General features: G+C 64.1%; 78 protein-coding genes and 1 pseudogene. 46 read left to right on the top strand and 33 right to left on the bottom strand.

The genetic code is table 11. The annotated features are described in order from the left end of the window. On the top strand, positions 1-883 hold an 883-nt coding region (locus VMR39_RS11190; RefSeq protein WP_325416054.1), incomplete at its 5' end, for an NAD-dependent epimerase/dehydratase family protein. On the opposite strand, the gene VMR39_RS11185 is transcribed toward VMR39_RS11190, so the two are convergent. Then, entirely contained in the window at positions 863-1,888 is a 1,026-nt protein-coding gene (locus tag VMR39_RS11185; RefSeq protein ID WP_325416053.1) for a lysylphosphatidylglycerol synthase transmembrane domain-containing protein, read from the bottom strand. The genes VMR39_RS11190 and VMR39_RS11185 overlap by 21 nt on opposite strands. Before the next feature lie 83 nt (positions 1,889-1,971). Next, positions 1,972-4,044: a prolyl oligopeptidase family serine peptidase gene (locus tag VMR39_RS11180; protein ID WP_414712495.1), complete on the bottom strand. Its 2,073-nt coding sequence runs from the start codon at positions 4,042-4,044 to the stop codon at positions 1,972-1,974. A 403-nt stretch (positions 4,045-4,447) separates the two neighbouring features. Between VMR39_RS11180 and VMR39_RS11175 the strand changes: the two genes are divergently transcribed. The 10 genes and pseudogenes from VMR39_RS11175 (at position 4,448) to VMR39_RS11125 (ending at position 24,775) form a co-directional block, all read left to right on the top strand. Next, positions 4,448-5,542, top strand: a complete 1,095-nt coding sequence (locus VMR39_RS11175) for a glycosyltransferase family 4 protein (protein WP_325416052.1) — start codon at positions 4,448-4,450, stop codon at positions 5,540-5,542. An 8-nt stretch (positions 5,543-5,550) separates the two neighbouring features. After that, entirely contained in the window at positions 5,551-7,782 is a 2,232-nt protein-coding gene (locus VMR39_RS11170) for an amylo-alpha-1,6-glucosidase (protein ID WP_325416050.1), read from the top strand. Positions 7,783-8,377: 595 nt separating this feature from the next. Further along, positions 8,378-9,625 (top strand): glycoside hydrolase family 16 protein, encoded by a 1,248-nt coding sequence (locus VMR39_RS11165; protein WP_414712496.1) that lies wholly within the window; start codon positions 8,378-8,380, stop codon positions 9,623-9,625. 346 nt (positions 9,626-9,971) lie between these two features. Next, on the top strand, positions 9,972-12,335 hold the full coding sequence (locus VMR39_RS11160) for a GH92 family glycosyl hydrolase (RefSeq protein WP_325416048.1): 2,364 nt from the start codon (positions 9,972-9,974) through the stop codon (positions 12,333-12,335). 2 nt (positions 12,336-12,337) lie between these two features. Further along, positions 12,338-14,266, top strand: a complete 1,929-nt coding sequence (locus tag VMR39_RS11155) for a glycoside hydrolase family 2 protein (protein ID WP_325416047.1) — start codon at positions 12,338-12,340, stop codon at positions 14,264-14,266. Between the two features lie 190 nt (positions 14,267-14,456). Then, on the top strand, positions 14,457-17,435 hold the full coding sequence (locus tag VMR39_RS11150) for a TonB-dependent receptor (protein ID WP_325416046.1): 2,979 nt from the start codon (positions 14,457-14,459) through the stop codon (positions 17,433-17,435). Between the two features lie 67 nt (positions 17,436-17,502). After that, positions 17,503-18,572 (top strand): annotated as a pseudogene (locus VMR39_RS11145) (glycoside hydrolase family 43 protein). A 12-nt stretch (positions 18,573-18,584) separates the two neighbouring features. Next, entirely contained in the window at positions 18,585-20,963 is a 2,379-nt protein-coding gene (locus VMR39_RS11135; protein WP_325416044.1) for a GH92 family glycosyl hydrolase, read from the top strand. A 28-nt stretch (positions 20,964-20,991) separates the two neighbouring features. Beyond that, complete coding sequence (locus VMR39_RS11130) at positions 20,992-22,437, top strand: glycoside hydrolase family 125 protein (protein WP_325416043.1); 1,446 nt, start codon at positions 20,992-20,994, stop codon at positions 22,435-22,437. 16 nt (positions 22,438-22,453) lie between these two features. Beyond that, entirely contained in the window at positions 22,454-24,775 is a 2,322-nt protein-coding gene (locus tag VMR39_RS11125; RefSeq protein ID WP_325416042.1) for a GH92 family glycosyl hydrolase, read from the top strand. Positions 24,776-24,779: 4 nt separating this feature from the next. Here the strand turns inward: VMR39_RS11125 and VMR39_RS11120 are convergent, their stop codons facing one another. Continuing rightward, the gene (locus VMR39_RS11120) at positions 24,780-25,994 is read right to left on the bottom strand and encodes an ROK family transcriptional regulator (protein WP_325416041.1); all 1,215 of its coding nucleotides are present in this window, start codon (positions 25,992-25,994) and stop codon (positions 24,780-24,782) included. A gap of 45 nt (positions 25,995-26,039) precedes the next feature. After that, entirely contained in the window at positions 26,040-27,401 is a 1,362-nt protein-coding gene (locus VMR39_RS11115; RefSeq protein ID WP_325416040.1) for a sugar porter family MFS transporter, read from the bottom strand. Positions 27,402-27,609: 208 nt separating this feature from the next. On the opposite strand from VMR39_RS11115, the gene VMR39_RS11110 reads away from it, so the two are divergent. Both VMR39_RS11110 and VMR39_RS11105 read left to right on the top strand, forming a co-directional pair. Beyond that, entirely contained in the window at positions 27,610-28,533 is a 924-nt protein-coding gene (locus VMR39_RS11110) for an ROK family protein (RefSeq protein WP_325416039.1), read from the top strand. After that, positions 28,530-29,366 (top strand): class I mannose-6-phosphate isomerase, encoded by an 837-nt coding sequence (locus VMR39_RS11105; RefSeq protein ID WP_325416038.1) that lies wholly within the window; start codon positions 28,530-28,532, stop codon positions 29,364-29,366. The genes VMR39_RS11110 and VMR39_RS11105 overlap by 4 nt, the downstream gene beginning before the upstream one ends. Before the next feature lie 163 nt (positions 29,367-29,529). On the opposite strand, the gene VMR39_RS11100 is transcribed toward VMR39_RS11105, so the two are convergent. The 3 genes from VMR39_RS11100 to VMR39_RS11090 all read right to left on the bottom strand — a co-directional run bounded on the left by VMR39_RS11100 (position 29,530) and on the right by VMR39_RS11090 (position 33,889). Further along, complete coding sequence (locus tag VMR39_RS11100; RefSeq protein WP_325416037.1) at positions 29,530-31,056, bottom strand: catalase; 1,527 nt, start codon at positions 31,054-31,056, stop codon at positions 29,530-29,532. 93 nt (positions 31,057-31,149) lie between these two features. Next, positions 31,150-32,490, bottom strand: a complete 1,341-nt coding sequence (locus tag VMR39_RS11095) for a HAMP domain-containing sensor histidine kinase (RefSeq protein ID WP_325416036.1) — start codon at positions 32,488-32,490, stop codon at positions 31,150-31,152. After that, positions 32,480-33,889 carry a sigma-54 dependent transcriptional regulator gene (locus tag VMR39_RS11090; protein ID WP_325416035.1) on the bottom strand — a complete coding sequence of 470 codons (1,410 nt, stop codon included), beginning with the start codon at positions 33,887-33,889 and terminating at the stop codon, positions 32,480-32,482. Before VMR39_RS11090 ends, VMR39_RS11095 begins: the two co-directional genes overlap by 11 nt. A gap of 189 nt (positions 33,890-34,078) precedes the next feature. Between VMR39_RS11090 and VMR39_RS11085 the strand changes: the two genes are divergently transcribed. The 9 genes from VMR39_RS11085 to VMR39_RS11045 all read left to right on the top strand — a co-directional run bounded on the left by VMR39_RS11085 (position 34,079) and on the right by VMR39_RS11045 (position 44,616). Next, on the top strand, positions 34,079-34,282 hold the full coding sequence (locus VMR39_RS11085; protein ID WP_325416034.1) for a hypothetical protein: 204 nt from the start codon (positions 34,079-34,081) through the stop codon (positions 34,280-34,282). Positions 34,283-34,346: 64 nt separating this feature from the next. Further along, positions 34,347-35,663: an efflux RND transporter periplasmic adaptor subunit gene (locus VMR39_RS11080; protein WP_325416033.1), complete on the top strand. Its 1,317-nt coding sequence runs from the start codon at positions 34,347-34,349 to the stop codon at positions 35,661-35,663. Positions 35,664-35,674: 11 nt separating this feature from the next. Beyond that, the gene (locus VMR39_RS11075; protein ID WP_325416032.1) at positions 35,675-36,367 is read left to right on the top strand and encodes an ABC transporter ATP-binding protein; all 693 of its coding nucleotides are present in this window, start codon (positions 35,675-35,677) and stop codon (positions 36,365-36,367) included. Between the two features lie 24 nt (positions 36,368-36,391). Beyond that, positions 36,392-38,896, top strand: coding sequence for an ABC transporter permease (locus tag VMR39_RS11070; protein ID WP_325416031.1), 2,505 nt, complete (start codon positions 36,392-36,394; stop codon positions 38,894-38,896). A 266-nt stretch (positions 38,897-39,162) separates the two neighbouring features. Next, a complete protein-coding gene (locus VMR39_RS11065) occupies positions 39,163-39,570 on the top strand; it encodes a hypothetical protein (protein WP_325416030.1) in 408 nt (135 codons plus the stop codon). 167 nt (positions 39,571-39,737) lie between these two features. Continuing rightward, positions 39,738-40,433 (top strand): hypothetical protein, encoded by a 696-nt coding sequence (locus VMR39_RS11060; protein ID WP_325416029.1) that lies wholly within the window; start codon positions 39,738-39,740, stop codon positions 40,431-40,433. A gap of 166 nt (positions 40,434-40,599) precedes the next feature. After that, positions 40,600-41,184, top strand: coding sequence for a hypothetical protein (locus VMR39_RS11055; RefSeq protein WP_325416028.1), 585 nt, complete (start codon positions 40,600-40,602; stop codon positions 41,182-41,184). A 95-nt stretch (positions 41,185-41,279) separates the two neighbouring features. Beyond that, positions 41,280-41,777 (top strand): hypothetical protein, encoded by a 498-nt coding sequence (locus tag VMR39_RS11050; RefSeq protein ID WP_325416027.1) that lies wholly within the window; start codon positions 41,280-41,282, stop codon positions 41,775-41,777. 52 nt (positions 41,778-41,829) lie between these two features. Next, positions 41,830-44,616: a TcfC E-set like domain-containing protein gene (locus VMR39_RS11045; protein WP_325416025.1), complete on the top strand. Its 2,787-nt coding sequence runs from the start codon at positions 41,830-41,832 to the stop codon at positions 44,614-44,616. 24 nt (positions 44,617-44,640) lie between these two features. Here the strand turns inward: VMR39_RS11045 and VMR39_RS30470 are convergent, their stop codons facing one another. Then, positions 44,641-45,162, bottom strand: coding sequence for a winged helix-turn-helix domain-containing protein (locus tag VMR39_RS30470; protein WP_414712494.1), 522 nt, complete (start codon positions 45,160-45,162; stop codon positions 44,641-44,643). A 161-nt stretch (positions 45,163-45,323) separates the two neighbouring features. Here VMR39_RS30470 and VMR39_RS11035 point away from each other — a divergent pair, with 161 nt between their 5' ends. Continuing rightward, on the top strand, positions 45,324-46,319 hold the full coding sequence (locus tag VMR39_RS11035) for an aspartate carbamoyltransferase catalytic subunit (protein ID WP_325416024.1): 996 nt from the start codon (positions 45,324-45,326) through the stop codon (positions 46,317-46,319). A gap of 138 nt (positions 46,320-46,457) precedes the next feature. Then, a complete protein-coding gene (locus VMR39_RS11030; RefSeq protein ID WP_325416023.1) occupies positions 46,458-47,681 on the top strand; it encodes a dihydroorotase in 1,224 nt (407 codons plus the stop codon). Between the two features lie 201 nt (positions 47,682-47,882). Here the strand turns inward: VMR39_RS11030 and VMR39_RS11025 are convergent, their stop codons facing one another. The 5 genes from VMR39_RS11025 to VMR39_RS11005 all read right to left on the bottom strand — a co-directional run bounded on the left by VMR39_RS11025 (position 47,883) and on the right by VMR39_RS11005 (position 51,873). Next, a complete protein-coding gene (locus tag VMR39_RS11025) occupies positions 47,883-48,572 on the bottom strand; it encodes an aspartate/glutamate racemase family protein (RefSeq protein ID WP_325416022.1) in 690 nt (229 codons plus the stop codon). 185 nt (positions 48,573-48,757) lie between these two features. Further along, positions 48,758-50,179 carry an NAD(P)(+) transhydrogenase (Re/Si-specific) subunit beta gene (locus tag VMR39_RS11020; RefSeq protein ID WP_325416020.1) on the bottom strand — a complete coding sequence of 474 codons (1,422 nt, stop codon included), beginning with the start codon at positions 50,177-50,179 and terminating at the stop codon, positions 48,758-48,760. Then, positions 50,179-50,463: an NAD(P) transhydrogenase subunit alpha gene (locus VMR39_RS11015; protein WP_325416019.1), complete on the bottom strand. Its 285-nt coding sequence runs from the start codon at positions 50,461-50,463 to the stop codon at positions 50,179-50,181. The genes VMR39_RS11020 and VMR39_RS11015 overlap by 1 nt, the downstream gene beginning before the upstream one ends. Before the next feature lie 109 nt (positions 50,464-50,572). Beyond that, the gene (locus VMR39_RS11010) at positions 50,573-51,712 is read right to left on the bottom strand and encodes an NAD(P) transhydrogenase subunit alpha (protein ID WP_325416018.1); all 1,140 of its coding nucleotides are present in this window, start codon (positions 51,710-51,712) and stop codon (positions 50,573-50,575) included. 35 nt (positions 51,713-51,747) lie between these two features. Further along, positions 51,748-51,873, bottom strand: coding sequence for an aa3-type cytochrome c oxidase subunit IV (locus VMR39_RS11005; RefSeq protein WP_325416017.1), 126 nt, complete (start codon positions 51,871-51,873; stop codon positions 51,748-51,750). A 154-nt stretch (positions 51,874-52,027) separates the two neighbouring features. Here VMR39_RS11005 and VMR39_RS11000 point away from each other — a divergent pair, with 154 nt between their 5' ends. Further along, a complete protein-coding gene (locus VMR39_RS11000) occupies positions 52,028-53,476 on the top strand; it encodes a sigma-54 dependent transcriptional regulator (protein WP_325416016.1) in 1,449 nt (482 codons plus the stop codon). Positions 53,477-53,523: 47 nt separating this feature from the next. After that, positions 53,524-54,150 (top strand): hypothetical protein, encoded by a 627-nt coding sequence (locus VMR39_RS10995; protein WP_325416015.1) that lies wholly within the window; start codon positions 53,524-53,526, stop codon positions 54,148-54,150. On the opposite strand, the gene VMR39_RS10990 is transcribed toward VMR39_RS10995, so the two are convergent. From VMR39_RS10990 to VMR39_RS10980, 3 genes are read right to left on the bottom strand one after another with little or no spacing between them, the layout of a single operon-like run. Continuing rightward, a complete protein-coding gene (locus VMR39_RS10990; RefSeq protein WP_325416014.1) occupies positions 54,147-54,935 on the bottom strand; it encodes a hypothetical protein in 789 nt (262 codons plus the stop codon). The genes VMR39_RS10995 and VMR39_RS10990 overlap by 4 nt on opposite strands. Further along, positions 54,932-55,249, bottom strand: coding sequence for a divalent-cation tolerance protein CutA (gene cutA / locus VMR39_RS10985; RefSeq protein WP_325416013.1), 318 nt, complete (start codon positions 55,247-55,249; stop codon positions 54,932-54,934). The genes VMR39_RS10990 and cutA overlap by 4 nt, the downstream gene beginning before the upstream one ends. Continuing rightward, entirely contained in the window at positions 55,246-56,289 is a 1,044-nt protein-coding gene (locus tag VMR39_RS10980) for a COX15/CtaA family protein (RefSeq protein ID WP_325416012.1), read from the bottom strand. Before VMR39_RS10980 ends, cutA begins: the two co-directional genes overlap by 4 nt. A 137-nt stretch (positions 56,290-56,426) precedes the next feature. Between VMR39_RS10980 and VMR39_RS10975 the strand changes: the two genes are divergently transcribed. The 5 genes from VMR39_RS10975 (at position 56,427) to VMR39_RS10955 (ending at position 63,845) form a co-directional block, all read left to right on the top strand. Beyond that, entirely contained in the window at positions 56,427-58,466 is a 2,040-nt protein-coding gene (locus VMR39_RS10975; protein WP_325416011.1) for a hybrid sensor histidine kinase/response regulator, read from the top strand. Positions 58,467-58,601: 135 nt separating this feature from the next. Further along, on the top strand, positions 58,602-60,404 hold the full coding sequence (locus tag VMR39_RS10970) for an IlvD/Edd family dehydratase (RefSeq protein WP_325416010.1): 1,803 nt from the start codon (positions 58,602-58,604) through the stop codon (positions 60,402-60,404). 192 nt (positions 60,405-60,596) lie between these two features. Beyond that, the gene (locus VMR39_RS10965; RefSeq protein WP_325416009.1) at positions 60,597-62,174 is read left to right on the top strand and encodes an aldehyde dehydrogenase (NADP(+)); all 1,578 of its coding nucleotides are present in this window, start codon (positions 60,597-60,599) and stop codon (positions 62,172-62,174) included. Next, the gene (locus VMR39_RS10960) at positions 62,171-63,094 is read left to right on the top strand and encodes a Gfo/Idh/MocA family oxidoreductase (protein ID WP_325416008.1); all 924 of its coding nucleotides are present in this window, start codon (positions 62,171-62,173) and stop codon (positions 63,092-63,094) included. The genes VMR39_RS10965 and VMR39_RS10960 overlap by 4 nt, the downstream gene beginning before the upstream one ends. Before the next feature lie 16 nt (positions 63,095-63,110). Further along, on the top strand, positions 63,111-63,845 hold the full coding sequence (locus tag VMR39_RS10955) for a FadR/GntR family transcriptional regulator (RefSeq protein WP_325416007.1): 735 nt from the start codon (positions 63,111-63,113) through the stop codon (positions 63,843-63,845). A 203-nt stretch (positions 63,846-64,048) separates the two neighbouring features. Here the strand turns inward: VMR39_RS10955 and urtE are convergent, their stop codons facing one another. The 5 genes from urtE to urtA form a co-directional block, all read right to left on the bottom strand. Then, complete coding sequence (urtE, locus tag VMR39_RS10950; protein ID WP_325416006.1) at positions 64,049-64,765, bottom strand: urea ABC transporter ATP-binding subunit UrtE; 717 nt, start codon at positions 64,763-64,765, stop codon at positions 64,049-64,051. Continuing rightward, the gene (locus VMR39_RS10945; protein WP_325416005.1) at positions 64,762-65,520 is read right to left on the bottom strand and encodes an ABC transporter ATP-binding protein; all 759 of its coding nucleotides are present in this window, start codon (positions 65,518-65,520) and stop codon (positions 64,762-64,764) included. Before VMR39_RS10945 ends, urtE begins: the two co-directional genes overlap by 4 nt. Next, positions 65,517-66,545 carry an urea ABC transporter permease subunit UrtC gene (urtC, locus tag VMR39_RS10940; protein WP_325416004.1) on the bottom strand — a complete coding sequence of 343 codons (1,029 nt, stop codon included), beginning with the start codon at positions 66,543-66,545 and terminating at the stop codon, positions 65,517-65,519. Before urtC ends, VMR39_RS10945 begins: the two co-directional genes overlap by 4 nt. Beyond that, positions 66,538-67,425 carry an urea ABC transporter permease subunit UrtB gene (gene urtB, locus VMR39_RS10935; RefSeq protein ID WP_325416003.1) on the bottom strand — a complete coding sequence of 296 codons (888 nt, stop codon included), beginning with the start codon at positions 67,423-67,425 and terminating at the stop codon, positions 66,538-66,540. Before urtB ends, urtC begins: the two co-directional genes overlap by 8 nt. Positions 67,426-67,547: 122 nt before the next feature. Next, on the bottom strand, positions 67,548-68,759 hold the full coding sequence (urtA, locus tag VMR39_RS10930) for an urea ABC transporter substrate-binding protein (protein ID WP_325416002.1): 1,212 nt from the start codon (positions 68,757-68,759) through the stop codon (positions 67,548-67,550). Between the two features lie 160 nt (positions 68,760-68,919). Here urtA and VMR39_RS10925 point away from each other — a divergent pair, with 160 nt between their 5' ends. Both VMR39_RS10925 and VMR39_RS10920 read left to right on the top strand, forming a co-directional pair. Next, positions 68,920-69,747: a peptidylprolyl isomerase gene (locus VMR39_RS10925; protein WP_325416001.1), complete on the top strand. Its 828-nt coding sequence runs from the start codon at positions 68,920-68,922 to the stop codon at positions 69,745-69,747. Further along, positions 69,734-70,732: a HupE/UreJ family protein gene (locus tag VMR39_RS10920; RefSeq protein ID WP_325416000.1), complete on the top strand. Its 999-nt coding sequence runs from the start codon at positions 69,734-69,736 to the stop codon at positions 70,730-70,732. Before VMR39_RS10925 ends, VMR39_RS10920 begins: the two co-directional genes overlap by 14 nt. Here VMR39_RS10920 and qhpE read toward each other — a convergent pair. The 10 genes from qhpE to VMR39_RS10870 form a co-directional block, all read right to left on the bottom strand. Then, positions 70,666-71,382 (bottom strand): subtilisin-like serine protease QhpE, encoded by a 717-nt coding sequence (qhpE, locus tag VMR39_RS10915; protein ID WP_325415999.1) that lies wholly within the window; start codon positions 71,380-71,382, stop codon positions 70,666-70,668. The genes VMR39_RS10920 and qhpE overlap by 67 nt on opposite strands. Continuing rightward, positions 71,375-73,078 carry an ABC transporter ATP-binding protein gene (locus tag VMR39_RS10910; RefSeq protein WP_325415998.1) on the bottom strand — a complete coding sequence of 568 codons (1,704 nt, stop codon included), beginning with the start codon at positions 73,076-73,078 and terminating at the stop codon, positions 71,375-71,377. The genes qhpE and VMR39_RS10910 overlap by 8 nt, the downstream gene beginning before the upstream one ends. Then, a complete protein-coding gene (locus VMR39_RS10905) occupies positions 73,075-74,067 on the bottom strand; it encodes a hypothetical protein (RefSeq protein WP_325415997.1) in 993 nt (330 codons plus the stop codon). The genes VMR39_RS10910 and VMR39_RS10905 overlap by 4 nt, the downstream gene beginning before the upstream one ends. Positions 74,068-74,095: 28 nt before the next feature. Continuing rightward, a complete protein-coding gene (locus tag VMR39_RS10900) occupies positions 74,096-75,187 on the bottom strand; it encodes a hypothetical protein (RefSeq protein ID WP_325415996.1) in 1,092 nt (363 codons plus the stop codon). A gap of 8 nt (positions 75,188-75,195) precedes the next feature. Then, the gene (gene qhpC, locus VMR39_RS10895; protein ID WP_325415995.1) at positions 75,196-75,558 is read right to left on the bottom strand and encodes a quinohemoprotein amine dehydrogenase subunit gamma; all 363 of its coding nucleotides are present in this window, start codon (positions 75,556-75,558) and stop codon (positions 75,196-75,198) included. After that, complete coding sequence (gene peaB, locus VMR39_RS10890) at positions 75,555-77,006, bottom strand: quinohemoprotein amine dehydrogenase maturation protein (RefSeq protein WP_325415994.1); 1,452 nt, start codon at positions 77,004-77,006, stop codon at positions 75,555-75,557. Before peaB ends, qhpC begins: the two co-directional genes overlap by 4 nt. Next, positions 77,003-78,730: a quinohemoprotein amine dehydrogenase subunit alpha gene (peaA, locus tag VMR39_RS10885; RefSeq protein WP_325415993.1), complete on the bottom strand. Its 1,728-nt coding sequence runs from the start codon at positions 78,728-78,730 to the stop codon at positions 77,003-77,005. The genes peaB and peaA overlap by 4 nt, the downstream gene beginning before the upstream one ends. A 131-nt stretch (positions 78,731-78,861) precedes the next feature. After that, positions 78,862-80,334 (bottom strand): agmatinase family protein, encoded by a 1,473-nt coding sequence (locus tag VMR39_RS10880; protein WP_325415992.1) that lies wholly within the window; start codon positions 80,332-80,334, stop codon positions 78,862-78,864. Positions 80,335-80,350: 16 nt separating this feature from the next. Further along, entirely contained in the window at positions 80,351-81,697 is a 1,347-nt protein-coding gene (locus tag VMR39_RS10875) for an agmatinase family protein (protein WP_325415991.1), read from the bottom strand. Beyond that, complete coding sequence (locus VMR39_RS10870) at positions 81,697-83,181, bottom strand: agmatinase family protein (RefSeq protein WP_325415990.1); 1,485 nt, start codon at positions 83,179-83,181, stop codon at positions 81,697-81,699. Before VMR39_RS10870 ends, VMR39_RS10875 begins: the two co-directional genes overlap by 1 nt. 337 nt (positions 83,182-83,518) lie before the next feature. Here VMR39_RS10870 and VMR39_RS10865 point away from each other — a divergent pair, with 337 nt between their 5' ends. Next, positions 83,519-85,960: a TonB-dependent receptor gene (locus VMR39_RS10865; protein ID WP_325415989.1), complete on the top strand. Its 2,442-nt coding sequence runs from the start codon at positions 83,519-83,521 to the stop codon at positions 85,958-85,960. A gap of 102 nt (positions 85,961-86,062) precedes the next feature. On the opposite strand, the gene VMR39_RS10860 is transcribed toward VMR39_RS10865, so the two are convergent. Then, positions 86,063-86,539, bottom strand: a complete 477-nt coding sequence (locus VMR39_RS10860) for an SspB family protein (protein WP_325415988.1) — start codon at positions 86,537-86,539, stop codon at positions 86,063-86,065. A gap of 98 nt (positions 86,540-86,637) precedes the next feature. On the opposite strand from VMR39_RS10860, the gene hisB reads away from it, so the two are divergent. The 8 genes from hisB to VMR39_RS10820 all read left to right on the top strand — a co-directional run bounded on the left by hisB (position 86,638) and on the right by VMR39_RS10820 (position 91,237). Continuing rightward, complete coding sequence (gene hisB / locus VMR39_RS10855; RefSeq protein ID WP_325415987.1) at positions 86,638-87,225, top strand: imidazoleglycerol-phosphate dehydratase HisB; 588 nt, start codon at positions 86,638-86,640, stop codon at positions 87,223-87,225. A 21-nt stretch (positions 87,226-87,246) separates the two neighbouring features. After that, positions 87,247-87,534, top strand: a complete 288-nt coding sequence (locus VMR39_RS10850) for a YciI family protein (RefSeq protein ID WP_325415986.1) — start codon at positions 87,247-87,249, stop codon at positions 87,532-87,534. After that, positions 87,531-88,142, top strand: coding sequence for an imidazole glycerol phosphate synthase subunit HisH (hisH, locus tag VMR39_RS10845; RefSeq protein ID WP_325415985.1), 612 nt, complete (start codon positions 87,531-87,533; stop codon positions 88,140-88,142). The genes VMR39_RS10850 and hisH overlap by 4 nt, the downstream gene beginning before the upstream one ends. Positions 88,143-88,170: 28 nt before the next feature. Further along, entirely contained in the window at positions 88,171-88,908 is a 738-nt protein-coding gene (gene hisA / locus VMR39_RS10840) for a 1-(5-phosphoribosyl)-5-[(5-phosphoribosylamino)methylideneamino]imidazole-4-carboxamide isomerase (RefSeq protein ID WP_325415984.1), read from the top strand. A 110-nt stretch (positions 88,909-89,018) separates the two neighbouring features. Next, positions 89,019-89,783, top strand: a complete 765-nt coding sequence (hisF, locus tag VMR39_RS10835; protein ID WP_325415983.1) for an imidazole glycerol phosphate synthase subunit HisF — start codon at positions 89,019-89,021, stop codon at positions 89,781-89,783. A 160-nt stretch (positions 89,784-89,943) separates the two neighbouring features. Then, on the top strand, positions 89,944-90,234 hold the full coding sequence (locus VMR39_RS10830; protein WP_325415982.1) for a PEP-CTERM sorting domain-containing protein: 291 nt from the start codon (positions 89,944-89,946) through the stop codon (positions 90,232-90,234). Positions 90,235-90,270: 36 nt separating this feature from the next. Then, positions 90,271-90,591, top strand: coding sequence for a phosphoribosyl-ATP diphosphatase (locus VMR39_RS10825; protein ID WP_325415981.1), 321 nt, complete (start codon positions 90,271-90,273; stop codon positions 90,589-90,591). 70 nt (positions 90,592-90,661) lie between these two features. Then, positions 90,662-91,237 carry a hypothetical protein gene (locus tag VMR39_RS10820; protein WP_325415980.1) on the top strand — a complete coding sequence of 192 codons (576 nt, stop codon included), beginning with the start codon at positions 90,662-90,664 and terminating at the stop codon, positions 91,235-91,237. Here the strand turns inward: VMR39_RS10820 and VMR39_RS10815 are convergent. Further along, positions 91,234-92,127 carry a histone deacetylase gene (locus VMR39_RS10815; protein WP_325415979.1) on the bottom strand — a complete coding sequence of 298 codons (894 nt, stop codon included), beginning with the start codon at positions 92,125-92,127 and terminating at the stop codon, positions 91,234-91,236. The two genes, VMR39_RS10820 and VMR39_RS10815, sit on opposite strands and share 4 nt — an antisense overlap. Before the next feature lie 57 nt (positions 92,128-92,184). On the opposite strand from VMR39_RS10815, the gene VMR39_RS10810 reads away from it, so the two are divergent. The 4 genes from VMR39_RS10810 (at position 92,185) to VMR39_RS10795 (ending at position 95,761) form a co-directional block, all read left to right on the top strand. Next, positions 92,185-93,648: a L,D-transpeptidase family protein gene (locus VMR39_RS10810; RefSeq protein ID WP_325415978.1), complete on the top strand. Its 1,464-nt coding sequence runs from the start codon at positions 92,185-92,187 to the stop codon at positions 93,646-93,648. Positions 93,649-93,657: 9 nt separating this feature from the next. Continuing rightward, positions 93,658-93,972, top strand: coding sequence for a hypothetical protein (locus VMR39_RS10805; RefSeq protein ID WP_325415977.1), 315 nt, complete (start codon positions 93,658-93,660; stop codon positions 93,970-93,972). Between the two features lie 52 nt (positions 93,973-94,024). Then, positions 94,025-94,702, top strand: coding sequence for a murein L,D-transpeptidase catalytic domain family protein (locus VMR39_RS10800; RefSeq protein ID WP_325415976.1), 678 nt, complete (start codon positions 94,025-94,027; stop codon positions 94,700-94,702). A gap of 141 nt (positions 94,703-94,843) precedes the next feature. Next, entirely contained in the window at positions 94,844-95,761 is a 918-nt protein-coding gene (locus VMR39_RS10795) for a YihY/virulence factor BrkB family protein (protein ID WP_325415975.1), read from the top strand. Positions 95,762-95,820: the final 59 nt, after the last annotated feature.

Raw genomic sequence — 95,820 nt, 5'->3', positions numbered from 1 at the left:
GGGCAGCATCTGCGACCGGGCGATGGTCGCGGACGCCATGCGCGGCGTCGATATCGTTCATCACCACGCCGCGCTGGTCGCGCAATCGGGCGCGGGGCGACGCTATCGCCAGGTCAATGTCGAAGGAAGCCGCATCGTCGCGCTCGAAGCCGCCCGCGCCGGTGTCGACGCGATGATCCATGTCAGCAGCACGTCCATCTACGGGATGCCGCCGCAAGGCGCGATCACCGCCCAAACCGTGCCGCGTCCCTTCGAGGCCTATGGACGGTCGAAACTGGAAGCGGAACGCGTCATGGCGCATATCTGCGAAGCGGCCGGCATTCCGCTGATCACCATCCGTCCTCGCGTCACGCTGGGCGGCGGGCGCCTCGGCATCTACCAGATATTGTTCCAGTGGATCGCCGAGGGACGCCGCCTCTACATCATCGGCGACGGGGCGAACCGGCAGCAATTCATCCATGTCGATGACCTGATCGACTTCTACATGCTGGCGCTCGCGCAGCAGCGGCCGGGCACCTACAATGTCGGTACCGACCGTTTCGGCACCCTGCGTGAGGATCTGGAGGGGCTTATCGCCCATGCAGGCAGTTCGTCGCCTATTATCGGCCTGCCCGTCGCACCGGCGATCGCGGCGCTGGCGGCGCTGCGGGCGCTGCGATTATCCCCTCTCGTGGCGTGGCAATATCGGACCTATCATCGCGACTGCCATTTCGACGTGACGCCGTTGCAAGCACTCGGCTGGCGCGCGCACTATTCCAACGCCGCAATGCTGGCGGAAAGCTATGACTGGTTCATGGTGCATCGCCAGACGACGGCCGCGGCATCGGCGCATCGTTCAGTGCTATCGCAGCGTGTCCTTGGGCTACTCCGTTTCCTGTCTTGACCGACCGCCACGTCGCGTCAGGGCCAGCCAGACCATCGCATAGAGGGCCGTCGGTGCCCAGAGCATCATGTGCGCCAGCATCAGCACCGCTGCGCCGAAGTTTCGATCCACCCCGCCCAGCCGGAACATCGCCAGCCCGAACAGCTCGAATGTGCCGAAATGCCCCGGCAGGCCCGGCACCAGCGTGCCCAGCGTACTCGCCGTGAAAGCCGCCATCGCCGCCGCCCATTGTTCCATCCTTCCCCCAAGGCTGATCCAGGCGCCCAGAAACAGGCCGGCCTCCAATAGCCAGCACAGCAGCGACAGGCCAAGAAACAGTCCTTGCCGACGCGATGATCGCAATATGGTAAAGCTGCGCAACGTCGCCCAAACCCCATCGACCAGCCTGCCTCTCAGCCCCCGATCGGGCGATGTGGCGGAAGGGACCGGCGCATGGCCCGCCATCATCCCCGCCAGCCGCGTCAAGATCATGAAGCCCAGCGGCAGGCCAAGCGCGACGATCAGCCCCGCCTCTGCCCCGACATGGGCGGCGACCAGGAAACCGCCCAGCAACAGCAGCGCCGACAGATCGTAAAATCGCTCGATCAGCATCGCTCCCAACACGCTGCTGATCGGAAGCCCCATGTTGCGCTGGAACCAGGCGAGCCGGAAAATGTCGCCGGCGCGCAGCGGCAGCAGGTCGCTGATCCCGAAACTGGTGATGAAGGGACCAGGCACGGCACGCAGCGGCACCGAGCGATCGGACACGGCCTCCAACAGCATCCAGAATCGCACCGCGCGCAGGTAGAAATCCAGGGCATAGAGAAGCAGTGCCACGACCAGTGGCGCGATCGTCGCCTGCCGCGTCAGCGCGGCGATTTCCGCCAGATCCAGTTGGCTGATGAAAATGCCCAGAAGGGCCACGCCGACAAGGCTCTGGAGCAGCGCGCGCCGATAGCGGGACGAAAGGCCGATAGGCGGCAGAAGTCGGCGAAAGCTGAGCCTCGATGAACCCGGTGCGGACATTGGCCCACCATAGCCGCCCCCCGCCCGCCCGCCAGCCTATCGGAAGAATTACCCCCTTCTGGAGACGATGCAGCCAGACGCGATCAGTTGCGCCTATCGGAACGCTCCGTCTGACGATATTTGTCGAACCATGCCAATATGGCCGCAGCCTTGGCGGCCGACTGCGAAGGGCGCGCGGTAAAGCCACCGTGGCTCGCACCCGGCACTTTCACCAGCGCCGTAGGCACGCCCCGGATCTGCAACGCGGCATAATATTGCTCGGCCTCGCTGACCGGCGTGCGATAGTCCTCCGATCCCACCACCACCAGCGTCGGCGTCTTGACGTTGCCGACCAGGCTCAGCGGCGAGCGGTTCCAATAGGACATCGGATCCTCCCACGGCTTCTTGTCGAACCAGTAGCGCGAGGTGAAGGTGGTCATGTCCATGGTCAGCGCCTCGCTGATCCAGTTGATCACGGGCTTTTGCGTCGCCGCCCCTTTGAAACGGTCTGTCTTGCCGACGATCCATGCGGTCAGCACGCCACCGCCCGATCCGCCGGTAACGAACAGATTGTTCGGGTCCGCCACTCCGTCTGCGATGGCGGCGTCCACCGAGGCCATCAGATCGTCATAGTCGGTGCCCGGATAAGCGCGATCGATCAGGTTGGCGAATTCTTCACCATAGGAAGTGCTGCCGCGCGGGTTGGTGTAAAGCACCGCATAGCCATGCGCGGCGTAAAGTTGCGCGTCGGTTGAAAAGACGGGGCCATAGGCCGTGTTGGGGCCACCATGAATCTCCAGGATCAGCGGTGCTCGCTCACCTGGCCGCAGTCCGGGCGGCGTGACCAGCCAGGCATCGATCGCGCGGCCGTCGGGTGCCGTCACCGGCAGCTTGCGCACCGGCGCCATCGCCTTGGCTGAAAGCCAGTTGCCATTAAGATCGGTCAGCCGCTTTCCATCAACCCACAGGTCGGCCGGCGCGTCGGTGTCGCCTGCTGTATAGGCAATTTTGCCGTTCCTGGAGACCGAGAAAGTTCCACCGGTGTAGGGCCGGTCATAATGCGTGCCTGCCGTCAGCCCGTCTGCGACGGTACGAACCGATCCATCCAGACCGACGCGCGCCACACGCTTTTTGCCGTGATCGTCATAGGCCACATAGAGTTGCGAATTGCCGGCCCAGTGAACCGCATCGATCGACTGGTCGAGTCCGGCGGTCAGCGAGCGCGCACCGCTGCCATCGGCGTTCATCACATAGAGTTCGGTATTTTCGTAGCTGCGGTTGACATCGTCATAGCCAAGATAGGCGATGTGTCTTCCATCAGGCGAGACTGCCGCGCCGCCGTCCGGTCCGTTTCGATTGGTCAGCGACGTGACCGCTCCATCGGCGACGTCCACTGCATAGACCTCGGTGTTCATCATCTCGCGTTCCCAGTCGGGCCGCCGATTGGCGGAGAAGAGAATCCGGCGTCCGTCGGGGGTCCAGGACAGTGGGCCGGCATCATCCCAATTCCCGAACGTCATTTGCCGGGGTGCCCCGCCATCAGCCGACACGACGAACACATGATCATATCCGGACTGGGCATAGCCGCCGCCGTCGGCCCTATATGTTACCCGGTCGATGACTTCCAACCCTGCCGCCCACTTCGCCCCCTCGGGCTTCTCCGGCGGCTTTCCGAGCTTGAGCGGCTCGCCAGGCACTCGCATGGTATAGGCGATTACCTTGCCGTCGGGCGACCAGGCAAGGCTGGTCGGGCTGTCGGGCAGGCCGGTAACCTTCACGCTGCGCCCGCTGTCGAGCCAGAGCATGTAAAGCTGTGCTGCCCCCTCTCCGTCTGAAGAAACATAGGCCAGGCGCTTGCCATCGGGCGACCATGTCGGCGAACGATGTGCGCCTTTGCCCGCAACCAACGGCGTCTGTTGGCCCGACGCGACGTCGACCAGCCAGATCGAGGGAACCTCCTTGTCCGACATGACGTCTGCGGTCATCCGCACATAGGCGATCCGCGAGCCATCCGGGCTTATCATGGGATCCGTTGCACCGACCAGGCGGAACAGGTCGTCTCCAGTAAAAGCGCGGACGGCGCCAGCGGGCGCTTCTGCGTCGGCGGCCTGGCCCATGCCGGTTTGTAAGGCGAGGCTCGCCGCGAGAAGGATCGCCGAGGTCAGTCGCAAAGCCATTTCCTTTCCATCGTTATTTCTCAACCCCTGCATTGGTGCGCAGACAAAATCCAGCGCTCTGATCGCACCGTTCGGGCACCAGACGGACCGAAAATTGCCGAAAACAAAAAGAAAATTCGCGCATTTTGATACTGGAGATGGCTCCAGCCAGAGTAGAAACTTACAATATTGACCCAAATCAGTCAGCCATTTTGACCATTATGTCCTGACAAAGCCATGAGAACCATTAAGCTTGATCCATATTATGATTTGAAGAAATAAGACGCTTTGGCGCTACATATAGGCGGCAATTTGAGACGAACGGATTTTCTGTGCGAAACCGCACGACCCATCCAGACCTTTTATTGTCATGGCTGCCGTAGTCGGGGACGGCTGGCGTCACTCTTTCATGAGGAATGCCCGTATGAAGATTGCGCAAATCGCTCCCTTGGCGGAAAGCGTCCCGCCCCGTCTCTATGGCGGCACGGAACGCATCGTATCCTATCTGACCGAAGAACTCGTCCGCCAGGGCCATGAAGTTACACTCTTCGCCAGCGGGGATTCCTCCACCAGCGCCCAGCTCGTTCCGGTCACCGAGGTAGCCTTGCGCCTCAATCCCATGGTGGTCGATCCAATTCCCTATCATATGATGATGCTGGAGCAGGTCCGCCGGCGGGCCGACGAATTCGACGCGCTGCACTTTCATATCGACCTGCTGCACCTGCCGATGATCCAGGATTTCATCGGCCGTACCGTGACTACGTTACACGGTCGGCTCGACCTCCCCGATCTGTCACCCTTCTATCGCACATTTGCGGATCACAGCCTGGTGTCGATCTCGGATCATCAGCGCCTGCCCATGCCGCCGGTCAACTGGGCGGGAACGATCCATCATGGCCTGCCCGCCGACCTGCTTCTCCCGCGCCTTCAGCACAGCGAAGGCTATCTGGCCTTTCTCGGCCGCATCTCCCCGGAAAAGCGTCCCGATCGCGCGATCCGCATCGCGGCGCGCTCAGGCATGCCGCTCAAGATCGCGGCCAAGATCGACATGGTCGACCGCGGTTATTGGGAGACGGAGATCGCTCCCCTCGTCGCCCATTATTCCAATGTCGAATATGTCGGTGAGATCAACGAACAACAGAAGGCTGATTTTCTGGGACGGGCGAGTGCATTGCTGTTCCCGATCGACTGGCCCGAACCTTTCGGCCTGGTGATGATCGAGGCCATGGCCTGCGCCACGCCGGTCATCGCCTTTCGCTGCGGGTCCGTGCCAGAGGTCATCGAACATGGCGTGTCGGGTTTCATCGTCGACAGCGAGGATGATGCCGTGGCGGCAGTCGCTGCCCTGTCCGATCTCGATCGGTCTATCGTGCGTGGCGCGTTCGACGCACGCTTCACGGCAGAGAGGATGGCGGCCGACTATGTCGCACTATATCATGGCCTGCCGGGCGCTCGCACCGATGCCGCCCGACTGCGCCGGGATCGCGGCGCGGAAACCGATCTGCAAATCGTTGCATAGGAGACGCTATGTCGTTGATCCAACCGCAGTCCGACGCGCCCCGACCCAATCCGCCCGGAATCGACGGCGGCCAGGCGCTGTCCCAGGCCCAGACCCAATTCTTCATTCCCGCCACCGCCTCTCTCCATGAACGACGGCCGCGAACGCTGAAATACGGCGACAGTTTCGCCGTATTCGACCATAGCGGCGATGCGATATCCGGGCCGGGAAGTCCGGAGGGGCTATATCATCGCGATACCCGGCACCTGTCGCACCTTTACCTGACCGTCAACGGCACGCGCCCGATCCTGCTGAGTTCGGCTCTGCGCGACGACAATGCGATGCTGACCTGCGACCTGACCAACCCGGACTTTCCGGGCGAAGACGGGCGGGTCGCCGTCGAACATGACCTGATCCACATCCGCCGGACCCGCTTCCTGTGGAAAGACGGCGTGTATGAGCGGATCACCATCCGCAATTTCGACACAGAGACGCACCGGATCAGTATCGGCCTGCAATTTGCGGCGGACTTCGCCGATCTGTTCGAGATTCGCGGCATGACCCGGCTTCGCAAGGGCGGCATGCGCGCCCCCCGGATCGGGCGATCGGACGTGTTGCTCGGCTATCTGGGGCGCGACGATCGCGAGCGGCATACGCATCTGCATTTCGATCCGGTGCCCGCCGAACTGACGGAAAGCCAGGCCCGGTTCGACGTCACCGTCGCGCCCGGCACACGCTGCGCCTTGTTCGTCAGGATATGCTGCGACAGGGCCGAAGCGGGTGATCCGCTGCCCAAGCAATTTCTGAAATCGTTGCGCGAAGCGATGCACGCCCTGCGCGCCGCGCGCCAACGCGGCGCGACGATCCGATCCTCCAACGATCTGTTCAACGAAGTGGCGCGGCGATCCGTCGCCGACATTTCCATGTTGTCGACCGATACCGAATTCGGCCCCTACCCCTATGCCGGGATACCGTGGTTCAGCACCGTGTTCGGCCGCGACGCCATCATAACCGCGCTTGAGACATTATGGATGGACCCGGCGATCAGCCGGGGCGTACTCGGCTATCTGGCGGCCCATCAGGCCACGACTTTCGATCCGGCAGCCGATGCCGAGCCGGGTAAGATCCTGCATGAAGTTCGCCATGGCGAGATGGCCGAACTGGGCGAGGTACCGTTCCGCCATTATTATGGCAGCATCGATGCCACCCCGCTCTTCGTGATGCTTGCCGGCGCCTATCTGGAGCGCACCGGCGACGCGGCCTTCCTGTCAGGCATCATGCCCCATATCGAGGCCGCGCTCGGCTGGATCGACACCAATGGCGATCGCGACGGTGACGGCTTTGTCGAATATGGTCGCCTGACAGATCAGGGCCTCCAGAATCAGGGCTGGAAGGACAGCCATGATTCCATCTTCCATGCCGACGGCAGCATCGCGCGCGGGCCGATCGCGCTCGCAGAGGTGCAGGCCTATGTCTATCGCGCGTGGCGGGCGGCAAGCGCACTATATGGCGCACTTGGCGACGAGACGCGCGCGCTGGATTATCAGGCGCGAGCCGATCAGTTGCGCGACCGGTTCGACCAGGTCTTTTTCGACGCGGCGCTGGGGACCTATGTGCTGGCGCTGGACGGGGAAAAGCGCCCTTGTCGCGTGCGATCCTCCAATGCAGGCCATGTCCTCTACACCGGCCTGGCGAAGGAAGAGCGCGCCGAAGCCGTGGTGCGCACCCTGATGGCGCCGGCCTCCTTCTCAGGCTGGGGCGTGCGCACCATCGCCTCGACCGAAAAACGCTACAACCCCATGAGCTATCATAACGGATCGATCTGGCCGCATGACAATGCGCTGATCGCCGCAGGCTTCTCCCGCTACGGCTATCAGCGAGAGGCCGCCCAGATATTCGAGGGGCTGTTCGGCGCGGCAACCTATGTCGACATGATGCGCCTGCCAGAACTCTTCTGCGGCTTTCCCCGCCGCCGATCGCAGGGACCGACTTTCTACCCCGTCGCATGCAGCCCGCAGGCCTGGTCGGCTGCGGCGCCTCTCGCGCTCATCCAGTCCAGTCTCGGCATGCGCTTCGACAGCGACGCCGGGCAGCTCTATCTGCACGAACCCGCCCTGCCCGAGTTTCTTCAGAAATTGACGATCAACGGAATTCGCATCGGCACGGCCCGCATCGACATCGCGTTCGAGCGGATGCACGAGCATGTCGTGGTGAAACCGCTTTGCCGCGACAATAATGTGCGGATCGTGACGGTGGCATGAGGCTCCTCCTTTAGGGCAAGGTCGGACAAGCCTCAGTCGGGAAGTTTTTACCCCATCTCTGGACAGCGCCTGACGACGACGAAGCGGGAACAAGCGCCTCCGAGCGATTCCGCAAACATTTCCTTAAAGTTATGTTAATCAACAAGTTATGGAACAAATTACTGATCGGTGCGTGAGGCTGTCAGGGCTGCCATTGCCGCCCCGACATGCCGGGATCGCCACGCGTTCGCCGGAAAAAGGAGGTCACCCAACGCGGTAAATGCCGCTCAGAAACAACAGGGGTCGAAATATGCACATTTTGTCTCTGCGCCCGATGGCGGGCGCCCTGTTAGCCTGCGCATCAATGGTCTGCCTGAGTGAGTGGGGGTTGTCCTTCACAGCCGAAACGGCGCGAAGGGGCGCTCCTCCAGCGATCAACCTGCAAAATTCCTCGGCAACAGCGACGGTCACAACCGACAACGTCCTCAAGGAAGCCATAATCGAGGCGCGCCGGATGAAGAGCGCAGGGGCATCATCCAGTCCATGGGACTTGGCTCTGGCGACATTGCTTTCCAGGAACACGGAGATCGACAATTCGGCAGACAGCGTATCGACGATGGCCAACGCATCTGGAACGGCCAGCCAGGCTTTATCGGCTGCCTCAAGCGCCGTGGCACCGACTGCGTTCGCGAACTTCGACTTTGCCGGCGGTACGCGATATCCCGAACAGGCCACCGCATCGATCGGTCCGGCCTTCTACCGCCCCGGTTCGACTGTCGCCTATGTGCCCATATCGCTCGACCGGCCGACGCCCAACACCGTGATCGCGCGGGTGATGACGGAAGACGGAACCGGCCTCGTGCGGGGCGTTGCGGGCATCAACTATCGAAGCATCTACAAATCGGTCATCTTCCGACCGGGCGACCCACTGACGAAGACGGTGTCGGTCCCGATCATCCTGGGCATCCCGCGGGCTGACTTCGTCGTCCGCTTCGTCGAAGCGCCCTGGGGCGGGAAGATGGGCACCGATCGTGCCATGGTCCAGTGCGACATTCTGCAACAGGCTACGGCGGAACAAGTCGATGGGCGAAAGCCGCGCGCATTCGAGCCGAGCGGCGCGCTGCAATGGTCCATGAGCCGCGACACGATGAAATGGTCCGATGCCGGCCATGACAAGGCCTGGTCCACCAAACTGCCCAACGGCCGCTCGCAGCCTGGGAACCAGGAAACGGGCGTCTATCTTGATGGCTGGGTGTATCGCGACAAGGGGATCGAAGCGCCGCTACGTTACACCGATCAGGGTCTGGTCATGCATACGCAGAAGCTCAAGGAGCCGATCTTCTGGGACAATGTGGGCTATGATTACGGCTCAGTGGTGCTGAGCGGCCATAACACCCGTCCATTGCAGATCGGCTATGGGCAATATGAATTCACCGCCAGGATGCCCGATCGCCGTGGCTCCTGGCCTGCCTTCTGGCTTATCTCGACGTCCGGCTGGCCTCCAGAAATCGATATCTACGAAGGGTTCGGCTTCGAGACCTGGTGGGATTTCGATCGTTACACGGCCAATACGCTGCACGGGGGCGCTAACATCACCCGGACATTCCAGCAGGGCGTATTCACGAACACCGACGAGATTTACGGCATTGGCGGCTTTACCAAGGACTTTCATCGCTTCGCCGTCGATATCCAGCCCGACTATATCACATGGTTCATCGATGCGAAGGAGACGTATCAGGCGGTCAATCCGTTCGCAGGATTCCGCTGGTATCCGATCATGAATGTCGCCGTGAAAACCAACGGCGATTATATGGACGGGACCGGCGACATGATCGTGAAGGACGTTCGGGTCTACGCGAACTGACATGGTGGACGCGTCCGACCGATCCGGGATCGGTCGGACGCATTGGATACCGCTTGCGCCCCTGCCTATATCCGTTCCGAACCATACACATGTATGCGCTCATTGGCGCTGACCTCGTCCCGCTTTCCGCGACGCGATGCCGCCTGAGCCGCCTGCACAATCTGATCTGCCGCAATCCCCGACCGGCCAACGTAACGAGTGGGCGGCGCGCGCGATCGGACGACTGCGTTGCGAAGATATCGATTTCCTCACGCTCCGAATTGACAAAGCAAATTGATTTAATAAATTGGCGCCACCCGGACGGGCGGCGCAAGATCGCCCGGGGAGAGGAAAGAGCGGATCGCGCATGGCTTCGACGCATATGGTTTCACGCTTCCGCCGGTGCCGGCGCGTACTCGCGGCGGGTCTGCTGGCGACAGTGGCGCAGATTGCTGTCGCGCAATCGCCGGCGCAGCGCGGCGTCGATCTCGCCAACCCGCTCGTCGGCACCGCACCGCTGGATCGGCAGGAACTGATCGGCAATGCGCCCCCGCCCGGCGAGCCGGTCTATTCCGGGCAGACATCGCCCGGCGCGCGGTTGCCGCACGCTTCGGTGGAAACGGCACCGGTCAACAACAATATCGCGCTGACCTACCCCAATGGCGTGCCGACGCCCTATCATTATCCCAATCCGACGATGATCGGCTTCACCGGCGGCGGCGGCCAGACCTATGGCGGCAATGCGGAGCCGATCATCATGCCGGTCGTGGGCGACTGGTCCGCGCCGCCCGCCTACAGCCAGAGCTGGTATGACAAGAAGCGCGAGGTCGCCTCGCCCGGCTATTATTCTGTCCATCTCGACACGTTCCGCACCCAGGTGGAACTGACCGGCACGCGCTGGGCCAGCCTGATGCAGTTCACATTCCCGCAAAGCGAACGGTCGAACGTCCTGCTCAATCTGCTGGGCCATGGCGGCACGGTGGAGGTGTTGGATGACAGCACGATCCGGGGCGTGTCGAAGGGGCGGGAGTCCATCGACGGCCGATATTTCGTAGCGGAATTTTCCCGCCCCTTCTCCGACCTTGGCGTGTTTCGCAAGGCGCCGGGCGACGCAAAGGGATGGGGTATAGGCGACAAGCATGTCGCGCCCGGCGAACGCAGCGTCGAAGGCGATTTCGCCGGCGCCTATGTCACCTATCGGACGAAGGCGGGCGAGAAGATCCTGGTACGCATGGCGCATGGCACCAGCTACGAACAGGCGACGCAGCGGCTGCGCAAGGAATTGCCGGATTGGAATTTCGCTGCCGTCCATGCCGCGGCGCGCGGGGTGTGGGACAAGTTGCTCGGCCGGGTACAAGTGAGCGGCGGCACGGAAAAGCAGCGATCGCTCTTCTACTCCACTCTGTTCCAGTCCTTCGCCAGCCCCCGGCTGATCGCGCAGAAAGGCGAACCCTTCACCGACAGCAATGGCAAGGTGCAGGTTGCCGGCCATGATCGCTACGGTCCAGTGCCCTTCTGGGACACCGGCCGCAACCAGATCGTCCTGCTCGAACTCATGGAGCCAGAGGTGGTGCGGGACATCATGCAGTCCGAATATGAGATGGCGCGGGAAAAGGGGTATATGAACACCTCCTTCCACGGCGACAATGCGGTGTTCCTGTATCTGGGCGCGTGGAAGCGGGGCATCCCCTTCGATTATGCGGGCGTATGGAACTATCTGCGCAAGAATGCGACCGATCCCAAGGGACCGCGCGATTATCTGGCCGAATATGACCGCAATGGCTGGATTGCGGATATCGTGCCGGATGGCAATCCCAGCCCGCCCTATGCCGGCGGCAAGGCGGGTGCGGCCACCACGATGGAATATGCGTGGGACGACCATGCGATGGCCGACTATGCCGGACGACTGGGCAAGGCGGACGACCAGCAGCGTTTCCTGAAAAGGGCTGGTAACTATGCCAACATGTTCGATCGGTCGACCGGCTTCATCCGGGGGCGCACGGCAGATGGCAAATGGATCACCCCCTTCGACCCGCAGGAACCCTATTATAATTTCATGATGAAGGAAGCATCGGGATGGTCGACGCTATGGCTGGCCCCGCATGATGTGAAGGGGCTGATGACGCTGCTGGGTGGACGCGATGCCTTCAATGCGAAACTCGACCAGTTCTTCACCACCCCCTACAAACCAAAAGGCATCTGCCGCGACTGCACCGGCCTTGTCGGCCAATATGTCCATGGCAATCAGCCCGACCAGCAGGCGCCCTATTATTATGACTGGTCCGGCCAGCCATGGAAGACGCAGGCGCTGGTCCGCCGCATCCTCCAGGACATGTATGGCAGCGACGCAGCCGGCTATGGCTATGCCGGGATGGACGATCAGGGCGCGACGTCGTCCTGGTATGCGATGAGCGCCATGGGCTTCTACCCGGTCGATCCGTCCAGCGACGTCTATATGATCGGCAGTCCGATCTTCGACCATGTGTCGCTGGAGATGGGCGGTGGCAAGACGCTGGAAATCAGCGCGAAGAATAACAGCGACACCAATATCTACATCCAGTCGATGACGCTGAATGGCAATCCATGGACGAAGCCGTGGTTCCGCCATGCCGACATCAGGAATGGCGCCAAGATCGCCTTCGTCATGGGACCGAAACCCAATCGGGCATGGGGCAGCGCGGCGGATGCCACCGCCCCGTCCATGTCCGATGCACGCCAACAGGGGAAATGAGGATGCGCCTTTTCGGTCCGGTCTTGCTCGCCATGTCCATGGGGATCTCTCCAGCCGCGCTGGCGCAGAGTGATGCCGTCTATACCAGTGATCTCATCACCAGCTGGGGCCGTGCCGTGACGCCGGACAATGCCTGGCAAAGCTATCCGCGCCCCCAATTGCAGCGCAAACAGTGGCGCAACCTGAATGGGCTGTGGGACTATGCTATTACCGCGCCCGCCCTCACCCGGCCGGAAAAGATGGATGGGCAGATATTGGTGCCTTTCCCGGTCGAATCCCGCCTGTCGCGGGTAGCGCGCAAGCTGACGCCCGACCAGCGCCTCTGGTACAGGCGCAGCTTCGCCGTACCCGCCGACTGGGCGGGGCAGCGAATCATGCTGAATTTCGGTGCAGTCGACCATGCCGCGCAAGTGATGGTCAATGGCGCGATGGTTGGCGGACATAAGGGCGGTTTCGACGCCTTCAGTCTCGACATTACCGACTATCTGAAGCCGGGCCAGAACGAACTGATGGTGCAGGTAGCCGATCCCAATTCGGCGGGCACCCAGCCGCGCGGCAAACAGTCGCTGGAGCCCAGCGGCATCTGGTACACGGCGGTCAGCGGCATATGGCAGACGGTATGGATCGAGCCGGTGCCCAAGCTCCATATCGCCGATGTTCGCGCCACTGCGGATATCGATCGCGGCGTGGTGGAGGTGGACGTCGCGCTCAGCAATTGGGCGGGCGACACCGATGCCGTGCGCCTGACGGCCAGCAGCGGAGGAAAGCTGGTCGCTTCCACCATATTGCGCGGCAATCGCCATGCGACATTGATGATGCCCAATGCGCATCTCTGGTCGCCCGATGACCCGTTTCTCTACGACCTGAAGGCGGAACTCATCAGCGTGCGCGACCCCTATGCCGGAGAACAGGATCGGGACCGCAAGGCCTATGATGCGCGCTTCACCCTCGCGGAAACGCGCCGCTATGCCGCCGCCCGGCCGGACGGCGCAACGCGCGACAGCGTCGACACCTATTTCGCCATGCGCAAGATTTCGGTGGGTGAAGGGCCGGTACGCGGCCAACCGGTGCTTCTGCTCAACAACAGGCCGCTTTTCCACAATGGCACGCTTGATCAGGGCTGGTGGCCCGACGGCTTGCTGACCCCACCGTCGGAAGAGGCGATGAAGAGCGATCTCCTCTTCCTGAAAAAGGCGGGCTTCAACATGGTCCGCAAGCATATCAAGGTGGAACCGGCGCGCTATTATCATGACGCCGATCGGCTGGGCATGATGATCTGGCAGGATATGCCTTCGGGCGGGGGTGAGGATCAGTTCGTCGCCGGGACCAGCCAGGGACAGGCAGTCTTCCCGTCCGCGACCATGGCCGACCATGTCGATGAACTCAGTCGCATGATCGGTTCGCTCCGGGCCTTCCCGTCGATCGTTCTCTGGGTGGTCAACAATGAAGGCTGGGGCCAGTTCGACAGTGCGACGCTGGCCCGTTACGTCAAAGGACTGGATCCCAGCCGTCTGGTCGACGCGAACAGTGGCTGGATGGACGTCGCGCCAGGCGTATCCGACGTATTCGACATCCACACTTACGAAGACAGGCCCCACGTCCCGGCGCGCCATGCCGACCGCGCGATCGTGCTGGGCGAATATGGCGGCGTCGGCCTGCCGGTGCAGGGGCATTTGTGGAAGCCGGGCAAGTCGCTGTGGAGCTATCAGGTCGCGGGCGGCGACGGCGACTATCTGACGCGTTACCGCCGCAAGATGGAGGAGGTGGTGCGGCAGGCCAGGGAGCATGGCCTTTCCGCCGCCGTCTATACCCAGACCAGCGATGTGGAGGACGAAATCAACGGCCTCCTGACCTATGACCGCGCACAGGCCAAGGCGAAAGCGGAGGAGTTGGCCAAGATCGCCGCGCCCTTGTGGCAATCGACACCCTGAAACCGGCAGGGAAAGCGGCCCGACAGGCGAAACATCGCGCAACTTTTAATTCAATTGACAAATTGCTTTTTTTATTCTGATATCGGCGATGGGTAGGGTTGATAGTCGGGACCGTTCCGGGTCGTCGCCTCTGTCCATCATAAAATCGACAAGGGCGGATACCGCCGCAATGCCCTGGGAGGGTGCTGAAATGACTATTGGATGTGAGGAAACCCGCATTGGTTCGGGCCGTACCCGATTGGCGCGCGCTTTGCTGATATCGGTCAGCGTAATGGGCGTGGCCACCGCCGCGCAGGCGCAGGAGGCGGCGCCACAGCAACAGGCTGCGGGCGCGCCACAGGGTAGCGCACCAGACGGCACGATCGTCGTCACCGGCTATCGTCAGTCGATCGAACAGAGCCTTCGCCAGAAGCGTGAAGCCAATGCCTTTGTCGACGTCATCACGGCGGAGGATATCGGCAAGTTCCCCGACAAGAATGTCGCTGACTCGCTTCAGCGCGTGCCGGGCGTCATCATCGAGCGTGATGGCGGCGAAGGATCGAAGGTCAGCATCCGTGGACTCAGCTCCGACCTGACCCTGACGCAGCTCAACGGCAATTTCATCGCCTCTGCCGACAGCGGCGATCCGTCGCGGTCGTTCAACTACACGCTGCTGCCCGCGAACATGATCTCCAGCGTCGAAACCTTCAAATCCCCCGAAGCGCGGCTGGATGAAGGCGGCGTCGGCGGCACAGTGATTCTCAAGACGCGTCGTCCGCTCGATCTGGAGCCATGGACCGGTTTCGTCTCGGCCGAGGGCGTCTATGCCGACGTGTCCAAGAAGTTCGAACCGCAGGTGTCCGGCCAGCTCAGCTGGCGCAATCCCGACGAGACCTTCGGCATATTGGTCGGCGCAACCTATCAGGAACGACGCAACCGTACCCTGTCGGCCGGCACGGAAACATGGTCCTGGTGGACTTATGATCGCGCCAACGAGCCGGCGACCGACATCAACGGCAATCCCTATGCCAATGATGATGCGATCACCTATTGGGCGGAAAATACCGGCGCCACCGCGCAGGACGGCACGCGCTATTCGGGCTATTGGGCGCCGCAAGCGGTCAGTGAATCGATCCAGGATCAGCAGCGCAAGCGCCTCGGCATTCAGGCGACGGCTCAGTGGAAGCCGACCGACGAGCTGACCCTGACCGCCAATTATTTCCGCTTCCAGATCAAGAACAACTTCACGTCCAACGTGCTGAAGATCCCCGAATGGGGCTATCGAAATTTCTTCACCGGGGGCACGTTTGATGACAGCGGCACCATATTGCAGGGCGCGAACTTCGCCGTCCCGCCCGCCGGCACGGGATGCCTTGCACAGGCGTCCCCCTGCACGATGGAAACGCCACAGATTTCGGGGCAATATAGCCGTGAGAAGATCACCTCGAACACCTTCGACATCAACGGCGAATATGAACATGACCGGTTCAAGGCTTCCTTCGTGGTCGGCAAGACTCGCGCGACCGGCGGTCCCTCGCTGCGCTTCAGCGTCGCGGCCAAACCGCGCCTGACTACGGCGACCCAAAATACCAACGGCAATCTGGTCAGCGACTGGGCGTTCAAGAATGGCTCGGTCGACATGCAATTCTCGCCCGAATTGCAGCAGAATATCATGAACGGCATTGCCCAGATCGACGTCGGATCAACTGGCGGCAGCTATACCAACAGCATGATCGAGCAGAAATATGCGCAGATCGACCTGACCCGCTCCTTCGATGGCTTCATCGATTCCGTTCAGGTCGGGGCGAAATGGCGCGACGGCAAGGTGTCTCGCAAGATTGGCCGGGCGGAATGGTACGCCGATCCGGCCAGCGAGCTCCGTTATCAGGATACGCCGGGCGGAGCAGTGGCGCGACCGGAATTCTTCTACGACAAGCCGATGGGCAATATTCCGGGCGGCTTCACCGCCAGTTCCTTCCCCGGCATCAACTTCAACAATTATCTGGATTATCTCAACAACACATATGGTGATTATGTGCGGGTGGAAGAGGACCAGAATCTTTACCATATCGGGGAAAAGATCTGGGCCGGCTATGCGCAGGTCAATTTCAAGACCGACACGCTGCGCGGCAATCTTGGTCTGCGCATCGTCAATACGAAGCAGACCGGCCGATCGACCGACACACTTTATTATCAGGATGATTATTGCGTCAACGGACCCGGCGGCCCCTTCTCGCCGCCGCCGCAGGGCGCGGATGGCAACTGCCTGGTGATCCCGCTAGACGACCGCGAACGGCGCGTCTTCAGCGCGGTCGACGAATCGAAGAGCTACACGGATTTCCTGCCCAGCTTCAACGTGTCCTGGGAAGTCCGCCCCGACCTCATGCTGCGCGGCGCAGTGTCGAAGGTGATTGCGCGGCCGGGCTATAATGATCTGGCCGGCGCGCGATCGTTGACCTTCAATTCCGACGCCTTCGTCTATGATCGCCAGCAGTTCGGCGCGCGTCCCGGCTGGTTCGGCAACGGCGGCAATTTCGACCTGAAGCCTTTCTCCGCCTGGCAATATGATCTTGGCATCGAATGGTATTTCCATCAGGGTTCGGTGCTCGGCGCGACGCTGTTCCGCAAGGATGTGTCGGACTTCATCGTGCCGCTGGTCCTTGACCTCACGCAGACCGTTGCGGGTGAACAAGTGGTTGTGCAGCAATATTCGACCCAGGCAAACGGATCCAAGGCGAAGTCGCAGGGCATCGAAGTCTATGCCCAGCATACGCTGTCCTTCGGGCTCGGCGCGCAGGTGAATTTCACCTATAACGATACGTCGGTGGCGGAGATCGCGCTGGACGGGCAGGCGGTGGGCACTTCGCCGCTGGTCGGCAGCGCGAAGACCCAGCTCAATGCGTCGGTCTTCTGGGAAACTGACAAGTTCCTGCTTCGCGCGTCCTATAATCGCCGTGGCAAGGTGGTGCGCGGCATCGCGTCCGGTCTCAACATCTATGACGATCCCTATGAGCAGGTCGACCTGAACGCCTCATACAATATCAACGAGAAACTGTCGTTGACAGCGTCGGTCATCAACCTGACCAAATCGGAACAGCGGCAGCATCTTGGCAATGACACGAAGGATCGTTTCTATTCTAATGTCTATGCCGGGCGGCGTGCCTATGTCGGCGTGACCTATAATTTCTGATCGGGTCGCACCGAAGGAGGTGGGCGACTGCACGCGCCCACCTCCGCTTTTCGATAAGGGAGCAACAATGATCCTCGGTCGCATATCCGCCCTGGTCCTGATCGGCGCGGCGCTGTTGCCAGTGGCGGCAATCGCGGGGAATCCGGCCTTGCCGGGCTATTATGCCGATCCGGAAATCCGTGCCTTTGACGGGCAATATTGGATCTACCCCACCTATTCCGATCATGACGGCGCGCCGGACCTGACCAAGGCCTTCACGCCGGCACAGGACCAGGCGCGAAAGGCCAGTTCGATCCGCCCTTCCTATCTCTACCAGACCTTCTTCAACGCTTTCTCGTCACCCGATCTGGTGCATTGGAAAAAGCACAGCCATGTGCTCGACGTCGCCACCATCCCCTGGGCCTACAAGGCGATCTGGGCGCCATCGGTCATCGAACAGGGCGGGCGCTATTATATGTTCTTCAGCGCCAACGACATTCAGAATGACGACGAAACAGGCGGCATCGGCCTCGCCGTCAGCGACAGTCCGGGTGGTCCGTTCCGCGATGCGATCGGTAAACCGCTGATCGACAAGTTTCACAATGGCGCCCAACCGATCGATCCCTTCGTCTATCGCGACGAAGATGGGCAGATCTATCTGTTCTACGGCGGCTGGAAGCATTGCAATGTCGTGCGGCTCAGCGCGGATATGCGTACCGTAATTCCGTTCGAGGATGGCACGACTTACAAGGAAATCACGCCGCCGGGCTATGTCGAAGGCAGCTTCCTCATCAAGCGCAAGGGCGTCTATTATTTCATGTGGTCCGAAGGCGGCTGGACCGGCCCGACTATAGCGTCGCCTATGCGACCGGCCCGACCGCCACCGGGCCATTCACATCGCGCGGACGGATATTGGCGCAGGATTTCAGGATCGCGCGCGGCGCGGGGCATCATTCCGTGCTCAACATTCCTGGAACGGACGACTGGTTCATCGCCTATCATCGCCGCCCACTGGGCGACGATGTCGGTGAGCATCGGCAGGTCGCGATCGAGCGCCTGACATTCGATGCCGATGGCAGCATCCGCCCGGTGGTGATGACGAACGAAGGCGTTGCGCCGCAGCAACCGCCCAGAAAAATGAGAAAGCAGCGCAAATGAAACAGCCGGGAGATGGGTGTGAAGACCATGCGTAGGGCGATTGGCCGTGGTGCGATGAAGCTGATCCTCGGAGCGTCGCTTCTGGCGCTGACGACGGCAGGGATCGGGGCCGAAAGCGGGGCGACGAACGGACAGGATGCGGCGCCCTCCCCTACGGCGCTGGTCGATCTGGCCAACCCGCTGATGGGCACGGACAGCAGCTATGAACTCTCCTATGGCAACACCTATCCGGCGGTCGCCGTGCCATGGGGGATGAATTTCTGGACCCCCGTCACCGGAAAGATGGGCAATGGCTGGGGCTACACCTATGACGAACACAAGATAAACGGCATCAAGCAGACCCATCAGCCCAGCCCCTGGATGGGCGATTATGCCGCCTTCGCGCTGTTCGCGGAAACCGGAACGGTCAAGGTCAAGGAAGAAGAACGCGCCTCCTGGTACAGCCACAAGGCAGAAGAAAGCCGCGCTTATGGCTACAAGGTTTATCTGGCCGATTATGATGTGACGGCAGAGGTCGCGCCGACCAACCGCGCAGCCCAGTTCCGCTTCACTTTCCCGCAGAGCGACCAGGCCCATATCCTGCTCGACGCCTATGCCGGCGGCTCGATGGTGAAGGTCGACGCCGCCAACCGCCGCATCACAGGCTATGTCCGCAATAACAAGGGCGGTGTGCCGGATAATTTCCGCAACTATTTCGTGGCGGAATTTGACCATGATTTCACGGTCGGTCAGACTTGGGATGAGAAGGGTACGCTGGCCGCGATCGCACAGCGCGAGGGCGACCATGTCGGCGCGGTGGTCAGCTTCAAGACGCAGAAAGGCGAGCAGATCGGCGTCAAGGTCGCCTCATCCTTCATCAGTCCGGAACAGGCGCTGCGCAATCTGGCGAGCGAAGTCGGCAACGACGATTTCGACACGACGAAGGAAAAGGCCAAGCAGGTCTGGGAACAGGAATTCCAGCGCATCGCGGTCGACGATCCTGACGTCGACAATCGCCGCACCTTCTATTCCGCGCTCTACCGAATGCTGCAATTTCCCCGAAATTTCCATGAGATAGATGGTCAGGGACGCCAGGTTCACTATAGCCCCTATGACGGGAAGGTGCATCCCGGCCCGCTCTATACCGACAATGGCTTCTGGGACACCTGGCGCGCGGTCTTCCCCTTCTTCGCGCTCATGTATCCGGAGCGCGATGGCGAGATCATGCAGGGGCTGGCCAATACATACAAGGAATCCGGCTGGCTGCCCGAATGGGCCAGCCCCGGCCATCGCAATGTCATGATCGGCTCCAACAGCGCGATCCTGATCGCCGACGCCTATGCCAATGGCGTGCGCGGCTTCGACGTCAACACGCTCTATGAAGCGATGGTCAAGAACGCCACTACTTCCAGGGGTCGACCGACCGACGCCAAGGGCAAGACGCTGACCGCCGTGGGACGCGAGGGCGTCGAATATTATAACCAGCTGGGCTATGTGCCCTATGATGTCGGCATCAATGAAAATGCTGCCCGCACGCTGGAATATGCGACCGCCGATTTCGCCCTGTCGCGCCTCGCTACCCAGCTGGGCAAGACGGCGGATGCGAAGCTTTACGCGGCCCGCGCACAGAATTATCGCAAGCTGTACGACGCACAGAGTGGCTGGATGCGCGGCCGCAACAAGGACGGTTCGTGGTCGGCCAATTTCAGCCCCTATAAATGGGGAGACGCCTTCACCGAAGGCAATGCGCTCCATTATAGCTGGTCGGTGATGCAGGATGTGCAGGGCCTGATCGACCTGATGGGCGGCGACCGGAAGTTCGTCGATCGCCTCGACAGCATCTTCACCACGCCGCCGATTTTCGACGACAGCTATTATGGGCAGGTGATCCACGAAATCCGCGAGATGCAGATTGTCGACATGGGCCAATATGCCCATGGCAACCAGCCGATCCAGCATATGACCTATCTCTACGACTGGGCCGGTACCCCGTGGAAAACGCAATTCCATGTCCGCGACGTCATGCGCAAACTCTATGCTCCGACGCCAGACGGCTATCCGGGGGACGAGGATAACGGCCAGACGTCTGCCTGGTACGTCTTCTCCGCCCTGGGCTTCTATCCGGTCACGCCCACCGTGGGTCAATATGCGATCGGTAGCCCGCTCTTCCGCCGCGTCACGCTAACCATGCCGGGCGGGAGGAAGCTAATGGTCGAGGCGGAGAATAACAGTGCCGACAATGTCTATATCCAGTCGGTGACGCTGAACGGCCAGGTCTGGAACAAGCCATGGCTGCCGCGCGAAGAGCTTCAGAAGGGCGGCACCCTGCGCTTCGTCATGGGACCGAAACCCAATGAGCAATGGGGCGCGGCCAAGGCCGATGCCCCCTTTTCCATGAGCAAGCCCAAGTAACGACAAGAAACGAGAGAGGAATGACCCGATGAGCTTCCGTCGCCGAGACATCATCGCCGGCGCCGGAGCGCTGGCACTGGCCGCCACTATCCCCTCCCCCTCCCCCGGGGCCGCCAGTGCCAGCGTCTTCCCGTCGAAACGCCCGCCCAAGGGGCAGCGCCGCTTCGTCAGCAAGGCGGTGGAGGCGGAGATCGCGCGGGTAAAGGCCAGGATCGCCGACCCGGAGATCGCATGGCTGTTCGAAAATTGCTATCCCAACACGCTCGACACCACGGCTGAGATGGGTGTGGTGGACGGCCGGCCCGATGCCTTCGTCATCACCGGCGACATTGACGCACTCTGGCTGCGGGACAGTTCAGCGCAGTTGCAGACCTATGTCCATCTGACGCCCAGGGATGCGGATTTGCGCCGCCTGTTCCATGGCCTGATCCAGCGGCAGGCGCGCTGCATCCTGATCGATCCCTATGCCAACGCCTTCATGAAAGACCCGGCATCCCGGTCCAGTCTGCCGGCCATTTCCGACAGGACCGATATGAAGCCGGGCGTCGCGGAACGGAAATGGGAGATAGACAGCCTTTGCTATCCGATGCGCCTTGCCCATGCCTATTGGACCGCGACCCGCGACAAGGCGCCGTTCGACGCGCTTTGGGCGAAGGCGATGGCGCTCGCCGTTGCCACCTTGCGCGAACAGCAGCGCAAGGACGGCCCCGGCCCCTATCATTTCCAGCGCATCGACAAGTCGCCGACCGAAACCCTGATGTTCGATGGCTTTGGCGCTCCCACGCGCAAGGTGGGCCTCATCCATTCCGGCTTCCGTCCATCCGACGATGCCTGCCTCTATCCCTTTCTGATCCCGTCCAACCTGTTCGCCGTCTCGGCGCTGCGAATGCTGGCGCAGGTGCTGAACGAAGCGCGCGGCGATGCGGATGCGGCGCAGGAATGCGCTGCGCTGGCGGCGGAGGTGGAGGCAGCGCTCAGGGCGCATGGCCAGATGGATGACGGCCGTGGTGGCAAGGTCTGGGCGTTCGAGGTCGACGGCTTTGGCAATGCGATCTTCATGGATGACGCCAATGTGCCCAGCCTGTCGGGCCTGCCTTTGCTGGGCGCGGCCGATCGCGCAGACCCGCTCTGGCAACGCACGGCAGCACGCGCCTGGAGCGACCGCAACCCCTATTTCTTTTCCGGATCGGCGGCGCAGGGCATAGGCGGTCCGCATATCGGCATGGACATGATCTGGCCGATGTCGATCGTCACCCGCGCGCTCAACAGCGGGGATGATGCAACCATTCGACAGTGCCTGACCTGGCTCAGAAGCACCCATGGCGGCACCGGCTTCATGCACGAAAGCTTCCACAAGGATGATCCGGCGAAGTTCACCCGGTCCTGGTTCGCCTGGGCCAACGGCCTGTTCGGCGACCTGATCCTGGATCTGGAACGGCGCAAGCCTGCGCTGCTGGCCGAACGCTTCGCATAAGCGGGGAGGAAAGAGAATGATGACCACCAATCGCCGCCAGCTTCTGGCCGGCGCGGGGATCGCCGCGCTTGGCACCACCCTGCCAAAGATCGCCATGGCGCAGAGCCCGACGGCCGCCCGTCCGGACCTGTTCATCGGTACCGGCGGTCATGGTCATACCTTCCCCGGCCCCTCCATGCCCTTCGGCATGGTGCAGCTGGGGCCGGACACCAACGATGCCGGCTGGGACGCCTGTTCGGGCTATCATGTCGATGACGGCTCGATCATGGGCTTTTCCCATACCCATCTTTCGGGCACCGGCATCGGCGACATGCTGGACGTGCTGGTAGTGCCGACGCGCGGACCGCTGCACCTGCGACCCGGCCCGGTCGGCAAGCCCGATGAAGGCTATCGCCAGCGCTTCTCGGATGAGCAGGCGGAACCGGGCTATTATCGGGTGAAGCTGGAATCGGGCGTGCTGGCCGAACTCACCGTGACGGAACGCACGGGCCTGCACCGCTATCATTTCCCGGCTGGCGATGGGCATATTCTGATCGATTTCGCCCATTGCAAGCAGGAGAAACCCGACGAGCCGATCCGCATCGAGAACGCATCGCTCACCTTCTCCGAAGACGGCATGCTGACCGGTAGCCGTCAGGTCTTCCGCTGGGCAGAGGGACGGCATATCCACTTCGCGCTTCAACTATCGCGCAAGCCCGACCGCGTCGAATTTTTCGGCGACGGCGACAAGTCCCTGCCAAAGGATGCGCGATCGGCGAAGGGTCAGCGGCTGAAAGTCGCCTTTTTCTTCGATGAGGCCGGCGGCCAGCCGATCCAGATTCGAACCGGGATTTCCGCTGTGGACGTCGCGGGCGCGAAGGCGGCGCTGACAGGTGAAGCGCCGGACTGGGATTTCGACGCCGCCCGCGCGAAAGCGGGCGCCGCATGGAACCAGGAACTGTCCAGTGTCACGGTCAACGGCGGCACCGCCGACCAGCGCACCATCATGGCCAGCGCCCTCTATCATTGCCTGCTTGCGCCGCAATTGTTCGTTGACCGCGACGGCCGCACCATGGGCCTCGACGGCAAGGTCCGCACATTGCCGCAGGGCGAACGCGCCTTTACCGCCTATTCCCTCTGGGACACCTATCGCGCGCTGCATCCGCTGCTGACCATCATCCAGCCCGAACGCGCTGCGCTGATGACCCGCGATCTCGTCCGCCAGACGCGGGAAAGCCCGTATGGCCCGCCGGTCTGGCCGCTTCAGGGCAAGGAAACCGGCTGCATGATCGGCTGGCACGCCGTGTCGGTTCTGGCCGAAGCGCAGGCCAAGGGGATCAGGGCGGATTATGCCGCAGCCTGGCCCAACATTCGCCGTCGCGCCTTCGATCGCACCATGCCGGATATCGACAGCACGCTGGGCCGGGGCTTCTATTACGATCTTGGCTACATCCCCGCCGACAGGATATGGGAGTCGGTCAGCCGCACGCAGGAATATGCCTATGACGACTGGGCGATGGCGCGACTGGCGCAGACGGCGGGTGCGAGCGCGGATGCCGCGACGCTGAAAGCACGCAGCCGCAACTGGCGCAACGTCATCGATCCGAAAATCGGCTTCGCCCGCCCGCGTTTTGCGGACGGCAGCTGGTGGCAGGCCTATGACCCGATCCAGATCGGCCACGATCCGAAACGTCAGCGCGACTATACGGAGGCCAATGGCTGGCAGGCGACCTTCCTGACACAGCATGACATTTACGGCCTGATCGACCATTTCGGCGGCGACGCCGCGTTTGAGCGGAAACTGGATGCCTTCTTCACCGCGCCATCGACCCTTCCGGACAATGCGCCGCCCGACATCAGCGGGCTGGTCGGCCAATATGCCCATGGCAATGAACCGGACCAACATGCCGCCTATCTCTACGCTTATTGCGGCGCGCCGTGGAAGACGCAGGCCATGGTCCGTCGCCTGCTGACGGAGATGTACAAGGCTGCCCCGGACGGCGTGATCGGCAATGACGATTGCGGCCAGATGAGCGCCTGGTTCGTGTTGAGCGCCCTGGGCTTCTACCCGGTCGACCCGGTAAGTGCGATCTACGTGTTCGGCTCGCCCCTGTTCGATGAGGCGAATGTGGATCTGGGCAATGGCCGTCGCCTGAAGATCAAAGCCAGCGGCAATGGTCCGGATCGCCCCTATGTCCAGTCGGTCCGGTGGAACGGCCGTCCCTATGACCGCAACTGGATCAGCCATGCCGATCTGATCAGCGGCGGCGAACTGCTGTTCGGCATGGGACCGAAGCCCTCCCGCTTCGGGGCGGCCCCGCAACACCGCCCGCCATCCTTCGATCGCCAGCGCAGTTGAGCGATCAAACCTCGCTATCGGTGCCCATATTATGTGGCACCTTCCACAGGGCGCCGGGCTTTGGCAACAGGAAATGGCTGAATGGCAGAATGGCTGCCCCCACGGCGGGCGCGTCCTCTGACAATGTCGCGCGCGCCACGGGCGCCAAGGATGGCAGGTTAGCCGCCATCACCTGCAAATGCGCGTTGACCCGCTCCGCCAGCAATTCGACCAGCGTCGCCGGCAGGCGTCCACCCACCAGCACCGCCGCCGGATTGACCAGACAATTGACCGCCGCCAACGGCTCGACCAGTTGCCGCGCCGCCATATCGATCCAGCCATCCGCGCAGGCCGCTGCTTCCGGTATCGCACCGCCAAAGGCATCCTCCAGACGATAGCCTTCCTCGGTCAGGGCCCTGGCCAGGGCCGAAAGCGACACGATATTCTGCAACTGCGCGTCGGCCCCGCCTTCGATCCGGTGCGCCTGCATGAAGCCGATCTCCCCGCTGCGCCCATTGGCGCCGCGCACATAATTGCCGTCGATCACCAGCCCGCCGCCCAGGCCCGACGACAGCAGGATATAAAAGAAGCTGTTGATCTTCTGCCCCATGCCCAGCTGCATTTCGCCCATGGCGGCGGCGGCGGCGTCATTTTCCACGAAGACAGGCGGACCGTGCGGACCGGAAAACAGCGCGCTCATCTCGACGCTGTTCCATTCGCCATAGGCCGCCGGACGACCAGGCAGGTCGACCGATCCCAGATCGTCAGGCACCGCTACGCCAATGCCCACCAGCTTGGCCGGATCGACGCCCGCGCGCTGCAACATGCCGTCGATCGACGCATGATAGAGCGCCTGCACATGGGGCGGCAACGCATAGTCGATATCTTCGCTGACACGCGCCAGAGTCTTGCCGGCGAAATCGACCAGGACGATGGTGATATGATCGCGGTCGATATTGATGCCGACGGAATAGCAGGCGTCGCTGCGTATCACCAGCTTGGTCGGCGGCTGGCCGCGCCCGCCACGCCGCTGGCCGGCCTCCTCGATCAGGCCGTCCTGCAACAGCCGCTTGGTGATGTTGGCGATGGCAGGCGCGGTCAGGCCGGTGATGCGGGCCAGTTCGACACGGGTCAACATGCCGCACACACGGATGGCGTGCAGCGTGATGCGCTGATTATGGTCGGCCGCCCGCTCCAGATTGGTGCCCGACAGGCGGGGCCTATATGATGCCTCCGTCATGCCCGGTCTCCTTCTGGGTCGCCTGCGAGCCGGGCGGTGACTGCATCAATGCGCGTGATCGTCATAAGGCGGCTTCCCATGCCGGGCATCACCGGTCAATGGCCCATCTTCCAATCTGGAACCGCGAGTTTCGGGAAAATATCGCCACACCACCAGCAGTTGCGCGATCATCGCGATCGAAAATAGCCAGAAGGGCGCCGCCCGCGATCCCTGCGCCACGATAGGGAAACCGAAAGCGATGGCAGCATTCAGCCCCCAATGTACCGCGCTGCCCAACGCCTGCCCGCGCGCGCGAACGGCGGTCGGAAAGATTTCGGACAGATAGACCCAGATGACGGCGCCCTGCGACAGCGCGAAGAAGAGGATGAAGGAGATCAGCATAGGCAGCAGCAACGCCTGCCCCCGATCCAGCGTATAGATGGTGGCCACCCCCGCCAACGCCACGGCCGTCCCCGCCGCGCCGATCAGCAGCAGCGGTCGGCGTCCCACCCGATCGATCATCGTCATGCCGATCAGTGTCGCGGCCAGATTGGCAATGCCGATGGCGACCGATTGCAGGTCGGCGGACAGGCTGCTGAACCCCGCCATGGCGAATATGTCACCCAGATAATAAAGGATCGCGTTGATCCCCGACAATTGGTTGAACGCGGCGATGGCGATGGCTAGCAGGATGGGCGTGCGATGCGCGCGCCAGGACAGGCGATCGGGTTGCGATGCCCTGGCGGCGGCCGGCGCGCTGTTCATCAGCATGTCCGCATCGGCCATGGCAAGCTGGTCGATGGCGCGTCGCGCATCGTCGGGACGCCCGCGCTGCAACAGCCAGCGGGGGCTGTCCGGGATGCGCAACAGCAGGATCAGGAACAGACCGGCCGGCAGGGCCGCCACGCCCAGTTTGATCCGCCAGAGATCGGGTGCGTCGCTCGCCAGCCCGATCAGCGCGTTGCTGAGATAGGCAGCCAATATGCCGATCACGATGCTGAGCTGGAAGGACGCAACCAGTCGCCCGCGTTTGTCGGATGGGCTGATCTCCGCAATATAGACCGGCGCCAGCACGGATGATCCGCCGATCGCCAGGCCGCCCAGCAGGCGGAACGCGATGAACAGCGGCAAATTGCCGCTCAGCGCGCAGCCGATAGCGGAGATGATGTAGGCGATGCCGATCCAGATGAGCACCGCCCGGCTGCCGTAACGGTCGCCCGGCGATCCTGCCCCGAGCGCGCCGATCAGCGTGCCTATCAGCGCTGCGGATACGGCCGCGCCAAGGCCCGATGGCGTCAGGGCGAAGCTGTCGGTCAGCGCATGGGTAACGCCAGCGATGACCGCCGTGTCGAAACCGAACAACAGGCCGCCGAGCGCCGCCGCGATTACGGCACCTTTATGCGCAGATCCCCTCATTTGACGTGCCATATATCCTCTCTCCACCAGCAGCCAGTCGAATGTTTTATTGAATAATGCAATTTAATGTATTAATTGAGAGGCGCCAGTATGAATGGCTTAATGCCTTCCTTTCGCGGGGCAAGAAGGAGAATGAATGTGGGAAGAGGCAAGGGCGCCATGGTCGGGCGCCGGACGGATTCGACTGTCCAACTCGCTGTTCATTTCATGATCTCCATCCATGTATAATCTACCGGATCATCCTCCACTGGCCCGTCCGCTGGCTGGAATCGAACTGGGCGGCACCAAATGCATCTGCACCCTCGCGACTGCGCCCGATGCCGTGCTCGACCAGCGGATCATTCCCACCACACAGCCGGACGAAACATTGTCCGCTCTTCTCGCTATCCTGCGGGAATGGAACGGGCAGCAGGGCTTTTCCGCACTTGGCCTCGCGTCCTTCGGGCCGGTCGACATCAATCCCGCCTCTCCGGGCTACGGCCATGTCCTCGCTACGCCCAAGCCGGGCTGGCCCGATGCCGACATCGTGGGCACGCTGGCTGGCGCCTTCGACGTACCCGCTGCCTTCGATACAGATGTCAATGGTGCGGCGATGGCGGAAATGCTGTGGGGCAGTGGCCGCGGCTTGCGGGACTTTGCCTATGTCACGGTCGGCACCGGGGTCGGGGTCGGACTCATCGTCCATGGCGCGCCGACCCGCGGCATCGGCCATAGCGAGGTCGGCCATATCCGCATCCCTCGCCTGTCCGGCGACGATTTCATCAGCACTTGCCCCTATCATGCCGATTGCGTCGAGGGACTGGCCGCCGGCCCGGCCCTGGCCGCGCGACTGGGCGGCCGATCGCTCGCCGACGTGCGACCGGACGATCCGGTCTGGATGCCGATTGTCGATGCGCTGGCAGGCATGGCGCACGCGCTGGTGTGCAGCACCGGACCATTGCGCATCGCCATGGGCGGCGGTGTGATTGTCGGCCAGCCCCATCTTCTGCCCCGTATCAACGCGGCGCTGCTCGACAGTCTCAACGGCTACATGGCGTTGCCCACCGTCGCGCCCTATATCGTGCTACCGGAATTGGGCGGGCAGGCAGGCCCGCTGGGCGCCATCGCCCTAGCCGCAACAGCTTTGAAGGATGCGCTCGTGTGACCTGTTATCGCCTGACGCCTCATATTGTTGAAAAGCCTTGGGGACGGGACGACATCCCGGCCAATTATGGTGCGACGCACGGGCAACGCATCGGCGAAGTCTGGTTCACCGGGCCTGAAAGCCTGGCCCAGCCGCTGCTGGTCAAATATCTCTTCACCAGTGCGCGACTGTCGATCCAGGTCCATCCCGACGATGATCAGGCGCAGGCGCGAGGCCTGGCAGGCGGAAAGTCCGAATGCTGGTATGTGCTCGATACGCAGGGCGACGCGCGGCTGGGCATCGGTTTGCGCCGACCGATCGATACCGACAGATTGCGTGCCGCCGTGATCGACGGATCGATAGAGGAGTTGATGGACTGGAAGCCCGTTCGATCGGGCAGCTTCTACTATATCCCCGCCGGCACCATTCATGCGATCGGCGGCGGCCTCACTCTGGTGGAGGTGCAGCAGAATAACGACGTCACATACCGCCTCTACGATTATGGCCGTCCGCGCGAACTGCATCTGGACGACGGATTGGCGGTCAGCCGGCCCGAACCCTATGCGCTGCCGCAACAGCGTGTCTCAAGCGAGGCGTCTGCCCTGTTGGTCGACGAACAGCGCGCGCCCTTTTCGCTCGAAAACCTGGTCAGCCCGGCCGGAGAGACGCTCCGCTTGGGCGATGGCCTCTGCTGGTTCGTCCCGCTGCTTGGTCGAGGCCTGATCGACGGACAGCCCTGGCAGGCGGGCGAATGCTGGCTGATCGACTCGGGGGCCGACCTGTCCGTCGAGCAGGCGCTCCATGCCCTCCTCGCGCGACCGGCACCATTGGACCGCCGTCCTCAAGTCGGATGAAAACGGCTCGGAAATGCGGAAACAGAGGAGAATGAGAACATGATCCGATCAGGGTGATCGGATCATGTCTTGGACCATATGATTGGCAGCTATGGCGCTTGCCGGGACGAAACGACGACGCTGATGTCCTGCGCGAACAGATCGCCGCCGCTTCCGGGCTGTTCTATCTGACAGGCTCGCCTTCCCTGATCGCTTCGGCCGATGCCATGCCGGCCTCATCCGATGCACCGCCCAGCTTGGCGCGGACTCCGTCTGCAACGCGCTGGCCGATGTCCTTGTCGATGTTCCGCCAATATTGGAACGCGCGTTGCAGCACCTTTTCGCTGACGCCATCGGTCAGATGCCCCACGACATTTTCCACCAGACGCCCGCGCGCCGCATCGTCCATGACGTCGCGGACCAGCGTACCGGGCTGGCTCCAGTCATCATCATCGGCCCGCAGCGTATAGGCCTCGCGAACCATATCGCCGTCGGCCTGCCACAGGCCCGCTTCATGACTGTCGGGCTGCGCCGCCGGGCCGCCATAACTGTTGGGCGCATAGACGGGGTCGGTCGCCTTCTCGACCCGCATCGCCCCTGCGGTGGCGTAGTTATGAACCGGCGCCACCGGCCGGTTGACCGGGATCTGCTTGTAATTGACGCCCAGCCGCGCCCGATGCGCGTCGGCATAGGAAAAGCCCCGCGCCAGCAGCATCTTGTCGGGAGACAGGCCAATGCCCGGCACCATATTGTTCGGCTCGAACGCGATCTGTTCGATCTCGGTGTGGAAGTCGGTCGGATTGCGCGTCAGGGTCAGCCGGCCGACCTCGATCAGCGGATAATCGGCATGCGGCCATATCTTGGTCAGGTCGAAGGGATTGATCCGGTAGGTACGGGCATCCTCATAGGGCATGACCTGCCAGTAGAGCGTCCAGCTGGGATGATCGCCGCCGGCGATGGCGTTGAACAGGTCGCGGCGATGATAGTCGCCATCCTTGCCCGCCATCGCATCGGCGTCGTCCTGGGTGAAATGGGCATTGCCGTCACCCTGATCGGTCTTGAAGTGGAACTTCACCCAGAAGCGTTCGCCTTGCGCATTCACCAGCGAATAGGTGTGGCTGGAATAGCCGTTCATCTCCCGCCAGGTCTTTGGAATGCCCCGATCGCCCATCAGATAGGTGACTTGATGCGCGCTTTCCGGCGACAGCGTCCAGAAATCCCACTGCATGTCATGGTCGCGCAGGCCATTGTCGGCACGGCGCTTTTGCGACCGGATGAAATGCTGAAATTTCATCGGATCGCGGATGAAAAAGATCGGCGTATTGTTGCCGACCATGTCGAAATTGCCTTCTTCCGAATAGAATTTGACCGAAAAGCCGCGCGGGTCGCGCCAGGTATCCGGACTGCCCTGCTCCCCGGCGACCGTCGAAAAGCGCACCCCGACATCTGTCCGCACACCCGGCTGGAACAACCGCGCCTTGGTATAGGCCGAAACGTCGGCCGTAACCTCGAAATGACCAAAGGCGCCGCTGCCTTTGGCATGCGGCTGGCGTTCGGGAATCCGCTCGCGATTGAAGTTGGCCATCTGCTCCAGCAGATAATGATCGTTGAGGACGATCGGGCCATCCCGACCGATGGTCAGCGAATGCTCGTCGCTCTGGATCGGTATGCCGGCATCATTGGTGGTGCGGGGGGTGGACTGATCGGCCATGGCGGTCTTCCTCAACATTTCGATGGATAGCGTTGCTACCCATGACGCCCACATAGGTTCCTCACTGGCTGCCAATGATGGCAGGGCGCCCGGCTACAGCGTCAGCCGGAACAACGCACCACCCGACGGAGCGCTGTCGATCTCGATACTGCCGTCATGCGCCAGCAGCACCTGACGGCCCAGGCTGAGGCCGATCCCGCTGCCGGTCTTCTTGGTGGTGAAGAAGGGCAGGAAAATGTCGTGGCGCAGCCCTTCCGGTACGCCCGGACCATTGTCCGCGACCTCGATCCGCGTCCTTCCGGCACTGATCGCTGCGATGCTGAGCGACACTACGGGCCTGTCGCGATGGCATTCTGCGGCATCGGCGGCATTGCGCAGCAGGTTGATGATGACCTGCGCCAGCAGATCGGGATCGGCATCGATCCGGTGGTCGTCGGGGGTCACGCTGACATCCAGCTCGATCCGCGATCGATCCGCGTCCGCGGTGAACAGCTTTGCCAGTTCGTCGGCAAAGGGGCGCGCGGCGAAGATGCGGCGGTCGACCTGCGGCGGGCGCGTAATGGTGCGATAGGTTTCGACGAAATGCATGACCCCGTCCGCGCGCCGGGCCAGCGTATCGACGGCCGCGCGCGCATCGGCGATCGCGGGATCGCTGCCGTCATCGGCCTGGCGCATCAGCTCCGATGCGGTGTGCGCCAGCGACGTCACGGGGGTCATCGAATTCATGATCTCGTGCGTCAGCACGCGGATCAGGTCGCTCTGCGCCGCCACCTCGACCGCGTTCAGCGCCTGCTGGATGACCTGAACGGCGATCACCCGGGTTGCACCGCCCAGCCGGGTCAGGCTGGCGCAGCGGATGAGAACGCGCTGAGGACCGATATCGGTCTCGATCAGCATGGTCTGGCTGCGGCCCGGCTCCAGCCCGGTCAGCGTCGCCGCGAAATGGCCACCATAAGGGGCGTAATCGTCGGGCCGCACGCCGACATGGCGATTGAACAGCTTGCGGGCGGCCTTGTTGACAGGCTCGATCCGGCCGTCGGGCGCGACCGTGAGCAAGGCGGCGGGCGCATCGTCGGCCAGAGCCTCGTAAAAGCGCGAGGCCTCCTGCAACCGCACCCGATCGTCGCGCAGCTTCCGGATACCGCGATCCAGCGCCTCGCCCAGCACGTCGAATCCGCTGTCGGTTCCGGGCCGGACGAAGCGCGCCTGCAGATCGCCGAACTCGATCGCCTCGATGAAGCGGGCAACCTCGAAATTGGCGCGACGAACATGGTGCCACAGCGCCAGGGCGCTGATGGCGACGCCGATCCCGCAGATGATGCGCACCGCACCCAGATCGGGGGTCAGCAACGACCAGGCGAACGCGGCCAGACAGGCCATCGCCACGGCAAGACGCAGGGCGAGGCCCAGCGAATAGCGACGATCAAAGCCCATGTTTTTCCATGCGGCGATAAAGGGATGCGCGCGTCAGGCCCAGTTCGGCGGCGGCGCCGGAAATATTATAGCCATGCTTCATCAGTGCCGTTTCGACCAGGCGACGCTCGACCCGTTCCAGATTCATATCCTCGGGCGGTGGCGTGGCCTCGATCACTGCGGCACGATCCACGCGCATCGGCGCAGCCCCTTCCTGCCGCCGCAGTGGAATGTCGTCGATGGCGAAGGGCGCGTCGCCGGCGAGTATCACCGCCCGCTCGATCGCGTGGCGCAATGCGCGTACATTGCCCGGCCAGTCATAGGCGACCAGATCCGCCATCAGGTCCGGTGCGATCGGATGAACCGGCCGCGCATATTTGCGGGCGTAGAGCGCATGATAATGGGCCACCAGCGCCGGAATATCCTCCCGCCGTTCGCGCAACGGCGGCAGCATGATCTCGACCGTGTTGAGCCGGAACAGCAGATCCTGACGGAAGCGCCGTTCATCGGCGATCTGGCCGGCGCTCAGGTTGGTCGCGGCGATCACCCGAATGTCGACCGACACCGCCTTGTTGGCACCCACCGGCGTCACCTTGCGCTGCTCCAGCGCGGTCAGCAGCTTTGGCTGAAGATGCAGCGGCAGGTTGCCGATCTCGTCAAGAAACAAGGTTCCGCCGTCGGCCGCCTGCAACCGGCCGATCCGGTCGGCGCGCGCATCGGTGAAGGCGCCCCTGACATGGCCGAACAGTTCGGAATCTATGACGCTTTCGGCAACCGCGCCAAGGTCGACGGGCAACATGATCCGATCCGCCCTGCGCGATCGGCGATGCAGTTCGCGGGCGACCAGTTCCTTGCCGGTGCCATTCTCTCCCAGGATCAGCACATTGGCGTCGGTCGGCGCGGCCCTGTCGATCAGTTGCTGGACCCGTGCCATGACCGGCGACGTCCCCAGCAGCGGCGTCTCACCCGTCGGCGCAGCCGCGATCAGTGCGACCTCGTCCCTTTCCGCCGCGATCCTGCGCGAGGCGCGCAAAGCGGCTGCGGTGCGGACGGTAGCCAGCAGCCGCTCATTCGACCAGGGCTTGGTCACGAAATCGGTGGCGCCGCGCTTCATCGCCTCGATCGCGACCTGCACCCCGGCATGGGCGGTGATCATGACGATGACCGCCTGCGGATCGCGCTCAAGGAACCGCCCTAGCCACTCGAATCCCTCCGCCGCGTTGGTCGCCCCGCGCGAGAAATTGGCGTCGAGCAGGATCGCTTCCGGCATCATCCCGGCGGTCGCGGCAAAGGCGGTCGCGGGGTCGGGATAGGTCTGGACCTCATCGAAAATCCCGCGCAGCAGCAGGCGAGCCGCGAGCAAGATGTCGTCATCATCGTCGATGACGACGCATAGTTCGAATGGCTTCCCCTGAGTCATCTGTCCATTTCCGTACAGCCCCTGTCCGGAACCGCGCAATCAATATCCGTGCCAAGCCATCGGCGACCCTCCCAATTCAGGCAAATCGTCTCGAAAAGGCAAATGGCACGCGCCTTGCGGCAAATGGCACGCGCCTTGCGAATGAGTTTGGCGAAGGGCGCTCGCCCGCTGATCGATCGGAGACTGACCATGTATCCCTGCAAACCCGGCTCCTCGCTATCCAAACCCCTTTCCATCACGCTCGGTTTTGCGGCAACGCTGCTCATAATGGTCGCTCCGCAGGCGGCTTCGCGGCCCCTGGGCTGTGACATGCCACGGCGCATGGCGACCGAATGCCTCGGTCCCGAACGGCAGGTTCAGGCGAGCAACTACTGCAAGCCCTATCTGGCCTGATGTCCGGAATCGAACATCAGATGATCGAAATCGGACAGTCGAGCAGCCGGGGGAGCAGCCAGGCATGAGCGTCGTCAGCATGCCGAGCGAGACCAAGCCTTCGGACCGGCCCCGCAGCGGTGGCGCCATGGACCGGGTGGTCGCGCGCCGGACGTTGCCGCCGCGGATGAAAATCGCGCTTGGCGCGGCCGGCGCGATCGCGCTGCTCAGCGTCGTCTGGTTCTACATGCCGGGCGGCAGCAGCCAGACCCTCCCCGCCGACCGTGTCGCCATCTCGACCGTGACGCAGGGCCGCTTCGACGATTTCCTGCCATTGCGCGCGCGCGTGACGCCGCTCATCACCGTCTATCTCGACGCGATCGAAGGCGGACGGGTCGAGGAAGTCCTGGTCGAGGATGGCGCCACCGTCCAGAAGGGCCAGCTGCTCGCCCGCCTCTCCAACGCCGAACTGCAACTGTCCGTGCTGGCCCGCCAGACCGAGGTGACGCAGCAGCTCAATTCGATGCGCAGCCAGGAATTGGCGCTGTCGCAGAACCGCCTGACCAACAGCCGCGCCCTTCTGGAGGCCGATCTCGACCTCAAGAAGGCGCAGCGCCAATATGAGCGGGAAGCGCCGCTCGCCGCGCGCGGCTTCGTCGCCGGCCGCACCTTTGCCGACACGCGCGACGATGTCGCCTATCAGCGCGAGCGCCACGCCGTGCTGGCCCGGACGCAGCGCACCGACGAACGGCTCCAGACCAGCCAGCTCTCCCAGTTGCGCGCGTCGGCCGACACACTGCAATCCAGCCTTGCGGTCGCGCGCGCCAGCCTGGAGGCGCTGAGCCTGCGCGCGCCGGTCGCCGGCACCGTTTCTGCCTTCTCCATCCAGGTCGGCCAGTCGATGGCGCGCGGCGAACGGCTGGGCCAGATCGACAGCCCCGGCCGCAACAAGCTGGTCGCCGGGATCGACGAATTTTACCTCCCCCGCGTCCAGCTCGGCCAGACCGCGACGGTCGACTGGAACGGTAAAAGCTATCGGATGAAGGTCGCCAAGATCTACCCGACCGTGCGCAACGGCCAGTTCGAGATCGACCTGCAATTTCTGAACGGCGAACCGCCGCAGATCCAGCGCGGCCAGACGCTTCAGGTGAAGCTGACGCTGGGCGATCCGGTGCGCGCCCGGCTGATCCCCAACGGCAGTTTCTACAACGACACCGGCGGCGCGTGGCTGTTCGTGGTGACGCCCGACGGCAGCGAAGCGGTCAAGCGGGCCGTGCGCCTGGGCCGCCGTAACGCCGACTATATCGAAATACTCGACGGGCTGGAGCCCGGCGAGAAGGTTCTCACCTCCCCCTATACCGGTCTTGCCGACAAGGATCGGCTGGTTCTCGAACAGAAGTGAAAGGCACAGACATGACCCAAGCGATGCTCAGCCTGCGTGAACTCAGCCGCACCTATCGCACCGACATGGTCGAAACGACCGCGCTCGACGCGATCGACCTCGACATCTTCCAGGGCGAATTCGTCGCGGTGATGGGGCCGTCGGGCTGCGGCAAGTCGACGCTGCTCAATGTCATCGGCATGTTGGACAGCCCATCGAGCGGCTCCTACCGCTTCGGCGACATCGAGATTGCCGGCCTGCCCGAACCCAAGCTGGCCGGCATCCGCAAGACCCATCTGGGCTTCATCTTCCAGAGCTTCAACCTGATCGACGAACTGACCGTGGCCGAGAATATCGAGCTGGCGCTGCTCTATCACGCCATGCCCGCGTCGGAGCGAAAGGCGAAGGTGGAGGCGGTGATGGACCGGGTCGGCATCGCCCACCGCGCCCGCCATCGGCCAAGCCAGCTTTCGGGCGGCCAGCAGCAGCGCGTCGCCGTCGCCCGCGCGCTGGTGTCGCAGCCGCGCCTGATCCTGGCGGACGAGCCGACCGGCAATCTCGACACCAGCCATGGCGATGAGGTGATGAAGATGCTCCAGACGCTCAACGCCGAAGGATCGACCATCGTCATAGTCACGCACTCGCCCGCCCATGCCGATTATGCCAGCCGCGTCGTCCATATGCTGGACGGCCGCATCCTCCAGGAACGGCGCCGCGCCGCCTGACATCCCTTCGCACGGAGAAGAGCCATGTGGCGCAACTATCTGACGGTCGGCCTGCGATCGCTGCTCAAGAGCCGGACCTATGCGGCGATCAACATATTGGGCCTCGCGACCGGCATGGCCGCCTGCCTCATCATCCTGCTGTTCGTCCGCAATGAACTGACCTTCGACAGCTGGATTCCGGAGGTTGATCGGACCTTCCAGTTCCAGACCTATTATACCGATCCGCATAGCGGCCAGCAGAATAATCTTCAGATGGCGCCCTATGTCGCGCAGGCGGCGCTGAAGAAGGACTTCCCACAGATCGCCGGGACCGTCCACCTGCTTTCGGCCGGGCCGGTGGCGCTGCGCAATGGCGAAGCGAGCGAGGTCGAGGACATGAAATATGTCGACGGCCCGGTGTTCGACATACTCGACCTGCCATTGGCCAGGGGCGATCCGCGCACCGCGCTGGCAAAACCCGGCGATCTGGTCCTGACGCAAAGCGAGGCCCGCCGCCGCTTCGGCGATCAGGATCCGATGGGCCAGACGCTGACCTTGATCTCGCGCGGCATGTCGATCGATTATCGTATCACCGGCATCATCAGGGACATTCCCAAGGCGTCCCATCTCAAACTGACCATGCTCGCCCGCTACGATCCCGCCACCTACTGGGCGCAGATCCCGGATTTCCTGCGTCAATATGGCTGGCAGTCGGGCTGGATCTACGCCCGGCTGAAGCCCGGCGCGGATGTCGCCGCGATCAACGCGCAGCTGCCGCAATGGGAAAAGCGCAACATCCCCGATCAGTTCTTCGGCGGCCGTCGCCTCAACCAGGGCGACGATATGGACTTTGCCCTCGTGAATGTCCGCGACATCCATCTGGGACGGGCGCAGAACGGGTCGATGACGCCGGGCAATGATCGCGGGTCGATAGTCACCTTCGCCATCGTCGCGCTGCTGATCCTGGGCATGGCCTGCGTCAATTTCGTCAATCTGGCGACCGCGCGCGCCAGCCAGCGCGCCCGCGAGGTCGCCCTGCGCAAGGTGCTGGGCGCCAATCGCCGCCAGCTGGTGCTGCAATTCATCGGCGAATCCATCCTGGTCTCGGCGGTCGCCATGCTGGTCGCACTGGCGCTGACCGAACTCTTGCTGCCACTGGTCAGCCGCTTCCTCGATGCTGAACTGGCGCTGCATTATTTCGGCAGCGGCGGCCTGATCCTGCCGATCCTGGGGCTCGTCCTGTTCGTCGGCATCGCCGGCGGCGCCTATCCCGCCTTCTACCTGTCGCGCTTCCAGCCCGCCCGCGTACTGAAGGCGAACAAGTCGGCGGCCGATGCGGAAGGATCGGGCCGGCTGCGCCGCGCGCTGGTCGTCGCCCAGTTCGCGGTGTCGATCGGCCTCATCATCTGTACCGCGGTCGTCTATGCCCAGACGCTCTACGCCCGCAATTCCGACCCCGGTTACAGGCGGGAGGGGCTGATCCAGATTTCCGGCATCAGCCGTCGCCAGCTCGATCCGGTGCTGGACACGATAGTCGGCGAAATCGGGAAGGTCGATGGCGTCACTGCGGTCGGCCGCACGACGATCGGCATCAGCACCACCAACAACACCAATAGCGGCATACTCGTCCCCGGTCGTGACGATCCCATCAACATGGGCATCTATCAGATCGACACGAAATTCTTCGACACGATGGGCATCAAGCTGCTCGCCGGCCGCAAGTTCGACATCAATCGCCCGATTGACGACGCCACGCGCCCCTTCCCGGAAGATCCGGCGGCGGAGCGTGCTTTCGCCGCGCGCGGCGCCAATGCAGTGATCAACGAACTGGCGGTCAAGCGGCTCGGCTTTGCATCGCCGCAGCAGGCTATCGGCAAGCAGGTGCGCGCCGGCCTGGTGCAGGATGAATTTGGCGGCAGCGTGCCGGTGACGATCATCGGCGTCGTCCAGGATTCCCGCTTCCGCTCGATCCGCGATCCGATGGACCCGATCTTCTTCTTCTACGATCGCGAGAACCATAATGAGATGCTGATCCGCTATCATGGCAATCCGGCAACCGTCCTTGCCCGGATCGACGCGGTGTGGAAGCGGCTGGCGCCCGACGTGCCCTTCACCGCGCGCTTCGGCGACGATATCGTGCGTGAACTCTACCATGCCGAACAAGCCCGCGCGCAGGCCTTCGCCGCATTCGCCCTGCTGGCGGTGATCGTCGGCTGCCTCGGCCTGTTCGGCCTGTCCGCCTTCACCGCGCAGCGCCGGACCAAGGAAATCGGCATTCGCAAGGTGCTCGGCGCCAGCACCGGCCGGATCGTGCAATTGCTCGTCTGGCAGTTCAGCCGTCCGGTGCTGCTCGCCAACCTCATCGCCTGGCCGATCGCCTGGTGGGTGATGCGCGACTGGCTGAACGGCTTCGATGCCCGCATCGCGCTGACGCCGCTGCCCTTCCTGCTGGCGGGCGGTCTGGCGCTGCTGATCGCGGTAGCGACGATCGGGGCGCACAGCTTCCGCGTCGCGCGCACCAATCCGATCCACGCCTTGCGTTATGAGTGACGTGAACTGATCGTCCGGCGGCAAATTGCAGTCGAGCGGGGGCGGGAAACCGGCCAGGGCATCACCGCCCCCATCGATGGCGCCAGGCGCGCTCCCATCCACAAGACATCGCACAGATCAAGACGGCCTGCAAAGCACGATCATTGGTTAAGGCAAGCTTAACCAGATAATGAAGTGAGGCCTTATACCTTCGCGAAATATGACCCCTGATAGTAATCATAGGGCGAAATTTCATGCGAAGCGCAATTGCAGCAGCATTTTTTTTCATGGCCATGTCGCCATCCATCGCCAATGCTTTCGTGACGGACGGCTCCATGTCCAGCGGCTCGATCACGATCCGGGTGGAAATTCCCCCGATTGCCGCAGCCTTGCAGGCACAGGCGGAAGGTGCCGTAGGCATTGCCTCCGTATCCGATGCGAAATCGGCCGTCATGATCAGCCTGCCTTCGGAAATTTCCTCCAGCGAAGGCGGCCGCGCGGCGATCTATACGGGCAGCGACATGCCCGTGACTTTCATGCCAGCCACAGGATCGGCGCTCGACCTGTCACCGTCGCAGTCGACGCGATTGAATGGCATGGTCAAGAAGGCCTTCACTTTCGCGCCGCTCTCGGCCGAAGCTATCGCCAATCCCACTCGAGCTAATGGTGTCGCACTCGTCATCATGGCCGTCTGATGACATGTCCCGAATAAATACAGGATCTCCCACAAGGGATTGACTCCGCGCCCGCGCCATATCAGATCGCGTCAACCTGTTTTTCCGAGTGGAATGATCAGGTTGGGGTGGGGGAATTTTACTTGCAGCATAAAAGGCTCCTGACGGCGGCACTGGCGCTTGCGCCCGTGACAATGCCTGCCCACGCGCAACTTTCGGTCGATCGCCTGTGGGTGGATTTCGAACCCGGTGCGGCGCACCGGTCGGATATCGTCATCCGCAACGAAAGCCCTGATCGCTATTATATCACCGTCACCCCGTCGGAGATCACCAGTCCCGGCACCGATCAGGAAGCCCGCGTCGAACAGGCCGATCCCGAAGCGCTGGGACTATTGGTCACGCCCAATCGACTGGTGGTCGATCCGGGCGGCATGCGCTCGATCCGCGTGGTCGCGCTCGACGAGACGGTGACGACCGACCGTATCTACCGCGTCAAGATCACGCCGCAGGTCGGGGAGTTGAAATCGACGGTCGGCGAAAGCGGCAAGGGCATCGCGATCAAGGTGCTGGCCGCCTACGACATTCTCGTGACCGCCCGCCCCGCGCGGGCGAAGCCCGAGCTGACCGTGACGCGGGAAAACGGCGAACTCGTCATCCGCAACGTCGGCAATTCCAACACGCTTCTCTACGAGGGCCGCGCCTGCACCGGCGACACCGTGCCAAAGGCCGAGGGGACAGCGATTCCCGACGGCTGCACCGACCTGGGCGCACGCAGAATATATCCCGGTAATGAGTGGAAATTGCCGCTTCCGACCGCGCAGGCCAAAGTCCGCTTCAAGCAAAGATCGCTTGCGTCGTCCGATCCCAAAGAGGTCGATTTTTAAGTTTTAATAAAAATCCGTGATCTGGATCACATTTTGTTTTTCACAGGGCGCGTTCTTAACCTATTTTGTTAAACATTTAATAAATTGACCTTTTCTTACTTAATATTTAGTGAGCGATTCGCTGAGGCCGTCATGGTGACACCTCTTGGTGAATTGGGGAAATTTCATGAAGAACGTTGCTCTTGCCATTGCTCTTGCGGCCGCAGCCGTTTCGGCACCGGCAATCGCCGCCGCCGATGGCACGCTGTCGAGCACCAACAGCATCGGCACGATGACCGTGACGACCAACATTCCCAAGCTGGTCAAGATTTCCGGCCTGTCGGACATCACTTTCAACCCGACCGCCGCTGACCTGGCGACCGGCACCGGCCTCCAGAACGCCTCGTCGCGCTTCTGCGTCTATTCGAACGACACCGCCGATGGCCTCTACAAGATCAAGGTCGACGGCGTGGCCGGTTCGGAACTGAACACCGGCGAACTGAAGTTCGGCCTGACCGGCCCCGGCGGCGTGCTGGATCTGGGCGTCTGGGTTTCGGACCAGGCCAACGCCCCCTATACCCGCAACGCGATCCCCGGCCGTGAATATGGCGACTTCAAGACCACTGCCGGTGGCCAGACCCGTCCGACCACGCTGAACTGCGGCGGCGGCAACAACGCCTCGATGGCGTTCCGTCTGAAGAATTCGGGCATCCTGGCGATGACTGCCGGTTCCTACACCGGCACGCTGACGCTGACCGTCTCGGCTCTCTAAGTGCAAATATGGGCGGGAGGCTGACCTCCCGCCCATTTCCGTTTTTCCAGGGGGCGCGTAACGGGATGCAGGCTTTGTCTTCACGCATGATGGGCTTGATCCTCGCGGCGCTGGCAAGCATGGCCGGCGTTCAGACGCACGCCCAGCAGATGCCCGCAGACAGCCGTGGCGCTGCCGAACCAGCTCGCCAAGAAGAGCCGAAGGCCGAACTGCGCCTCTATGGCTCGCGCGAAGTCAAATCCAGCTGGGCGGGCAGCGGCCCCAATATCCTTCTGTCGGACCTCTGCGTATCCAGCTCCACCGGCCGGTTCCGGCTTCGTATCCTCAGCAGCGGCGGCGGCCGGATGGCATCGCCCGCATCGCTCGACCGGATCGGCTACACGTTGCGCTTTCGCGACGGTTCGGGCCAGGTGCAGTCCCGCGAAGTCAGCGGACAGGCGCTCATCACCCTCGAAGGCCGCTCGCCCGAGGATGTCGACTGCTCGCACGGCGCCAATTCGCAGATAGAGATCGACCTGGCCGAACCGGATATGCTGGCTCGCGCCGCCGGCCGCTATTTCGATCAACTCGTCCTCTCCGTCGATCCGCTCTGAACGGAATACAAGCGTGGGGGCGCGGACGAAATCGACCTTATTGTCATGGTCATTGCACGCAAGCGCGATCGCCCTTGCCCATATGCAGGTCATGCCGGCGCTGGCCCAGACCAATCTGGCGGCGCTCCGTCCCGATGACGCCGGCCAGTCGCGCAGCGCCAGCGCCACGAAGGTAGAGGCACAGCCGCCCAGCGGCTTCGACGGCCTGGACGAATCGGTCTCGACCGAATTCGACGTCACTTTTCAGGAACGCGCGATCGGATCGTTCCGCGCGACCTTCGACAATGGCCAGCTTCTCTTCGCCGATCCGGCGGCGGTGGCGCGGGCGCTCGGTCCCGGCGTGGACACGGCGGCCGCCACTGCCTTCCTGTCCCGGCCGCTGTCCGCCAACGAACAGTTTCGCTGCCGTCCCGGCGTCATGCTGGGCGTGGGCTGCGGGCTGCTGCCGGGCGACGCATCAGGCATCATCGCCAATCCCGAAGCGTTCAGCGTCACCCTCTTCCTGTCGCGCCAATATCTGGTCAGCGCGATCAGCGGGCCAAGGATGCTCGGCCCCGCCATGTCGGGTCCGTCGCTGATCCAGACGGCGCGCTTCGCGGTGGCGCGGGACGGCAATTCCGGCACCAGCTATGGCGGCACGTTCGACACGCTGGCCAGCCTCGGCCAGAATGCGCTGATCGCGCAGACCACGCTCAGTGACACGGAAGGGCTGCGCGCGCAGCAGCTCTATGCCCAGCGCATCTGGTCGGACCGGCGCGCCGCCGCCGGTCTGCTCCAGGATTTTCAGTCGCTTATCTTCACCAATTATCGCGTGCTGGGCGCGGAGCTGAGTTCCTTCTACGGCACGCTGCTTGATGCCACCAACGACACGGCGACCCCGCTCGAAATCCTGATGCCGCAGCGCGGCCAGGTCGAAATCTATCGCAACGACGTGCTGATCACCGCTGCCCGCTATGAAGCGGGCCTGCAACTGCTCAACACCGCCGCCCTGCCCGAAGGCGCCTACACCGTCCGCATCGTCGCCCGCGACGGCGCTCGCGTGATGCTGGACCAGACCCGCGCCTTTTCCAAGATTTCCAATCTGGTGCCGCCGGGCAAGACGGCCTTCCGCTTCCGCGCGGGCGCCCGGACCGAGGATAATTTCCTCAGCGTCGACGGGCGCGGCGGCCCCGGCTTCCTGCCCCGGACCACCGGGGAGGTCGTGCTGTCCGCCTCCGGCCAGCGTCGCGTCGGCCGTTCCATCGCGGCATCGGCCACAGTGACGTCCTTCGATTCGCGCGTCTTTGGCGAAACCTCGATGCAATTCTTCCGCGGCCGGTTCAGCGGGCTGGCGGGGGTCGGGGTCGGATCGGACGGCACCTATTCGGCGCTGGTCAGCACCAATATCCAGCTGCCGCGCATCAGCTTCTACGTCTCCGCGCGCACGACGCAGGCACCCGACAATGTCCTGCCGATCGCGATCGACGACCGCTATCGCGCCTTCTTCCGCAGCCAGGACACGGTGTTCGGATCGGTCCAGACCCGCGTGCTGGGCGGATCGCTGGGGCTGAGCGGCAGCTATACCCGCTCGTCCGACTTCCCCAAACGCTATGCCGTCGGCCTCCAATATAATCGCTCGGTCGACCTGCCCTGGGCGGCGTCGGCATTGCTGTCGGCCGGCGTCACCAAGTCCGATTTCGACACCCGCGTCGGCTTCACCATTTCCTTCTTCAAGCGCGTCGACCGCAAGACGACCGCCTCCTTCACCGGCGGCGGCTATTATGTCGGCAATTCCCAGCCCGGCACCGGCGGTCGCAAGGGCTTCTCGCCCGTGGGCGAGGCGGTGCTGTCGCGTCGCGAGCAGGTCGGCCCGGTCGATCTGGTGGCGGAGGCCGGTGTGGGCACGGATGTCGACGGCGATCGCGCCTTCGGCCGGCTGCGCACCCAGTCGACCTATGGCAGCGCCGATGCGGCGGTGCAGTGGCAGAAGCGGCCGTTCGGCGACGCCGCCACCTCCTATCTCTTCAATGGTGAAACGGGCTTTGCCATTGGCGGCGGCGGGGCCAAGATCGGCATGCGCGACCCGGCCGAGGCCATGGTCATGCTCGACCTCAGCGACATCCGCGCGCCCGCACGCGAGGACGCCGCGTCAACAGCGGGCACAGGCTCCGGTGGGACGCAGAACGGCAATGACGGCAACCAGCTTGCTGCCGGCGGCTATCGCATCACGGTCGACGGCCGGCCCTATGACTATATCGAGCCGGGCCGCCGCGTCGCGCTGGGGCTGACCGCATTCAGGGAATATCAGATCGGCCTTAAGCCGGAAGGCGCGCCGCAGTTCGATATCGACAGCACCCGGCGCAAGGTGACGCTCTATCCCGGCAATGTCGTGCGGATGCGGTTCGAGGCGCAACGCGTCATCAGCCTGTTCGGCCAGATCCTGCTGGAGGACGGTTCGCCCGCCGCACAGGCGCGGATCGAGGCCGGGACCGACTATGCCGTGGCCGACGATCGCGGCTATTTCACCGTCACCGCGCCCTTGTCCTCCACCATCGCTATCCGCCGCGCCGATGGCGGGGCCTGCGTCGAGCGCTCGATCCGGAGCCTGATCGACGCAAAGACGCCATCGGTCCTCTATCGCTTCGGCAAAATTCGTTGCAGCACGACCGGCGCCATGCTGTCGCCTACGCCGCAACCCGAAGGCAAGCAGCTCGCACAGGCACCGCACGAGGCCGAGTTGCGCCGTGTCCGCACTGCCGCACGCAGCCTGGCCGACGCACCCGACGCCCAACCCGATCGGGAAGCCCCCTCTTCCCTCAGCCGACTGGTCGCGCGGGAATTTCTACGCCAGCTGGATTGATCCGACCCGGCGATGCCGCCCGTCTCAGGCGGCGTCGATCCGGCAAAGCTCCGGCCGCAGCGCCCATCCCTTGCCCCGGATCGATTCGATATATTCCCGCCCCTCGCTGGCGAGGCTCAGCTTCTGGCGGAGCTTGGACACGAACACGTCGATCGCCCCGGCGCCCGGCCGCGTCTGCGCATCATAAAGCCTGGACAGGATCATCTCGCGCGACACCGGTCCCGGCATCACCTGCCGGAAGATGTGCAGGATATTCGCTTCCGTTTCGGTCAACGCGATACGCCGCCGTCCGATGCTGTAGCTTTCATCCTGCGGGCGGAAGATCAGCATCCGGAAGTCGCCGCGCGCCGCTGGCTCCGCATGAGCCGCCTCGATCGTCGTCAGAAGCTGGTGGACGATCGCATCGCCCTGCGGACCGGCCTCCGTGGCCGACAGCGCTTCGCGGGCCGCCCGCAGCGATTGCAGCACCTCGTTCGTCGAACGCAGATTGTCCACGATTCTCGCCTCGCAGGCGCACAGCAGGTCGAGCAGTCGTTCCCGGTCCATTCCCATTCCCGTTATTGTCCGTTGAAAGCGCATGCCCGTCATTGGTTAGGAGGCCGTAAATTTTTCTCCGGACAAAGACAAACAGCTCCATGGCACAGCCTCCGGCCGCACTACCCCGATGATCTTGCCCTCTCCCGCCACCTCGCCTAAAGCGTCGGCTCATGCCCGACATCTTCATTCCCGACGCCTCCCCTGAACTGACCGGGCGAGCGCTGTTCCCGCATCGGCACCTTTTGTCGATCGCCGACCTCAAGCCCTGGGAAATCCGCTTCCTGCTCGATGAGGCGGAACATTGGGCGCAGGCGAACAAGGGCAAGGCGCGCAAGCATGACGGCCGGCTGGCGGGCATGACCCAGATCAACGCCTTTTTCGAAAACAGCACGCGCACCCTGCTGTCGTTCGAAATCGCCGGCAAGCGGCTGGGCGCCGATGTCGTCAACATGCATGCCGGCCAGTCCAGCGTGAAGAAGGGCGAAACGCTGATCGACACCGCCATGACGCTGAACGCCATGGCCGCCGACGTCATCGTCATTCGGCATGCCAGTTCCGGCGCGGTCGCGCTGATCGCGGACAAGGTCGACTGCCCGGTCCTCAACGCGGGCGACGGCTGGCACCAGCATCCGACACAGGCGCTGCTCGACGCACTCACCATCCGCCGCCGCAAGGGCGGGTTCGAGGGGCTGGTCGTGGCGATCTGCGGCGACGTGCTGCACAGCCGCGTCGCCCGCTCCAACATGCTCTGCCTCGCGGCGCTGGGCGCGCAGGTGCGCGCGGTCGCGCCGCCGACCCTGCTGCCGCCGGAGGTCGAGATGCTGGGCGCCATCCCTTATACCCGCATGGACGAAGGGTTGGACGGCGCCGACGTGGTGATGATGCTGCGGCTCCAGAATGAACGGATGGACGGCGCGTTCATCCCGTCCCCGCGCGAATATCATGCGCTCTATGGCCTAACGCCGGAACGGCTGGCGATCGCCAAACCCGACGCGCTGGTCATGCATCCCGGCCCGATGAACCGGGGCGTCGAAATCACCAGCACCGTCGCCGATCATCCCGATCGATCGGCTATCACCGAACAGGTGGCGATGGGCGTTGCGGTACGCATGGCCTGTCTGGACGTCTTGACGCGCAGCGCGCGTGGTGTGGAGGGATGGACTTGAACATCCCGACCAACAAAACGGAGGGATGGACTTGAACATCCCGACCAACAAAACGGAGGGATGGGCTTGAACATCCCGATAAGCAAAGAAACCGGGATGGGCTTGAACATCGCGGCAAGCAAAGAAACGGGAATGGGCATGAGCCGGATCGCAATCATCAACGGCAAGCTGGCCGATCCGGCCGCGGACGCCCTTACCCCCGGCACCGTGCTGATAGAGGGCGACCGGATCGTCGCCGCCGGACAAGTGCAGATCCCCGCCGACGCCCAGCAGGTCGATGCGCAGGGGCTGGTGGTCGCGCCCGGCCTGATCGATCTGGGCGTCTTCGCCACCGACAAGCCAGCCTTTCATTTCGGCGGCATCACGCGCGCGGCGCTCATGCCGGACCAGCGCGCCCCACTCGATGAAGTCGGCCTGATCCGGGAGGCCACCCGTGCGGGCAAGCCCGATTTCTGGGTCCATCCGATCGCCGCCGCCACGCGCGGCCTCAAGGGCGCGGAAATGGCCGAAATGGGCCTGATGCAGGCGGCAGGCGCGAAGGCGGTCGGCACCGGCCGCCAGTGGATCGCCGACTCGGGCGTGATGCTGCGCGTCCTCTCCTATGCCAGCGGCCTTGGCCTGACCCTCATCGCCCATGCCGAGGACGGCGGGCTGACGGCGAAAGCCGTGGCGACCAGCGGCGAGACGGCGACGCGGCTCGGCCTGCCCCACGCCCCGGCCTGCGCGGAGGCGATGGCGATCGCGCGCGACATCGTGCTGGTGCGCGAAACCGGCGCGTCGATCCATTTTCGGCTGGTGACGACGAAGGCAGGTTTCGACCTGATCCGCGCCGCCAAGGCCGAAGGCCTGAAAGTGACCTGCGGCATCAGCCCTGCCTATCTGTTCCTGAACGATCAGGCGGCGACCGACTTCCGCACCTTCGCCCGGCTGTCGCCGCCGCTGCGGTCGGAAAATGACCGGCAGGCGAGCCTCGCCGCCGTTGCCGACGGGACGGTCGATGTCATCACCTCCGGCCACGACCCGCGCGGGCCGGAGGACAAGCGCCTGCCCTTCGCCGATGCCGCACCGGGCATGGCGGGCGCGGAAACGCTGCTGGCGCTGTCGCTCAACCTGGTGCGCGAAGGCCAGGTGACGATCAATCGGTTGATGACCTTGCTGTCCACCAATCCGGCGCGGATATTGGGCATCAACGCGGGCAGCTTCACCGCCGGAAGCGCCGCCGACCTGATCTTCGTCGATCCCGACGCCCCGTGGATCGTGGATTCGGCCAGAATGGCGGCTTCAGCGGGCAACACCCCGTTCGACAAGGTGCCAGTGCAGGGCCGCACGCGTCGGGTCATGAAGGGCGGCGCCTTCCTGTAACGGACATCTCGTAACAGACCTCCTGTAACAGATGGGGCCGGCAAGATCGCCTGCCGGCCCCGCCCTGTCCTACACGACGCCATGATGGTAAAAGCTGCACTCGCCCCCGGCTTGAACCGTAATAATATTACCGGGACACAACCGTAAATTTCAAAATCTGCGGGAAATGTGCGAAGTTAAGCGTCCCATTTCCTACAGCCCTCACCCCAGGATGAAGTCCACCCCCGCCTTCGCATGGATCCCAGTGCAGTCGTAGATCGGCAGCACATTGGCCTTCACGTCGACGATCAGTTCCAGTTCGGTGCAGGCCAGCACCGCCGCCTGCACATCCTGCTTGGCGATGTCGGTCAGTTCCGATTTCATGTAGCGTTCGCTCTCGCGGCTGATCTTGCCGACGGTCAGCTCGTCATAGACGATGCGGTCGATCCGCTCGGCCAGTTCCATGTCGGCGGGCAGCAGCGACACGCCATGCGACACCAGCCGCTGGCGGTAGAATTTCTCGGTCATGACGTTGCGGGTACCGATCAGCGCCGCTTTTTCGACGCCGTCGGCCAGCATCCTGTCGCCCACCACTTCGGCGATATGGATGATCGGGATGCCGATTTCGGCCTGCACCTGATCATAGACACGGTGCATGGAATTGGCGCAGATCAGCAGGCTTTCCGCGCCTCCCTGCTCCAGCCGCCGCGCCGATACGATCAACTGGCCGGCCGCCGCGTCCCAGTCCGATTCCGTCCGGCATCCCGCGACGGCGGCGAAATCGAGGCTGTCGATCAGCAGCGGCGCGCTGTGCTGCCCACCCAGCGCGCGATGCACAGCCTTGTTGATGATCTCATAATAGCGGGCGGTGGACGTCCAGCTGAGACCACCAATCAGACCAAGTTTACGCATCATGACCCCTGGATACAAAAAACCGTTCGGTTCAAGCGCAGTCGAGAACCGGCCTCCAGGTGGCGCGGCATGTCTCGACTTCGCTCGACACGAACGGGTTAGGGTATCGGGGCGGCGCGGGGCAACCCCTCAGAGCGATTTCGAGCCGGATGGATCATCAGCGGCTCGAAAACACAGCCGAAAACTTAATGCGCCAGTCCCTTGACGATCTCTTCCACCATCTTCTTGGCGTCGGCCAGCAGCATCATGGTATTGTCCATGTAGAAGACCTCATTGTCGACGCCGGCATAGCCAGCGCCGCCCATGGATCGCTTCACGAACAGCACCGATTTCGCGTTGGCGACGTCGAGGATCGGCATGCCGTAGATGGGCGATGTCTTGTCGGTCTTGGCCGCCGGGTTGGTCACGTCGTTGGCGCCGATGACGAAGGCGACGTCGGCCTGGCCGAACTCGCCGTTGATGTCCTCCAGTTCGAACACCTCGTCATAGGGCACGTTCGCTTCGGCCAGCAGCACGTTCATATGGCCGGGCATACGACCTGCGACCGGGTGGATCGCATATTTGACGTTGACGCCTTCCTTCTTGAGGATGTCGCCCATTTCACGCAGCGCATGCTGCGCCTGGCTCACCGCCATGCCGTACCCCGGCACGATGATGACGCTTTCCGCCTGCTTCATCAGGAAGGCCGCGTCTTCCGCGCTGCCGCGCTTGTAGGGACGGTCGACCGCCGCCGCGCCAGCCGACGCACCGCCGGACTCCGCGCCGAAGCCGCCCGCGATCACGCTGATGAAGCTGCGGTTCATCGCCTTGCACATGATGTAGGACAGGATCGCACCCGAACTGCCCACCAACGCGCCGGTGATGATCATCGCCGTATTGCCCAGGGTAAAGCCCATGGCGGCAGCGGCCCAGCCCGAATAGCTGTTCAGCATCGACACCACGACCGGCATGTCCGCGCCGCCGATCGGGATGATCAGCAGGAAACCGATGACGAAGCTCAGCGCCGTCACGGTCCAGAACACCCAGGGCGACTGATCCGTCACGAAATAGGCGACCAGCCCCAGGATCGCGGCCAGCGTGCCCAGATTGATGACATGGCGGCCAGGCAGCATGATCGGCTTGCCCGACATGTTGCCGTTCAGCTTCAGGAAGGCGATGATCGAGCCGGAGAAGGTGATGGCGCCGATCGCGACGCCCAGCCCCATCTCGACCCGGCTGGCACCGTGGATCTCGTCCGTCAGCGGATCGAGAATGCCGAACGCGCCGGGGTTCAGGTAAGCGGCCGCGCCCACCAGCACCGCGGCCATGCCGACCAGCGAGTGGAAGGCCGCAACCAGCTGCGGCATCGCCGTCATCGCGATCCGCCGGGCGATCAGGAAGCCGATGCCGCCACCGACGATGATCGCGCCCACAATCTCCGGCAGGCTCACCACATCATGGGTATAGAGCGTCGTGGCGACCGCGATCGCCATGCCTGCCATGCCCATGCGGTTGCCGCGCCGGCTGGTGGCGGGGCTGGACAGCCCGCGCAGCGCCAGGATGAAGAGGATGCCGGCGATCAGATAGGCCAGCGCCACGAAAGGAGAGACAGGAGCAAGCTCGTGCATCACTTGCGCTCCTTCTTCTTGTACATGGCCAGCATGCGTTCGGTGACGGCAAAGCCGCCGAAGATGTTGACCGATGCGAAGACCACCGCGACCAGCCCCAGCACCTTGGCGGCAATGCTGCCCGCCTCCGCCGACGCGACCAGCGCGCCCACGATGATGACCGAGGAAATGGCGTTGGTAACCGCCATCAAAGGCGTGTGGAGCGCCGGCGTCACCGACCAGACCACATAATAGCCGACGAAACACGCCAGCACGAAAATCGACAGGATGGCTACGAAGTCCATCGTTCCTACTCCCTGTTCGTCCCGCCTGCCTGCGACCGGACGTTCCCGCGCGGCCCGCCCCCTCGGCAGGCCCGCGCCCCTATATTCCGTTCGGGACCAAGCCCGCCCTTCAGCTGGCCAGCAACCGCTCGTTCACGACCTTGCCGCCCTGCGTCAGGCGGATGGCGTTGCCGATTTCCTCGTCCAGCACCGGCGCATTCTTTTCCTTGTCCCAGAAGGCGGACAGGAAATTGTAGAGATTGCGCGAGAAAAGGGCCGAAGTGTCCGCCGCCAGCCGGGACGGCACGTTGCGATGGCCGACGATCTTGACGCCGTGGCGCTCGACCACTTCGCCTGGGACCGCACCCTCGACATTGCCGCCCTGCTCGACCGCCAGGTCGACGATCACGCTGCCCGGCTTCATCGTCGCGATCTGCGCGTCGGTGATGAGCCGCGGCGCGGGACGGCCGGGGATCAGCGCGGTGGTGATAACGATGTCCTGCTTGGCGATGTGCGACGACACCAGCTCCGCCTGCGCGGCCTTGTACTCGTCGGACATTTCGGTCGCATAGCCACCGCTGCCCTCACCCTCGATGCCCGCGACCTTCTCCACGAAGATCGCCTTGGCGCCGAGCGATTCGATCTGTTCCTTCGTCGCGGCGCGGACGTCCGTAGCGGACACCTGCGCGCCCAGACGCCGTGCGGTGGCGATCGCCTGAAGCCCCGCGACGCCGACGCCCATGATGAAGGCCTTGGCCGCCGACACCGTACCAGCCGCCGTCATCATCATCGGAAAGGCCTTGTCATATTCGGCGGCGGCATCGAGCACCGCCTTGTAGCCCGACAGGTTCGACTGGGACGAAAGAATGTCCATTGACTGCGCACGCGTGATCCGCGGCATGAACTCCATAGCCAGCGCCTCGAACCCGGCAGCGGCATAGGCGTCGACACGCGCACGCCCTCCATTTTCACCGGCGCCAAAGGGGTTAAGGCCGGCGGCGATCCACGCGCCCGGCTTCGCCCCGGCCAGGCTTTCGGGGGTCGGCCCCTGTACACCCAGAATGATGTCAGCGCCGGCGACCGTCGCGCCGCCATCGGCAACCGTTGCGCCAGCGGCTGCATAGTCGGCATCGGCGATCGACGCCGTCAGCCCAGCGCCCGCCTCGATGGCGACGTCGGCGCCCAGCGCCTTGAACTTCTTCACCGTCTCCGGCGTGGCGGCGACCCGCCGTTCGCCGGCCGCCTGCTCCTTCAATATTGCAATCTTCATCTGTGTCGCACCCCCTCCTGATCCCGATTTTCCATTCAGCTGGAAATCAGTAACACCACGATTGCAGCGACGACGATGCTGGCGACGGTTCCCCATTTCATCAGGCCGATGAAACCATGATAGGTTTCATTCGCGCTATTCATATGCCCTTCGTTCGACATATTCGCTCCTCTTCCTGCGCTTTTCGCGGTTCACCTCTTATCCTTTCGCCTTGCCCCCCTCAACCCGAAGGCCGACAAGAAAATCTTTCGCAGTTAAGTGCGCCTTTACCCCTGTCCGTTAACCCTAGTCGCCTGTTGCATTTGAGGGGTGAAGATGGCGCGCGACGGCGTACCGATGCTGATGCTGATCGACGACGAACCGGCGCAAAGGCGACTGGTGTCCGCTCTGGCATCGCGCGCTGGCTGGCGCACCATTTTCGCGCAGGATAGCGAGACGGCCATAGCGATGCTGGGCACGCAGGACGGCATGCGGCTGGACGCGATCATCCTCGATCAGTGGAGCCCGGACTATGACCCGTCGGACCTGATCCGGGAGATTCGCGCGCGCCGTCCGGCCCTGCCCCTGCTCATCCTCACCGCCCATAATAATGTCTCCGGCGCGGTCGAGGCGATGAGGGCGGGTGCAACAGATTATCTTTCCAAGCCGATTGCGCCCGAACGACTGCTCGCCGCCCTCAACGCGACTCTGGCTGAAGGCAGCGCGGCGGGCGAACTGCGTCCCCTGACCGAAAAGATCACCGCGCCACTCTCCTTCGAGGATGTGGTCGGCTCCGCACCCCTTTTCCGCGCCGCGCTTGCCATTGCGGCCAAGGCGGCCCGCGCCCGCGTGCCCGTACTGATCGAGGGCGAAAGCGGCGTCGGCAAGGATGTGATCGCCTGCGCCGTCCATGCCGCCTCGCCGCGCCACAAGCAGCCGATGATCACGGTCAATTGCGGCGCCATTCCCGCCAACCTCGTCGAATCGGAACTGTTCGGTCATGAGCGCGGCGCCTTCACCGGCGCCTTCGACCGGCATGTCGGCAAGTTCGTGTCGGCCGACATGGGCACGATCTTCCTCGACGAGGTGAGCGAGATGCCGCTCGACGCGCAGGTGAAGCTGCTGCGCGTGCTTCAGGATGGCGAGGTCCAGCCTCTCGGCGCCCGCCGACCGATCCATGTCGACGTGCGTGTCATCGCCGCCACCAACAAGCGGCTGATCGACGAGATCGAAGCGGGCCGTTTCCGCGAAGACCTCTATTATCGCCTCAATGTCGTCCAGCTGACCATCCCGCCGCTGCGCGAACGCATGGGCGACATTCCCGCGCTCTGCCGCCACCTGCTCGCCCGCATCGCGACCCAGCCGGGCCTGCGCAGCCTGGGGCTGACCGACGACGCGCTATCGCTACTGATGCAGCATCCCTGGCCGGGCAATGTGCGCCAGTTGCAGAACGCCCTGTTCCGTGCCGCCGTCCTGTGCGACGGCGATGCACTGACACCGCAGGATTTCCCGCAGATCGCTGCGCAGATCCGGATCGGAGAGAGCACGGGGCGCATCATCGCCCGCCCGCGCATCGTGAGCCAGCCACATCGCGACGGCGCGGGCATCACCCTGTTCGAAGGTGATGGCCATGTCCGCCAACTGGCGGAGATCGAGGCCGACGTCATCCGTCTCGCCATCGGCCATTATCGCGGCCGGATGACCGAAGTCGCCCGGCGGCTGGGCATCGGTCGTTCCACCCTGTATCGCAAGCTCGCCGAACTGGGCATCGATAGCGCCGCCTGACCGGCTATGGCGTTGAAATCTGCCCGCGCCTATGCTTTGGACGGGACATGAAGAACGCCCCCCTCGCCGTCTGCCTGCCCATCCTGCTGCTCGCCGCCTGCGGCCGCACCGAACCCGTGGCGGACATGCCGACTCAGGAGGAACTGGCCGCCGCCGCCAATGCAGCGGCCGCCAATGCCATCGCCAACCAGCAGTCGGAAGACACGCCCGACAGTCGCAACTATGTGAATATAGAGCATGGCTTTTCCGTCACCCTTCCCGAAGGCTGGGTGAGGGACAAGGGCGCCAGCAATGCGGAGGGCGTCGTGTATCAAGACCCCGGCGCGGGCGCAGACGTACGCGTCTTCTGGCAGAAGAATGACGACGATCAGACGCTCCAGCAGATCGTGGAAGCGCTCAACACCGGGGCCGAAGGCGTGGACGGGGACTTTGTCGGCGATAATGAATATCGCGGCACGGCCAATGATGGCGAAGGCAATAATGTCGCCATCCGCCTGCTGCGCCAGCCGGATGGATCGATCGTCACCGCGACCTTCGTCTATCCCGAAATGCTGAGCGAGCAATATCAGGCGATTTCCGAAACGCTGCTGACCAGTCTGCGCGCCTTTGCGCCCAAAAAGGAAGCCGAAGCCTCCGCCACGACACCGGCGGCTAACGCCAGCGCGGCGCCCTAACGCAGATCTCGCGTTTCGGTAAGGGTCTTGGCGCCCAGCGTCAGGTCGCGCGTCTGCTGCTCGACGAGCCCGGTTTGCGTCGACAGGCCATAGCGCACCGCCACCTGCACGCCCTCTCCGGCCAGATTCTCCTCCAGTCTTAACCGATCACCCTCGCGTGATTCCAGTCGCAGCAGGCCTTCCACCTTGACCGGCCGACCGAGCGGCGATCCCGCCACGGTCCGCACGCCGCGCCCGGCAGCGTCATCTTCGACCTCACCGCCGGCGAAGAGGAAGAGTGGCTGATATTCACCCGCCAGCAGCGCCAGCCGCCCGTCCGGCGGCAGACCGGCAAACAGCGTCTGCACTGAACTGGCGGCGCGATATCGGGAAGAATCAGGCGCGAAGCCTGCCATCATCTTCGCCAGGCCCTGCTCGACCGAGGTCCAGACCTTGTCCATGTCGTCCAGCCCAACGATCTTGCCATTGGCGTCGATGCGGAACCCCATCTCGACCCCGACCAGCGGCGTCAGCGCGGCGCGCCAGGATTGGGTGGCCGCCGCCGGCGCATCGCTGTCGATCGCTCGCAGTGTGGCGTGGAGCAGCCAGGCGTCGCCTACGTGCTCGAAGCGCAAACTGCGCGTCGCCGTGAAGCGGCTCTTCTGCCCGTCGATCACGCGACTTTGATCGATAAGATAGACTAAGTCGCGCCCGACCGGCGGAGAAAAGGCGATGGGCACCAACTCGGCCGCGGCCGGCTGCGCGCCCATGAGCAGCAGCATGGATACCAGCTTCCACATCTTCATCGAACCTGCTCCCCGACCCAGCCGGCGAAGGCGGCCGACGCATTTCCATCTATCGCCACGATAGCCGGCAGATCATAGCCATGCAGTTCAACGATCCGGGCCTGCAATGCCGCGCTCCGCGCGGGGCTGGTCTTGAACAGCACGGGGATTTCCGCCGCCTCCTCGATTATACCCTGCCATTCGTAGAAGGAGGTGCAGGCCGCGCCGATATTGGCGCAGGCCGCCAGCCTCTCCTCGACCAGTTGCCGGGCGATGCGCCGGGCATCCTCGACCGATCCGAACATTGTATAGACCAGCGCGACCGGCTCGCTCATGCGCGGCGTCCGATGGCGTGCGCACCCCATGTCGCCGATGCCACGACCAGCGCCCCGACCGCCTGGTGCAGCACCGCCAGCGGCAGCGCGATGCCGCTGATGACGGTCGCGATGCCGAGCAGTACCTGCGTGCCGACCGTGGCGTTGATTGCGATCGACGGGCCGCGCTGTCCGGCCTTCTTCGCGCGCCGCGCCAGCAGCATCAGCAGCGCCGCCGCGACCCAGGCCCACCAGCGATGGATGAAATGGACGAGATAGGGATCGGACGAGACGGTCGCCCAGAGCGATCCCCACCAGCTGATCCCTTCGGGTACCAGATGGTCGTTCATCAGCGGCCAGGTGCTGGACACATAGCCCGCATCCAGCCCGGCGGTGAACGCCCCGAACAGCAGCTGCACGAACAGCACCAGCAGCGCCGCCAATGCGAAGGGTCGCATCCGCGCCGGCCGCGCCGCCCGGCTGCGCGCCAGCATCAGCAGGTCGAGCGCGGTCCAGATGAGGCCGCCGATGATGAACAGCGCGGTCAGCAGATGCACCGCCAGTCGATAATGGCTGACGTCGGTCCGCACCGACAGGCCCGACTTCACCATCCACCAGCCGATCGCGCCCTGCAATCCGCCCAGCGCCAGCAAGGCGGTCAGGCGCCAGCCATAGCCCGCCGGGATGACCCGCTTCCAGGCGAACCAGATCAGCGGCAGCGCGAAGGCGACGCCGATCAGCCGTCCCAGCAGCCGATGCGCCCATTCCCAGAAGAAGATGAACTGGAAATCGCCCAGTGTCATGCCCCTGTTGATCTGCTGATATTCGGGGATCTGCTGATAGAGGCGGAACGCCTCCATCCACTGGTCATGGGTCAGCGGCGGGATCGCGCCGGTGATCGGCTTCCACTGGGTGATCGACAGCCCCGATTCGGTAAGGCGGGTGATACCGCCCACCACCACCATGCAGAAGACCAGGGCGGCCACGGCCAGCAGCCAGCGGGCGATGGCGCGCGGCGCGATGGCGGCGGAGGAGCGGAAGGCGGAAGCGGCAGCTATCATGGCCGTTCCATGCGCCGCCGCCTCACGGGTTTCAAGAGCATAGCGGATGGACAAAAGGTCCGGGCCAGCCCATCACCGGGAAACAAATCGGCTCATGGGCGTATCGGGCTAATAGAGATTATCGTGCTGAGACAGGAATGAACGCCGCGACGGGCATAGCAGACAGGATCGCATCGCAGGGGCCGGTGGGCGCGCTGACCGCCGCCATCGACGCCGCGTCGCCGCTCGGCGCGGTGGATGGCTGGTCGCCCACGCTGGTTTCGACCGTCCGCCTGATGCTGTCGTCCAAGGCGGAAATCGTGCTGTTCTGGGGGCCTGATTTCTGCGCGCTCTACAATGAAGCCTATGTGCCGACGATCGGCGACAAGCATCCCCATGTGCTGGGCCTGCCGGGTCGCGAGGGCTGGACCGAGCTGTGGGACGATCTGGAACCGCTGCTACGATCCGTGCGCGATGGCGGAGAAACGGTCCACGCCAGGGATCGCCCCTTCTATATCGAGCGTGACGCTGGCCGGGGCGAGGATGTCTTCTTCGACATAAGCTATTCCCCGGTGTTCGAGGCGGACGGATCGATCGGCGGCGTCCTCTGCATCGTCAGCGAAACGACAAAGCGAGTGCTGGCCGAACGACAGATGGCGGCCGAGCGCAACCGGCTCTGGGCGCTGGCGCGCGATCCCTTCCTGATCGCCGATGTCAGCGGCGTCTGGCTGGCCGCCAGCCCCGCCTGGACCGACATATTGGGCTGGAGCCAGGAAGAACTGGTCGGCCGCACGTCCGAATGGATGGAGCATCCTGACGATGTGTCCTCCACGCGCCAGGAAATCGACGACCTGGCCGAAGGACGCCCCACCTGGCGCTTCGAAAACCGGTTCCGCACCAAGGCTGGCGATTATCGCACCTTCAGCTGGACTGCCGTGCCGGAGGGCGATCATATCTATTGTGTCGCCCGCGACGTGACCGAACATCGCGCCGAGGCCCGCGCGCGCACCGAAGCGGAGGCGGCTCTGCGACAGGCACAGAAGATGGAGACGTTGGGCCAGTTGACCGGCGGCGTCGCCCATGATTTCAATAATCTGCTTCAAGTAGTGACAGGCAATCTGGAACTGCTCCAGCGCACCCTGCCTGCCGACCAGCCGCGCCTGAAACGCGCGGCGGACAACGCGATGGCAGGCGCCGAGCGCGCCGCGATCCTGACCCAGCGCCTGCTCGCCTTCTCCCGCCGACAGCCGCTCATTCCACAGGCGATGGACCCCAACCGGCTCATCGCCGGCATGTCGGACCTGTTCCAGCGGACCCTGGGCGAGACGATCGAGGTGCATACGACACCGCTGGACGGCGCATGGACGATCGAGGTCGATCATAACCAGATGGAAAATGCCCTGCTCAATCTGGCGATCAACGCGCGTGACGCCATGCCGGACGGCGGGCGATTGGACATCGAAATAGACAATCTCCAGGTGGATGCCGCGCGTATGACATCCGAAGGCGATATCGCTCCCGGCCAATATGTCCTGATCAGCGTGACCGACAGCGGCGAAGGCATGGATGCGGACACGCTGACTCATGCAGTCGAGCCATTTTTCACGACCAAGGATGTAGGGCGCGGTACGGGTCTTGGCCTGTCGATGGTCTATGGCTTCATCAAGCAATCCGGCGGCCATCTCCAGGTTTATTCCGAGCCGGGACAGGGCACCTGCGTCAAACTCTATCTGCCCCGGCATCACGGCCTTCTGCCGGTCGCGGATCCCACCGAAACCCTTCCCCCGCAGACGGTAGGCGGCACCGAGACCATCCTGCTGTGCGAGGATGACGATAATGTCCGCGCCTATTCGGCCAGCGTGCTGCGCGACCTGGGCTATCGCGTGCTGGAAGCCGGCGACGCTGCCGAGGCGCTGGCGGCGATCGACGGTGCGAGCGAGCCGATAGACCTGCTGTTCACCGATGTGGTACTGCCCGGCGGGATGAGCGGCGCCGACCTTGCCCGCGAAGTCCATACCCGCCATCCCGCGCTCCGCATCCTCTTCACCACCGGCTATGCGCGCAACGCCATCATCCATCATGGCCGGCTCGATCCCGGCGTCGAATTGCTGACCAAGCCCTTCACCTATGCCGATCTGGCCGCGAAGGTGCGCGCAATGCTCGACGACCAGTCTAGCCAGAGCCGCCAGCCGGCCTGACCTTCTCCTTTAACCCGCATTTCATCGCGAATTTCCGTATCCGTGCCTTCATGCATCCTTGAAATAGTATTTGTATGAGTATATCGGAAAGGCGAGCGCGCAGAAGCGCCCCGTCTTTTTCGTCAGGATGCCCCAATGAGCGATTCGCCCAAGACTGCCCCGAAGCTGCGCAGCCGCGCCTGGTTCGACAACCCAGACAATATCGACATGACCTCGCTCTATCTGGAGCGCTACCTGAACTTCGGCCTCAGCCTTGAGGAGCTGCGCAGCGGCAAGCCGATCATTGGCATCGCCCAGACCGGCAGCGACCTGTCGCCCTGCAACCGCCACCATCTGGTGCTGGCAGAGCGCATGCGCGAAGGCATTCGCGAAATGGGCGGCATCGCGCTGGAATTCCCGGTCCACCCGATCCAGGAGACCGGCAAGCGCCCGACCGCCGGCCTTGACCGTAACCTGGCCTATCTGGGCCTGGTCGAAGCCATGTACGGCTATCCTCTCGACGGCGTGATCCTGACCAGCGGTTGCGACAAGACCACCCCGGCGCTGCTGATGGCCGCCGCCACCGTCAACATCCCGGCGATCGCCCTGTCGGTCGGCCCGATGCTCAACGGCTGGCACAAGGGCGAGCGCACCGGTTCGGGCACGATCGTGTGGCATGGCCGCCAGCTGCTGGCCGCCGGCAAGATCGACGATGAAGGCTTCATCAAGCTGGTCGCCTCGTCCGCGCCATCGACCGGCTTCTGCAACACCATGGGCACCGCCAGCACCATGAACGCGCTGGCCGAAGCGCTGGGCATGATGCTGCCGGGCAGCGCGGCGATCCCCGCCCCCTATCGCGACCGTCAGGAAGCCGCCTACCGCACCGGCAAGCGTATCGTCGAAATGGTGCATGAAGATCTGAAACCGTCCGAGATCATGACGCTGGACGCCTTCCACAACGCCATCGTCGCCAACTCGGCGATCGGCGGTTCGACCAACGCGCCGATCCACCTTGCCGCCATCGCCCGCCACATGGGTGTCGAACTGCCGCTCAAGGACTGGGAGACGGTCGGCCACAAGGTACCGCTGCTGGTCAACATGCAGCCGGCCGGCGAATATCTGGGCGAGGATTATTATCGCGCCGGCGGCCTGCCCGCCGTCATCAGCCAGCTGATCGACCAGGGCCTGATCAAGGAAGGCGCGATGACCGTCAATGGCAAGACGATGGGCGAGAATTGCAGGGGCGTGGAGATCGAGGATGAAAAGGTCATCCGTCCCTTCGGCCAGCCGCTGAAGGACGAGGCCGGCTTCCTGGTCCTGACCGGCAACCTGTTCGACGAAGCGGTCATGAAGACCAGCGTCATCAGCGAAGAATTCCGCATGCGTTACCTGTCGAACCCCGACGATCCGGAAGCCTTTGAAGGCCCGGCGGTCGTGTTCGATGGCCCGGAAGATTATCACCACCGCATCGACGATCCGTCGGTCGGCATCACCGCCGACACACTGATGTTCATGCGCGGCGCGGGTCCGATCGGCTATCCTGGTGCGGCGGAAGTCGTGAACATGCGTCCGCCCGCTTACCTGATCACCGAAGGCGTGTCCGCCCTCCCCTGCATCGGCGACGGTCGCCAGTCGGGCACGTCGGGCAGCCCCTCCATCCTCAACGCCTCACCCGAAGCGGCGGCGATGGGTGGCCTTGCCCTGCTGGAAACCGGCGACCGCGTCCGTATGGACCTGAAGGCCGGCACGGTGAACGTCCTGATTTCCGACGAGGAACTGGAAGCACGCCGCGCGAAGCTGGTGGCTGAGGGCGGGTTCAAATATCCCGCGTCGCAGACGCCGTGGCAGGAGATCCAGCGCTCGGTCGTGGGTCAGATGAACACCGGCGCCATCCTGGAAGGCGCGGAAAAATATCAGCGCATCGCCCAGACCATGGGCCTGCCGCGCGACAATCACTGAGACACCGATCTCAGGCTCTGATCAGGGCATTAAGTCCGAGTATTTTCGGCTTCTGCCCCTTGAAAGGACGGGGCGGCTATCCATCTGGAGCGCCGCCCCATCTTCCCGATTTCAGCATCATCCATGTCGCAAAAGGGTCTGATCCCTGCGGCATGATCGACTAGCCATTCTGACCCCCTTCAGGAGACAGCCATGTTCAACGGAGCCATCCTCATCGGCGCGAACGAGCGCACCGGCGGCGAGCCTTTCTACGCCATCAATCCGGCCACCGGTGAAAAGGGCGACGTCGCCTTTTCCAGCGCGATGCCCAGCGAAGTCGAGGAAGCCGCCGCACTGGCCGACGCCGCGTTCGAAAGCTTTTCGACACTGTCGCCCGACGCCCGCGCGACCTTCATGGAAACCGTCGCCGACAATATCGTCGCCATCGGTGATCTGCTGATCGAAACCGCCATGGCCGAAACCGGCCTGCCTCGCGCCCGTCTGGAAGGCGAGCGCGGCCGCACCGTCGGCCAGCTGCGCCTGTTCGCCAGCTATGTCCGCCTCGGCGACTGGCTCGACGCGACGATCGACAAGGCGCTGCCGGATCGCGCCCCGCTGCCGCGCGCCGACCTGCGCCGCGTCAACCATTCGGTCGGCCCCGTCGCCGTGTTCGGCGCGTCCAACTTCCCGCTCGCCTTCTCGGTCGCGGGCGGTGACACTGCCGCCGCCTTCGCCGCCGGATCGCCCGTCGTGGTCAAGGGCCACAGTGCCCACCCTGGCACCGGCGAACTGGTCGCCCGCGCCATCCAGGCAGCGGTCAAGAGCCTTGGCCTGCATGAAGGCGTCTTCTCCTACCTGCCGGGCGCCAACCGCGCGCTGGGCAGCGCGCTGGTCGCCGATCATCGCATCAAGGCCGTCGGCTTTACCGGTTCGCGCGGTGGCGGCACGGCGCTGATGAAGATCGCGGCCGAACGCGCCGAGCCGATCCCGGTCTATGCCGAAATGTCGTCGATCAACCCGGTCGTGCTGCTGCCGGGCGCGCTGGCAGCGAAAGCCGAAGCGCTCGGCACCGCCTTCGTCGGTTCGCTGACCATGGGTTCGGGCCAGTTCTGCACCAACCCCGGCCTGGTCATCGCGCTTGACGGTCCCGACCTCGACACGTTCGTCGCCGCTGCTGCTGCCGCCCTGTCGGGCGCCGCGCCGCAGGTCATGCTGACGCCGGGCATCCATGACGCCTATGAAAAGGGCGTCGCCGCTCTGGTCGGCGCCGAAGGCGTCACCACCGTCGCCCGCGGCACCAATCCGGAAGGCTGCAACCGTGGTCAGGCCGCCTTCTTCGCCACCGACAGCGCGACCTTCGCGTCCAACCCGGTGCTGTCCGAAGAAGTCTTCGGTTCCTCCTCGGTCCTGATCCGCTGCTCCAGCATCGAAGAGGTCATCGCGACCATCGCGGGCCTGGAAGGCCAGCTGACCGCGACGCTCCAGATCGGCGAAGGCGATGAAGGCGACGCCGCCAAGCTGTTGCCGACGCTGTCCCGCAAGGTCGGCCGCATCCTGACCAACGGCTGGCCCACCGGCGTCGAAGTGACCCATGCCATGGTCCATGGCGGTCCCTTCCCGTCGACCGCCGATGGCCGTTCGACCTCGGTCGGCACGCTGGCGATGATGCGCTTCCTGCGCCCCGTCTGCTATCAGGACGTGCCGGACGCACTGCTGCCCGCAGCGCTTCAGGACGCCAACCCCTGGGGCCTGACGCGCCGCAACGAAGGCAAGCTGGAAGTCGCAGCATGACGATCAGGGCAGGTCTGGTAGGGCTCGGCAAGATCGCGCGCGATCAGCACCTGCCCGCGATCGAGAAGATCGACGGCATCGAACTGGTCGCCGTCGCCAGCCGCAACGCGCAGGGCGAAGGGGTGAACAACTACCCCGACCTCGGCGCGATGCTGGCGGGCGAACCCGATCTGGATGCCGTCATCCTCTGCCAGCCGCCGCAGGTCCGCTATCATGCGGCCCGGCAGGCGCTGTTGGCGGGCAAGCATGTATTCCTGGAAAAGCCGCCGGGCGCGACCGTATCCGAAGTGGAGGCGCTGACCGCGCTGGCCAAGGCGCAGGGCGTCACGCTCTACGCCAGCTGGCACAGCCGCTACGCCGCCGCCGTGGCGCAGGCCAAGGCCTGGATCGCGGAGCGCAAGGTCGAACGGATCGACATCCAGTGGCGCGAAGACGTCCGCCACTGGCATCCGGGCCAGCCCTGGATCTGGGAAGCGGGCGGTTTCGGCGTGTTCGATCCGGGCATCAACGCCCTGTCGATCCTGACCGAGATCGTCGGCGAACCGATCACCGTGCTGTCGGCCGAACTGGAAGTCCCGTCCAACAAGCAGGCGCCGATCGGCGCGACGCTTAGCCTGGCGACGGCTTCGGGCGCTGCGATCGACACCGTGTTCGACTGGCGCCAGACGGGGCCACAGACTTGGGACATCGCGGTTGAGACCGACAAGGGCAGCCTGCTCCTGTCGGAAGGCGGCAATACGCTGCGTCTCGACGGCGAAGTGCAGATGAAGGCGCCGGACGAGGAATATCCCACCATGTATCGCCGTTTCGTCGGCCTGGTGGCGGACAAGGCGATCGACGCCGACACGGCGCCGCTGCGTTTGGTGGCCGATGCCTTCCTTTGCGGGCGGCATTGCCCTACGGCTGCCTTCGAGGACTGATGTAAAGGAAAAGACGATGGGGAGCGCGCGACAGGACGGACCGTTCGGATCGGAAGAAGGCGCGCTCCGCATCCATCAGGCGATCGCCCGCGACCTGGGCACTGCCATCCTGACCGGCAAGCACAAGCCCGGCGACCTGTTCGAGGGCGAGATCGAGGCGTCGGAACGGCTCGGCGTATCGCGCACCGCCTATCGCGAGGCCGTGCGCATCCTGATCGCCAAGGGGATGCTGGAAAGCCGCCCCAAGGCCGGCACCCGCGTCCTGCCCCGCGCGCGCTGGAACGTGCTGGACCCCGAAATGCTCGCCTGGATGTTCGCCGGCGAGCCGGACGCCAATTTCATCCGCGACCTGTTCGAGCTGCGCGGGGTGATCGAGCCCGCCGCCGCCGAATTCGCCGCACGCCGCCGCACGGAGGAGCAACTGGCGGTGATGGACGCAGCGCTGGCGGAGATGGCGCGCTATGGCCTCTCCACGCCGGAGGGTCGCGCCGCCGACCAGCGTTTCCATCACGCCATCCTCGCCGCCGCGCATAATGACGCACTGGAAGCGCTGGCCAGTTCGGTCGGGGCTGCGGTCAGCTGGACCACTACCTTCAAGCATCGCAAGAAGCTGCTACCGCGCGACCCCCTGCCCGACCATCAGGCAGTCCATCGGGCGATCGCCGCGCGCGACACGGCGGCGGCGCGCAACACCATGGCCGAACTGCTGCGGTTGGCGCTGGCCGACATGGATATCGCGCTGTCGGAATAGAAAATAATCGCGAACTCAAATCCGTTTGGGCTGAGCCTGTCGAATGCTGCTCTTCACTTCAACGAAGGACGGCCCTTCGACAAGTTCAGGGCGAACCGGGCTAGAGCAGTTTCCGATCCGATTGCATCGGCTCGGCTGCTCTAAGCCTTTATTTTACCGCGTTTTCCGAGTAAGCAGGTGAGTCCACCTGCTTAGAAAACGCTCTAAATCTGCACCAGATGGGCGACATCTTTCGCGCTTTCTTGCGCGATGCTGCCCTGCCGGATGATACGGCCATTCTGCATCGCGCTATAGCGGTCGGCGAAGCGCCAGACGAAATCCAGATATTGCTCGACCACCAGCACCGTCATGCCCAACTGGTCGCGGACATGGACCAGAGCCGCCTCGATCTGCTGCACGATATTGGGCTGGATGCCCTCGGTCGGTTCGTCGAGCAGCAGCAGGCTCGGCTCCCCCGCCAGCGCGCGGCCGATGGCCAGTTGCTGCTGCTCGCCGCCAGACAGAAAACCCGCTGCCCGCGTCCGAATGTCCCAAAGCTTGGGAAAGAGATCGAAGATATGCTGCGGCACTTTCGCCGCGCCCTTGCCACGCCCAGCGAGTGCGGACAGGCCCGTCTCCAGATTCTCCATCACAGTCAGCTGCGGGAAGACATGGCGCCCCTGCGGCACGAAGCCGATGCCCGCCTGTGATCTTTTGTGTGCGGGGAGGCCGCTGATATCCTGCCCGTCGAAGCAGATCGCGCCGCCGGTCGCCGGGCGTGTGCCCATGATCGCGTGCAGCAGGGTCGTCTTGCCGACGCCGTTGCGACCGATCAGCGCCATCACCTGCCCCCGATCCAGCACCAGATCGACGTCCCACAGCACCTGGCTCTGGCCATAGGCGCTGGACAGGGCGGAAATTTCTATCAGCGGCGCGCTCATGCGGTGTGGCCCAGATAGACGGCGGCGACCTCCGGGTCGGCGCGGACGTCGGCGATGCTGCCCTGCTTCAGGAACTTGCCCTGATGCATGACGGTGACGGGAGCGGCGAGTTGTTCGACGAAGCTCATGTCATGGTCGATGACAAGGACGGTGCGGCTTGTCCCCAGCCCGTGGATCAGCTGCGCGGTGCGGCTGGTTTCGGCCGGCCCCATGCCGGCGGTCGGCTCGTCCAGCAGCAGCAGTTCCGCGCCAGTCGCCATGACCATCGCTATTTCCAGCCATTGCTTCTCGCCATGGGCGAGCGTGCCGGCCTCCACGGCGGTACGATGAGTAAGGCCGACGCTCTCCAACGCGTCCTCGATGGCCTGCCGTTCGTCGACCGGTATGCCGGTCCCGAAGCTCTTCCACCAGCGCCGGTCGCGCCGCGCGGCGAGTGCCAGATTGTCCCGCACGCTTAAGGTCGGCAGCACGCCGGGGGCCTGGAATTTGCGGCAGATGCCGCGCGCGACGATCCGCTGCTCAGGCAGCTGCTGAACCTCTTCGCCCTTGAAGATCACGCGCCCTTCGCTGGGACGGACGCGGCCGATGATCGTGTCGCACAAAGTCGACTTGCCCGCGCCATTGGGACCGATCACCACGCGGGTTTCGCCGCGATTGAGCGTCATGCTGAAATTGTCGAGCGCCTTGAAGCCGCTATAGTCGATGGTGACGCCATCGACGCTCAGCAACAGGTCGGAAACCGCCGATCCGCTCATGCCACCTTCCCCTTGATAAGGCCCGCAAGGCCGCGCGGCAGCAGGGTAACGACGAAGATGAAGAGCGCGCCCATCAGGTAGAGCCACAGTTCCGGGAAGGCGCTGGACACCGCGTCGCGCGCGAGGTTGACGAGTAGCGCGCCGACGATCGCGCCGGCCAGGCTGTAGCGCCCGCCGATCGCGACCCAGACGACCATCTCGATCGAGGGGACGACGCCGATCAGCGCGGGCGACACGACCCCGGCATGCAGGGTGAAGAGCGCCCCGCCGATCCCGGCCAGCATCGCGGCGATGGCGAAGGCGACCACCTTGAAGGGCGTGGGGCTGTAGCCGAGGAAGCGGACGCGGTTCTCGCCATCGCGGGCGGCGCGCAACAATATGCCGAAGCGCGAGGCGAGCAGCCAGCGCAGGGCCATGAAGGCACCGCACAGGATGGCCAGCGTCACCCAGTAGAGCGCGCTGCCGGTGCCGGGGCTGGCAAGGCCGACGCCGAAGATCGAATAGAAGTCAGTGAGGCCGTTGAAGCCCCCCGTCACATCCTGCCGGCTGATGATGAGCGTGGCGAAGGCGAGCGCCAGCGCCTGCGTGATGAGCGCGAAATAGGTGCCGCCGACCCGCCGATGGAACACCGCCCAGGAAAAGAGCGCGCCGATCAAGGTAGGCAGGATCAGTATCGCGGCGATAGTGAAGGCGGGACTGGCGAAAGGTTCCCACCAGAAGGGCAGGCTTTCACGGCCGCTCCAGACCATGAAGTCGGGGATTTCGCCCTGCGGCAGGTCCGCCAGCTTCATGTGCAGGGCGATGGCATAGCCGCCGAGGCCGAAGAAGACCCCCTGCCCCAGGCTCAATATGCCGCCATGGCCCCAGATGAGGACGAGGCCCAGCGCAAGGATGCCCAGCGCCATGAAGCGGGCGAGCAGGTTCAGGTCATAGGCAGACAGCGCGAAGGGCGCGGCGATGCCCAATGCGAGCAGCGCCCATGGCAGGAAGGGCTTTATCGGGTCCAGACGGGAAAGATCAGGCATCGAGCTGGCGGCTCTTGACGGCGATCACGCCTTGCGGGCGGACCTGGATGAAGAGGATGACGAAGACCAGCAACAGCATCTGCGCCACGCTGACATCGACGAAAATCTGCGCGAGCGCGGCGAAGAGGCCGAGGATGATCGCCGACGCCGTGGTGCCGACGATGCTGCCGAGGCCGCCCATCACGACGACGAGGAAGGCCGGGATGATATAGCTTTGCCCGACATTGGGCGTGACCGGGCCGAGCAGCGCCAGCATGACGCCGGCAAGGCCCGCGACGCCGGAGCCGAGGCAGAAGATGGTGACGTCCACGCGCCGGACGTCGATGCCCACGGCCGACGCCATCATCCGGTCCTGATTGACCGCCCGGACCAGCAGGCCGATGCGGGTTTTCAGCAGCAGCAACGCGAGCGCGCCCAGCACCAGAGCGGCAATCAGGATGATGAAGAGCCGCGCGGACGGCAGGGTGACGCCGAAAACCATGAAGCTGCCTGTCAGCCACTCCGGCGCACGCACCTCCACGCCGATCGCGCCGAACAGGTCGCGCGCGCCCTGTTGCAGGATCAGGCTGACGCCCCATGTCGCGAGCAGCGTGTCGAGCGGCCGGGCGGACAGGCGGCGGATCAGGGTGGACTGGATGAGGCCGCCCATCGCCGCCGCGCCGATGAAGGCGACCGGAATGGCCAGGATGATGCCCAGCGCACCCGGCACGACGAGCAGCGTCATCCAGGCGAGATAGCCGCCCAGCATCAGCATTTCGCCATGCGCCATGTTGATGACGCGCATCAGGCCGAAGGACAGAGCCAGGCCCAGCGCGGCAAGCAGATACAGCGAGGCCAGCGAAGCACCGTTGAACAGTTGGTTGAGGAAAAGGGCGTCCATGATCTATTATTCCGTTCGCCCTGAGCGAAGTCGAAGGGGCTGCCCGAGCGAAGCGAAGGCATCTCGCTTCGCTCGATGAAGGGCTTCGACAGGCTCAGCCCGAACGGGGGTTTGGGACATCTTTACAGCGCGCAAGTCTTGCCGGGGAAGGCGAGCGCGTCATAGGGTTCGGGCGCGATGTCCTTGCCGCTGTCGGCGATGATCTCGAACTGGCCGTCGGCCTTCAGCTTGCCGATATAGGCCTTCTGCGTCAGGCTCTGGTTCGCGGCGAAGCCGACCTTGCCCATCGGCGTGTCAAAGCCGCCCAGCGCGGCCGCGGCCTTGCGTACCGCATCGGGTTCGAAGCTCTTCGCCTTCTCGACCGCCGCCTTCCACGCATAGACGTCGAGATAGCCATGGACCATCGGGTCGGTGATCGCCGCGTCCTTGCCGAACTTCGCCCGATAGGCGGCGATGAACTTGGCGTTGGCCTCACCGGGCAGGCTCTGGAAATAATTCCAGGCGGCATAGCTGCCCTCGACCAGCGCCGTGCCCATCGCCTTGGCTTCCTGTTCGCCGATGGAGAAGGACATGACCGGCATCGTCCTGGTGCTGATGCCCGCGGCCTGCAACTGCTTGAAGAAAGCGACGTTGCTGTCACCGTTCAACGTGTTGATGATGATCGCCGGTTTTGCTTGCGCGATCTTGGCAATAACGCCGGAAAAGTCCGTCCCGCCCAGCGGCACATAGGCTTCGCCCAGCACCTTCATGCCCTGCTTTTCGATATGCTTCTTCAGGATCAGATTGGCGGTGCGGGGATAGACATAGTCGGACCCGACGAGGAAGTAGCTCTTGTGCCCCTGCGCCACCGCCCATTCGAGCGCGGGCAGCGCCTGCTGGTTGGGCTGCGCGCCCGAATACATGATGTTGGGCGAACATTCATTGCCCTCGAACTGGACCGGATACCAGAGCAGATTCTTGGTCCGCTCGAACACTGGCAGCATCGCCTTGCGGCTGGCGGAGGTCCAGCCGCCGAACACCGTGGACACGCCGTCGCTCTCGATCAGTTTCGACGCCTTCTGCGCGAAGGTCGACGGGTCGGACGCGCCATCCTCGACCAGCGCGTTGATCTTTTTCCCCATCACGCCGCCAGCCGCGTTGATCTCCTCGATCGCCAGCATCTCGGCATTTTTCACCGTGATCTCGCTGATCGCCATCGTGCCGGTCAGCGACTGGAGTACGCCCACCGAGACACTGTCGCCCGTCGGCGCACTGGAACTGCCGCCGCCCGAACAGGCGGTCAGCGCCACAGCGCAGGAGGCGGTGGCAAGCAGGAGCAGCCTGGAACGGATCATGATGTGAAGATCTCCCATGGCAGGCCAGATGGCGGCGCTGCGGCAATTCGGTCGCTCAAAGGCTATGGAAAGCCGGCAAACCGCCGTATGCGTCATTTGACGTAGGCTCCGGCATACCGCTTCCCCCTAATGTCGGGCCATGGCGAGCGGGGCGAAAATCATGGGATCGGCGGCATGGACGGAGCGGCGGCGCATCGGTGCGCGCACCGTGGCAGGCCGGATCGCGCGCGATCCGCTCTTCGCCTTTTCACTGGCCGGACTCGCCCTGTTCGGCGGCTATCAGATCGTCCAGCGGCTGGAAAAGCCGCCGGTCGTCTTCACGCCGGAGATCGAGCAGGCGCAGGTCGCCGATTTCCAGACGCTGACCGGGCGCAAGCCAACGGCGACCGACCGCGCGAGGCTGAAGGCCGATTATATCGCCGAGGAACTGCTGTTTCGCGAGGCGATCAATCGCAACATGCATCTGACCGATGGCGAGACGCGCAAGCGGCTGGTCGACAAGGTCCGCTACCTGATCGCCGGCGCCCCGCCCGAACCGGGCGAGGAGCAACTGGTCGACTATTATTCGGAGCATCTGAGCCTCTATCGGGCCGAACCGCGCACCAGCTTCACCCAGATTTTCCGGCAGGAAAAGCCCGCCGACGCCGCGCTGCTGGTGGCGCAACTCAACGCCGGGCAGACGATCGACGGGGAGGATTTCTGGCTGGGCCGCGACTTTCCCCGCTATGGCGATTCGATGGTGCGCGGCATTTTCGGCCAGCCCTTCGTTGACACGCTCAGGACCGCGCCGCAGGGGCGCTGGATCGGCCCGGTCCAGTCCCCGCGCGGCTGGCATTTCGTGAAGAAGAGCGAGAGCATCGCTTCGGCCATGATCCCCTTCCCCGCGATCCGTGACCAGGTGCGGCAGGATTATATGATCGCCCACAGTAATGCGGCCATCGGCCAGGCGCTGGCGGGCCTCAAGGAGAAGTTCGATGTGGAAGAATAGACCGGTTGCCCTGTTGCTGCTTGCCCTCGGCACGCTGTTGCCGGGCAGCGCGATGGCCGACATCTTCCTGTCCGCCGATTTCGCCCTGACGCGCGGCGAAGATCCGAACATATATGAGTTCACCGCCGCCGTGCCGGAAGCCGTGGGCCAGCCCGCCCCTCTGCTGCTGCCCGAAGGCTGCCGCCAGACGCGCATGAGCCGGCAGACTAGCGGCGGCCGTGCGCAATATGCCTATGAACTGACCTGCGACCGGCCTCTTGCCGCCGGCGACATGATCCAGACGCCATGGAAGGCCGATGGCGGCCACTTCGTTTCCAATGTCATGGGTGCGCAGGTCGATCGCAGTCTGACCGGCGACGCGAAGGGCATATCCGTGCCGATCGGCGAAACGGCGGCCACGGTGCGGCCGATTGGCATGATCGCACCGGAATTTTTCCAGCAGGGCGTGCTGCATATCTGGCTGGGCTGGGATCACCTCGCCTTCGTCCTGTGCCTTGCGCTGCTGGCACGGGGGCGCGAACTGCTCTGGCTGGTCAGCGCCTTCACGGCGGGGCATTCGATTTCGCTCGCAGTCGCCTTTTTCGAACTGGTGCGCGTCCCGGTGCCGCCGGTCGAGGCAGCCATCGCCCTGTCTATCGCTTTCATGGCGCGCGAGGCGCTGCTGGTTGGGAAAGGCGAACAGGGTTTTGCCTTCAATAGGCAGTTGATCGTGGTCTCGCTCTTCGGCCTGCTCCATGGCCTGGGCTTTGCGACGGCGCTGGGCGAGCTGGGCGTGCAGGCGGGCGAGAAGCTGCCGGCGCTGGTCTTCTTCAACATCGGCGTCGAAGCCGGGCAATTGTTGTTCGTCGGTGCGATCATGGTGCTGCTGGCAGGGCTGCGCGCGCTGTCGCTGGCCACGCCGGCGCGGGCGGCGGCACTCTATGCGGTAGGCGCGATCGGCTGCTTTTGGATGGTCGAGCGGGTCGCGGGGTTCGGGATCGCCTGAGTAATCCGGGCATGATCCAGAAAGCGGGCGATTTCCCCTCGCCCGCCCCGCGCCAACAGGCCACTCATATTGGCGACGGCGAAACTGACGCCATGAAGGTTGCGCCGCTGCGGTACGCCGGGAATCGACCGGGGATGACCGGAGGCGTGGAGGACGCCGTCCCGCACTTCATAGCGGTCGCGCGGGCAATCCCAGTCCAGCGAAACCCCGATCACCTGCGGCAGGCTGCCGGGATAGCAGGGCGTCCCCTCCGCTTCCCTTGCCGCGACGATAGCCACGCCCGCCGCCAGCGCACGGCCGGCCGCCGCCACGAACAGGTCGTAATGCGCCGGGTTCATCGTACCGAGGCTGAGGTTGATCAGGTCGACCTGCGCGGCGATCGCCCGGTCGATGGCGCTCTCCAGCGCGCGCGCCGTCGTTCGCAGCGATCCGTGAAAGACGCGAATCGGCAGACAGAGCGCCTCCGCCGCCTGATCCTGGATCGCTGCGGTGACGGCGGTGCCATGACCGAGCCGGTCGAGCGCGTCGCCTTCGCTGACGCTGCCATCCGGCGCGATCGCCATGCCCGGCAGCAGCCGTGCGGCGTCGATATGGGGATGGTCGGGATGGACGCCGCTGTCGATGATGGCGATGCGGATCGGGTCAGGCATGAACGAGGTCGACCCGCCCGTTCATGGTCGCGCGCCCTTCTTCCAGCCGGATCACATGATCGGCCATGTCGGCCAGCGCCGGCTTATGCGTGATGACGATGATCGTCGCATCGGGCAGCGCGGCGCGGAGGCGGCCGGCGACCAGCTGCTCCGTCTCGCCATCCAGCGCGGAGGTCGGTTCGTCGAGGATCAATATGCCCGGTTTCCGCAGCAGCGCGCGCGCCAGCACGATCCGCTGCCGCTCACCGGCGGACAAGGCCGCACCGCGCTCGCCCGCGCGCGTTTCATAACCATTGGGTAATCTGGCGATGAAACCGTCCAGCCCGGCGGCATGGGCGGCCGCCTCGATCTCTTCGCGGCGCACATCGGTCAGGGCGAAGCCGATATTGGCGGCGATCGTGTCGTTGAACAGATAGGGCGCCTGATCGACGAGGATGATCTCACGGCGCAGATCGTCCAGCCGGCAGTCGCGCAGCTCGCGGCCGTCGACCAGAATGCGGCCGCTGTCAGGATCGAGATAGCGCACCATCAGGTCGGCCATGGTCGACTTGCCCGCGCCGCTGGGGCCAAGGATGGCGCAGAGGCTGCCGGCGGGGATGGTCAGGTCGATGTCGCGCAGCACGGCGTCGCGATCATATCGCATCGCCACATGATCAAACCGCAACTCCCCGGCGCGCGTCATCGGGAGTGCATTGGGGCGCTCGACTATGTCGGCTTTGGTGTCGAAAAGTTCGAAAATCCGGCCGAGCGACACCCGCGCCGATGCGAGGCCGGACGTCAGCCCCATCAGCGTCTGGATCGGCGAGAGCAGCCGCATATGATAGGTCATGAAGGCGACCAGCGTGCCGATGCTCATGCCGCCGTCGATGATGCGCCAGCCGCCATAGAGGATCACCGCCGATGTCGCTGCCGTCATCAGCGTGCCGGGCAGCGCCCCGGTCATGAAGGAGGCCACCTGCATCTTCAGCATCGCGCCGATGAAGGCGTCATTCTTCGCCTTGAAGCGCGCGACCTCATGCTCGCCCGCGCGCAGGGATGCGATCACACGCATACCCATCACCGTGTCGACCAGCAGGCTGCCAAGATCCGCCCCTCGTTCCCGCATGTCGCGGGTCAGCGCGGTCAGGCGGCGCTGATAGTAGGAGAAGGTCGCGAGGCTGGCCGGGACAAGGACGACGCTCACCAGAAAAAGCCGCCAGTCGAGCCAGAGCATCATCGCGACGCAGCCGAAGAAGAAGAGCAGGTTGCTCACCACGGAGAGCAAGGTGTCGGACGCGATCCGCTGCACGTCGCTGACGTCGCTGTTCATGCGGGAGACGAGGTCGCCCAGACGAAAACTGCCATAGAAGCGCGGCGACAACGTCTGGAGATGCCGCAGCAGCGCCGCGCGAATATCGTAGAGCATCGCGGCCGACAGCGCGACGTAGCGATAGCTGGCGAGGATGTTGACGGCGAAGCCCGCGATGGTGACGGCGATCATGATCGCGGCGATTTCGATGAGCGCCCCCATGTCGCGCTTCAGCAGCGCCTGGTCGATCATCAGTTTGGAAAGATAGGGTTGCGCGAGGCCGAGCGCGGTCGAAAGCAGGCTGATCGCCAGCACGACCAGCAACGCGCCGCGATAGGGTTTGAGGAAGGGCGCAAGCCGACGGTAAGTGCGCCAGTCGGCGACGGGCGGCGGCGTCTGCGCGGTCATGCCGCCGCCTGCCGTGGCATCAGCCGGAAGCCATCGAGCAGGAAGCGCGGCTCGGGCAGTTTCGCGAGCAGCGCGGTACACCAGTGATGCCCGTCCATCAGCGCCTCATGTTGGGCGCGCCACCAGTCGCCAGTTCCGCCATTGGCGTAGAATTGCGCGCAGAGGAGGAGATGCCGGCGCATCGCCGCGATCAGCATCGACTGATAATGGGTGAGCAGCGCCGCCCGGTCGCCGCCTTCCGCCATGGCGATGACGACCGCCGCCGCAAGGATCGCCTCCCGCACCGATTGCGCAGTGCCATCGCCGCAGATCGGATCGAAGCCAAGCGCTGCCGTACCGCAGGCGAGCCAGTCGGCGCCATGCAGCGGCAGGTGCAGGCGAGGCGAGGCGCAGAAGGTCGTGGATGCCGCCCCCACGGCATCCACGACCGGCGCGACCAGCGCGCTCTGCCCCAGCAGCGCCGCGATCGTGCCCCCCACACCCAGCAGCCAGCCCTCCCCGGTCCCCGCCGGAACCAGATAGAGCCAGCCACCTGCCACCGCCTCGATCCGTGCTTCGTCCGCCAAGGCTGGATCGCGCAACTTCACCCGCACCGCCACCGCGTTGCGATCGCCAAAGACGCGCATCTCGCCCAGTGGCACAGGCGATGCCGTGTGTATGGTGAAACCGGCAGGCCCGGCAGTTGCGCCCGCCGGCACGGCGAGCGCCGTCTGCACCTGATCCTCCGACGCCAACGCCGCACCATGGGGCACGATCACCGGCGACCCGCCCCACGCGACCACGCGCCGCTTCACGCGGGGATAGGCGGAAAAAAGGTCCGGCCGATCGAACACGCCACGGATCAGGCCAAGGGCCGGGTCGCTCAGCATGATCGTCGGCACGGACGGGCGGCGACGTTCCTCGATTGCGACCCGAAGGCCAGCGCCAGCCAATATATGCGCGCATCCGCTGGCGGCTATACCGCTCCCCCGGATGGCGATGGACGTCATTTACGCCCCCCAGAGGTAGAGTGGCGCCTCATTCCACCGCGACCATGCCGGCGCCGGTGGTGTCGTTGCCCAGATCCCAGGTCGTTTCCAGCTTCAGCGTCTTTGCGTCATAGACTTCGATGTCGTAGCTTGCGCCGTAGATGTAGAGTTTGGCCCCATCCATCGACATGCCGAAACGGAATCGGGAACGGCACGGAAACTCCGCCTTGTCGACCACCGCATTGCTGGTCATGTCCATGTGCCAGAATTCGCAGCGCTTGTTGCCCAGCTTACCATTGGTGACGACGGTATAGGCCTGCTTCCCGTCCGGGGTCATCTGCAACCCGGCCATATTGTCGGGCGCGGGGCCGATCGGCGTGAAGTCGAACTGGCGACTGTTGAGGTCGAAGCGAGCCAGCCCGAACATCTTGTTGTGGATATAGGGGTCGGCGGCGTTGAACAGCGACACGAACTGGCCTGGCGTCCGGATATTGTCGATCGCGCCGCCAAAACCGACATTTTCAAGGCCGGTGCCTTCGGGCTTGGCCAGGTCGATGCGGTCGACGACTTTCAGCGTCGCGGTGTCGAGTATGAGCACCTTCTCGCCGAAGGCATAGAGGAACTTGCCGTCGGGCGACACCTTATAGGCCGCGCGCCAGCCGCCGCCGGACCGCTCATCCTCCTTGTCCAGTTCGACCGCGCGGATCACTTTCTGCATTTTCAGGTCGATGACGGCCCAGCTCGGCTTCCCGACCGTGTAGCGGTCCAGGCCTTTGTCGAACTTCGTCAGCATCGTGTAGAAATAGCGGCCGGTCGGGTCCGCCGCTCCGCCCCAGAAGCGATAGCGGGTCGTGCCGTCGTTCAGGCTGAACTTGGCCGTAATCTTGCGCGTCGCGGTGTCGATCACCTCGATCCCGCTAGTGGTGATGGTGGTCACATAGATGCGCTTGCCGTCGTCGGACAGGATCATCGATGTCGGCAGGCCGGTGTCGAGCTTCAGCTTCCCGGTGACAGCCGCCTTGCCTTCGTCGAAGATCAGCAACTCGTCGGGATAGCTGCCCATGAACAGGGTGGAAGCGGTTGCGGGCAAGGCGACCAGCGCGGCCAGTCCAGCGGCGATGAAGGTGCGGAATATCGGCATGGCGCGCCTCACGGAAAAACGAGGTCGAGGTTGCGCCAGTCCTTGGTGGCCGTGGCGCAGTTGCTGGCCCAGTCGGGCGAATAGTTGACATGGTCGGGCACCTGCACCGGCCAGAAGCAGGTCACATAGCAGTCGTAGATGTCGCGCTCGACCGGCTGGCACAGGCCCGCCGTGCCGCCGCCCGCATCGACTTCCCAGCCGGGCGAGAAAGAAAGGGTGCAGCCCATCGGCACATGGGGGCGCGGTTGCTGCTGGAGGGCGACGACATCCTCCTCCATGTCCGCGGGCGCGCTTGCCGCGACCGCCTCGATCTGCGTCACCGCTTCGTCGATCGCCTGCGCCTTTTTATTGATGGCACGAAGATGCTTCATGACAGGCCCTTTCGTTCAGCGAAGCGTTCGAGGAAGCCGGGATTCTTCACCGCCAGCTCGCCGTAGATGCGCAGGCAGGTGTCGGTCCATTGCCGGATCCAGTCGCAATAATGGAGGTTCGCATGGCCGGTATCGCCATAGCGGACGAAGGCTTCATGATGGCATCCGCCCGCGCAGAGCGGCCGCGCCCAGCAGCTCTGGCAGTCATATTTCGCCTCGACATGGCCCTTGGTCAGGAACTCGCTTTGCTTCGTGCGATCGATGCCGCTCGACACATGGCCCATCACGTGGGTGTCGGCGTCGGTGAAGCGATGGCAGGGCGACAGATCGCCCGACGGGCTGACCCCCATCAGGCCGAGGCCCGCGCCGCAGGGATGCGACTTGTTGACGCCGGAGATCAGCTCGCTGATCGTCTCGCTGACATTGGTGAAACCATGGACCTGCCCACGCAACGCATAGTCCAGCCATTCTTCGGCCAGCGCGGTGAACTGGGCCAGCACGCTGTCCATGCCGTTGGCATCCAGCGAATAGGCCCGCTCCTCGCCGGTGGTGACGGGCGCGAAGCCGACTTCGTGGAAGCCGAGGTCGTCCTTCAGGTGGCGGAAGATACGCACGACATCGGTGACACCTTCGGTCAGCGTCACGCGGGCGGTGACGGCGCGGGTCTTGTGATGGGCGATCAGCGTGCGCAGGCGCGGCTCGATCACCGCATAGCTGCCCTTGCCATTCTTGTAGACGCGATGCTTGTCCTGCACCTCCGGAGGGCCGTCCATGGAGACGGTGACGCCGATCCGGTTGTCGGACAGGAAAGTCACGATTTCCGGCGTCAGCAGCGTCGCATTGGTGGTGAGGCTGTAGGTGATGCCCTTCCCCGCCATCGCCGTCGCTTCGTTGGCATAGTCCACCACATCGCGCAGTAGGCGGAAGTTCATCAGCGTTTCGCCGCCGAAGAAGGTGATATGCACCGACTTGCGCCCGACCGCTTCGGCGATCAGCAGGTCGATCGACGCTATGGCGGTTTCCAGCGTCATATATTTGGGCTTGCCCGCCGGCGTCGCGATCTTGTCCGCGCCGAACTCGTAGCAGTAGGTGCAGGCAAGGTTGCATTGGTTGGTGACGTTCAGCACCAGCGCCTGAAGCGGAAAATCGGCGGGCGGGGCCTGCGGCGCGACCGGCGCAGTGACGCCCAGCTGGATCAGGCGCGCGGCGCGCAGTTCGCGCACCAGCGCTTCGGCCTCGGCCGGGTCGCGGCCATCCTCCGCCAGTTCGCAAACCAGTGCGGCATGGGTCAGTTGCTGCCCGTCGAGCCGGGACAGCACCGCCTGTACATCTTCGTCGATCTCGAAGATCGCGCCAGCGCTCACCAGATAGACGAATTCGCTGCCGCCCGCCTGAAAGCCATGATATTCCGCGCGGGCATAGGCGGGCGGCGCCTGCATCACAGTCATCGCGACACCTCCGGCTGATCCCATTTCTGATAGGCAGGGACGGTCACGACCATGTAGGACCGGGCGCTCAGCGGCTTGCCGAACTTGTCCTTTTCCTTCTTCGCGGTCGCGACGACCCAGACTTCGCCATAATTGTTGCGGCCAAAGCGACGGGCCGGGTTCGGCCCTTCCTCCGCCGGCGTGAAGAAGGCGGTGGGGCTGAGCGCACCCACATATTTGGTGTCGTCGTCATAATAGACCGACATGAACTCCTGCATCGCCCAGTCCGCTTCGACCGGACCCACGGCGATGTCGTCGGGCGTGTTCGGCTTGCCGTCGAGGCCGTTTTCGTAGCCGATAGCCTCGAACTGCTGATAGCCCTTGGGGAATTTGACACCGCCAAGGCGCGACAGCGCGGTTTCGGGCGTCGCCTTGATATAATCGATCTTGTGGAAGACCGGGAAAGCCTGTTCCAGCACCGCGCCGGCAAGGGCGACATCGCGCTGGCCGGAGGCAGCCCCCGCCGCCACGTCGGCCATCACCACCAGTTCCTTCGGGCTGGCCGACACGATCTTCGTCACCGTCACGCCAGCGCCCAGATCGATGTCTGCGACGTTGGGCGCGGCGGGCAGATTGTGACCGAAGATGCGCAGTTGCACGCCCTTCGTCCCCACCTTCACCGGCCCCGGCGTCACCGCCAGGATCGCGGGCGCGGCGGTGGCGCGGACCAGCTTCACGTCATAGCCGAATTCCTGATAGTCGCCCCAGAACCAGCGGCCCTGAGCGCTCTGCTGGTCGGGTGCGAACCACATCGTCTCGCGCGCGGCGCTGCCGAAATCGTCAGGCTTGGCTGCGGCCGCGCCCGTGGACGATCCGCGCCAGCTATAGCCGGCATAGACGATGCCGGTGCCGCTCCGGCTGATCGTGCCGCCGTCAGCCAGCGAACGCAGCGCCGTGCTGGTGGTGAATTCGTCGGCGGCCTTGCCCGGCGCGACGGTCAGCTCGCCGACGAACCTGCCCTTGCCCGGCACCGATGCGACCACCAGCCATTCGCCGGCGAGACGCGGATTGCGCTGGCGGGCGCTCCAGGCGGCCCATTCGGGCGTGTGGAGACCCGCCACCTTGGGCAGATAGCCCAGCGCAAATTCGCCGCGCGTCAGCTTGTCCTTGGGATCGCGGCCGGCGGGCTGTTCGGTATCTTCGGCCGGACGGCGATATTGGGCGTCGGCCTGCGAATAGAGGGCGACGTGCAGATCCTGAAGCGTCTTCCATTCCAGCTTCGACCGGCGCCAGGACATGGGCTGCGCATAGCTGTGGCAGGAGGCGCAGGCACCACGCATCGTTTCATTGGGAATGATCGTCTCGTCGATGATCCGCTTTTCGGGCAGATACATGACCGTCTTCGCCTCTTCGGGTGCAAGTCCGTGCGAGGAGGACAGCGATTTCACGATCGCACGGCTTTCCTCCGGCGAGATGTCGAGGCCGTTCAGGCGCACCATCCGCTTGATCGCCTGCGCCCAGCCTTCCGGCGTGGTGCGAACCCAGCTGATGCGCGACAGATTGCCCTTGTCGTCGCCGGTGTGGCAGCTGCCGCACTTCTCCTTGACCAGCGGGTCGGCGACAGGGATGCCGGCCTCCGTCTCCTTCATCGTCGCGCCATCAGGGCCGCTGTCCGCCTGCGCGAACACGACCGACGCGGAAAACAGCGCCAACAGGCACAATTTCGAGACGGGAAGCCGCTTCACCCTATATGTCCCCCTTGGCGCCCGGCCATTTGCCCTGGGCACATGTCGAAGCTAGGCAGGCGCTCGTTCGGCGCCATTGCCCAAATGACGTATGGCCCCATGGCAATCCGCCATGAGAATCTTGACGGTCGTCAGGATTTTTTCTTTTCGCCGTAATAATCGTCCTGGCCATGGTCGGATGACACCGGACTCCAATAGCGCGGCGGCAGCCCCTTCTTGCGCATGGCGATGCCGGTCAGGCAGGCGTTCAGCAGATAATTGCTGTTGAGCGCGGTCTTATAACTGGTGTCGAGATAGGGCGCGACCTCGACGATATCGATGCCGGCAATGTCATTTTCGGCGCAGAGCCGCCGCATGATCGGCTGGGCTTCCCGCATGGTGAGGCCGCCGGGAACAGGCGTGCCGGTGCCGGGCATGAATGCGGGATCGAGCACGTCGACGTCGAAGCTGATCCACAGCTTTTTGGCATTCTGTCGCGCTTCGGCGATGGCGCGTTCCATCACCTTGTCCCAGCCATGTTTCTCGACCTCGACCATGGTGTGGTAGCGCATCCCCTTGTTGCGCATCCAGCCGAAGGTTTCGAGGTCGGGACCACGCGCGCGCAGCCCGACCTGGATATAATCCTGCGGGCGCACATGGCCTTCATGCAGGACGCGATAGACGGGCGATCCGTGGGTGATCCAGTGGACGCCGTTGCGGCCGACATCATAATGGCTGTCGAAATGGACGACGCTGACATTGCCCTTGCCATGCACGTCCGCCGCCGCCGCGACATTGGGATATTCCAGGCTGTGGTCGCCGCCGATGACGATCGGGATCGCCCCGGTCTGCGCGATTTCACGCACCATTTCGCGGACGTGGGCGACCGATCGTTCGGTGCTGTTCTGGTCGATGGCGATGTCGCCATAATCGACGATCTCCAGTGCGGAGCCGGGGTTGATCATCGCATACATGTCGTTGCCGCCCGCCCCGCCGGTCATGCGCAGAGCGCGCGGCCCGTCGATTGCGTTGCGCCAGCCCGATCCCATGTCCAGCGGCGCGCCGACGATGGCGACGTCGACCTTGCCGGCCTTCAGGTCTTCGGGCGTCATCGCCACCGGCGCACCGGCGAAGGTGGCGAAACCGCCGCGACGTCCACCGATATAGCGGCCAAGGTCCATCGGTCCTGACTCGCGTTTCGGGTCCATTACGAGCGGGCGCTTCGCCTTCCACGCGTTGAACCAGGCGGAACGGGTATCGAGCGGGATGGTCCTGGCGTCCCTTCCCTCCTGATACTCAACTTGCGCATGGAGCGCGGCGACGGCGTCGATATAGGCCGCCAGTTCCGCCGCCGGCAGGGTAAGGATGCGATCGAACAGAACATCCTTCTCGACATAGCGGCCGGTGCGCCCTTCCCTGATGAGCGCGACCTTTTCCGGCGCGATGCCGTCCAGTTTCGCCATGACATCGGCCGGGATTTCGATGGGCTTGGGTTCGCCCATGATGTCTTCCCGCGGCAAGGGCGGCGGCGGGTTGGGCGTATCGAAACCCGTGCCCGCCACAACCGAAGCGGCCGCCGCGGCCGCCGCCATGCTCCACCCGGTTATCGCGTTGATCGAAGGCATGGCGCTGTCTCTCCTGTTAGCGCTTGGCGGTTCTGAGCGGCGTACCCGTCTTGCGCATCGCGATGCCGCTGAGGCAGGCGTGCAGGATGTAATTGGCGCTCATCCGGCTGACATAGGTCGGGTCGAGGATCGGCGCGGTGTCGAGCAGGTCGAAGCCGACGACCCTGGTCTGGGCGCAGATCTGCCGCACCATCGGGATGGCTTCGCGCATCGACAGGCCGCCGGGAACCGGGCGGCCCGATGCCGGTGCATCGCCCGGATCGAGCACGCTCATGTCAAAGGAGACGAAGACGTTCTCCGGCCCCTTCTTCAGGCCCGACAGGATGTCGCTCATGACCGACTGCCAGCCCTTTTCCTGAATGGCGGCGGTGGGCACAATCTTCGCGCCCGCATCGGTCAGGCGCTTTTTCGTCGCGGGACCGGCATCGCGGCCATGCAGGCCGACCAGGGTCACATCGCTGCCACGCAGCAGATTCTGCTCCAGCAGTCGGGTCAGCGTCTGGTTGTCGGAAATCATGTGATCGCCGTTCAGTTCGGCATCGGCATGGGCGTCGAACTGGACCAGCGCGACCTTCCCCGCGCCATAGGTGTCGACCATCGCGGCGACATCGGGGAACATGATCGTGTGATCGCCCCCGACGATGAAGGGCACGGTGCCGACGCTCGCCATTTCGGCGATCATCGCGCGAATATGGTCGAGGCCGCGATCGGGCGCCATATAATCCGGGGCGAGGTCGCCATAGTCGGCGATCGACAGGACCAGCCCCGGATCGATCCCGCCATCGGCGTCCGCGCCGACCAGGCCATCCATGCCACGCAGCGCCATCGGCGCATGTTTCGCGTCACGCCAGCCCGACGAGAAGTCGAGCGGCACGCCGACAAAGGCCACCTCTACCTTGCCCGCGACCAGATCCTCCTTGCGGATGGCGACCGGCGCGTCGGCAAAGGTCGGCACGCCGCTCTTCTGATACATATAGCGTTTCAGGCTGAACGGGCCGTCGTCGCGCTTCAGCTTGTCGAACATCTTGGGGCGCAGCGTCGTGCCCGCGTTCCAGCCGCGCGCCTGCGGATTGAGCGCGATTTCCGCCGGATCGCGCCCGGCCTTGTACTTGCTGTCCTCCACCACTGCCATCAGCGCGGTCGCATAGGCATCGACGTCCGCGGCAGATCGGCCATTGAGCGCGGTCTGCAATTTCTCCGGCGTCAGGCCGAACCGCTCCAGCATCGCAGGATCGGACAGGAAGGCCTGCTTCTCTGGCGACAAGCCAGAGAGCGGATCGCCTTGCGCCAGCGCCGGGCCGGACAGGATCGCGAGGGCAAGACAGGCGGCGGCGCTACGCGCCAGCAAGGTGGAGCGTGCCATCAGTTCTTCTTCCCATGATAGGCGTCCAAGCCATGATCGACCGAGACAGGGTTGAGATAGCCGGGCTTCAGGCCCTTCTTGCGCATGGCTATGCCAGCGAGGCAGGCGTTCAGCAGGAAATTGCTGTTGAGCGCGGTCTTGTAGCTGGTGTCGAGATAGGGCGCGACTTCGACGATATCGATGCCGGCAATGTCATTCTGGGCGCAAAGGTTGCGCATGATCGGCTGGGCTTCCCGCATCGTCAGGCCCCCGGGGACCGGGGTGCCGGTGCCGGGCATGAAGGCGGGATCGAGGACGTCGACGTCGAAGCTGATCCAGAGCTTTTTGCTGTTCTGCCGCGCTTCCTGGAGTGCGCGGGCCATCACTTTGTCCCAGCCCCATTTCTCGACCTCGACCATGGTGTGGTAGCGCATTCCCTTGTTGCGCATCCAGCCGAAGGTTTCGAGGTCGGGGCCGCGCGCCCGCAGGCCGACCTGGATATAGTCGCTGCCGCGCACATGGCCTTCGCTGATGACCCGATAGACCGGCTGGCCATGGTCGAGCAGATGCACGCGACCGCGCCCGATGTCATAATGGCTGTCGAAGTGGATGACGCTGACATTGCCCTTGCCATGCACGTCCGCCGCCGCCGCGACATTGGGATATTCCAGGCTATGGTCGCCGCCGATGACGATCGGGATCGCCCCGGTCTTCGCAATTTCCCCCACCATCTCGCGGACATGGTCGACGCTCCGCTCGGTGCTGTTCTGGTCGATGGCGATGTCGCCATAGTCCACGATCTTGAGCGCGGTATTGGGGTTGATCATCGAATACATGTCATTGCCGGCCGCGCCACCGGTCATGCGCAGCGCGCGCGGCCCGTCTATGGCGTTGCGCCAGCCCGATCCCATGTCCAGCGGCGCGCCGACGATGGCGACGTCGACCTTGCCTGCCTTCAGATCCGCCGGCGTCATCGCCACCGGCGCGCCGGCGAAGGTCGCGAAACCCCCGCCCCAGCCCCCGATATAACGGCTGAGTTCGACCGGCCCGGCATCGCGTTTCGGGTCGAGCGCGGCCGAGCGGCGGACCTTCCAGGCGTTGAACCAGGGCGACCTTGTGTCAAGCGGGATCGAAGCCGGGTCGCGCCCGGCCTTGAACTCGACCTGCGCATGCAGCGCCTGCATCGCGTCGATATAGGCGCTAATCTCTTCTGCCGTGCCCTTGCGGATACGCTCGAACAGCGCGTCCTTCTCGACATAGCGGCCGGTGACGCCACTCTTCAGGAAATCGACCTTCGCCTTGTCGATCCCCTCCAGCTTCGTTTCGACATCCCTGGGCAGTTCCAGCTGCTTGGGCCGTCCCATATCGTCTTCCAGCGGCGTCTGGGTGGCGGGCGTCGCGGCGTTGCGATCGGGCAGCCGGTAGGGCAGATCGCCCGCGACAGCCGCGCCGATCGCGGCGATCCCGGCCATGCTCCATCCGGTAATGGCGGTCATTGACGGCATGCTTGGTCTCCAGCCCGCCGCCCACCATTGAGCAATCTGGGCGCAGGCACAGGAAAAAGGCAGGAAATCCCGCCGATCGCGCCATGGGTAAGCGCCCGCAGCACGCCGTCCCAATGGGGCATTTGACGTAGAACCCGCCCATATCGGGAGAGACGGACAAGCTACGTCAAATGCCCCATGTTTGCCCCCCTGCACGCTCCATAGCCTCCCACCCCAAGCCAGAAACCGAGAGGCGACAGTCCATGCCGCCCCGCAGTGTCGTTGCCGCCGGACAAGGTGGAGCGGTCGATCCGGGAGGGGATCGTGGCTGGAAAGACATTGGAACAAGGGGAACACCATGTCGTATCGCGCAAGACTGAAATTGGGGCTGCTATCGGCGACGATCATATCGGGCGCGGCCATCGCCACGCCCGCCATTGCGCAGACCGCCGCTGCGGCGGCCGAGGCGGAAAGCGACGTGATCGTCGTCACCGGCACGCGGCGCAGCACCACGCTGATGGAAACGCCGATCAACATTTCGGCGATCGGGGCAGCCGAACTGGCAGCCGAGCGGCTGGACGACGTGCGCGATCTGGGTGCCTTCACACCCGGCATCACCGTCACCGACACCGGCCCACGCGGCGCCGCGACCATCGTCATGCGCGGCCTGTCGGCCGACGACAGCGGCGCGTCGGGCGCCAACTACGACAATGCCATCGGCACCTATCTGGGTGAAATCCCGCTCTATCTGGACTTCAAGTTCATCGATATCGAACGGGTCGAAACACTGCTGGGGCCGCAGGGCACGCTCTATGGTCTGGGTACGCTGGCGGGCGCGATCCGCTACATCCCCAACCGGCCCGATCCGACGCAGTTCAGCGGTGAGGTGCATGGCCGTGCCTATGACGTCGCCCATTCAAGCGGCGTCGGCTATGTCGGTGACGCGACGCTCAACATCCCGATCATCAAGGATGTGATGGCGTTCCGCACCGCCACCGGCTATTATTACGATCCCGGCTTCATCGACTATCCGTTCCTGGTGAAGACACCAGGCGTGTCGATCGCCCAGCCGGGCGGCGTGGACAATCCACTGGGGAGCCAGGCGGATCAGGATGCGAATTTCGCCAGCCGGAAGGATCTGAATTTCGAAAAGACCTTCACCACCCGCAACCAGCTCGGCATTTCGGTCCCGGACTTCAATGCCTATCTGACCTACGCCTATCAGAAGACGAAGACCGGGGGCCGCCAGGCAACAGGCGCGGGTGTTGTGGGCGAAGGCAAATATGAGGCGCCCTGGCGCTATGCCGAACCGTCGACCCGCAAGTCGCACCTCGTCAGCCTGGAAATGGAAGCGCAACTGGGCGACGTATTCCAGGCGATCTGGTCGTCGGCCTATACCAAGACGAAGAATGATACGGTCGGCGACGTCACCGACCTGTTGCTAGACCTCGACTATGATTATGAACTGTTCCCGGCCTTTGCAGGCTTTACGACGGGCATCAACAGCCGCACCCAGTTCAATCAGGAAATCCGGCTGGTTTCGACCCATGGCGGGCCGTTCAGCTGGGTCGTAGGCGGCTTCTACAACAGCATGAAGTTCAAGTCGAACAGCGTCGAGACGCTGCCCGGCTTCGCCGAGTTCGCCGCCTCGCCCGAAGGCAGCGACATCTATGGCGGTTTCTACGATGGCCTGGTCCGTCCCGATGGCGCCGAATATGTGTCCTTCACCCGGTCGAAGACCGAGGAACAGGCGGTGTTCGGCGAACTGACCTTCAAGCCGATCGAACAGTGGCAGATCACGGCGGGTGGTCGCTATTTCCGCTATGACACCTCGATCACCGGCGGTTCGGATACGCCGATGACCCGATCGGGCCGTCGCCGCATGCCCTATCCCAGCCTGACCATCGATCCCTCGCGCGTTCGCAGCGGCCAGGCCGGCGATGACGGCTTCGTATGGAAATTCAACACGTCGTTCAACTTCACGCCCGACCTGATGGCTTATGCGACCTACAGCAAGGGCTATCGCATCGGCGGCGTGAACCGGGTGGTGCCCTGCATCCAGCCGCTGCCGCCCGGCCAGAATCTTTGCGCCCTGCCCGAGGAACTGACCTTCGGCCCGGACAAGGTGAAGAATCTGGAACTGGGCGTCCGCGCACAGCTGTTTGATCGCCGCCTGTCCACCAGCATCTCGGTCTTCCAGGTGAAGTGGGACGGCATTCAGCTCGCCAGCCAGACCGTGAACGGCGCGATCGGCATCACCGCCAATGGTGGCAAGGCCAAGTCGAAGGGCGTCGATTTCAGCTTCAATGCCCGCGTCACCGACCAGTTCACCGTTCGCGGCAACTATTCCTATCTGGATGCGAAGCTGACCGAGGACGTGCCGGGCCTGCTGTCGACGGCGGACGGCAGCGCCGACCTCTTCTCGGGCGACCGCCTGCCCGGTTCGGCCAAGAATTCGGGCGCGATCTCGGCCATCTACACCATGAAGATGGGCGAGAACGACCTGCGCCTGAACTGGACGTCCACCTATACCGGCGGCATCCTCACCCGTCCGGGCGCACGCGGCGGCGGCGAGCTTCTGCCCTCCTATGTGATGCACCGCGCATCGGCGACCTACAGCACGGACGTCTGGGAACTCAGCCTGTTCGCAAACAACATCTTCGACAAATATGCGATCACCGGCGTCAGCAACGACCTGACCCGCTATGGCCAGATCAACGATGGCATCATCTATCGCGGCTATGCCCGCTCCATCGCTCAGCCCCGGACCATCGGCGTCGAAGGGCGGATAAAGTTCTGATCCTTCCTCGGACATGAAAAAGGGCGCCCTTCCGTAAAGAGGGGCGCCCTTTTTTCTCATATGGCACTTGCAGGGCGTCGACTGACGCCCTGCAAGTGCCGCTTATTTCTTTTTGCCGAAATCCACCGTCACGACGTTGGAGCCGTCCTCGGTCTTCACCTGCGGCACGTCATTCTCTGCTTCTTCATGCGGCTCGGGTTCCTCGTCCGCCTGGACCTGGAACTGGAGTGCGAAGTTGACGGCGGGATCGACGAAGGCGGTGATCGCGCTGAACGGGATATAAAGATGCGCGGCGACCTGATTGAAGGTCAGGCTGACCTCGAAATGGGTGCCGCTGACCTTCAGATCCCAGAATTTGTTCTGGAGGACGATGGTCATCTCGTCCGGGAAGCGCTCCGCCAGATTCTTGGGGATGTCGACGCCCGGCGCCTGCGTCTTGAAAGTAATGTAGAAATGATGCGCGCCCGGCAGGCCGCCGGTCTGCTGCACTTCGCCCAGCACCCGGCCAACGACCGCGCGCAGGGCCTCCTGCACGATTTCGTCATAGGGAATCAGGCTATCAGGCAGATCGGCACTCATGGCCCAATGTCCTAGCGGCACGAAACCGAGGGTCAAGCCCGTCGAGACAGATTGCACGACCAGATTGCAAGCTTGGCGCGAAGCGCTATAGGGCGGCCATGCGCACGGCCGAGATTCACCGCAACACGGCGGAAACCCATATCGACGTCACCGTCAACCTCGACGGCACGGGCCTCTATACGGTGTCGACCGGCATCGGTTTCTTCGATCATATGATCGAACAGCTGTCGCGCCATTCGCTCATCGACATGGACGTGAAGACGGTCGGCGACCTGCATGTCGACCAACATCACACCACCGAGGACACCGCGATCGCGATCGGCGAAGCGGTGGCCAAGGCGCTGGGCGACAAGCGCGGCATCAGCCGCTACGGCAGCGTCTATTCGCCGATGGACGAAACGCTGAGCCGTGTCGCGCTCGACATTTCTGGCCGTCCCTGGCTGGTATGCAAGCTGCCGTTCACCGTCACCAAGATCGGTGAGTGGGATACGGAGATGGTGGAGCATTTCTTCCACAGCTTCGCCCAGGCCGCCGGCATCACGCTGCATATCGAGCTGCTCTATGGCAGCAACAACCATCATATCGTCGAGAGCGCGTTCAAGGGGCTTGCCCGCGCGCTGCGCCAGGCGGTGGAGATCGACCCGCGCAAGGCCGATTCCATCCCCTCGACCAAGGGCATGCTCTAGAAGCAGGGAAAGGCCGGTTCCATGTTCATCATCTCGTTGACCTATACGGCGCCCATCGAGGTGCTGGACGGCCTTCTGGCGGATCATCGGGCATGGCTGGATCGTGGCATCGAGGACGGCTGGCTGCTGCTGGCGGGCCGGCGCGAACCGCGGACCGGTGGCATCCTGATTGCGCGCGGCGACAAGGCGGAAATCGCGGCGAAAGCGGCGACCGATCCCTTCGTGGTCAATGACGCCGCCTCCTTCGAACTGATCGAGTTCCATCCCGCGCGCGCCGCCAGCGTCAATCTGGAGACGCTGCTGCCATGATCGCCCTGATCGACTATGGCGCGGGCAATCTCCATTCGGTGCATAACGCCCTGCGCAAGGCGGGCGCGGACACTGTCGTCATAACCGCCGATGCCGATGTCGTGCGACAAGCCGACCGCATCGTGCTGCCGGGCGTAGGCGCCTTCCGCGCCTGTCGCGATGCGCTGGTGGCGATTCCCGGCATGGTGGACGCCATGAACGAGGCCGTGAACGAGCGCGGAACGCCGTTTCTGGGCGTGTGCGTCGGCATGCAGTTGCTTGCCGATGCGGGTGAGGAATTCGGCCGGCATGAAGGACTGGGCTGGATTCCCGGCACAGTGCGGCTGATCGAGCCGGCCGACGCCGCAACCAAAGTGCCGCACATGGGCTGGAACGATGTCGTGCTGAACGGCACGCCGCCCCTGATCGAGGCGGGCGAGGCCTATTTCCTGCACAGCTATCATTATGAGGTCGCCGATCCGGCGCATGTCGCCGCGACGACCGATCATGGCGGGCCGCTGGTCGCCGCAGTCGCGCGCGACACCATCATCGGCTGTCAGTTCCACCCGGAAAAGAGCCAGCGCTATGGCTTGTCCTTCCTGTCCCGTTTTCTCGACTGGCGGCCATAACGGCCCCGCTCGCGCAAAGGTTAAGCCCATGTCCCTGATCGTCTTCCCCGCCATCGACCTGAAAGGGGGGCAGGTCGTCCGCCTTGCAGAGGGCGACATGGACCGCGCCACCGTCTATGGCGACAATCCCGCCGCGCAGGCCCTGCTCTTCGCCGAAGCGGGCGCGCAGCATCTCCATGTCGTCGACCTCGACGGCAGTTTTGCCGGCCATGCGGTCAATGCCGAAGCGGTAGAGAAGATCGTCGAGACCTTCCCCGGCCATGTCCAACTGGGCGGCGGTATTCGCAACCGGGAATCGGTCGAGCGCTGGTTCGACCTGGGCGTATCGCGCATCGTCATCGGCACGGCGGCGCTGAAAGATCCCACTTTCGTCAAGGCGGCAGCGCGCGACTTTCCCGGCGGCATCGTCGTTGCGGTCGATGCGCGTGACGGCTTCGTCGCAACCGACGGCTGGGCGGAAAAGAGCGACATGCCGGTGATCGACCTGGCCCGCCGGTTCGAGGATGCGGGCGTCGCCAGCCTGCTCTTTACCGATGTCGGCCGCGACGGCCTGCTCAAGGGCTGCAATGTCGACGCGACGGTCGACCTCGCCCGCGCCACCGACATTCCGGTGATCGCCAGCGGCGGCGTGGCGGGAATCGCGGACATCCGCATCCTCAGCCTCCACGCCGATGACGGGATCGAGGGCGTCATCACAGGCCGCGCCCTCTATGACGGCCGCCTCGACCTCAAGACCGCGCTGGCGGTGGCGCAGGCCGCAGCGTAAACGCAATATCACAACCACCGTTCGTTTCGAGCGTGTCGAGAAACGGGAAGAACCACCCTAACCGCTTCTAGACTTCGCTCGAAGCGAACGGAAATTGGAAACTCAGTCCCATGACCGTCCGCACCCGCGTCATTCCCTGCCTCGACGTTGCCAATGGCCGCGTGGTCAAGGGCGTCAATTTCGTCGATCTGAAGGATGCCGGCGACCCGGTCGAGCAGGCCAAGCTGTATGACGCGGCCGGGGCGGATGAACTCTGCTTCCTCGACATTACGGCCACGCATGAGGCACGCGGTACAATCCTCGACGTCGTGCGCCGCACCGCCGAGGTCTGCTTCATGCCCGTGACCGTAGGCGGTGGCGTGCGCAGCGCCGAGGACGCGCGCGCATTGCTGCTGGCGGGCGCGGACAAGGTGGCGGTTAACAGCGCGGCGGTCGCGCGGCCCGAGCTGGTCGCCGACATCGCCGACCGATTCGGCAGCCAGTGCATCGTCGGGTCGGTCGACGCCCGCCGTGTCGGCGAGGGAAAATGGGAAATCTTCACCCATGGCGGCCGCAAGCCGACCGGCATCGACGCGCTGGACCATGCGCTGCGTCTCGCCGAATTGGGTGCAGGCGAATTGCTCGTCACATCGATGGATGGAGATGGAACCAAGCAGGGCTATGACCTCGCCCTCACCCGCACGATCGCGGACGCCGTATCGATCCCGGTGATCGCGAGCGGCGGCGTCGGCACACTCGACCATCTGGTCGAGGGTGTGGTGGAAGGTCATGCGAGCGCGGTGCTGGCCGCCTCCATCTTCCATTTCGGCCAGCACACGATCGCGCAGGCGCATCGCGCGCTCGCGGCGGCGGGGGTACCCGTCCGCGCCCGCTGAGAACGTCGATTTACTTTACATCAACCATAAGCCCGGCTCGGCTGTTAACCATCAATTTTGTCTGAAATCCGACATTTCATGACCTCTGGCACGAACCCTGCTTAACCAAGGACGGGTCGCGTTCAACCGATCATGGGTTCGACGCAAACGGGGTAATGTGATGAAATTGACCAAGATGCTTCTCGCCGCCGGCGCTGCTGGCCTGATGGGCGCTGCCGTTCCTGCGCCTGCCCAGGCGACCTGGTGGTGCTGGTTCGGCAAGTGCGGTGGCTCCTCCAGCAGCAGCGGCGGCGACACCGGCAGCAGTGGTGGCGATACGGGTTCTTCGGGCGGTGGTTCTTCGGGTGGCGATCCGACGAAGGTGCCCGAGCCGGAACAAATGGCGCTGTTCGGCATGGGCGCTGCGGTGCTGGCCGGCCGCGTGCTCTACGCACGCCGTAAGCAGAAATGATTTGACGGGTCGCGCGCACGGCGCTTGATGCGCTGCATGCGCGCGACCCTTCAGACTCTCGAACAGACCATCCGCCAGCGGCGGAGCGCCGATCCTTCAGCTTCCTATGTCGCCAGGCTGGCCGTCAAAGGCCGCGCCAAGATTGCCCAGAAGGTCGGCGAGGAAGCGGTCGAGGCCGTCATCGCCGCCATGGCGGACGACCGCGACGGCGCAATCGGCGAAAGCGCCGACCTGATCTTCCATCTCATGATGTTGCTGGCCGATCTCGACATTCCGTTCGACGCGGTACTGGACGAACTGGACCGGCGCGAAGGCATGTCCGGCATCGCCGAAAAGGCGTCGCGCCCCAGGGACTGACATCCCCGCCGGGAAAGATGTTGCCCGCCCCGCGTTGATGCGTCAGCTTCGCATTGGAAAAGGGGGAGGCATGATGGTTCGTTCTCTGATCGGCGGCCTGCTGGGCGGCCTTGCCATGTTCATCACCAGCTTCATTTTCTGGGGCACGCCCTTGAGCGCGCTGGCGCTGAGCCGCGCCGACGAACAGGCGAGCGCCAATCTCCAGGCGGCGATGGCGCAGGCACTCACCCCGACCGGCACCGGCGTCTACGTCATCCCCGATCCTGCCACCGCACAGGGCACCATCCTCTACGGTCGCGGCCCCGTGGCGCAGGTCTTCTACAATAGCAGCGGCTTCCCGGTGATGGACGGCGCCAGCCTGATCGGCGGCCTCATCCTGTCGCTTGTCGTAGGCGTACTGATCGCACTGGCGCTGCGCTTTGCCCTTGCCGATTTTGCAAGCCGGGTGCGGGTGACGATCCTCTTCGCACTGGCAGCGGTGCTGTGGCTGCATGTCGGGCAGGCCGTGTTCAACCATGCACCCTGGGGCTATATCCTCTACCTCGCCTTCAGCGATTTCGTGGCGCTGGCCGCGGCGGGCCTGATCGCGGCGAAGCTGATGGAGGGGAAGGTGCAAGCTCCCGCAACTGACGGCACGCTGCACTAAATTTCCTCTGCCATCCGAATCATGCAGGCGGCGTGGCGGTGCGCCACCGCCATGCGGTCCGTGCCATAGCCCCCGCCCATGGTGCTGGCGACAGGCAGTCCCCGCCCGCGCGCCTGGCGCATCACATAGCGATCGCGGGCATCCAGCCCGGCATCGCTCAGCGCCAGCCGGCCCAGCCGATCCTCGCCATGGGGATCGACCCCGGCCTGGTAGAGGATCAGGTCCGGCGCAAAATCATCCAGCACGCGCGGCAGGGTGTCCGCCAATATGGCCAGATAGGCCGAATCGCCAGTGCCATCTTCCAGCCCGATATCGAGCGTCGATCGCGCCTTGCGCACCGGAAAATTCTTTTCCGCATGGATCGACAGGGTGAAAATCTCCGGTCGCCCCGCCAGCAATGACGCGGTGCCGTCGCCCTGATGCACGTCGAGGTCGAGGATCAGGATTCGCGCCGCATCGCCTTCTGCGATCAGCCGGTTCGCCGCGATGGCGAGGTCGTTGAACACGCAATAGCCCGCGCCGGTATCGGCCAGCGCATGATGGCTGCCGCCCGCTGCATTGGCGGCATAGCCAAGAACCTGCGCCAGCTTCGCCGCCATCCATGTGCCACCCGGCGACAACATCGACCGGCGCATGACCCGCTCCGTCACTGGAAAGCCGATGCGCCGTTCCTTGTCTGGCGGCACCGACAGGGTCAGCACCTCGTCCACATAGGCGGGGTCATGAACCATCGCGATCCACTCGCGCGGCATGGGCTGTGGCGCATGGGCCACATAGGGAACGGCCGATTCGTGCAGCGCTTCCATCACCAAACCATATTTGTCGAAACGCAAATGGCTGCCGGGTGTTGCAGGAGAGACATAGGCGGGATGGTGAACAACGTGCAGCATGATCTTTTCCCGCTATCGCGATTTGAACGATGGCGGCTTTGCGCTATCTGGTCCAGCATGAACCGTCCCGATTTGATCCGTTTTTCGCTGCTGGCGCTCACCGGCCTTGGCACCGTTCCCGCTTTGGCCCCGGCTGCGGCGCAGACCCCGCCACCCGCAGTCGTGCCGACCTTGCCCGCACCGGGCATGGTCCAGCCGATCCCCGCACCGCCGCCGCCCGTGCCGATCCCGGCCCTGTCCCCGGCGCAGGAAGCCTGGGCGAATGACTGGCTGAAGACCGGCGCGGCGCAGGGCCTGATGGCCCGGCAGAAGGCCAGCGGCCCGCTAAGCGGCCCCGCGCTCGTCAGCGCGCTGCTCGATCGGGCGAAGGCGCTCGGCACCGGTCGGGTCGATACCGCCGACTTCCTCGACATCTGGGCACTGCGCCCCGCCGCCGTCGATCCGCGCCCCGGCCTCGCCAAGGCCGTCGCCGAAGGCCACCTCCAGCAATGGGCTACTGGCCTGACCCCGCCATGGGCCGGCTATGAAACACTGCGCAAGGGCCTCACCAAATATGAGGCGATTCGCGACAAGGGCGGCTGGCCGACCCTGACCGCAACTTCGGCGCCCGATACCGTGCGCAAGCGCATCGCGCTGGAAGACTCCGCCGTCACGCCCGACGAAAATCTCGTCGATGTGATCCAGCGCGCACAGCGCCGCTATGGCCTGGAACCCACCGGCCAGCTCGGCGCCCGCACCCTGACCGCGCTGAACGTCAGCGTGGACGACAGGATCGCGGCGATCATGGCGAATATGGAGCGCTGGCGCTGGATGCCGCGCAGCCTGCCGGTCAACCGTGTGCAGGTGAACATCGCCGCCGCCGTGCTGACCGTGTTCGAAGGCGACCAGCCGGTCAGTTCGATGCGCGCCGTCACCGGCAGCCCGGACAATGCGACGCCGATGCTGTCGTCCAGCATCCATTCGATCGTGGTCAACCCGCCATGGAACGTGCCCATGTCGATCGCCAGGCGGGAATTGTTTCCCAAGGGACGCGCGACGCTGATCCGCCAAGGGTACAAGATCGTCAAGACGCCCGAAGGCGGCGAACGCATCGTTCAGCCGGCCGGCCCCGGCAGCGCGCTGGGCCGGTTGAAGTTCGACTTCAACAATCCTTTTGCCGTCTATCTGCACGACACGCCGTCGCGCGGGAAATTCTCCAGCTATGACCGGCTGGCCAGCCATGGCTGCATTCGCCTTGAAAAGCCGGTATCGCTGGCAGAGCAGATGGTCGCCGCCGACCCGAACCTCAACGGCCAGATCCAGACGCTGATCGACGAGGGCAAGACCCAGCGCGTGTCGCTACCCAGTCAGGTCGCGGTCTACCTGCTCTACTGGACCGCCTTCGCCAGCAATAACGGCACGGTCAGCTTCCGCGCCGATCCCTATGGCTGGGACAAGCTGCTGGCGCAGAAGATCGAGGCGTCGAGCCGCCGGCTCGACCCGACCACTGCACCCTCTTCCACCCTCGCATCGAAGGACTGACATCGCCCCATGCGCAAATTTGCCCTGATCGCCCTCGCCGGCGCGCTCGCCCTTTCTGCCTGCGGCAAGAAGGAAGATGAAGCACCGGCCGCGACCAACAATCTGGTCGAGCCGCCAGTCGAAAACGTCATCGTCGAGGAACCCGAAGCCCCGCTGCCCGAACCGCAGAACAATGCCGTCGCGACTCCAGCCGCGCCGCCGCCTACGGTGTCGGAACAGCAGCAGATTCAGGATGATGCCGAAGCCACCGGTATGACTTCGCGCCTGCCTGAAGGCGGCGAACAGAGCCTGCCTGCGGACGGAGCGAACAAGACCGGCCAATGAGACCGCGCGCCCCGGTCTTCAATCGGGGCGCCGACTTTGCTATATGGGGCTGATGGATCGCCGTAATTTCACGAAGTTCGCTTTGAGCGGACTCGCCTTTTCGTTTCTGTCCGACAGCATGGGTCGGGCTGCGCTGCCTGCGACAGGAGCCTCGGGCTTTCAACCCGCAAGCCGCGCTCCGGTTCCCGCGACGCCGCGGCCTGTTCCGCAAAAACCCTATGCCGCGTTGCTGGAGCGAGCCAAGGCTGCACTGGATGATCATGCCCATCATTTCACTCTTCGCGACCGGGTGGCGATCGTCGATTTCGACGCGCCGTCAAAGGAAGCGAGGATGCATGTCGTCGACCTGATCGGCGGACAGAGCAGCAGCTATCTGGTGTCGCACGGTCGCGGCTCCGATCCCGGCCATTCCGGCTGGCTGCACAGCTTTTCCAATGATTTCAACTCACTCGCCAGCAGCCAGGGCGCGTTCAAGACGGGCGACATGTATTTCGGCCAGCATGGCCGGTCGATGCGGCTCATCGGCCTCGACGCGCAGAACAACAATGCCGAATCGCGCGCGATCGTCATCCACGGCGCCGATTATGTGACCGAGGATCATGTCGCCGCCTGGGGCAAGTGCGGCCGCTCCGAAGGCTGTTTCGCCGTCGCCCCGCATATCGTGCCGCAGGTGCTGGGCCTGCTCGGACCCGGCCGGATGCTCTACGCGGACAAGATTGGCAAAGGCTGATCGCGAATTGGGCAGTGGCGGGGAGACCGCCATCCCCCTGCGATCCCTGGCCTTTTATCCATTCCCTGCGATGACGGCCGGCCTTTGCAGGGAACCCCCTCCCTCCTCATGCGCTTGCCCCTTCAACAGCAGGGGAAAATGATGACCGCAACCGTCGCGCAGCAGGTACATGTCGATGCGCCGTGGAAGATACCCCCCCGCGCCTGGTGGGAGATATTGAAGCGCGTCTACGCGGCCATGTCGGGCAATCATCTGGGCCTATTGTCGGCCGGCGTAGCTTATTATGCCTTCCTCTCCATCGCACCGCTGCTCGCAGCCGTCGTCCTGACCTATGGCCTTATCGGCGATCCTGCTCTGGTGCAGCGGCACATGGCCGCAATCATCACCGTCGTGCCGAATGACGCCGCCACGCTCATCAACGACCAGTTGATCGGCGTCGTCTCCGCCGCCAAGGGCACCACCGGGCTTGGCCTGGTCGTGGCACTCGCCCTCGCCGTCTATGGCGCGACGCGCGCGGCGACGGCGATCATGGAAGCCCTCAACATCGTGTATGCGTCGAAGGAAGCGCGCGGCATCATCGCCCTCTATCGCGTATCGCTGGGGATCACCTTTTCAGCTGTGCTGGTCGTCGTGGCGGGAGTCGTCACCGCGACCATCATCGGCCTCGTCCAGAAACTGCTGACCGGCTGGGGTCCGGGCGTGATCTTCGCGATCAAGGCGACGACATGGGTCAGCGCGGGCCTGCTCGCGAGCGCCATCTTTGCGCTGATCTATCGGTTCGGACCCCACCGGCGCAAGGCGCAGTGGCAATGGCTGACGGTCGGGTCGGTGACGGCGACGCTCTTCTGGCTGCTGGTGACGCTGGGCGTGTCCTTCTACGTCTCGCGTTTCGGCAACTATAACGAAACCTACGGGTCGCTGGGCGCTGTGGTCGTCCTGCAACTCTGGCTGTTCGTATCCGCCTATGTCGTGCTGCTGGGCGCGCAGATCAACGCGGAGGCAGAGCGCCAGACCAGCGCCGACACCCAGGTCGCGGAGCCGATGCAAAAAGCGGCATAAGCGCTTGCCCTCCCCGTCATGCCACGCTAAAGCGCCCTCCTTCGCTGGCTCCGGTCAGT

The sequence above is a fragment of the Sphingobium sp. genome (genome assembly GCF_035511395.1).
Classification (GTDB): domain Bacteria; phylum Pseudomonadota; class Alphaproteobacteria; order Sphingomonadales; family Sphingomonadaceae; genus Sphingobium.
The sequence above is the reverse complement of the archived record's forward strand: the minus strand, read 5'-3'. Positions and strand labels throughout refer to the sequence as shown.

Excerpts from the sequence above, each read along its gene's own strand:
- VMR39_RS10815 (WP_325415979.1), bottom strand. The coding sequence starts at position 92,127 with ATGCTGCACGTTGTTCACCATCCCGCCTATGTCTCTCCTGCAACACCC.
- VMR39_RS10975 (WP_325416011.1), top strand. The coding sequence starts at position 56,427 with ATGAACGCCGCGACGGGCATAGCAGACAGGATCGCATCGCAGGGGCCG.
- VMR39_RS10800 (WP_325415976.1), top strand. The coding sequence starts at position 94,025 with ATGGATCGCCGTAATTTCACGAAGTTCGCTTTGAGCGGACTCGCCTTT.
- VMR39_RS11170 (WP_325416050.1), top strand. The coding sequence starts at position 5,551 with ATGTCGTTGATCCAACCGCAGTCCGACGCGCCCCGACCCAATCCGCCC.
- VMR39_RS11030 (WP_325416023.1), top strand. The coding sequence starts at position 46,458 with ATGAGCCGGATCGCAATCATCAACGGCAAGCTGGCCGATCCGGCCGCG.
- VMR39_RS11015 (WP_325416019.1), bottom strand. The coding sequence starts at position 50,463 with ATGGACTTCGTAGCCATCCTGTCGATTTTCGTGCTGGCGTGTTTCGTC.
- urtC (WP_325416004.1), bottom strand. The coding sequence starts at position 66,545 with ATGCCTGATCTTTCCCGTCTGGACCCGATAAAGCCCTTCCTGCCATGG.
- VMR39_RS11155 (WP_325416047.1), top strand. The coding sequence starts at position 12,338 with ATGCGCCTTTTCGGTCCGGTCTTGCTCGCCATGTCCATGGGGATCTCT.
- VMR39_RS10910 (WP_325415998.1), bottom strand. The coding sequence starts at position 73,078 with ATGACCGCGCAGACGCCGCCGCCCGTCGCCGACTGGCGCACTTACCGT.
- cutA (WP_325416013.1), bottom strand. The coding sequence starts at position 55,249 with ATGAGCGAGCCGGTCGCGCTGGTCTATACAATGTTCGGATCGGTCGAG.
- VMR39_RS11055 (WP_325416028.1), top strand. The coding sequence starts at position 40,600 with ATGAAGAACGTTGCTCTTGCCATTGCTCTTGCGGCCGCAGCCGTTTCG.
- urtA (WP_325416002.1), bottom strand. The coding sequence starts at position 68,759 with ATGATCCGTTCCAGGCTGCTCCTGCTTGCCACCGCCTCCTGCGCTGTG.
- VMR39_RS10870 (WP_325415990.1), bottom strand. The coding sequence starts at position 83,181 with ATGCCGTCAATGACCGCCATTACCGGATGGAGCATGGCCGGGATCGCC.
- VMR39_RS11160 (WP_325416048.1), top strand. The coding sequence starts at position 9,972 with ATGGCTTCGACGCATATGGTTTCACGCTTCCGCCGGTGCCGGCGCGTA.
- VMR39_RS10805 (WP_325415977.1), top strand. The coding sequence starts at position 93,658 with ATGCGCAAATTTGCCCTGATCGCCCTCGCCGGCGCGCTCGCCCTTTCT.
- VMR39_RS10920 (WP_325416000.1), top strand. The coding sequence starts at position 69,734 with ATGTGGAAGAATAGACCGGTTGCCCTGTTGCTGCTTGCCCTCGGCACG.
- VMR39_RS11005 (WP_325416017.1), bottom strand. The coding sequence starts at position 51,873 with ATGTCGAACGAAGGGCATATGAATAGCGCGAATGAAACCTATCATGGT.
- VMR39_RS11115 (WP_325416040.1), bottom strand. The coding sequence starts at position 27,401 with ATGGCACGTCAAATGAGGGGATCTGCGCATAAAGGTGCCGTAATCGCG.
- hisH (WP_325415985.1), top strand. The coding sequence starts at position 87,531 with ATGATCGCCCTGATCGACTATGGCGCGGGCAATCTCCATTCGGTGCAT.
- VMR39_RS10900 (WP_325415996.1), bottom strand. The coding sequence starts at position 75,187 with ATGCCGATATTCCGCACCTTCATCGCCGCTGGACTGGCCGCGCTGGTC.
- VMR39_RS10875 (WP_325415991.1), bottom strand. The coding sequence starts at position 81,697 with ATGGCACGCTCCACCTTGCTGGCGCGTAGCGCCGCCGCCTGTCTTGCC.
- VMR39_RS11000 (WP_325416016.1), top strand. The coding sequence starts at position 52,028 with ATGGCGCGCGACGGCGTACCGATGCTGATGCTGATCGACGACGAACCG.
- VMR39_RS11075 (WP_325416032.1), top strand. The coding sequence starts at position 35,675 with ATGACCCAAGCGATGCTCAGCCTGCGTGAACTCAGCCGCACCTATCGC.
- VMR39_RS10955 (WP_325416007.1), top strand. The coding sequence starts at position 63,111 with ATGGGGAGCGCGCGACAGGACGGACCGTTCGGATCGGAAGAAGGCGCG.
- VMR39_RS11025 (WP_325416022.1), bottom strand. The coding sequence starts at position 48,572 with ATGCGTAAACTTGGTCTGATTGGTGGTCTCAGCTGGACGTCCACCGCC.
- VMR39_RS11185 (WP_325416053.1), bottom strand. The coding sequence starts at position 1,888 with ATGTCCGCACCGGGTTCATCGAGGCTCAGCTTTCGCCGACTTCTGCCG.
- VMR39_RS10810 (WP_325415978.1), top strand. The coding sequence starts at position 92,185 with ATGAACCGTCCCGATTTGATCCGTTTTTCGCTGCTGGCGCTCACCGGC.
- VMR39_RS11110 (WP_325416039.1), top strand. The coding sequence starts at position 27,610 with ATGTATAATCTACCGGATCATCCTCCACTGGCCCGTCCGCTGGCTGGA.
- VMR39_RS11175 (WP_325416052.1), top strand. The coding sequence starts at position 4,448 with ATGAAGATTGCGCAAATCGCTCCCTTGGCGGAAAGCGTCCCGCCCCGT.
- VMR39_RS11120 (WP_325416041.1), bottom strand. The coding sequence starts at position 25,994 with ATGACGGAGGCATCATATAGGCCCCGCCTGTCGGGCACCAATCTGGAG.
- VMR39_RS10970 (WP_325416010.1), top strand. The coding sequence starts at position 58,602 with ATGAGCGATTCGCCCAAGACTGCCCCGAAGCTGCGCAGCCGCGCCTGG.
- VMR39_RS10925 (WP_325416001.1), top strand. The coding sequence starts at position 68,920 with ATGGGATCGGCGGCATGGACGGAGCGGCGGCGCATCGGTGCGCGCACC.
- VMR39_RS30470 (WP_414712494.1), bottom strand. The coding sequence starts at position 45,162 with ATGGACCGGGAACGACTGCTCGACCTGCTGTGCGCCTGCGAGGCGAGA.
- hisF (WP_325415983.1), top strand. The coding sequence starts at position 89,019 with ATGACCGTCCGCACCCGCGTCATTCCCTGCCTCGACGTTGCCAATGGC.
- VMR39_RS11035 (WP_325416024.1), top strand. The coding sequence starts at position 45,324 with ATGCCCGACATCTTCATTCCCGACGCCTCCCCTGAACTGACCGGGCGA.
- VMR39_RS10850 (WP_325415986.1), top strand. The coding sequence starts at position 87,247 with ATGTTCATCATCTCGTTGACCTATACGGCGCCCATCGAGGTGCTGGAC.
- urtE (WP_325416006.1), bottom strand. The coding sequence starts at position 64,765 with ATGAGCGCGCCGCTGATAGAAATTTCCGCCCTGTCCAGCGCCTATGGC.
- VMR39_RS11180 (WP_414712495.1), bottom strand. The coding sequence starts at position 4,044 with ATGGCTTTGCGACTGACCTCGGCGATCCTTCTCGCGGCGAGCCTCGCC.
- VMR39_RS11100 (WP_325416037.1), bottom strand. The coding sequence starts at position 31,056 with ATGGCCGATCAGTCCACCCCCCGCACCACCAATGATGCCGGCATACCG.
- VMR39_RS11150 (WP_325416046.1), top strand. The coding sequence starts at position 14,457 with ATGACTATTGGATGTGAGGAAACCCGCATTGGTTCGGGCCGTACCCGA.
- VMR39_RS11130 (WP_325416043.1), top strand. The coding sequence starts at position 20,992 with ATGAGCTTCCGTCGCCGAGACATCATCGCCGGCGCCGGAGCGCTGGCA.
- VMR39_RS10825 (WP_325415981.1), top strand. The coding sequence starts at position 90,271 with ATGCGCGCGACCCTTCAGACTCTCGAACAGACCATCCGCCAGCGGCGG.
- VMR39_RS10905 (WP_325415997.1), bottom strand. The coding sequence starts at position 74,067 with ATGACGTCCATCGCCATCCGGGGGAGCGGTATAGCCGCCAGCGGATGC.
- VMR39_RS10960 (WP_325416008.1), top strand. The coding sequence starts at position 62,171 with ATGACGATCAGGGCAGGTCTGGTAGGGCTCGGCAAGATCGCGCGCGAT.
- VMR39_RS10945 (WP_325416005.1), bottom strand. The coding sequence starts at position 65,520 with ATGAGCGGATCGGCGGTTTCCGACCTGTTGCTGAGCGTCGATGGCGTC.
- VMR39_RS11070 (WP_325416031.1), top strand. The coding sequence starts at position 36,392 with ATGTGGCGCAACTATCTGACGGTCGGCCTGCGATCGCTGCTCAAGAGC.
- VMR39_RS10860 (WP_325415988.1), bottom strand. The coding sequence starts at position 86,539 with ATGAGTGCCGATCTGCCTGATAGCCTGATTCCCTATGACGAAATCGTG.
- qhpE (WP_325415999.1), bottom strand. The coding sequence starts at position 71,382 with ATGCCTGACCCGATCCGCATCGCCATCATCGACAGCGGCGTCCATCCC.
- VMR39_RS10995 (WP_325416015.1), top strand. The coding sequence starts at position 53,524 with ATGAAGAACGCCCCCCTCGCCGTCTGCCTGCCCATCCTGCTGCTCGCC.
- hisB (WP_325415987.1), top strand. The coding sequence starts at position 86,638 with ATGCGCACGGCCGAGATTCACCGCAACACGGCGGAAACCCATATCGAC.
- VMR39_RS10980 (WP_325416012.1), bottom strand. The coding sequence starts at position 56,289 with ATGATAGCTGCCGCTTCCGCCTTCCGCTCCTCCGCCGCCATCGCGCCG.
- urtB (WP_325416003.1), bottom strand. The coding sequence starts at position 67,425 with ATGGACGCCCTTTTCCTCAACCAACTGTTCAACGGTGCTTCGCTGGCC.
- VMR39_RS10990 (WP_325416014.1), bottom strand. The coding sequence starts at position 54,935 with ATGAAGATGTGGAAGCTGGTATCCATGCTGCTGCTCATGGGCGCGCAG.
- VMR39_RS11010 (WP_325416018.1), bottom strand. The coding sequence starts at position 51,712 with ATGAAGATTGCAATATTGAAGGAGCAGGCGGCCGGCGAACGGCGGGTC.
- VMR39_RS10830 (WP_325415982.1), top strand. The coding sequence starts at position 89,944 with ATGAAATTGACCAAGATGCTTCTCGCCGCCGGCGCTGCTGGCCTGATG.
- VMR39_RS11080 (WP_325416033.1), top strand. The coding sequence starts at position 34,347 with ATGAGCGTCGTCAGCATGCCGAGCGAGACCAAGCCTTCGGACCGGCCC.
- VMR39_RS11065 (WP_325416030.1), top strand. The coding sequence starts at position 39,163 with ATGGCCATGTCGCCATCCATCGCCAATGCTTTCGTGACGGACGGCTCC.
- VMR39_RS10795 (WP_325415975.1), top strand. The coding sequence starts at position 94,844 with ATGACCGCAACCGTCGCGCAGCAGGTACATGTCGATGCGCCGTGGAAG.
- VMR39_RS11095 (WP_325416036.1), bottom strand. The coding sequence starts at position 32,490 with ATGGGCTTTGATCGTCGCTATTCGCTGGGCCTCGCCCTGCGTCTTGCC.
- peaB (WP_325415994.1), bottom strand. The coding sequence starts at position 77,006 with ATGACTGTGATGCAGGCGCCGCCCGCCTATGCCCGCGCGGAATATCAT.
- VMR39_RS11135 (WP_325416044.1), top strand. The coding sequence starts at position 18,585 with ATGGGTGTGAAGACCATGCGTAGGGCGATTGGCCGTGGTGCGATGAAG.
- VMR39_RS10965 (WP_325416009.1), top strand. The coding sequence starts at position 60,597 with ATGTTCAACGGAGCCATCCTCATCGGCGCGAACGAGCGCACCGGCGGC.
- VMR39_RS11020 (WP_325416020.1), bottom strand. The coding sequence starts at position 50,179 with ATGCACGAGCTTGCTCCTGTCTCTCCTTTCGTGGCGCTGGCCTATCTG.
- VMR39_RS11125 (WP_325416042.1), top strand. The coding sequence starts at position 22,454 with ATGATGACCACCAATCGCCGCCAGCTTCTGGCCGGCGCGGGGATCGCC.
- VMR39_RS10880 (WP_325415992.1), bottom strand. The coding sequence starts at position 80,334 with ATGCCTTCGATCAACGCGATAACCGGGTGGAGCATGGCGGCGGCCGCG.
- hisA (WP_325415984.1), top strand. The coding sequence starts at position 88,171 with ATGTCCCTGATCGTCTTCCCCGCCATCGACCTGAAAGGGGGGCAGGTC.
- qhpC (WP_325415995.1), bottom strand. The coding sequence starts at position 75,558 with ATGAAGCATCTTCGTGCCATCAATAAAAAGGCGCAGGCGATCGACGAA.
- VMR39_RS10820 (WP_325415980.1), top strand. The coding sequence starts at position 90,662 with ATGATGGTTCGTTCTCTGATCGGCGGCCTGCTGGGCGGCCTTGCCATG.
- VMR39_RS11165 (WP_414712496.1), top strand. The coding sequence starts at position 8,378 with ATGGCCAACGCATCTGGAACGGCCAGCCAGGCTTTATCGGCTGCCTCA.
- VMR39_RS10865 (WP_325415989.1), top strand. The coding sequence starts at position 83,519 with ATGTCGTATCGCGCAAGACTGAAATTGGGGCTGCTATCGGCGACGATC.
- VMR39_RS11090 (WP_325416035.1), bottom strand. The coding sequence starts at position 33,889 with ATGACTCAGGGGAAGCCATTCGAACTATGCGTCGTCATCGACGATGAT.
- VMR39_RS11085 (WP_325416034.1), top strand. The coding sequence starts at position 34,079 with ATGTATCCCTGCAAACCCGGCTCCTCGCTATCCAAACCCCTTTCCATC.